The 113,770-nt window shown below is 63.1% G+C and carries 107 protein-coding genes, 3 tRNA genes, 1 other RNA gene and 1 pseudogene (2 of these 112 only partly in view); 44 read left to right on the forward strand and 68 right to left on the reverse strand.

The window, feature by feature from the left end:
- Positions 1–561, reverse strand: partial view of a LysR family transcriptional regulator gene (locus QX071_RS05395; RefSeq protein WP_315701913.1) — the 5' portion only. 324 nt of this gene lie to the left of the window's left edge; only the first 561 of its 885 coding nucleotides appear in the window; the start codon lies at positions 559–561; the stop codon falls past the left edge of the window.
- Between the two features lie 100 nt (positions 562–661).
- Here QX071_RS05395 and QX071_RS05400 point away from each other — a divergent pair, with 100 nt between their 5' ends.
- The gene (locus QX071_RS05400; protein ID WP_315701912.1) at positions 662–1,630 is read left to right on the forward strand and encodes a quinone oxidoreductase; all 969 of its coding nucleotides are present in this window, start codon (positions 662–664) and stop codon (positions 1,628–1,630) included.
- A gap of 16 nt (positions 1,631–1,646) precedes the next feature.
- Here QX071_RS05400 and QX071_RS05405 read toward each other — a convergent pair whose 3' ends face one another.
- Positions 1,647–2,699 (reverse strand): acyltransferase family protein, encoded by a 1,053-nt coding sequence (locus QX071_RS05405; protein WP_315701911.1) that lies wholly within the window; start codon positions 2,697–2,699, stop codon positions 1,647–1,649.
- Positions 2,700–2,851: 152 nt separating this feature from the next.
- Here QX071_RS05405 and QX071_RS05410 point away from each other — a divergent pair, with 152 nt between their 5' ends.
- The 6 genes from QX071_RS05410 (at position 2,852) to QX071_RS05435 (ending at position 9,739) form a co-directional block, all read left to right on the forward strand.
- Positions 2,852–4,171: a UDP-glucose/GDP-mannose dehydrogenase family protein gene (locus QX071_RS05410; RefSeq protein ID WP_315701910.1), complete on the forward strand. Its 1,320-nt coding sequence runs from the start codon at positions 2,852–2,854 to the stop codon at positions 4,169–4,171.
- 117 nt (positions 4,172–4,288) lie between these two features.
- Positions 4,289–6,763, forward strand: coding sequence for an ATP-dependent helicase HrpB (gene hrpB, locus QX071_RS05415; RefSeq protein ID WP_315701909.1), 2,475 nt, complete (start codon positions 4,289–4,291; stop codon positions 6,761–6,763).
- Positions 6,764–6,930: 167 nt separating this feature from the next.
- Entirely contained in the window at positions 6,931–7,428 is a 498-nt protein-coding gene (locus QX071_RS05420; protein WP_315703114.1) for a TIGR02281 family clan AA aspartic protease, read from the forward strand.
- Positions 7,429–7,540: 112 nt separating this feature from the next.
- Positions 7,541–7,789 carry a nucleotidyltransferase family protein gene (locus tag QX071_RS05425; RefSeq protein ID WP_315701908.1) on the forward strand — a complete coding sequence of 83 codons (249 nt, stop codon included), beginning with the start codon at positions 7,541–7,543 and terminating at the stop codon, positions 7,787–7,789.
- Entirely contained in the window at positions 7,779–8,138 is a 360-nt protein-coding gene (locus QX071_RS05430; RefSeq protein WP_315701907.1) for a DUF86 domain-containing protein, read from the forward strand. Before QX071_RS05425 ends, QX071_RS05430 begins: the two co-directional genes overlap by 11 nt.
- Before the next feature lie 101 nt (positions 8,139–8,239).
- Complete coding sequence (locus QX071_RS05435) at positions 8,240–9,739, forward strand: phosphomannomutase/phosphoglucomutase (protein WP_315701906.1); 1,500 nt, start codon at positions 8,240–8,242, stop codon at positions 9,737–9,739.
- A 21-nt stretch (positions 9,740–9,760) separates the two neighbouring features.
- Here the strand turns inward: QX071_RS05435 and QX071_RS05440 are convergent, their stop codons facing one another.
- The 3 genes from QX071_RS05440 to QX071_RS05450 all read right to left on the reverse strand — a co-directional run bounded on the left by QX071_RS05440 (position 9,761) and on the right by QX071_RS05450 (position 11,818).
- Positions 9,761–10,270, reverse strand: a complete 510-nt coding sequence (locus tag QX071_RS05440; protein ID WP_315701905.1) for an Lrp/AsnC family transcriptional regulator — start codon at positions 10,268–10,270, stop codon at positions 9,761–9,763.
- A gap of 189 nt (positions 10,271–10,459) precedes the next feature.
- Positions 10,460–11,395, reverse strand: a complete 936-nt coding sequence (gene nudC / locus QX071_RS05445; RefSeq protein WP_315701904.1) for an NAD(+) diphosphatase — start codon at positions 11,393–11,395, stop codon at positions 10,460–10,462.
- Positions 11,396–11,398: 3 nt separating this feature from the next.
- Complete coding sequence (locus QX071_RS05450) at positions 11,399–11,818, reverse strand: HIT family protein (protein ID WP_315701903.1); 420 nt, start codon at positions 11,816–11,818, stop codon at positions 11,399–11,401.
- Positions 11,819–11,980: 162 nt separating this feature from the next.
- Here QX071_RS05450 and ffs point away from each other — a divergent pair.
- The 6 genes from ffs to QX071_RS05480 all read left to right on the forward strand — a co-directional run bounded on the left by ffs (position 11,981) and on the right by QX071_RS05480 (position 15,932).
- An RNA gene (gene ffs / locus QX071_RS05455) (signal recognition particle sRNA small type) lies at positions 11,981–12,077 on the forward strand.
- A 110-nt stretch (positions 12,078–12,187) separates the two neighbouring features.
- Entirely contained in the window at positions 12,188–14,074 is a 1,887-nt protein-coding gene (locus tag QX071_RS05460) for a DNA polymerase III subunit gamma/tau (protein ID WP_315701902.1), read from the forward strand.
- A gap of 13 nt (positions 14,075–14,087) precedes the next feature.
- Positions 14,088–14,408 (forward strand): YbaB/EbfC family nucleoid-associated protein, encoded by a 321-nt coding sequence (locus QX071_RS05465; protein WP_315701901.1) that lies wholly within the window; start codon positions 14,088–14,090, stop codon positions 14,406–14,408.
- A 27-nt stretch (positions 14,409–14,435) separates the two neighbouring features.
- On the forward strand, positions 14,436–15,035 hold the full coding sequence (gene recR / locus QX071_RS05470; protein WP_315701900.1) for a recombination mediator RecR: 600 nt from the start codon (positions 14,436–14,438) through the stop codon (positions 15,033–15,035).
- 21 nt (positions 15,036–15,056) lie between these two features.
- Positions 15,057–15,482 (forward strand): hypothetical protein, encoded by a 426-nt coding sequence (locus QX071_RS05475; protein ID WP_315701899.1) that lies wholly within the window; start codon positions 15,057–15,059, stop codon positions 15,480–15,482.
- 66 nt (positions 15,483–15,548) lie between these two features.
- On the forward strand, positions 15,549–15,932 hold the full coding sequence (locus QX071_RS05480; RefSeq protein WP_315701898.1) for a hypothetical protein: 384 nt from the start codon (positions 15,549–15,551) through the stop codon (positions 15,930–15,932).
- Here the strand turns inward: QX071_RS05480 and QX071_RS05485 are convergent.
- The 3 genes from QX071_RS05485 to QX071_RS05495 form a co-directional block, all read right to left on the reverse strand.
- Positions 15,922–17,316 (reverse strand): AmpG family muropeptide MFS transporter, encoded by a 1,395-nt coding sequence (locus QX071_RS05485; RefSeq protein ID WP_315701897.1) that lies wholly within the window; start codon positions 17,314–17,316, stop codon positions 15,922–15,924. The genes QX071_RS05480 and QX071_RS05485 overlap by 11 nt on opposite strands.
- Before the next feature lie 148 nt (positions 17,317–17,464).
- On the reverse strand, positions 17,465–17,707 hold the full coding sequence (locus tag QX071_RS05490) for a GIY-YIG nuclease family protein (RefSeq protein ID WP_315701896.1): 243 nt from the start codon (positions 17,705–17,707) through the stop codon (positions 17,465–17,467).
- A 92-nt stretch (positions 17,708–17,799) separates the two neighbouring features.
- Positions 17,800–19,008 carry a DNA recombination protein RmuC gene (locus QX071_RS05495; RefSeq protein ID WP_315701895.1) on the reverse strand — a complete coding sequence of 403 codons (1,209 nt, stop codon included), beginning with the start codon at positions 19,006–19,008 and terminating at the stop codon, positions 17,800–17,802.
- Positions 19,009–19,187: 179 nt separating this feature from the next.
- On the opposite strand from QX071_RS05495, the gene def reads away from it, so the two are divergent.
- From def to QX071_RS05515, 4 genes are all read left to right on the forward strand, one after another.
- Positions 19,188–19,715, forward strand: coding sequence for a peptide deformylase (def, locus tag QX071_RS05500; protein ID WP_315701894.1), 528 nt, complete (start codon positions 19,188–19,190; stop codon positions 19,713–19,715).
- A 176-nt stretch (positions 19,716–19,891) separates the two neighbouring features.
- On the forward strand, positions 19,892–20,839 hold the full coding sequence (gene fmt / locus QX071_RS05505) for a methionyl-tRNA formyltransferase (RefSeq protein ID WP_315701893.1): 948 nt from the start codon (positions 19,892–19,894) through the stop codon (positions 20,837–20,839).
- Positions 20,840–20,959: 120 nt separating this feature from the next.
- A complete protein-coding gene (truA, locus tag QX071_RS05510; RefSeq protein WP_315701892.1) occupies positions 20,960–21,697 on the forward strand; it encodes a tRNA pseudouridine(38-40) synthase TruA in 738 nt (245 codons plus the stop codon).
- Between the two features lie 162 nt (positions 21,698–21,859).
- Positions 21,860–23,917 carry a methyl-accepting chemotaxis protein gene (locus QX071_RS05515; RefSeq protein WP_315701891.1) on the forward strand — a complete coding sequence of 686 codons (2,058 nt, stop codon included), beginning with the start codon at positions 21,860–21,862 and terminating at the stop codon, positions 23,915–23,917.
- A 31-nt stretch (positions 23,918–23,948) separates the two neighbouring features.
- Here the strand turns inward: QX071_RS05515 and dapE are convergent, their stop codons facing one another.
- The 10 genes from dapE to rpmH form a co-directional block, all read right to left on the reverse strand.
- Positions 23,949–25,115 carry a succinyl-diaminopimelate desuccinylase gene (gene dapE / locus QX071_RS05520; RefSeq protein ID WP_315701890.1) on the reverse strand — a complete coding sequence of 389 codons (1,167 nt, stop codon included), beginning with the start codon at positions 25,113–25,115 and terminating at the stop codon, positions 23,949–23,951.
- Positions 25,116–25,180: 65 nt separating this feature from the next.
- The gene (dapD, locus tag QX071_RS05525) at positions 25,181–26,026 is read right to left on the reverse strand and encodes a 2,3,4,5-tetrahydropyridine-2,6-dicarboxylate N-succinyltransferase (RefSeq protein ID WP_315701889.1); all 846 of its coding nucleotides are present in this window, start codon (positions 26,024–26,026) and stop codon (positions 25,181–25,183) included.
- 274 nt (positions 26,027–26,300) lie between these two features.
- Complete coding sequence (locus QX071_RS05530) at positions 26,301–26,993, reverse strand: pyrimidine 5'-nucleotidase (protein WP_315701888.1); 693 nt, start codon at positions 26,991–26,993, stop codon at positions 26,301–26,303.
- A 201-nt stretch (positions 26,994–27,194) separates the two neighbouring features.
- The gene (locus QX071_RS05535; protein ID WP_315701887.1) at positions 27,195–28,259 is read right to left on the reverse strand and encodes a DUF1036 domain-containing protein; all 1,065 of its coding nucleotides are present in this window, start codon (positions 28,257–28,259) and stop codon (positions 27,195–27,197) included.
- 80 nt (positions 28,260–28,339) lie between these two features.
- Entirely contained in the window at positions 28,340–29,236 is an 897-nt protein-coding gene (gene argB, locus QX071_RS05540) for an acetylglutamate kinase (RefSeq protein ID WP_315701886.1), read from the reverse strand.
- Positions 29,237–29,306: 70 nt separating this feature from the next.
- Entirely contained in the window at positions 29,307–29,678 is a 372-nt protein-coding gene (locus tag QX071_RS05545) for a DUF423 domain-containing protein (RefSeq protein WP_315701885.1), read from the reverse strand.
- A complete protein-coding gene (yihA, locus tag QX071_RS05550; protein ID WP_315701884.1) occupies positions 29,675–30,334 on the reverse strand; it encodes a ribosome biogenesis GTP-binding protein YihA/YsxC in 660 nt (219 codons plus the stop codon). The genes QX071_RS05545 and yihA overlap by 4 nt, the downstream gene beginning before the upstream one ends.
- Before the next feature lie 129 nt (positions 30,335–30,463).
- Positions 30,464–32,332, reverse strand: a complete 1,869-nt coding sequence (gene yidC, locus QX071_RS05555; protein ID WP_315701883.1) for a membrane protein insertase YidC — start codon at positions 32,330–32,332, stop codon at positions 30,464–30,466.
- A 23-nt stretch (positions 32,333–32,355) separates the two neighbouring features.
- A complete protein-coding gene (rnpA, locus tag QX071_RS05560; RefSeq protein ID WP_315701882.1) occupies positions 32,356–32,739 on the reverse strand; it encodes a ribonuclease P protein component in 384 nt (127 codons plus the stop codon).
- Between the two features lie 31 nt (positions 32,740–32,770).
- Positions 32,771–32,905 carry a 50S ribosomal protein L34 gene (rpmH, locus tag QX071_RS05565; protein ID WP_006609582.1) on the reverse strand — a complete coding sequence of 45 codons (135 nt, stop codon included), beginning with the start codon at positions 32,903–32,905 and terminating at the stop codon, positions 32,771–32,773.
- A gap of 400 nt (positions 32,906–33,305) precedes the next feature.
- Here rpmH and QX071_RS05570 point away from each other — a divergent pair, with 400 nt between their 5' ends.
- Entirely contained in the window at positions 33,306–34,781 is a 1,476-nt protein-coding gene (locus QX071_RS05570; RefSeq protein WP_315701881.1) for a HAMP domain-containing sensor histidine kinase, read from the forward strand.
- Positions 34,782–35,125: 344 nt separating this feature from the next.
- A tRNA-Arg gene (locus tag QX071_RS05575) sits at positions 35,126–35,202 on the forward strand.
- 260 nt (positions 35,203–35,462) lie between these two features.
- Here the strand turns inward: QX071_RS05575 and QX071_RS05580 are convergent.
- Positions 35,463–35,693, reverse strand: a complete 231-nt coding sequence (locus QX071_RS05580; protein ID WP_316171399.1) for a helix-turn-helix transcriptional regulator — start codon at positions 35,691–35,693, stop codon at positions 35,463–35,465.
- A 92-nt stretch (positions 35,694–35,785) separates the two neighbouring features.
- On the opposite strand from QX071_RS05580, the gene QX071_RS05585 reads away from it, so the two are divergent.
- The 5 genes from QX071_RS05585 to QX071_RS05605 all read left to right on the forward strand — a co-directional run bounded on the left by QX071_RS05585 (position 35,786) and on the right by QX071_RS05605 (position 42,604).
- Positions 35,786–36,268 carry a hypothetical protein gene (locus QX071_RS05585; protein ID WP_316171401.1) on the forward strand — a complete coding sequence of 161 codons (483 nt, stop codon included), beginning with the start codon at positions 35,786–35,788 and terminating at the stop codon, positions 36,266–36,268.
- Positions 36,269–36,374: 106 nt separating this feature from the next.
- Positions 36,375–36,443 (forward strand) — tRNA-Lys (locus QX071_RS05590).
- Positions 36,444–36,818: 375 nt separating this feature from the next.
- Positions 36,819–37,397, forward strand: a complete 579-nt coding sequence (locus QX071_RS05595) for a hypothetical protein (protein WP_316171403.1) — start codon at positions 36,819–36,821, stop codon at positions 37,395–37,397.
- Positions 37,394–40,729, forward strand: a complete 3,336-nt coding sequence (locus tag QX071_RS05600; RefSeq protein ID WP_316171405.1) for a helicase-related protein — start codon at positions 37,394–37,396, stop codon at positions 40,727–40,729. Before QX071_RS05595 ends, QX071_RS05600 begins: the two co-directional genes overlap by 4 nt.
- 195 nt (positions 40,730–40,924) lie before the next feature.
- On the forward strand, positions 40,925–42,604 hold the full coding sequence (locus tag QX071_RS05605; RefSeq protein WP_316171406.1) for a hypothetical protein: 1,680 nt from the start codon (positions 40,925–40,927) through the stop codon (positions 42,602–42,604).
- A 241-nt stretch (positions 42,605–42,845) separates the two neighbouring features.
- Here the strand turns inward: QX071_RS05605 and QX071_RS05610 are convergent, their stop codons facing one another.
- The 4 genes from QX071_RS05610 to QX071_RS05625 form a co-directional block, all read right to left on the reverse strand.
- Positions 42,846–43,607 carry an HNH endonuclease gene (locus QX071_RS05610; protein ID WP_316171408.1) on the reverse strand — a complete coding sequence of 254 codons (762 nt, stop codon included), beginning with the start codon at positions 43,605–43,607 and terminating at the stop codon, positions 42,846–42,848.
- Between the two features lie 105 nt (positions 43,608–43,712).
- Positions 43,713–47,669, reverse strand: a complete 3,957-nt coding sequence (locus QX071_RS05615; RefSeq protein ID WP_316171410.1) for an Eco57I restriction-modification methylase domain-containing protein — start codon at positions 47,667–47,669, stop codon at positions 43,713–43,715.
- A 5-nt stretch (positions 47,670–47,674) separates the two neighbouring features.
- A complete protein-coding gene (locus QX071_RS05620) occupies positions 47,675–50,497 on the reverse strand; it encodes a DEAD/DEAH box helicase (protein ID WP_316171412.1) in 2,823 nt (940 codons plus the stop codon).
- Between the two features lie 6 nt (positions 50,498–50,503).
- The gene (locus QX071_RS05625) at positions 50,504–55,789 is read right to left on the reverse strand and encodes a DEAD/DEAH box helicase (protein ID WP_316171414.1); all 5,286 of its coding nucleotides are present in this window, start codon (positions 55,787–55,789) and stop codon (positions 50,504–50,506) included.
- A gap of 331 nt (positions 55,790–56,120) precedes the next feature.
- Between QX071_RS05625 and QX071_RS05630 the strand changes: the two are divergent.
- Positions 56,121–56,521, forward strand: a pseudogene (locus QX071_RS05630) (ArdC-like ssDNA-binding domain-containing protein); the annotation flags it as partial.
- Between the two features lie 125 nt (positions 56,522–56,646).
- Here QX071_RS05630 and QX071_RS05635 read toward each other — a convergent pair.
- Entirely contained in the window at positions 56,647–56,859 is a 213-nt protein-coding gene (locus tag QX071_RS05635; protein ID WP_316171416.1) for a helix-turn-helix transcriptional regulator, read from the reverse strand.
- 129 nt (positions 56,860–56,988) lie between these two features.
- Positions 56,989–60,000 carry a Ti-type conjugative transfer relaxase TraA gene (gene traA, locus QX071_RS05640; RefSeq protein ID WP_316171418.1) on the reverse strand — a complete coding sequence of 1,004 codons (3,012 nt, stop codon included), beginning with the start codon at positions 59,998–60,000 and terminating at the stop codon, positions 56,989–56,991.
- A gap of 171 nt (positions 60,001–60,171) precedes the next feature.
- Between traA and QX071_RS05645 the strand changes: the two genes are divergently transcribed.
- Entirely contained in the window at positions 60,172–60,498 is a 327-nt protein-coding gene (locus tag QX071_RS05645; protein ID WP_316171420.1) for a conjugal transfer protein TraD, read from the forward strand.
- Between the two features lies 1 nt (position 60,499).
- Positions 60,500–60,766, forward strand: coding sequence for a conjugal transfer protein TraD (locus tag QX071_RS05650; protein ID WP_316171422.1), 267 nt, complete (start codon positions 60,500–60,502; stop codon positions 60,764–60,766).
- Between the two features lie 153 nt (positions 60,767–60,919).
- Here the strand turns inward: QX071_RS05650 and QX071_RS05655 are convergent, their stop codons facing one another.
- On the reverse strand, positions 60,920–62,068 hold the full coding sequence (locus QX071_RS05655) for an ImmA/IrrE family metallo-endopeptidase (RefSeq protein WP_316171424.1): 1,149 nt from the start codon (positions 62,066–62,068) through the stop codon (positions 60,920–60,922).
- Positions 62,065–62,361, reverse strand: coding sequence for a hypothetical protein (locus tag QX071_RS05660; protein ID WP_316171426.1), 297 nt, complete (start codon positions 62,359–62,361; stop codon positions 62,065–62,067). Before QX071_RS05660 ends, QX071_RS05655 begins: the two co-directional genes overlap by 4 nt.
- 207 nt (positions 62,362–62,568) lie before the next feature.
- Here QX071_RS05660 and QX071_RS05665 point away from each other — a divergent pair, with 207 nt between their 5' ends.
- The 6 genes from QX071_RS05665 (at position 62,569) to QX071_RS05690 (ending at position 69,096) form a co-directional block, all read left to right on the forward strand.
- Positions 62,569–63,069 carry a hypothetical protein gene (locus QX071_RS05665; protein WP_316171428.1) on the forward strand — a complete coding sequence of 167 codons (501 nt, stop codon included), beginning with the start codon at positions 62,569–62,571 and terminating at the stop codon, positions 63,067–63,069.
- A 3-nt stretch (positions 63,070–63,072) separates the two neighbouring features.
- Positions 63,073–63,591 (forward strand): hypothetical protein, encoded by a 519-nt coding sequence (locus QX071_RS05670; protein WP_316171429.1) that lies wholly within the window; start codon positions 63,073–63,075, stop codon positions 63,589–63,591.
- Positions 63,488–64,006 (forward strand): Mov34/MPN/PAD-1 family protein, encoded by a 519-nt coding sequence (locus QX071_RS05675; protein ID WP_410051613.1) that lies wholly within the window; start codon positions 63,488–63,490, stop codon positions 64,004–64,006. Before QX071_RS05670 ends, QX071_RS05675 begins: the two co-directional genes overlap by 104 nt.
- Complete coding sequence (locus QX071_RS05680; protein ID WP_316171431.1) at positions 64,003–65,337, forward strand: hypothetical protein; 1,335 nt, start codon at positions 64,003–64,005, stop codon at positions 65,335–65,337. The genes QX071_RS05675 and QX071_RS05680 overlap by 4 nt, the downstream gene beginning before the upstream one ends.
- Before the next feature lie 1,546 nt (positions 65,338–66,883).
- Positions 66,884–67,651 carry a hypothetical protein gene (locus tag QX071_RS05685; RefSeq protein WP_316171432.1) on the forward strand — a complete coding sequence of 256 codons (768 nt, stop codon included), beginning with the start codon at positions 66,884–66,886 and terminating at the stop codon, positions 67,649–67,651.
- Positions 67,652–68,658: 1,007 nt separating this feature from the next.
- Positions 68,659–69,096 (forward strand): hypothetical protein, encoded by a 438-nt coding sequence (locus tag QX071_RS05690; protein WP_316171434.1) that lies wholly within the window; start codon positions 68,659–68,661, stop codon positions 69,094–69,096.
- Between the two features lie 364 nt (positions 69,097–69,460).
- Here QX071_RS05690 and QX071_RS05695 read toward each other — a convergent pair whose 3' ends face one another.
- Both QX071_RS05695 and QX071_RS05700 read right to left on the reverse strand, forming a co-directional pair.
- Positions 69,461–69,772: an SAVED domain-containing protein gene (locus QX071_RS05695; protein ID WP_316171436.1), complete on the reverse strand. Its 312-nt coding sequence runs from the start codon at positions 69,770–69,772 to the stop codon at positions 69,461–69,463.
- Positions 69,773–70,172: 400 nt separating this feature from the next.
- Positions 70,173–71,474 carry an integrase family protein gene (locus tag QX071_RS05700; RefSeq protein ID WP_316171439.1) on the reverse strand — a complete coding sequence of 434 codons (1,302 nt, stop codon included), beginning with the start codon at positions 71,472–71,474 and terminating at the stop codon, positions 70,173–70,175.
- A 152-nt stretch (positions 71,475–71,626) separates the two neighbouring features.
- On the opposite strand from QX071_RS05700, the gene QX071_RS05705 reads away from it, so the two are divergent.
- Positions 71,627–71,700: transfer RNA gene (locus QX071_RS05705), tRNA-Arg, on the forward strand.
- Between the two features lie 908 nt (positions 71,701–72,608).
- Here QX071_RS05705 and QX071_RS05710 read toward each other — a convergent pair.
- From QX071_RS05710 to QX071_RS05735, 6 genes are all read right to left on the reverse strand, one after another.
- The gene (locus QX071_RS05710; protein WP_315701862.1) at positions 72,609–74,753 is read right to left on the reverse strand and encodes an ATP-binding protein; all 2,145 of its coding nucleotides are present in this window, start codon (positions 74,751–74,753) and stop codon (positions 72,609–72,611) included.
- Positions 74,746–75,027 (reverse strand): hypothetical protein, encoded by a 282-nt coding sequence (locus QX071_RS05715; protein WP_315701861.1) that lies wholly within the window; start codon positions 75,025–75,027, stop codon positions 74,746–74,748. Before QX071_RS05715 ends, QX071_RS05710 begins: the two co-directional genes overlap by 8 nt.
- A gap of 29 nt (positions 75,028–75,056) precedes the next feature.
- Positions 75,057–75,281: a helix-turn-helix domain-containing protein gene (locus QX071_RS05720; protein ID WP_315701860.1), complete on the reverse strand. Its 225-nt coding sequence runs from the start codon at positions 75,279–75,281 to the stop codon at positions 75,057–75,059.
- Positions 75,278–75,553, reverse strand: coding sequence for a helix-turn-helix domain-containing protein (locus tag QX071_RS05725; RefSeq protein WP_315701859.1), 276 nt, complete (start codon positions 75,551–75,553; stop codon positions 75,278–75,280). Before QX071_RS05725 ends, QX071_RS05720 begins: the two co-directional genes overlap by 4 nt.
- 50 nt (positions 75,554–75,603) lie before the next feature.
- Positions 75,604–76,488, reverse strand: a complete 885-nt coding sequence (locus QX071_RS05730; protein ID WP_315701858.1) for a hypothetical protein — start codon at positions 76,486–76,488, stop codon at positions 75,604–75,606.
- Positions 76,489–76,742: 254 nt separating this feature from the next.
- Positions 76,743–77,885, reverse strand: coding sequence for a hypothetical protein (locus tag QX071_RS05735; protein WP_315701857.1), 1,143 nt, complete (start codon positions 77,883–77,885; stop codon positions 76,743–76,745).
- Between the two features lie 716 nt (positions 77,886–78,601).
- Here QX071_RS05735 and QX071_RS05740 point away from each other — a divergent pair.
- From QX071_RS05740 to QX071_RS05750, 3 genes are read left to right on the forward strand one after another with little or no spacing between them, the layout of a single operon-like run.
- Positions 78,602–79,027, forward strand: coding sequence for a hypothetical protein (locus QX071_RS05740; RefSeq protein WP_315701856.1), 426 nt, complete (start codon positions 78,602–78,604; stop codon positions 79,025–79,027).
- Positions 79,028–79,044: 17 nt separating this feature from the next.
- Positions 79,045–79,305, forward strand: coding sequence for a hypothetical protein (locus QX071_RS05745; RefSeq protein ID WP_315701855.1), 261 nt, complete (start codon positions 79,045–79,047; stop codon positions 79,303–79,305).
- A complete protein-coding gene (locus tag QX071_RS05750) occupies positions 79,302–79,562 on the forward strand; it encodes a hypothetical protein (protein WP_315701854.1) in 261 nt (86 codons plus the stop codon). Before QX071_RS05745 ends, QX071_RS05750 begins: the two co-directional genes overlap by 4 nt.
- Before the next feature lie 197 nt (positions 79,563–79,759).
- Here QX071_RS05750 and QX071_RS05755 read toward each other — a convergent pair whose 3' ends face one another.
- From QX071_RS05755 to QX071_RS05790, 8 genes are all read right to left on the reverse strand, one after another.
- Entirely contained in the window at positions 79,760–80,578 is an 819-nt protein-coding gene (locus QX071_RS05755; RefSeq protein ID WP_315701853.1) for an SGNH/GDSL hydrolase family protein, read from the reverse strand.
- A complete protein-coding gene (locus QX071_RS05760; RefSeq protein ID WP_315701852.1) occupies positions 80,578–81,828 on the reverse strand; it encodes a hypothetical protein in 1,251 nt (416 codons plus the stop codon). Before QX071_RS05760 ends, QX071_RS05755 begins: the two co-directional genes overlap by 1 nt.
- 180 nt (positions 81,829–82,008) lie before the next feature.
- A complete protein-coding gene (locus QX071_RS05765; RefSeq protein WP_315701851.1) occupies positions 82,009–83,694 on the reverse strand; it encodes a phage major capsid protein in 1,686 nt (561 codons plus the stop codon).
- Position 83,695: 1 nt separating this feature from the next.
- Positions 83,696–84,328: a hypothetical protein gene (locus tag QX071_RS05770; protein ID WP_315701850.1), complete on the reverse strand. Its 633-nt coding sequence runs from the start codon at positions 84,326–84,328 to the stop codon at positions 83,696–83,698.
- A gap of 104 nt (positions 84,329–84,432) precedes the next feature.
- Complete coding sequence (locus QX071_RS05775) at positions 84,433–84,870, reverse strand: hypothetical protein (RefSeq protein WP_315701849.1); 438 nt, start codon at positions 84,868–84,870, stop codon at positions 84,433–84,435.
- 591 nt (positions 84,871–85,461) lie between these two features.
- The gene (locus QX071_RS05780) at positions 85,462–86,568 is read right to left on the reverse strand and encodes a tyrosine-type recombinase/integrase (RefSeq protein ID WP_315701848.1); all 1,107 of its coding nucleotides are present in this window, start codon (positions 86,566–86,568) and stop codon (positions 85,462–85,464) included.
- Entirely contained in the window at positions 86,465–86,746 is a 282-nt protein-coding gene (locus QX071_RS05785) for an Arm DNA-binding domain-containing protein (RefSeq protein ID WP_315701847.1), read from the reverse strand. Before QX071_RS05785 ends, QX071_RS05780 begins: the two co-directional genes overlap by 104 nt.
- A 572-nt stretch (positions 86,747–87,318) precedes the next feature.
- The gene (locus QX071_RS05790) at positions 87,319–88,251 is read right to left on the reverse strand and encodes a LysR family transcriptional regulator (RefSeq protein ID WP_315701846.1); all 933 of its coding nucleotides are present in this window, start codon (positions 88,249–88,251) and stop codon (positions 87,319–87,321) included.
- A 15-nt stretch (positions 88,252–88,266) separates the two neighbouring features.
- Between QX071_RS05790 and QX071_RS05795 the strand changes: the two genes are divergently transcribed.
- Complete coding sequence (locus QX071_RS05795; protein ID WP_315729472.1) at positions 88,267–88,773, forward strand: hypothetical protein; 507 nt, start codon at positions 88,267–88,269, stop codon at positions 88,771–88,773.
- Positions 88,774–89,450: 677 nt separating this feature from the next.
- On the opposite strand, the gene QX071_RS05800 is transcribed toward QX071_RS05795, so the two are convergent.
- Together QX071_RS05800 and hpxZ are read right to left on the reverse strand one after the other, a co-directional pair.
- Positions 89,451–90,353 carry a DUF3891 family protein gene (locus QX071_RS05800; protein WP_315701844.1) on the reverse strand — a complete coding sequence of 301 codons (903 nt, stop codon included), beginning with the start codon at positions 90,351–90,353 and terminating at the stop codon, positions 89,451–89,453.
- A 5-nt stretch (positions 90,354–90,358) separates the two neighbouring features.
- On the reverse strand, positions 90,359–90,829 hold the full coding sequence (gene hpxZ / locus QX071_RS05805; protein WP_315701843.1) for an oxalurate catabolism protein HpxZ: 471 nt from the start codon (positions 90,827–90,829) through the stop codon (positions 90,359–90,361).
- 418 nt (positions 90,830–91,247) lie between these two features.
- Here hpxZ and QX071_RS05810 point away from each other — a divergent pair, with 418 nt between their 5' ends.
- Positions 91,248–92,141, forward strand: coding sequence for a LysR family transcriptional regulator (locus QX071_RS05810; protein ID WP_315701842.1), 894 nt, complete (start codon positions 91,248–91,250; stop codon positions 92,139–92,141).
- 187 nt (positions 92,142–92,328) lie between these two features.
- Here QX071_RS05810 and QX071_RS05815 read toward each other — a convergent pair whose 3' ends face one another.
- The 19 genes from QX071_RS05815 to QX071_RS05905 form a co-directional block, all read right to left on the reverse strand.
- A complete protein-coding gene (locus tag QX071_RS05815; protein WP_315701841.1) occupies positions 92,329–94,500 on the reverse strand; it encodes a CDC48 family AAA ATPase in 2,172 nt (723 codons plus the stop codon).
- A 24-nt stretch (positions 94,501–94,524) separates the two neighbouring features.
- Positions 94,525–95,082, reverse strand: a complete 558-nt coding sequence (locus QX071_RS05820) for a hypothetical protein (protein ID WP_315701840.1) — start codon at positions 95,080–95,082, stop codon at positions 94,525–94,527.
- Between the two features lie 40 nt (positions 95,083–95,122).
- The gene (locus QX071_RS05825) at positions 95,123–95,638 is read right to left on the reverse strand and encodes an Hsp20/alpha crystallin family protein (protein ID WP_315701839.1); all 516 of its coding nucleotides are present in this window, start codon (positions 95,636–95,638) and stop codon (positions 95,123–95,125) included.
- On the reverse strand, positions 95,635–95,967 hold the full coding sequence (locus QX071_RS05830) for a gas vesicle protein (RefSeq protein WP_315701838.1): 333 nt from the start codon (positions 95,965–95,967) through the stop codon (positions 95,635–95,637). Before QX071_RS05830 ends, QX071_RS05825 begins: the two co-directional genes overlap by 4 nt.
- Before the next feature lie 12 nt (positions 95,968–95,979).
- Positions 95,980–96,588 carry a gas vesicle protein GvpJ gene (gene gvpJ, locus QX071_RS05835; protein WP_315701837.1) on the reverse strand — a complete coding sequence of 203 codons (609 nt, stop codon included), beginning with the start codon at positions 96,586–96,588 and terminating at the stop codon, positions 95,980–95,982.
- Positions 96,575–96,847 (reverse strand): gas vesicle protein GvpG, encoded by a 273-nt coding sequence (locus QX071_RS05840; protein WP_315701836.1) that lies wholly within the window; start codon positions 96,845–96,847, stop codon positions 96,575–96,577. The genes gvpJ and QX071_RS05840 overlap by 14 nt, the downstream gene beginning before the upstream one ends.
- 192 nt (positions 96,848–97,039) lie before the next feature.
- Complete coding sequence (locus QX071_RS05845; protein WP_315701835.1) at positions 97,040–97,768, reverse strand: GvpL/GvpF family gas vesicle protein; 729 nt, start codon at positions 97,766–97,768, stop codon at positions 97,040–97,042.
- 48 nt (positions 97,769–97,816) lie between these two features.
- Complete coding sequence (locus QX071_RS05850) at positions 97,817–98,176, reverse strand: hypothetical protein (RefSeq protein ID WP_315701834.1); 360 nt, start codon at positions 98,174–98,176, stop codon at positions 97,817–97,819.
- Positions 98,177–98,317: 141 nt separating this feature from the next.
- A complete protein-coding gene (locus QX071_RS05855; RefSeq protein ID WP_315701833.1) occupies positions 98,318–98,638 on the reverse strand; it encodes a hypothetical protein in 321 nt (106 codons plus the stop codon).
- 1 nt (position 98,639) lies between these two features.
- Positions 98,640–99,668, reverse strand: a complete 1,029-nt coding sequence (gvpN, locus tag QX071_RS05860; RefSeq protein WP_315701832.1) for a gas vesicle protein GvpN — start codon at positions 99,666–99,668, stop codon at positions 98,640–98,642.
- Positions 99,665–100,261 (reverse strand): hypothetical protein, encoded by a 597-nt coding sequence (locus QX071_RS05865; RefSeq protein WP_315701831.1) that lies wholly within the window; start codon positions 100,259–100,261, stop codon positions 99,665–99,667. The genes gvpN and QX071_RS05865 overlap by 4 nt, the downstream gene beginning before the upstream one ends.
- 114 nt (positions 100,262–100,375) lie before the next feature.
- Positions 100,376–100,594: a gas vesicle structural protein GvpA gene (gvpA, locus tag QX071_RS05870; RefSeq protein WP_253707812.1), complete on the reverse strand. Its 219-nt coding sequence runs from the start codon at positions 100,592–100,594 to the stop codon at positions 100,376–100,378.
- A gap of 202 nt (positions 100,595–100,796) precedes the next feature.
- The gene (locus tag QX071_RS05875; RefSeq protein ID WP_315701830.1) at positions 100,797–101,207 is read right to left on the reverse strand and encodes a response regulator; all 411 of its coding nucleotides are present in this window, start codon (positions 101,205–101,207) and stop codon (positions 100,797–100,799) included.
- 1 nt (position 101,208) lies between these two features.
- A complete protein-coding gene (locus QX071_RS05880; protein ID WP_315701829.1) occupies positions 101,209–102,678 on the reverse strand; it encodes a PAS domain S-box protein in 1,470 nt (489 codons plus the stop codon).
- A 97-nt stretch (positions 102,679–102,775) separates the two neighbouring features.
- Positions 102,776–103,591 carry a GvpL/GvpF family gas vesicle protein gene (locus QX071_RS05885; protein ID WP_315701828.1) on the reverse strand — a complete coding sequence of 272 codons (816 nt, stop codon included), beginning with the start codon at positions 103,589–103,591 and terminating at the stop codon, positions 102,776–102,778.
- On the reverse strand, positions 103,578–104,981 hold the full coding sequence (locus tag QX071_RS05890; protein WP_315701827.1) for a sigma-54 dependent transcriptional regulator: 1,404 nt from the start codon (positions 104,979–104,981) through the stop codon (positions 103,578–103,580). The genes QX071_RS05885 and QX071_RS05890 overlap by 14 nt, the downstream gene beginning before the upstream one ends.
- Positions 104,982–105,425: 444 nt before the next feature.
- Complete coding sequence (locus tag QX071_RS05895) at positions 105,426–106,109, reverse strand: helix-turn-helix domain-containing protein (RefSeq protein ID WP_315701826.1); 684 nt, start codon at positions 106,107–106,109, stop codon at positions 105,426–105,428.
- Between the two features lie 166 nt (positions 106,110–106,275).
- Complete coding sequence (locus QX071_RS05900) at positions 106,276–106,662, reverse strand: c-type cytochrome (RefSeq protein WP_315701825.1); 387 nt, start codon at positions 106,660–106,662, stop codon at positions 106,276–106,278.
- Positions 106,663–106,687: 25 nt separating this feature from the next.
- Positions 106,688–106,900, reverse strand: a complete 213-nt coding sequence (locus QX071_RS05905; RefSeq protein ID WP_315701824.1) for a hypothetical protein — start codon at positions 106,898–106,900, stop codon at positions 106,688–106,690.
- 161 nt (positions 106,901–107,061) lie between these two features.
- Here QX071_RS05905 and QX071_RS05910 point away from each other — a divergent pair, with 161 nt between their 5' ends.
- Positions 107,062–108,108, forward strand: a complete 1,047-nt coding sequence (locus QX071_RS05910) for a zinc-dependent alcohol dehydrogenase family protein (protein ID WP_315701823.1) — start codon at positions 107,062–107,064, stop codon at positions 108,106–108,108.
- Positions 108,109–108,367: 259 nt separating this feature from the next.
- Complete coding sequence (locus tag QX071_RS05915; RefSeq protein WP_315701822.1) at positions 108,368–109,618, forward strand: cyclin-dependent kinase inhibitor 3 family protein; 1,251 nt, start codon at positions 108,368–108,370, stop codon at positions 109,616–109,618.
- A 20-nt stretch (positions 109,619–109,638) separates the two neighbouring features.
- On the opposite strand, the gene draG is transcribed toward QX071_RS05915, so the two are convergent.
- Together draG and QX071_RS05925 are read right to left on the reverse strand one after the other, a co-directional pair.
- Positions 109,639–110,535: an ADP-ribosyl-[dinitrogen reductase] hydrolase gene (gene draG, locus QX071_RS05920; protein ID WP_315701821.1), complete on the reverse strand. Its 897-nt coding sequence runs from the start codon at positions 110,533–110,535 to the stop codon at positions 109,639–109,641.
- 10 nt (positions 110,536–110,545) lie between these two features.
- On the reverse strand, positions 110,546–111,388 hold the full coding sequence (locus QX071_RS05925) for an NAD(+)--dinitrogen-reductase ADP-D-ribosyltransferase (protein WP_315701820.1): 843 nt from the start codon (positions 111,386–111,388) through the stop codon (positions 110,546–110,548).
- Between the two features lie 249 nt (positions 111,389–111,637).
- Here QX071_RS05925 and QX071_RS05930 point away from each other — a divergent pair, with 249 nt between their 5' ends.
- Genes QX071_RS05930 through QX071_RS05940 form a run of 3 tightly spaced genes read left to right on the forward strand, consistent with a single transcriptional unit; the run spans position 111,638 to position 112,426 of the window.
- On the forward strand, positions 111,638–111,835 hold the full coding sequence (locus tag QX071_RS05930; protein ID WP_315701819.1) for a hypothetical protein: 198 nt from the start codon (positions 111,638–111,640) through the stop codon (positions 111,833–111,835).
- A 49-nt stretch (positions 111,836–111,884) separates the two neighbouring features.
- Positions 111,885–112,133, forward strand: a complete 249-nt coding sequence (locus QX071_RS05935; protein WP_315701818.1) for a hypothetical protein — start codon at positions 111,885–111,887, stop codon at positions 112,131–112,133.
- A gap of 56 nt (positions 112,134–112,189) precedes the next feature.
- Positions 112,190–112,426 (forward strand): hypothetical protein, encoded by a 237-nt coding sequence (locus tag QX071_RS05940; RefSeq protein ID WP_315701817.1) that lies wholly within the window; start codon positions 112,190–112,192, stop codon positions 112,424–112,426.
- Here the strand turns inward: QX071_RS05940 and QX071_RS05945 are convergent.
- Positions 112,411–112,968, reverse strand: a complete 558-nt coding sequence (locus QX071_RS05945; protein ID WP_315701816.1) for a PAS domain-containing protein — start codon at positions 112,966–112,968, stop codon at positions 112,411–112,413. The genes QX071_RS05940 and QX071_RS05945 overlap by 16 nt on opposite strands.
- A 333-nt stretch (positions 112,969–113,301) precedes the next feature.
- Positions 113,302–113,770: the 3' end of an aldo/keto reductase gene (locus QX071_RS05950; protein WP_315701815.1), read on the reverse strand. 482 nt of this gene lie beyond the right edge of the window; the window shows 469 of its 951 coding nt (coding positions 483–951); its start codon lies off the right edge, out of view — the gene reads right to left on this strand; it ends in the stop codon at positions 113,302–113,304.

A 113,770-nucleotide genomic window follows, 5' to 3' on the forward strand; every position in this document is an offset into this window, starting at 1 on the left:
GGCGTCATAGGCGATGAAGCTGAGTGCCGATGGCGGCGTTTCGCGCAAATAGCCCGGCGCGCCATAGAGGCTGAAGCCGAACGATCCGATCCGGCGCGCGACTAAAGCTGCGTCCGCCGGACGCGACAGCCTCAAGGCCACGTCAGCCTCGCGGCGGTTCAGCGATGCGGTCCGCTTCTCGCCGATCAGCTTGATCGTGATGCCCGGATGTTGGCGTCGCAGGTCGATCAGCTTTGGCGCGATCATCGCGTTGGCGAGCGAGGGCGGCGCGCTGATCGAGACCTCGCCCACAAGCCCCGGACGCGTCGCCTTGATGGCGCGTTCGACCGCATAGGCTGCATCCTCCATCGGCGCTGCCGCGGTGGCAAGGCGGCGGCCATCCTCGGTCAGCACGTAGAGCCGGGCGCGCCGGTCGACCAGCTTCAGCCGAGTCGCCCGTTCCAGCGCCGCAATGCGGCGGGCCACCGTAACGTGATCGACGCCGAGCGCGCGGGCGGCCGCCGAGAGCGTGCCTTCGCGGGCCAAGGTTATGAAATGGCGCAGATCGGTCCAGTCCAGCATGTGCAAAATCGAACATTAGGGGCGCAAGCTTGGACAGTTTCGCATATCGCCAGCAGAGTTCACAGTAGTCTCGTCAAACACAAACAGATGTGAGGTCGACATGGCCACTGTGGTTCGCGTGAAGGCGCCCGGAGGCGCCGAGAATTTGGAACTCGCTGGGGTCGAGCTGGCCGCGCCCGCGCCTGATGAGATCCGGCTGCGGCAGACCGCTATTGGCGTCAACTTCATCGACATTTATCAGCGCAGCGGGCTTTATCCGCTGCCAAGCAAGATTCCGGGCGTGGAGGCAGTGGGGATCGTGACTGCGGCGGGTGCCGACGTGACCGACGTCGCGGTCGGCGACCGCATCGCCTATGCGGGCGCGCCGGTGGGAGCCTATGCGTCGGAGCGTAATCTGCCGGCTTGGCGCGCGATCAAGCTTCAGCCGGCGCTGTCGGACGAAAGCGTGGCGTCCGTGTTCGTCAAGGGCATCACGGCGTTCATGCTGCTCAACCGCGTCTATCCCGTGCAGGCCGGGAGCAAGGTGCTGGTGCATAGCGCGGCAGGGGGCCTCGGCCAGATCCTGACCCGGTGGGCCAGCCGACGTGGTGCAAGCGTGATCGGTACTGTTGGATCGGATGCCAAGGCGGAGCTGGCCCGCGCCGTCGGCGCGCACCACGTCATTGTCGGTCGCGACGCCGATTTCGCCCAGGCCGTCGCTCGACTGACGGACAGCCGCGGTGTCGACGTGGCGTATGATGGCGTCGGCGGGACCACGCTGGCGAAGACGCTCGACTGTGTGCGGCCGTTCGGTGTCGTTGCCAGCATAGGACAGTCGGCCGGGCCGATCCCGAAGCTCTATGTCGAGGAGATAGGGCCACGGCGCAGCCTGAGCTTGGCGCGGCCGAGCGTGATGGCTTTCATGAATGAGCGGGAGGACTACCAGCGCGCCGCTGCCGCCGTGCTAACTGCACTTGCCAAGCGTGAATTGGCCGGCGTGGGCACGGTCTACGCGTTAGCCGACGCCGCGCAAGCCCATCGTGATCTCGAGAACGGGCGCAGCCGCGGTGCGCTATACCTCGTTCCCTAAGCTCAGCCGGTGCGCTCTACTGAGCCGCCTGCAGCGCCGGGCGCGGCCTCCTCGGCGCGATCCAGAATGGATCGGGCCGCTCGAACAGGAAATCCGCGTTCAGCCGCAAGGCCAAGCGCCAGATCACCAGCGCTCCGACCACGCCGGCAACGGTGACCAGCAGCGATACAGTGCCGACATCGCCGATGAGACCGGTCTTGAGCAGCACGCTGCGCGTCGTCGCCATCGGCAGGAAGAAGGCGAGATAGATCACGATCGAATGTTCGCCGCAGAAGCGCAAGCCGTTGAGGAGTTGGGCACGCGCCAGCAGGGTGCCGCAAACGATGATGGCACAGGCGCCAGCGAATCCGAGCCCCAGCGAGATCGCCGGCCACTCGCTGGCGCCGACCGCAACCAGCGTCGCATCGATCGCGGCCCAGCCGATCAATCCCGCGATCGCCAGAGCGGGGCGTGCCCGTGCGCGCTCCGACAGGGCAAACACCTGGTCGGCGAACAAATAGCCGGAATAGATGTAGACGAACCGGGCACAGAACTCGTCGATCACGGTCCAGCCCGTCGTGATATGCGCCATCTCCAAGCCTGCGGCGATCCCCCAGAGGAACGAGGGGGGCATACGGCGCGTCAGCTTGATGACGACGAAGAAGATTGGCAGCAGGTAGATGAACCATAGCGTGCCGAATGGCTCGATGAAGGATTCCAGATATAAATAGCCCGCGTGAGTCCAGCTGGTCTCGGCGGCAAAGCCAGGGGCCTTGAAACCGAACTGGATCGTGACCCAGAGGACGTAGAAATAAGCGAAATGCACGACCTTGCGGTCGAGATAGGTGCGCCAGTCGCGGTCGATGACGAGGGGCAGGAACAGCCCTGAGATCAGGAAGAAATCCGGCATCCGGAATGGTTTTGCAAAGGCGACCACGAGGTGCATGAAGCCGGTATCGCCGGCAGCCAGCTCAACACCCAGCACCGAATGCATCATCACCACCATGACGATGCAGATGCCCTTGGCGTAATCGACCCAGTCGATCCGCGTCCCGGTTCCCGCGGCTGCCGATGTGCCGTTTGCGGTCATGCTGTTCCTCTTTGACGCGGAGCCGGCGCATCTTTGGTTAGAGCTGTTGCAAAGTCCTTATTGTCATCCAAATGTCATGCCGTTTTCTAAATTCCCCTTGGCCCGCAAATGCTCTATGAGGCGGGCGCATTAACCATCGAGGGCGGGTTTTCATGCGAATTGCCATGATCGGCACGGGCTATGTGGGGCTGGTTTCCGGCGCCTGCTTTGCGGATTTCGGCCATCAGGTCACCTGTGTGGACAAGGATGTCGGCAAGATCGCCGCGCTGCAGCGGGGGGAAATCCCGATCTTCGAGCCCGGCCTGGATGCTCTCGTGGCTTCCAATGTGAAGGCCAAGCGGCTCGATTTCACTACTGATCTGAAGGGGCCTGTCGGCGAGGCCGACGCCGTGTTCATCGCGGTCGGCACCCCCTCGCGCCGCGGCGATGGCCATGCCGACCTGTCCTATGTCTATGCCGCCGCACGCGAGATCGCATCCGCGCTGAAGGGATTTACCGTCGTCGTGACCAAGTCGACCGTGCCGGTGGGCACCGGCGACGAGGTCGAGCGCATCATTCGCGAGGCCAATCCGTCGGCCGACGTGGTGGTTGCTTCCAATCCGGAGTTCTTGCGTGAAGGTGCGGCGATCCGCGATTTCAAATGGCCCGATCGCATCGTGGTCGGCACCTCCGATGAGCGCGGCCGCAAGGTGCTGGGCGACATCTACCGCCCGCTGTCGTTGAACCAGGCGCCGATGATGTACACGGCGCGGCGCACCGCGGAGCTGATCAAATACGCGGCCAACGCGTTTCTCGCCACCAAGATCACCTTCATCAACGAGGTCGCGGATCTCGCCGAAAAGGTCGGCGCTGACGTGCAGGAGGTTGCACGCGGCATCGGGCTCGACAACCGCATCGGCTCGAAATTCCTGCATGCCGGTCCTGGCTTCGGCGGCTCCTGCTTCCCGAAGGATACCCGCGCGCTGATCAAGATCGCGCAGGATTACGACACCCAGCTGCGCATCGTCGAGGCCGTGCTCGCCGTCAACGACAACCGCAAGCGCGCCATGGCGCGCAAGGTCGCCGCTGCGCTCGGCGGCAATCTGCGCGGCAAGACGGTCGCCGTCCTCGGGCTGACTTTCAAGCCTGAGACCGACGACATGCGGGAGGCACCGTCGATCCCGCTGGTGACCGGCCTGTTGGACATGGGCGCGAAGGTCCGCGCGCATGATCCGGTCGGCATCGAGCAGGCCAAGAAGGAACTGCCCGAAATCGAATATTGCGATGATCCTTACGTCTGCGCCACGGGTGCGGATGCGATCGTGCTGGTCACGGAATGGGTCCAGTACCGCGCGATGGACCTGGATCAGTTGAAGAAGGTGATGGCGCAGCCGGTCGTGGTCGACCTGCGCAATGTGTATCGCCCCGAGGACATGGCGGCTCACGGTTTCACTTACGAGAGCGTTGGTCGTCCCTCGGTGAGCGGGGCGTGATCCGGACCGATTGTCATACCCCGTGCACGCGGGGTATCCAGAACGCTCGATCTTCGTGATCCGCGAGATCTGAGTTTACTGGATCGCCCGCCTCGCGGGCGATGACGGGTTCCGATATTGTCCCTCCGCTTCGACACGCCTTTGCCCATCGATGCCGTGCTCGACGAGCTGTCGCGCACGCTCGAGCGCAGCAGCTCCGCGGTGCTGGTGGCGCCGCCCGGCGCCGGCAAGACCACCCGGGTGCCGCTGGCGCTGCTCGATGCGCCCTGGGCGAAGAATAAGAAGATCATCGTCCTGGAGCCGCGCCGGATCGCGGCGCGGGCCAGCGCCGAGCGGATGGCCAAGACGCTCGGCGAACGAGCCGGGGATACCGTTGGTTACCGCGTCCGGTTCGGTTCGAAAGTGTCACGCGCGACCCGGATCGAGGTCGTGACCGAAGGCATCTTCTCGCGCCAGATCCTGGATGATCCCGAGCTCAACGGCGTCGCCGCGGTGCTGTTTGACGAATTCCACGAGCGCTCGCTGGATGCCGATCTCGGCCTGGCGCTGGCGCGCGACGCGCAACAGGGGCTGCGCGAGGACCTTCGTATTCTCGTGATGTCGGCGACGCTCGATGGCGCGAGGGTCGCCAAGCTGCTTGGCGACGCGCCGGTGGTCGAAAGCGAAGGTCGCGCTTTTCCGGTCGAGACCCGCTATCTCGGCCGCAAGGTCGATGTCCCGATCGAGCGTCAGATGGCGGAGGCGATCGCAACGAGCCTGCGCGCCGAGTCCGGCTCGGTGCTGGCCTTCCTGCCAGGGGCGGCCGAGATCCGGCGCACGCAGACCCTGCTCGCCGAGCGCGTTCACGATGCCTCCACCGAGATCGTGCCGCTGTTCGGTGCGCTCGATGCCGCCGTGCAGGACCGTGCGATCTCCCCCGCGCCCAAGGGCCAGCGCAAGGTGGTGCTGGCGACCTCGATCGCCGAGACCTCGCTGACGATCGAAGGCGTCCGCATCGTGGTCGATTCGGGGCTGGCGCGCGTGCCGCGCTATGAGCCGGACATCGGTCTGACGCGGCTTGAAACCGTGCGTGCCTCCCGCGCCGCAGTCGACCAGCGTCGTGGCCGTGCCGGCCGCACTGAGCCCGGCGTGTGCTACCGGCTGTGGGACGAGCCGCAGACGGCCTCGCTCCCCGCTTACACCCAGCCGGAAATCCTGAGTGCCGACCTCTCCTCGCTGCTGCTCGATTGCGCCCAATGGGGCGTCAGCGATCCCGCAAGCTTGAGCTTCCTCGATCCGCCGCCTCAGCCCGCGCTGAAAGAGGCGCGCGAGCTGCTCCGTGAACTCGGTGCGCTCGATGGCGATGGCCGCATCACCGAGGAGGGCAAGCGGCTGCGGGCATTGGCGCTGCCGCCCAGGCTTGCCCGCATGATCGTGGATTCGGCGCGCTATGGCGCCGCTCAGGACGCTGCCGAAACTGCCGCCATCCTCACGGAGCGCGGGCTCGGCGGCGACAGCGTCGATCTCGAGGTGCGCCGCGACCAGTTCCGGCGCGACCGCTCGCAGCGCGCCCAGAGCGCGCGAGAGATGGCGCGGCGCTGGGCCGCGCAGGTGAGTTCTTCTGCACCGGCAGAAGGGGAAGGGGGACTCAGCGTGGGCGTCATGCTCGCCTTTGCCTTCCCCGATCGCGTGGCGCGTAATCGCGGCAACGGCAGCTTCGTGCTCGCCAATGGGCGCGGCGCGGCGGTCGAGCAGACCTCCTCGCTGGCCCGCGCGCCTTACATTGCTGTCGGTGAGCTCACGGGCACCGCGGCCAGCGGCCGCATCCTGCTGGCCGCCCCGCTCGCTGGCGAGGATATCGAGCGGCATTTCGCCGACCAGATCGAGACCAAGGACGAGATTATCTTCGATCGCAATGCAATGGCGCTGCGCGGTCGCCGCAAGCGCAGCCTGCACGCGATTACCCTGTCCGAAGCGCCCCTCGCGCTCGCGCCATCCGATGAGACCGCGCGCATCCTTGCCGCCGGCGTTTGCGACGTGGGCATCGACAAGCTGCCGTGGTCGAAAGCTGCCAAGCAGTGGCGCGACCGCGCGATGTTCCTGCGCAAGGCCGAAGGCGAGACGTGGCCCGATCTTTCGGACGATGGGCTGGTGGCCAAGCGAGAGGAATGGCTCGTGCCGATGCTGGCCGACAAGATCGGCCTCAAGGACATCTCTCCCGGTGATCTCTCCGACGCGATCATGGCGCTGCTGCCGTGGGATCTGCGCGCCCGGCTCGATCGCGAGGCGCCGACGCACTTCGAGGCACCGACCGGGACCATGCTCGCGATCGATTATGAGGCCGAGCAGGGCCCGACCATTGCCGTGCGCTTGCAGGAACTGTTCGGCCTCAACGTTCATCCGTCAATTGCGAAAGGCAAGGTGCCGCTGGTGCTCGAGCTGTTGTCGCCAGCGCAGCGGCCAGTCCAGGTCACGCGCGACCTGCCGGGTTTCTGGCGCGGCAGCTATGCGGCGGTGCGCACCGATCTGCGCGGGCGCTACCCGCGCCATCCCTGGCCCGACGACCCGGCCAATGCGCAGCCGACCCGGCGCGCCAAGCCGCGCGGAACCTAATCAAATCTCGACAACCCGCTACGCTATTAACGCTTCGCTCACCCTTTTCGCCAAAATGGCGGCGGCAGCCTTTCGCCTTCGGTCGCACGCCGGCGTCTTTGATGGTGAGATCGGCTGCGGGGCGAGGCAATCCAAGCATCAGTCGAGCGTTGCGTATGCGTAACATCATGATCTTCGCGGCCGTTCTGGTCGGTCTCGGCACCTTCATGGCGCAACTGGCCGATCGCCTGGCGCCCGCGCCTGCCTCCGCCACAACGGCCAAGCTCGCCGTGGTCGAACCGGTCGCGGCCGGCCAGCGCAGTCTCAGCATTCCCTCTGATACGCGGGGGCATTTCCGGGCCGAGGGCCGCATCGATGGCCAGCGCATCAATTTCATGGTCGATACCGGCGCCTCGATGGTGGCTCTGAACGAGAGTTCGGCGGCGCGCTTCGGCCTGCGTCCGGCCCGCGGCGCGTATAATGCGACCGTCACCACGGCCAATGGCACCGTGAAAGCCGCGCGTACCCGGCTGCCGATGGTGGAGCTCGGCGAGATCACCGTGCGCGATGTCGACGCGCTCGTTCTGCCCGATGAGGCGCTATCGGAAAATCTGCTCGGCCTGTCGTTCCTGTCGCGGCTCAGGCGCTTCGCCTATTCCAATGGCGAGATGGTGCTGGAGCAATAGGGAGCGGATCGCTCACCAGGCCGCATCTCTCCCCAAGATGGTCGCGCCGTGCTATATTGGGCGCATGAACAGCACAGAGGCCATCGAAACCCTGCGGCGATCCGAGCGAGCTTTGCGCGCCCGCGGCGTGAAACATGCGGCCTTGTTCGGTTCGGTGGCGCGCGCGCAAGCCACTGATGACAGCGACATCGACATCATGGTCGAGATCGATCCTGATGTATCCTTGACCGTCTTCGACTATGTCGAACTGAAGGAGTATATTGCGGCACTCTTCGATCGCCCGGTTGACGTCGTGAATCGCAGCGCACTCAAGCCTTATGTCCGACCGACGGCGACGGCGGATGCCATCTATGCCTTCTGATAAAGTCGGCGGAACTCTTCAGGACATCCTGCATCACATCGATTTGGCAACCTCGTTGCTCCGAGGCTTCGATCGGACTGCCTTCGAAAGCGACATTCGTACTATTTATGCGGTGACGCGCTGCCTCGAGATCATCTCCGAGGCGTCGCGCCGGTTACCCGATGAGCTGAAGGCGAGGCATCCGGCGATTGCCTGGAAGCAGATGGCTGCGGCAGGCAACGTCTATCGGCACAACTACGAAGACGTCGCAGCCCGATTCGTCTGGGAAACAGTGTGCAAATCTCTTCCGTCCCTGCGACTTGCGGTCCAGATGGAGTTAGATGGTCTGCATTCGCCACCCCAGCACTGAGGTCGCCTCGTGCCAAGAAATTCAGCCCTCGGCCTTTCGATTACCCGCCGATTTCGCTAAGGCTGCTCGGAAGTTGAGTATTTTCTCGAGGTCTCATTCGCATGTTTCCCAAGCCCAAAGCCGTCCTGTTTCCCAATACCTACGCCTTTGAATCCGAGCCGATGGTGAAGCCGACCGGCTTTCGCGAGTACGACGCGCGCTGGCTGTTCAACAAGGAAATCAACCTGATGGGCGTTCAGGCACTGGGCATGGGGCTCGGCGCGCTGATTGCCGAAATGGGTGTGAAACAGGAGATCGTGACCGGCCACGATTTCCGCGGCTATTCCGCCTCGATCAAATACGCGCTGATCTCGGGGCTGATGGCGTCCGGGTGCAAGGTGCACGACATCGGACTTGCGGTGACGCCGATGGCCTATTTCGCGCAGTTCGACCTCGATGTTCCCTGCGTCGCCATGGTGACCGCCTCGCACAACGACAATGGTTGGACCGGCGTCAAGATGGGCGCCAATCGTCCGCTGACCTTCGGGCCCGACGAGATGGGCCGGCTGAAAGAGATCGTGCTGAACGCAGCATTCGGTAACAGGAGCGGGGGCTCCTATCAGTTCCACGAGAATTTCCCGGCGCGCTATATCGCCGATCTCACCAATCGTCCGAAGCTGAAGCGGAAGCTGAAGGTGGTGGCGGCCTGCGGCAACGGCACCGCGGGCGCCTTTGCACCTCAGGTGCTGGAAGCGATCGGCTGCGAGGTCATTCCGCTCGATACCGAGCTCGATTATACATTTCCGAAATACAATCCGAATCCCGAAGACATGGAGATGCTGCACGCGATCCGCGATGCGGTGCTCGCGCACAAGGCCGATGTCGGCCTCGGCTTTGACGGTGACGGTGACCGCTGCGGTGTGGTCGACAATACCGGCGAGGAAATCTTCGCCGACAAGGTCGGCGTGATGCTGGCGCGCGACATGTCGGCGATCCACAAGGATGCGCAGTTCGTGGTCGACGTGAAATCGACCGGTCTCTTCATCACCGATCCGGTGCTGCAGGCGCAGGGCGCCAAGACCGTCTATTGGAAGACCGGCCATTCCTACATGAAGCGCCGCACCAACGAACTTAACGCGCTCGCCGGTTTCGAGAAGTCGGGCCATTTCTTCTTCAACAAGCCGTTCGGCCGCGGCTATGACGATGGCCTGGTCTCGGCGATTGCGATCTGTGAGATGCTCGACCGCGCGCCGGGCAAGTCGATGTCCGATCTGAAGGACGCGCTGCCCAAGACCTGGTCCTCCCCGACGATGTCCCCGCATTGCGCCGACGAGGCCAAGTACGGCGTCGTCGATGCGGTCGTGAAGCATTTCGAAGCGCTGCAGAAGCAGGGCGGCCAGGTGGCAGGACAGCCGATCCGCGATCTCGTCACTGTCAACGGCGTGCGTGTGACGGTGGCGGACGGGAGCTGGGGACTGGTGCGCGCGTCATCGAACAAGCCGGAGCTGGTTGTCGTGGTCGAAAGCCCCGTGTCCGAACGGCGCATGCGCGACATGTTCGAGGCAATGGACTCCGTGCTGCGCACCCATCCCGAAGTGGGTGAGTACAATCAGAAGATCTGACCGTTCTCCCGCAGCCTCTGCTCAGGCCGCCGCGGCCGGCGGCACCGGCAGCGCGGTGACCGACTTGATCTTCTCCATCGCAAAGCGCGAGGTGACGTTCTTCAGCGGCACTGAGGCGATCAGCTTCTTGTAGAAGACATCATAGCTCTGCATGTCGGCGACGACGACGCGCAGCATGTAGTCGACGTCGCCGGCCATCCGGTAGAATTCCATCACCTCCGGCATGGAGCTGACGGCTTCGGCAAATTTCCTCAGCCAGGCGTCGGAATGATCGGGGCTCTCGACCGAGACGAACACGGTGAGACCGAGACCGATCTTGTTCTGGTCGACCAGCGCGACCCGGCGCAGGATCACGCCATCGGCTTCCAGTCGCTGGATGCGTTTCCAACAGGGGGTAGACGAGAGGCCCACCCGGTCTCCAATCTCGGCAACCGACAGCGAGGCATCGTCCTGGAGCACCATCAGGATCTTCCGGTCGATGGCGTCCAGCCGGCGGTTGGATTCCGGGAGTTGCGCGGCAATGTCGGTCATGGGAAGAATTTTGTTCCATATGAGGTCATTGAAACCCTCATATAGAGAAAAACATTCCAAATCAAGGCGGCACGCTGCCGCGGCGGGATCGGCGAAGGCGCGATCCAGAAAAGCGCAGCGCCTTCAGCGCCTTGCAGGTCTTTTTGACACTCGCGCGCCGTCGGAAGGAGAGATCGTGCTGGCGATGGCCTATCCCGCTTTGAGCCATTCGCCGACCAGATGGTGGGCGATGGCGAAAGGATGTGGCCCGGTCAGTCCGTCCGGATGCTGGCGCGTGAGCATCAGCCGAGCCTCCTCGCGGCTGAACCAGCGCGCGTCCTCAAGCTCGGTGCGGTCCACCACAATATCTTCGTTCAGCGCTTTGGCGCGGCAGCCGATCATCAGTGACGACGGATAAGGCCAGGGCTGGGTCATATAATAAGTGACATCGGTGCAGCGGATGCCGGATTCTTCGAACACCTCGCGGCACACCGCGTCCTCGATGGTCTCGGCAGCCTCGACGAAGCCGGCGAGGCAGGAATACATGCCGGACGGAAAGCGCTGCTGGCGACCGAGCAGGCATCTGTCGCCGTGGGCGACCAGCGAGATGACGACCGGATCGGTGCGCGGGAAATGCTCGGTCTTGCAATTCGGGCATTCGCGCTTCCAGCCGCCCTCGCGCATCGCGGTGCGGGTGCCGCAATTGGCGCAGAATCCGTGGCGCTGATGCCAGGACACCATGGACTTCGCCATCGCGATTCCCGCGAGTTGGTCCGGCGGGATACCGCCCTGCATCGCCAAGCCGCGCAGTTCGGTGATCGCAACGTCGTCGCGTCCTGAGAGCGCCTCGGCGGCGCCCTGCGATATGCCCATGCCGAACAACGCGGCACCATCGCGCAGGCCGAGGAAGATCGTGCCCGGATTGGCCCCGAGCCCCAGCGCCTCGTCGACCGACAGCAGTGCGCGCATGGCTTCGCCATCGCGCTTCAGCAGGATCGAATCGCGATGCACGACATAGGCGCGGGCCGACGGACTGCGCTCCAGCGCGATCAGCCTGTCGTCATGGAAGCGCAGATGCGCGGCACGGTCGATGGTGTTGTGGACGAAAGCGGGCTGTCCGAGCGGAAACAGGTCGAATGGGGACATCGTTCACCCTAGCCAGATCTTGCGGCGGATCGCGCCGATGAAATGCTGCACCTCTTCGGCGTCATGCGGCAGCGCCGGCGCCGCGCCCCAGACCGGGCGCGGCCAGGCGGCGTCGCTGGTGCGGCGCGCGATGACGTGGATGTGGAGCTGCGGCACCATGTTGCCGAGCGCTGCGACATTGAGCTTGTCGCATTTGGTGATCTCTTTGAGGGCGCGGGAGACGCGCGCGATCTCGGTCATGAGCTGGGCCTGAGCCACCTCGTCGAGATCGATGATTTCGACCGCGCCCTCGCGGCGCGGCACCAGCAGCATCCAGGGATAGTTCGCGTCCTTGATCACCAGCACCCGGGACAGTGGCAGATCGCCGATGTTGATCGTGTCCTTCGCAAGCTGCGGGTGCAGCGACCAGGTAGCGTCGGGCATCGGGGTTCCTGGCGGGGTGATTCGGTGGACTCTTGCGGGCGGAAGGGGTCTTGATGCCACCTAATGCCTTTCGCCGCGCTGGCACAAGCCCACTTGCGAGAGGGCGGCTCCCCGTGAAGCTCACGCTTGCTTTCCGGTCCGTTTGGCTCCAAATAGGGATCGGGAGATTGGCGGTGGACGAGCCACTCGCCAACCGGGTCAGGTCCGGAAGGAAGCAGCCCTAACGAGGTCCGGATCGGGTCGCTCGTCAGTCTCCTACCTGTTTTCTCGAGCGAATCGCGCATCACTAGCGGAGACCCCGCACCGGCGGGCGCTCGCTCCCATTCGGCCGCTGTGTCGGCTGGAAGACGTGCAATTGCGGATCGATCGATGACCGAGGCCGGCGCTTCTCCATCCACGCCCGACAGCGCCGCGCAGGCCGGCCTCGACAGCATAACATCCGCCGCCAAGCCCTATCGGGTGCTGGCGCGCAAATACCGCCCCTCCAGTTTCGAAGATTTGATCGGCCAGGAAGCCGTGGTGCGCACCGTCTCGAACGCCTTCGAGACTGGCCGCATCCCGCAAGCCTGGATCCTGACCGGCGTCCGCGGGGTCGGCAAGACCACCACCGCCCGTATCCTGGCTCGCGCGTTGAACTATGAGTTGCCGGATGGATCGGTGAAGGGGCCGACCATTCACATGCCGGTGCTCGGCACGCATTGCCAGGCGATCATGGAAAGCCGGCACATGGACGTGCTGGAAATGGACGCGGCCTCGCATACCGGTGTCGATGATGTCCGGCAGATTAATGACAGCGTGCGCTATGCACCCGCCAGCGCGCGCTACAAGGTCTACATCATCGACGAAGTCCACATGCTGTCGACGGCGGCGTTCAACGCCTTCCTGAAGACGCTGGAGGAGCCGCCGGAGCACGCCAAATTCGTGTTCGCCACCACCGAGATCCGCAAGGTCCCGGTCACCGTGCTTTCCCGCTGCCAGCGCTTCGACCTGCGCCGGGTCGAGGCTGACGTGCTGATGAAGCACCTTGCCAATGTCGCGGCCAAGGAGGGCGTGGGCATCGAGCCGGAAGCGCTCGGCATCATCGCCCGCGCGGCCGAAGGCTCGGTGCGCGATTCGCTGTCGCTGCTCGATCAGGCGATCGCCCATGCGGCCGGCGAAGTGCGTGCCGACGAGGTCCGGCAGATGCTGGGGCTCGCCGACCGCACCCGCGTCATCGACCTGTTTCAGCATCTGGCGAGTGGGGATATCGCCGCGGCGTTCCAGGAATTCCGCGACCAGTATGACGTTGGCGCCGACCCGGTGGTGGTGCTGTCCGATCTTGCCGAATTCGTGAACTTCGTTACCCGGGTCAAGGTGGTGCCGGCCACGGCCGACAACGTCGCTTTCAGCGAGACCGAGCGGCTGCGGGCGCGCGATTTCGCCACCAAGCTGTCGATCCGTGTGTTGTCGCGGATGTGGCAGATGCTCCTGAAGGGTATTGCCGAAACGCAGACTGCGACCAGGCCTGCAGCGGCGGCCGAAATGGTGCTGGTGCGGATCGCCTATGCTGCCGATCTGCCGACGCCCGATGAAGCGATCCGGATGATCGAGCAGAATGGCGGGGCGGCTCCGGTGGCGTCCTCGAGTGCCGCATCACGCGGCGCGCCGGCGCCGGCCATGTCGGCCTCGTCCATCTCGTCTTCCTCTTCCTCGATGTCATCGTCCGTGATGGCAGCGCAGCCGCCGCGAGGCCCTACCTTGGCCGCGGTCGGCAGTCCGATGCGGCCGCAGATGGCGGCGCCGTCGTCGGCGCCGCAGGATCAGCCGCCCGCGCTCCGGCTTGCCAGCTTCCAGGAATTGGTGACGCTGGCCGGCAAGAACCGCGACCTCATGACCAAGAGCGCGCTGGAGACCGATGTCCGGCTGGTCCGCTTCGAGGACGGCCGTCTGGAGATTGCGCTGGAACGCAGCGCCCCGCGCGCGCTTGTCACCGATCTCGGGCGCAAGCTGGAGGATTGGACCGGCCGGCGCTGGACGGTCGTCGTCTCCAACGAGCCGGGCCAGCCGACCTTGCGCGAGCAGAACCTGCGCGCGAAAAGCGAGCGGGAGCGCGCGGCGGAAGCCGACCCGCGGGTTCAGGAGGTGCTGGCCCGCTTCCCTGGCGCCAAGGTGGTCGAGGTGCGCAAGCTTGCCGCCGAGCCGCCGGAATCGGAAGTTAGCAGCGCTGTCGAGCCGGTCGACGAGTCCGACAGCGACGACGATCTGGAAGCGTTTTGAGAGGACGTAAGCCATGGCCGACTTTCTCGGCATGATGAAGCAGGCGGCGCAGCTGCAGTCGAAGATGCAGGAAATGCAGCAGGAACTCGGCAATCTCGAAGTCGAGGGTACCTCCGGCGGTGGCTTGGTCGCGGTCCGCATGACCGCGAAGATGGATGTGAAGGGCATCAAGATCGATCCATCGCTGATGAAGCCCGAAGAGACCGAGATCCTCGAGGATCTGGTGGTGACCGCGTGCAATGACGCGCGCCGCAAGGCGGAAGCCGCGATGCAGGAGAAGATGCAGGCCATCACCGGCAAGCTCGGCCTGCCTCCTGGATTCGGCTTCGGCTAGTTTGCACGTCATGAAGTCCTTGAACTGATGGCTGTCGCCGGTCCCGAGATCGAACGCCTGATCCAGCTGCTCGCGCGCCTGCCCGGGCTTGGGCCGCGCTCGGCGCGCCGCGCCGCGCTGCACCTGATCAAGAAGCGCGAAGCGCTGATGACGCCGCTCACCTCGGCGCTGCAGGTCGCGATCGAGCGCATCCAGGTCTGCAAGACCTGCGGCAACATCGACACGCAAAACCCCTGCACGGTCTGCACCGATCCGCGCCGCGACGGGGCGATGATCGTCGTGGTCGCTGACGTCGCCGATCTCTGGGCGCTGGAGCGCGCGAAAGCCAGCAACGGCCGCTATCACGTGCTCGGCGGCACGCTGTCGCCGCTCGACGGCGTCGGTCCGCAGGATCTGACCATCGATGCGCTGGTGCAGCGCGCGCACGCGCCGGAGGTCCAGGAGATCATCCTGGCGCTGAATGCGACGGTCGACGGCCAGACCACCGCGCACTACATCACCGACCTCCTGCAGGAGGCGAACGTCAAGGTCACGCGGCTGGCGCATGGCGTGCCGGTCGGCGGCGAGCTTGACTATCTCGACGAAGGCACGTTGTCGGCGGCGATGCGGCAGCGAACTCTGTTCTAAGCACACATACGGAAGTTCATGATGACGAAACCCGGATTCGGCAAACGCTTGGCTTTGGGCGCGATTCTGGCGACGACGGTAGCCTCGCTTGCTGTGGCGCAGCAGAGCGATGAGCCGCTCAAGGCTGGCAAGCCGATCAATGCCGGCGACGTGCTGTCGGGCGAATTGAACATGCTGAAGGTCCGCGGAGCCAAGCCTGGCGAGCCGGCCATGGCCTATCAGATCGCCAGCGAACCGCGCCGGTTGCCGCCACCGAACGGGCTCTGCAATCTCGAGACCGGACCCGAGACGTTCCAACTCATGATCGAGAACAAGGCGCAGGCCGCGCAGCTGAAGGGCCTGCTCGGCAAGCAGATCGCGGTGAAGGTCGATCAAGTCTCCTGCGCGCAGGACGCCGGTCAGCTGAGCGAGGCGGTCGTGACGAAATGGAGCTTGGTGAAACGTTGATTCCTGGCTAGGTTGTGTCACGATGACGACGCGCCATATTCGCGCGTCATTGGGGAGGCGGCGGGAGTGAAAGTGCTATACGCGCTTGCGCTTGCGATAGCGCTGGGATCGGGAGCGGCGGCTGCATCCAACAACGAGGTTCAGGCTGACCTCGGTTATCCCACGGTTGCCTCGGCCTTGGAGTCACTACGCGCCAAGCCGGGGACCAGGAGTTCAATGCAATCTGGCTGGACCGTCATCGAGGACAAAGCGGCCCTCAGCGTCTGGTCATTTGCGCCGTCGGGTCATCCAGCCTATCCCACCGCAATTCGGCGCCATGTGGTCCAGGATGGCGATCATCTCTTCATCAAAATGGACGTTCTTTGCGAGGCCGCAAAGCCAGCCTGCGATACGGTTGTCGCGGAGTTCGAGCGGCTCAATGGAATCGTGCGCGATGACCTCAAGCGTTAGCTGAGATCTGCGTCTGCAGTGCGTCGAAATGTCCGCGCCGCTGCAGCCAGCCGAGCAGGATCAGGCTTGGGATCGCCACCAGCACGCAGATGGCGAAGAACAGCGGCCAGCCGGTCGCCTTCGCCACGTAGCCCGCGCCTGACGAGAGATAAGTCCGTCCCACCGCTGCGAGCGCCGTGAGCAAGGCATATTGAGTCGCAGTGTGCAGCGGGTTCTGGCACAGCGCGGAAAGATAGGCGACGAAGATCACGGTGCCGACGGCGCTGGTGAAATTCTCCGCTGAGATGGCGAGCGCCAGCGCCCATTGGTTGACGCCGGTGATCGCGAGCCAGGAGAAGGAGAGATTGGCCAGCGCCTGCACCGCACCGCCGATCCACAGGCTGGTCGCGAGCGAATAACGCCGCGCCACGAAGCCCCCGGCAAAGCCGCCCGCGAGCGTGGCGGCAAGCCCAACGCCTTTGACGATCGCGGCATAATCGACCTTGCTGAAGCCGAGATCGATCACGAACGGCGCCGTCATCGTGCCCGAAAACGCATCGGTGAACTTGAACAGCACCACGAAGGCCAGCGCGGCCAGCGCATCCTTGCGGCTGAGGAATTCGGAGAAGGCGCCGATCGCGGCATGGATCACGCGCGTCATTGCCGTGTCCGCGGCCGTCGCTGCCTCAGCCGTCTTGGATTGCGCCGGCTCGGTCGCGAGGAGAGCTGTGACAGTGCCGATCAGCACCAGCGCGGCCATGACGACGTAGCCCCACATCCACGATGAAGCTCGCGGCAGCCCGCGGCTTTCGAACGCCGAGACGACGACAAGTGTGCCGGCCGTCGAAATCAGCATGCCGATGCGGTAGGCGGCGACATAAGCGGCCATGCCGGCGGCCTGCTCGCTTTCGGGCAGACTTTCGACGCGGAACGCGTCGACCACGATGTCCTGGGTCGATGAGGTTGCTGCGACCAGGAGCGCGGCCAGTGCCACCATGAACGGCGCCCGCGCAGGATCAGTCAGCGCGAGCAGGATGATCGCGGCAATCAGCAGCAATTGCGCGAAGACCAGCCAGCCGCGGCGGCGGCCGAAGGCGGCCGTGAACAGCGGCACGTGCAGCGCATCGACCAAAGGCGCCCACAGGAATTTCAGCGTGTAGGGCGTGCCGACCAGGGCGAACAGGCCGATCGTTCCGAGATCGACGCCGAGCTCGCGCATCCAGATCTGCAATGTCGAGCCGGACAGCGCCAGCGGCAGGCCGGAGGAGAAGCCCAGGAACAGCACCACCAGCACGCGGGGCTGCAGGTAGACGGCGATGCTCTCGCGCCAGGTGGGGGCGGGGGCATCGACCTCGTGCGAGCCGTTATCGGCGCTGATGTCGGATGCGGCGTCGGGTGCGGTCATGGAAGGCGTGTAGCAGATTTAGTCGCCTCCACCAAAACACTCGTCGTCGCCCGGCTTGACCGGGCGCCCCCGTATTCCAGAGGCAGTAATTATAGAGCTCCGGCAATTTGCGGATAGAGGTCAATCCAGTTCGGGTTTTCTCTTTCGATCAGAGAAGTTTCCAATCGTGTGGCCACTTCTTCAGTCGTTTTTCGCGCCGGATCGCTGGTTCAACCTGATCGAAGACTTCGAAATAAACGAGGCGAGCAACGTCGTATCGCTTAGTGAAGCCGTCGGCCACTTTCATCCCATGTTCCGCAACCCGCCGCATCAGATCGTTGGTGACACCAATATACAGTGTGCCGCCGATACGGTTTGCGAGAATGTAAACGTAGAAGCTGCGTGCGCCCATCTACGGTCTCTGGGATACTGGATCGCCCGGTCAAGCCGGGCGATGACGACTTTTGCTGAGTAGGCTTCGTCCCCCAAATGCAGCAAGCCAACTCACTCTCCCGCCTGCATCCGGCCTGAGAGAGGGAACAAGTCCGGCGCCGCGGCCGGGGTGATCCGCGGGGAATCGACTGATGCGTCGGGCTTGCTGAAATCGAGCTCCTCGATGCGGCCGGCGCGCTTCTCGATCTTGTCGGCGGAGATCAGGATCTGCCTGACATCCTCGTTCACGTCACCGAAATGCTTCTGCAGCTTGAGCACGCGCTCGCGCAGACGACCGAGATCGTCGCCGAGGTGCATGACCTCGTTGCGGATCTGGTCGGCGGCGTCGCGGATGCGCGCGTCCTTCATGATCTGCTGCATTACCTGGATCGCGAGCATCAGCAGCGACGGCGATACCAGCACGATTCGGGCGCGATAGGCCTTCTGGATCACGTCGTCGAAGCCGTCATGGATCTCCGCATAGACCGATTCCGAGGGGACGAACATCAGCGCGGTGTCCTGGGTCTCGCCGGTGATCAGGTATTTCTCGGCGATGTCGTTGACGTGCTTGAGCACGTCGGCACGCAGCCGCTGGCAGGCGAATCGCTTCTCCTCGTCGCTGCGCGCATCATGCAGTGCGGTGACGGCTTCCAGCGGAAATTTCGCATCGATGCACAGCGGACGCTGATCGGGCAGGAATACGACGCAGTCCGGCCGTTTCCCGCTGGTCAGCGTGTATTGGAATGCGTAGCTGCCTTTCGGCAGTCCATCCTGGACGATCGCCTCCATTCGCGCCTGGCCGAAGGCGCCGCGCGCCTGCTTGTTGGCGAGCACGTCGCGCAAGGTCGTGACCTGTGTTGTCAGCTCGGTCAGGTCCTTGTGCGCGTTGTCGATGATGCCGAGCCGCTCGTGCAGCACGCGCAAGGAATCCATCGTGTGGCGCGTCGTCTGCTCCATCGACTGGCCGACGCGATGCGTCACCGAATCCAGCCGCTCGTTGACGGCGCGCGCGAGCTCCGCCTGGCGGCCGGCGAGCACCTGCGTCATCGCATCGACGCGGCCGGAGGCCTCGTTCTGAACCCGCAGCATTTCGGACAGGCGCAGCTCCAGCTCGTCGGCGCGCATGGCCTGCATCATTGCAAGCGCTGCGCCGCGCCGCCCGGACCGGGCCACCGCCACCGTGATGGCAACAAGGAGCAACAGCACTAGCGCGCCGAAGCCGAGCAGTGCGTCAGAGGCCCGGACCGGCAGATCGCCGATCGCGAAGACGACAGGGTTCACGGAGGTCATCGGACCCCTATACCAGATTCCTGAGTAAATAGGAACAAAATAAGAACATTTATGGTTAACCGCGGGTTAAAACTCTTGGTTAACGAGGTTCTAAAAAACACGGTTCGCGATGACTTAAGCGTCGGCGGTTCAGATTGACCGCGTGCCGTCCGGCGCTTAAATCGCCCGCCATGGCCTTACGAGAAATCATCATCCTGCCCGACAAGCAGTTGCGGCTGGTGTCCAAACCTGTCGAAAAGCTGACGCCGGAGATCCGGCAGCTGGTCGACGACATGTTCCAGACCATGTACGACGCGCCCGGGATCGGGCTCGCCGCGATCCAGGTCGCGCAACCCTTGCGCCTCATCACCATGGATCTGTCCAAGCGGGACGAGAATGGCGAGGGCAATCCGGAGCCGCGCGTCTTCATCAACCCGGAGATATTGTCCAGGTCGGACGAAATGTCCGTCTATCAGGAGGGCTGTCTGTCGATCCCCGAATATTACGAGGAGGTCGAGCGGCCCGCGAAGGTGCGGGTCCGTTTCACCGATCTGGACGGCAAGGTGCATGAGGAGGACGCCGAGGGCCTCTATGCCACCTGCATCCAGCATGAGATCGACCACCTCAACGGGGTGCTCTTCATCGACTATTTGTCGAAACTGAAGCGCGACCGCGTCATGAAGAAGTTCGCCAAAGCCGCCAAGCGCGCGGCGGAATGATCGACGTCTCTCTCCGTCATGGCCGGGCAAAAGCGCGAAGCGCGTCTTAGCACGACAAGCCAAGCGACCCCGGCCATCCACGCTGCGGCCTTGAACGACCAAAGACGTGGATGCCCGCGACAAGTGCGGGCGTGACGAGCGCAGGGAGGCTGACCTCGCAAGACGAGATTGCGCCAATGCCCCTTCGCCTGATCTTCATGGGTACGCCGGATTTCGCCGTGCCGACCTTGCGCGAGCTCGCCGCCGACGGCCACGAGATCGCGGCCGTCTATACCCGCGCACCGAAGCCCGGCGGCCGCCGCGGGCTTGCGCTGCAGCCGACACCGGTGGAGCAGGAGGCGCGGCGGCTCGGGATTCCCGTGTTCACGCCGAAGACGCTGAAGACCGAGGCGGCGCTCGCTGAGTTTCGCGCCCACAATGCCGACGCGGCCGTGGTCGTGGCCTATGGCATGATCCTCCCCCAGGCCATCCTCGATGCGCCACGGCTCGGCTGCTACAATCTGCATGCCTCGCTGCTGCCGCGCTGGCGTGGCGCCGCGCCGATCAATCGCGCCATCATGGCAGGCGACGCCGAGAGCGGCGTCATGGTAATGAAGATGGATGCCGGCCTCGACACCGGCGATATCGCGATGGGTGAACGCATTGCGATATCGGATGCGATGACCGCGTCCGATCTGCACGATCAGCTCGCCGCGATCGGCGCCGGTCTGATGGTGCGTGCGATGGCAGCGCTGGCGCATGGCGACCTCACATTGACGAAGCAGCCGGCGGACGGCGTCACTTACGCGGCCAAGATCGACAAGGCGGAAGCGCGGATCGACTGGAACAAGCCGGCGCACGCGGTGCTGCGCCACATCCATGGGCTGTCGCCATTTCCGGGCGCCTGGAGCGAGGTCGAGGTGGACGGCGAAGCGGTTCGCGTCAAGATTCTCCGCTGCGAGCTTGCCTCCGGTTCCGGCGCGGTTCATGCCGATCCTGGCGCGGTGCTCGACGATCACCTGACGATCGCCTGCGGTGAGGGCGCGATCCGCATCATCGAGCTGCAGCGCGCCGGCAAGGCGCCGATGCAGGCTGCGGATTTCCTGCGCGGCACGCCATTGAAGCGCGGTGCCCGCTTTTCCTGAGGCTGTCATACCCCGCGGAAGCGGGGTATCCAGTACGCCGAGACGTCCATTGTCGAACCGAGTGCCGGTGGATACTGGATCGCCCGCCTGCGCGGGCGACGACGGCAACAACAGAACCATATGCCCCGCTACAAGCTCACCATCGAATATGACGGCGCACCGTTCTGCGGCTGGCAGCTGCAGGCGAGCCTGCCCTCCGTGCAGGGCGCGCTGGAGGCGGCGGCGCAGGCGACCTGCGGCGTCGCCACCCGCGTCCACGGCTCGGGACGGACGGATGCCGGCGTTCATGCGACGGGACAGGTCGCGCATTGCGACATCGAAAAGGACTTCCGTCCGGATCGCCTGCGCGATGCGCTGAATGCCCATCTGCGTCCCAACCCGATCGCGGTGCTCTCTGCGGAGATCGTGCCCGACACCTTCGAAGCGCGCTTCTCGGCGCGCAAGCGTCACTACCGCTATCGCATCATGAACCGGCGCGCCAACCTGGCACTTGATGCGGGGCGGGTCTGGCGCGTGCCGCAGCGGCTCGATTCGGACGCGATGCATGAAGCTGCGCAGCGGCTGATCGGCAAGCACGATTTCACCACCTTCCGCGACACCGAGTGCCAGGCCAAGTCGCCCGAGAAGACGCTGGATCAGCTCGACGTCATCAGAGACGGCGATGCCGTGACGGTGCTCACCTCCGCGCGCTCGTTCCTGCACAGCCAGGTGCGCTCGATGGTGGGCTCACTGGTATGGGTCGGGCAGGGGCGGTGGAGTGCGGATGATCTCTCCGCCGCGCTCGCCGCGCGCAGCCGCGCCGCCTGCGGCGTTGTCGCCCCGCCCGAGGGCTTGTATCTGGTGAAGGTGGAGTATTGAGGTAATCCTCACCGGCGGCGCCGAACAGATCGCGCGCGTCGGCTGCAAATGCTTTTCCTTATTGGCTTGCGGTTCTGCATTGCAGGGCCGAGTTTCTTAACTTCAAATTGAAGTCCTCGCAGCTATCCGGGGAGCCTTGGCTCCTCTTCGGCGAGGTCGATCGTGCGCATTCGTCAAGTCTTCCTGCTCTCGCTCCTACTCGGTGCGGTCATCGGTCTGCTCGCAACCATGTGGTTCGCCTGGCAGCAGTTGACGGCGCTCCAGGCTGCCAAGGCAGCAGGCGGTGATGCGCAACTGCTGTCTGCCATGTTGCGGCTGCCGGAGAAGCTGAATCTCGAGCGCGCCATGGTCAATCCACGCCTGGCATCGCCCAACCCTGCGACCGCGGACGAGCTTGCAACGCTGCAGAAGGTCATTCAGGGGTCGGATGATGCGTTCGCCAAGGCCCGCAGTCTCGCGTGGCTGAGCGAAGACACTGCTGCGCTGGATTCGATTCAGCAGAAGCTTCGCGCGGTCCGTGGGGCCGCGCTCGAGGCCGTCGCGCAGCCGAAGGCGGCGCGGTCCGAATCGTTCGTCCGCGATTACGTGCCGCGGATGTTCACGATTCAGGAGACGACGGGCAGCCATGTCGATGTGATCGTTCGCCGGATCAATTCGGCGAACGCGGCGGTCGGCCAGGCGGCCCGTCTCGCCGTGCTCGGCTGGGATTTGCGTGACTGGGCCGGCCGCGCCACCACGACACTCGTCCGGGCCATCGCGACGAAGCAGGCGATGACGGGTGAACCGGCCGAGGCGCTTGCCATGTTCAAGGGGCGCATCGAGCGGATTTGGTCGTCGGCCAAGCTGGCTGCTGCCGAGATTGATCAGAAGCCGATCTTCGTCGCGCTGACCGAGGTCGAGAACGGCTATTGGGCACGCGGTGGCGAGTTCTACACCTCGCAGGTTGCGCCCAATCGCGGCAAGGTGCTCGACCTCGATCCCGATCAGTTCCTGCGTTCGGTGTTCCCGATCCTCGACACGATCCTGCCGCTGCGCGATGCGGCGATCGCGGAGGCTTTGCGCCAGAGCGAAGTGGCGATCGCCGACTCCCAGACCCGTTTCGTCCTGGCGCTGGCCCTGCTGCTGATCAATATCGGGGCGGCCGCACTCGGAACGATCTGGTTCAATGCCCGCGTCATCAAGCCGCTCTCCAATCTGACCGAGCTGATCCGCCGCATCGCAGGCGGCGAGCGCGACGTGCAGATCGCCTATCGCGACCGGACCGACGAAGTCGGCACGCTCGCCAACGCCATCGGCGTGCTGCAGGACAAGTCCGCAGAGGCGGACCGGCTGGCGCTGCAGGGCGCCGACGCCGAAGCGCGGCGCGATGCGCGCCGGCAGAAGATCGAGGCGCTCACCCGTCGCTTCGGCGAGGTCATCGACACGCTCTGCGGCCGCTTGAGCGACGCCGCGAGCGGCTTGAAGCAGTCGGCAGAGGCGCTCGATGGCTCCGCCGGCGCCACTGCGTCCCGCGCGACCGCCGTCGCCGATGCAGCGGCGCAAGCGACATCCGGCGTGACCACGGTGGCCGCGGCCTCCGAGGAGCTGGATCATTCGATGAAGGAGATCACCCGGCAGATCTCGGAAGCGGCCTCGGAGTCCTCGAACGCAACCAGCCAGGCGCTCGACACCACCGACAAGGTCCGCACCCTGGCGGGCAGTGCCACCCGCATCGGCGACGTCGTCCAATTGATCCGCGCCATTGCGTCGCAGACCAATCTGCTCGCCCTCAACGCCACGATCGAATCGGCGCGCGCCGGCGAGGCCGGCAAGGGTTTTGCGGTGGTCGCGTCCGAGGTGAAGAGTCTCGCCGCTCAGACCAGCAAAGCGACCGAGGAGATCGAAAGCCAGATCGTGGCGATTCAGAACGAGACGGGCAGCACGGTCGCCGCGATCGAGAAGATCGCCGCCGTGGTCAACAGCATCAGCGGCGTGACCGGATCCGTTGCGACCGCCGTGGCCGAGCAGAGCGCGACCACGCGGGAAATCGCGCGCAGTGTGCAGCAGACCGCAAGCGGCACGCGCGAGGTGTCGTCGTCGATCGCATTGGTCAGCGCGGCCGCGGCCGAAACCCGCGGCTCGGCGCGCTCCCTGCTGGATTCGGCTGCGAGCCTCGCCGGCCAGGCCACCGACCTGCGCCGCGAGGTCGATCAGTTCCTGGCCGAAGTGAAGGTCGCCTGATCCGACAGGTCGCTGGCGTAGTCCGCACCGATCACGCGAAATATTGATCGAGGATGCCGCGATAGATCTTCGTCAGCGTCTCCATGTCGGCCACCGCCGCGCGCTCGTCGATCTGATGCATGGTCTGGCCGACCAGGCCAAACTCGATGACCGGGCAGTAGCTCGAGATGAAGCGGGCATCGGAGGTGCCGCCTGATGTCGACAGCTCCGGCTTGCGCCCCGTCGCCTCTTCGATTGCCGCAACGGCAAGTTCGGTGAACGAACCGGGCTTGGTCAGGAATACGTTGGCGTTGGACGGCAGCCATTCGATATGGGCGCGGATGCGGTTGCCGCAGGCCGTCCTCAGCCGCTCCTCGACCAGTGCTCGCAGCGATTCCTGCGTATGGCAGTCATTGTAGCGGATGTTGAATTTCGCCCGTGCCGTCCCCGGGATCACGTTGCTCGCGGAATTGCCGACATCGACCGAGGTGAATTCGAGGTTGGACGGCTGGAATTGCGCGCTGCCCTGATCGAGCGGCTCGTCGGAGAGCGCGACGATCAGCCGCGAAATGTCCGGCACCGGGTTGGCGGCGCGGTGCGGATAGGCGACGTGGCCCTGCTTGCCTTCGACGATCAGCGTGCCGGATTGCGAGCCGCGGCGGCCGATCTTGATGCAGTCGCCCATCACCTCCTGGTTGGAAGGCTCGCCGAGCACGCAATGATCGAATATCTCGCCGCGCTCCGCCGCCCATTTCAGCAGCTTCACGGTGCCGTTGACCGAGACGTCTTCCTCATCGCCGGTGATCAGGAACGAGATCGAGCCGTTGCCGTCTTCACGCGGCTTTCCACCATGCTCGCGCAAGTAATCCAGCACCGCGGCGACGCTGCAGGCGATGCCACCCTTCATGTCGACCGCACCGCGGCCGTAGAGATAGCCGTCCTTCACCTCACCCGAAAACGCACCCAGGCTCCAGGCGCTCTCGTCTCCGGGCGGCACCACGTCGGTGTGGCCGGCGAAGGTGATGTGCGGCGCCTCACGGCCGATCCGGGCGTAAAGATTGTCAATATCGGCCGTGCCTGCTTCCGAGAAGGTGACGCGCTGCACCTCGAAGCCGGCGTCCTTCAAGAGCGCTGCAAGCACGTCGAGCGCGCCGGCATCGGCCGGGGTGACGGATGGGCAGCGGATCAGGTCACGGGCAATGGCGAGGGCATCGGTCATGCCCTCGCTTAACACGCTCTCTCCGGCTGCCGCTAGTAGGGCCTCGGCGGGCCGGAATGTTCGTCTCAATCCCGCAGCAGTTCGTTGATCGAGGTTTTCGACCGGGTGCGCTCGTCGACTCGCTTGACGATCACGGCGCAGGCGGTCGAGGGCCCGATCTCGCCATTCTTCATCGGTTTGCCCGGCAGCGCCCCCGGCACCACGACTGCATACTCCGGCACCTCGCCGACGAACACCTCACCGGTCTCGCGATCGACGATCTTGGTCGAGGCGCCCAGGAACACGCCCATCGAGAGCACGGCGCCCTTGCGCACGATCACGCCCTCGGCCACTTCCGAGCGGGCCCCGATGAAGCAGTCGTCCTCGATGATCACGGGGCCGGCCTGCAGCGGCTCCAGCACGCCACCGATCCCGGCGCCCCCGGAAATGTGCACGCGCTTGCCGATCTGGGCACAGGAGCCGACCGTGGCCCAGGTGTCCACCATCGTCGCTTCATCGACATGGGCGCCGAGATTGACGAAGGACGGCATCAGCACGACGCCCTTGGCGATGAAGGCGGAGCGACGCACGATTGCGCCGGGCACGGCGCGGAAGCCGGCGTCGCGAAAGCGGTTCTCGCCCCAGCCCTCGAATTTGGAGGGCACCTTGTCCCACCAGGTGGCCTGGCCGGGGCCGCCCGGAATCACGCGCATGTCGTTGAGGCGGAAGGACAACAGCACCGCCTTCTTCAGCCATTGATTGACGGTCCATTTGCCGTCGCTGCCCCGCGCGGCGACCCGCGCCTCGCCCTTGTCCAGCAATTCGAGCGCGCTTTCCACGGCGTCGCGCACCTCGCCCTTGGTCGCGGTCGAGATGCCGTCACGCGCCTCGAAGGCGTTGTTGATGGTGGATTCCAGGGCGGAGAGGGACATCGATCGATCCTTGGATTGGCGGGCGGCGCGCGGTGCATTCAGCAAAACGAGCTAGCTTTTTCTGAATTTGGGGAAGGAGAGTCAAGGATGCTCGTCGGCTCAATCGCGGACGAGGTCCTGGTCCGGTGAGAATGGCGGGACGTTGTTTGGTCCGTCATTTCGGGGCGATGCGAAGCATCGAACCCCGAATCTCGAGAATTCCCGATGCGCAATTACGCATCTGGGGTCTGGTCCTTCGGACCATCCGGGAATGGCGAACTCACGACGAGCGGCGTTACCGCGCCAGCCCTCGCAAGAACCCGGTCAGATCGTCGGTGACATAGTCGACATGAGGATCGTCCCGACCTTCGAGCTCCCAGTCCTCGCGGACCACCTCCTTGGTGCCGTCGGGCACCACCAGCACCGTGGTCATGCCGAGGGCGTGCGGCACCTCCAAATTGCGCGCGAGGTCCTCGAACATCGCAGCCCGCGTCGGGTCGACTTCGTGGAGCTTGAGGAAGCGGTCATAGGTCTGGCGCGCCGGCTTCGGCGTCAGCTCGGCCGCGATGATGTCGAACACGCCGTGGAAGTGTGAGGCGATGCCGAGCCGATCTAGCACCGCATCGACATGATCGATGGAGCCGTTGGTCAGGATCAGCTTGCGCCCGGGCAGGCGTTCGATTGCGGCCCCCATCGCGGGATTCGGTTCAAGCGGCGAATGGTCGATCTTGTGCACATAGGCCAGGAAGTCGTCGGCATGCACGCCGTGCTCGGTCATCATGCCGCGCATCGTGGTCCCGTAGCGGCGGTAGTAGTCCTTCTGGATGCGACGTGCTTCCTCGGCCGAGACGTTCAGCCAATTGGCGACGAACTCGCCGATGCGCGCGTCGACCTGCTGCCACAGATTGACGTGGTGCGGATACAGGGTGTTGTCGAGATCGAACACCCAGGTCTCGACGTGGTCGAAGGTGCGGGAGGATTTCGTCATATCTCTTTCAGCCTGTGATCCGCGGAAGGCTGCCGCAAATTCCACCGTCATCCCCGCGAAAGCGGCGATCCATACCGCGGAATTTATCTGTAACGCACCGCCGATCGTTGTCGTTCTTCGTACCAACGCCGCCGGTGGTTATGGGTCCCCGCTTCCGAGGGGACGACAGCATCGTGTGTGGCGGCACTGCACGCACGCTCATCACGGCAGCGCAAACCGTAACGTCTTGCCGCTGCGGGCGACGTCGACCGCGGTGAAGCCGGTCGCCGCAAAGCCGCGGCTCGGGCAGTCGCCCTGTTCCGAGGTCTCGAACTTGCTCTCGCGGGTGCAGAGTTGCGTCAGCCCGCCCCAGCGCAGCGGCTTGTCCTTGACCTTGATGCTGCGGTTGTCGGCATCGATGGCTTCGGCATAGCTGTACACCTTCTTCGGCTGGCCCGTGATGTCCGGATGCAGGCATTTGCCGGGATCGATGCGATACCAGCCGCGGCTGATCACGGTCCTGCCGTCGTCAGTCGCCACCGCCGCCATCACCTTGTGCGGCGTGTCGTTGCACCAGGTCAGCCCCGTCGGCGAGGGCGCCTGCACCGCATCGACCATGGTGGAAAAGAAATTCGGCTGCGAGACCACATCGGAAGCGAGGCCGCGGCTTTTCAGGAAGGCAGCAAGGGCGGCCTGTGTCTTGGGTCCGTCGACGCCGTCGATCGGCGAAGCGTCGTAGCCGGCAATGCCGAGCAGCCGCTGGATGGCCGCGAGGCGCGCCTGTTCGTCGTCATATTCGGCACTCTCGGCGAGATAGGCGACCAGGTTGCCGTCCTCGGTCTTGGTCGGCGTGATCTGGGTGAAGGGTGCCGGGGTCTGTCCGCTCCGGCACTGCCGTGCGGCGGCGATCACGAAATTGTCCTGCGCCACGCACAGCGTGTCGTTGCCGTTCTCCGCGATCGGCGAGGCGCCGTAGAGGCTGAGCGCGCGCGCATGCAACAGGATGCGGTCGGCGCTGAGCTCGCCCTGCAACACGACGCGGCAGGCCGCGGGATCGATCCGAAACCAGCCGCGCGTCGCGGTGGCCGATTTCTCGTCGACGCCGATCGCGGCCTCGACGACATAGCTCATGCGGTTGCAGAGTTTCAGGTCGGCGGCCGCGGGGCTGGTGGAGACGACAAGGGCGAGAAGAGTAGCGGATAGAGCGAGCGCGCTGCGAGTCCATAGGGACGTAGCGCGCCCGAGTATCTCCACATCGTCATGCCCGGGCTTGACCCGGGCATCCACGTCTTTGTTCCCACGACCGGAGCAAGACGTGGATGGCCGGAACAAGTCCGGCCATGACGGAGAGAGATGGCGGGGTGTTCTCACTTGTGGATCAGCGTGCCGGTGCCCTGGTTGGTGAAGAGTTCGAGCAGCACCGCGTGCGGGACCTTGCCATCCAGGATCACGACGCCCTGCACGCCCTGTTCGAGCGCGTAGATGCAGGTCTCGACCTTCGGAATCATGCCGCCGGAAATGGTGCCGTCGGCGATCAGTTTGCGCGCGTCGGCGACCGAGAGTTCGGGGATCAGCTTCTTCGACTTGTCGAGCACGCCCGGCACGTCGGTCAGAAGCAACAGCCGCTTGGCTTTCAGGGCGCCGGCCACGGCCCCGGCAAAGGTATCGGCATTGACGTTGAAGGTCTGGCCCTCCTTGGAGGTCGCCAGCGGCGCCAGCACCGGGATCAGTTCATAGCCGATCAACTGGTTGAGCAGCGTCAGATCGACTTTTTCCGGCTCGCCCACGAAGCCGAGATCGACCACCTTTTCGATGTGCGAATCCGGATCGACCATGGTGCGCGTCGCCTTGACCGCGCGCACCATGTTGCCGTCCTTGCCGCACAGGCCGACGGCCTTGCCACCGGCTTCGTTGATGTAGCCGACCAGCTGCTTGTTGATCGAGCCAGCCAGCACCATCTCGACGATCTCGATGGTGGCGGCATCGGTGATGCGAAGACCGGCGGCGAATTCCGAGACGATGCCGAGGCGCTTGAGCATGGTCGCGATCTGCGGACCGCCGCCATGAACCACCACCGGATTGATCGCGGTCTGCTCGAGCAGCACGATGTCGCGGGCGAAGGCCTTCGCCGTCTCGTCGTCGCCCATGGCATGGCCGCCATATTTGATGACGATGGTTTCTTCGTCATATTCTTGCATATGCGGCAGCGCTTCGGACAGGATGCGGGCCTGATCGAGCGGGCTGATATGGGTCGCGTCGGTCATGAGAGACAATCTCGCTGGCGGGGAAGTCGCCGCCTTCTAGCCGATTGCCGCATGCTGCGCAAAGCGGCCTTTACCCGCGGCGGGGCCACAATGCCGCGATGCCGAGCACCAGCCAGCTCGCGATCAATAGCGTGCCGCCGGTCGGCGCGGCGAACGGAAACAGGCGGTCGCCGGTGAACTGCCGCATGACGAGATCGCCGGAGAACAGCGCGGCCGCAACAACGAAGCCGCCAGCTGCGATCAGGCCGATGCGGGGGTGGATCACGCGCCGATCGGACAGTGCGCAAGCGCCGAGCACGGCGCAGGCGTGGAACAGCAGCATGGCGGAGGCCGGCAACAGCCGGCTGGCATCGGTCGCATGTGCGGCCATCGCTGCGAGCGCGACGCCCGAGGCGCCCATCAATCCGGCGAGCGCGATCAGGATGCGAACGGCCCGGATCATGCGCCGCGCTCGTTCAACAGGCGCGCGATCGCGGCGCGCAATTCCGCCATGCCGATGCCGGCGCGCGAGGAGGTCGCGAGCACCTGCGGGAAGGCGGCCGGATGTTTGGCCAGCGTGGTCTCGGTCTCGGCGATACGGGCGGCGAGCTCGGCGGGCTTGACCTGGTCGGCCTTGGTCAGGACGAGCTGATAGCTCACCGCCGACTTGTCCAGCGTCGTCAGCACCTCCTGGTCGACATCCTTCAGCCCGTGCCGAGAGTCGATCAGGACATAGACGCGGGCGAGGCTGGTGCGCCCGAGCAGGAACTGGTGGATCAGCGTGGTCCAGGATGCGACCTTGGTCTTCGGCGCGGAGGCATAGCCGTAACCGGGCATGTCGACCAAACGCAGCGGCGTGTTTTCCGGCCCCTCGAAGAAGATCAGCTCCTGGGTGCGGCCCGGCGTATGCGAGGTCCGTGCCAGCGTGGTCTGGCCGGCCAGCGCGTTGATCAGGCTGGACTTGCCGACATTGGAGCGGCCGGCAAAAGCAATCTCAAGCGGGCCCATCGGCGGCAGCGCCTCGATCGAGGGCGAGGCCCAGACGAAGCGCCACTGACCCGCGAACAGCTTTCGCCCCCGTTCGATCAGCTCGGCCTCGTCGGTGGTGCTGGTAGTCATTTGAGAGCAGTCTCACTCTGCGTCATTGCGAGGCGCGAAGCGACGAAGCAATCCAGAACCTTCGTTTCGATGCAGGATTGCTTGGCTTCGCTCGCGATGACGTTGGCCTTGTATCGCGCCGGCCGGGTGTCACGCCGCCCTTTTTTTGAAGAACACGCCCCGGATGTTGTCGAACAATTCCACCTTCACGCCATTGCGGCGCATGATGACGCTCTGCTGCAGCACCGACAAGGTGTTGTTCCAGGCCCAGTAGATGACGAGCCCGGCCGGGAAGCCCGCAAGCATGAAGGTGAAGATCAGCGGCATCCAGTTGAAGATGATGGCCTGCGTCGGATCCGGCGGCGTCGGATTCAGCTTCATCTGGAACCACATCGTGATGCCCATGATGATCGGCCAGATGCCGAGCGCGAGATAATGGCCGAACATCGGCAGCTGCGTCGGGTCGTAGTGCAACAGCCCGAACAGCGTGAACAGGTTGGTCGGGTCGGGCGCCGAGAGGTCGTGGATCCAGCCGTAGAACGGCGCGTGCCGCATCTCGATGGTGACGAACAGGACCTTGTAGAGCGAGAAGAACACCGGGATCTGCAGCAGCACCGGCAGACAGCCTGCGACCGGGTTGATCTTCTCCTTCTTGTAGATCTCCATCATTTCCTGCTGCTGCTTCATCCGGTCGTCCGGATAGCGCTCCTTGAGCGCAGCGAGCTGCGGCTGGATCGACTTCATCTTCGCCATGGAGGCATAGGACTTGTTGGCGAGCGGGAAGAAGATGAGCTTCACCAGCACGGTCACCAGCAGGATCGAGATGCCGAAATTGCCGAAGAACCGGTAGAAGAAGTCCAGCGCCAGGAACATCGGCTTGGTCAGGAAGTAAAACCAGCCCCAGTCGATCAGCAGATCGAAATGGTTGAGTCCGAGTGCCTGATTGTAGCCGCCGAGACCACCGATCGGGAAGTTGATGCCGACGACGCCCGCTTCCTTGGCGCCTGCGAACAGGCGGCTGGAGACGGTGGTGGTCGCTCCGGCCGCGACCGTCTGCGCATCCTCCAGATAATCGGTCTGGTAGCGGCGGACGTTGTCGACCAGATTCGACGAATAGCGCGCCTGCAGCTGGGCATTGGTCTCGGGCAGCAGCGCCGCAGCCCAATATTTATCGGTGATGCCGAGCCAGGCGTCGGTGGCCTTGAAGTTCAGGGCCTTCTCGTCGTCGATCTTCTTGTAGCTGTATTCCTGCAGGCCATGGTCGCCGAGATAGCCGATCAGGCCTTCGTGCAGGATGTAATAGCCGGAGACCTGCGGCGTGCCGTGGCGCGAGATCAGGCCGAACGGATAGAGCGTCACCGGTGCAGTGCCGCCGTTGGTGACCTCATCCTTGATCGTGAACAGATAATGCTCGTCGACCGAAATGGTGCGATGGAAGGTCAGCCCCTCGCCATTGTCGTAAGTCAGCGTGACCGGCGTCGACGGCGTCAGCGTGCCCGAGCCCTGCTGCTGCCAGACCGTGTTCTGGTTGGGAACGCGCACGTTCGAGCCGGCGCCGCCGACCCAGCCGAATTCGGCATAGTAGGGATGGGCGGTGCTCGACGGCGAGAACAGGACGATCGCGGGCGACTTCGGATCGACCGTTTCCCGATATTGCACCAGTGCGAGGTCATCGATCCGCGCGCCCTTCAGCGAGATGCTGCCGGCGAGGCGCGGCGTATCGATCTTGACACGGGGGGTAGCTTCGATCGCGGTCTCGCGCGGCATCACGCCGGTTCCGGAGGGGGCGTTCGCCGAAGGCGCGCTGGGCGCGCCCGAGCTGCCCGGCTGCGGCGCCGAGCTCGAACCCGCCGGGGTGTTGGACGCCTCCGGCTGCGGTGCGGATTTCTTGGCGAGCTCCGCCTGCGCCTGCTGCGCGCGCTGCCGCTCCATCTGCGGCATGTTGTAGAAATATTGCCAGGCGATCAGGACCAGCCCGGACAGGACGACGGCGAGGATGGTGTTGCGATTGTCGGTCATCGTTCTTCTTGTCGTCCGGTCATTCAAACTGGTTGGCGGGGTTTGGCCTGGGACCGCTTTGGATGCGGCCCGGCCTGACGCTGCGGCCGATCGAGCCTCTGCAGCGCGGTCTTGAGATCGTCGAACATGGTCGAGAAGTCGCGCGTGAGCGCGTCGCGTCGGCCGACCAGCACATAGTCACTGTGTGGCCGCATCGACAGAGGATCGAGCCGTTGCACCAACGCGCGCAACCGCCTGCGGATGCGGTTGCGCTCCGTGGCGGTGCCGTTCTTCTTGGTGACCGTGAAACCGATCCGGATCGAGCCCTGGTCCTGGCGTTCCCGCCGCTGGACCACGAAGGCAGGGCTGCTCGCCCGCACGCCATCGGCAACGGCGAGGAAGTCCGCCCGCTGCCGCAGCCGATCCATGATGGAAATCTCCGGGAGAGACGTCCTGGCTTCAGGCGCTCAGACGCTTGCGGCCGCGCGCACGGCGGGCAGCGAGAACCTTGCGGCCGCCGGTGGTGGCGAGGCGCGCGCGGAAGCCGTGACGGCGCTTGCGCACCAGTTTGCTGGGTTGATAGGTCCGCTTCACGGGTCAATCTCCGCTGACGGGCAAGTTGCCAGAGGGCAATATGCCTGTTTAAATTGTCGAGGATGTCCGGTGACGCGGTCAGGCCCAAGAAAGGCCGCTGCCGGCCCAGAAATCGAGCCGCCCCCGGGCAAGCCGGGCCGTCGCGGACAGTTGGCGCGGCTTATACGGGAGCGACCTGTTTTCGTCAATCGCGCGGCAGGCAGTCTGCAGAAAGCCTCCGGAGGTCGCGCTTGGCGTTGGATAGAACGATTCTACCGGGTTCCGGGCGGGATGGCATCGATCCGCCCCGAACATAGGTAATCGAAACCGGAACATGAGCGATCCGTAATTTGACGGGGCTTGGGGCCGGGCTTCATGTTGCGGGGCGGTAAGGGTTGGGATGCCTCGTGAAGGGCGACACGTGTCAGAAACCGACGACCAACCGATTATAGAGCGCCTGCGGCCGAAGCGGTCGCGCCGGCTCGGGTTGTCCGGCAAGCTGCTCTTATTGACCATTCCGCTCGTCATGATCGCGGAAGTGCTGATCTATGTCCCCGCGATCGCCAATTTCTGGACCAACCGGCTCAACGATCGGCTGGCCGCAGCCAACACCGCAGCGCTGGTGCTCGATGCGGCGCCCTCAGGGATGGTGCCGGATTCGCTTGCCCGCCAGATCCTGACCTCGATCGGCGCGCGTGCAGTTGCCATCAAGATGGGCCAGCAACGGCGCCTGCTCGCCAGCGCTGATCTGCCGGCCTCGATCGACCACGATTTCGACATGCGCGACATGACGGCGTGGTCCTCGATCGTCAATTCGCTCAAGATGATGACCGAGACCGGGGATCACGTGATGCGCGTGGTCGGGCCGGCGCCGGGCCGCGCCCAGTTCATCGAGGTCGTGACCGACGAGAAGCCGCTGCGGCGGGCGATGTACCGCTTCTCCCGCAATCTGCTGGTCGTGTCGCTCCTCATTGCCGTGCTGACGGCAGCCCTGGTCTACCTCGCGCTCCATTATCTCTTTGTGCGGCCGATGCGACGATTGACCGCAAGCCTGGTCGGGTTCCATGAGAACCCCGAAAGCGCCGCGCGGATCATCGTGCCGAGCCAGCGCAGCGATGAGATCGGGGTGGCCGAGCGCGAGCTTGCCGACATGCAGCGCGATCTGGTCTCCATGCTGCATCAGAAGAGCCGGCTTGCCGCGCTGGGGCTGGCGGTCTCCAAGATCAATCACGACCTGCGTAACCTGTTGGCCTCGGCGCAGCTGCTATCCGACCAGCTCGCCAGCGTGCCCGATCCGCGCGTGCAGCGCTTTGCGCCGAAGCTGATGCGTTCGCTCGAGCGCGCGATCGATTTCTGCCAGTCGACGCTGTCTTACGGCAGGGTCCAGGAGCCGGCGCCGGATCGTCGCATGGTCTCGCTGGAGTCGGTCGTGGCGGAGGTCCGGGAGACCGCGGGCCTGTCGCCGGATGCGTCGATCACATGGGTCGCGGCGGTCGAGCGCGGCCTCGAGGTCGATGCCGATCCGGACCAGCTGTTCCGGGTTCTGCTCAATCTGGTGCGCAACGCTGCGCAGGCGCTGGAGAGCCGGCCGGGCAATTCCGGCATCCGCCAGATCCGGATCACCGGCCGCCGCGAGGGGGCGGTTGCGATCCTGGAGGTCTCCGACACCGGGCCCGGCGTCCCGGCCAAGGTGCGGGAGCACCTGTTCGAAGCGTTCCGCGGCGCCGGCCGGCCCGGCGGCAGCGGGCTCGGGCTTGCGATCGCGGCCGAACTGGTCCGCGCCCACGACGGCGAGATCCAGCTGGTCGAGGGGACGCTCGGGGCGACCTTCCGCATCACCATTCCCGACCGTCCGGTCGAGCTGCAGAGCATCCGCAAGGAGCGCGCCAGGGCGTGAGCGGGGGGCTGCGGCCGATGCCCGCGCCAATTGCTCCAAGATTTGGGGGGGCCAGGCGTACCCCTCCCGGCGCGGGCGCCCGCCCGATCTCCCGCGTTCAGGCCTTTCAGGAGAAGGGAACGCAGCGTCCGTTTCGAGCGACCGTACGCGGTAGCCCTCTCTGCCCTTTTTTACGGGAGGTGATCAGCGCCTGCGCCTCATCTCGGCGCAAAAATTGGCGGCAAAATCTGCTCCTGCCACCTTGCCAAGCGTGCCTGGAGCCGTTAGTCAGTGGCCCTTCGCAGGGCCCTCCGCTCGCCGGACCGGCCTTTTGGGGCATTAGCCCGAGACCACACGCGAAAAACGCGCCCGTAGCTCAGCTGGATAGAGCATCAGACTACGAATCTGAGGGTCGGACGTTCGAATCGTTCCGGGCGCGCCACTTAAGCTCCTAGAAATAAGCGAGTTTTCGTCTCTTGCCGGAATGGGCCCAGACTAGAGATTCCGTTTAGTCTGGGTTTTAGTCTGGGGAAGTTTTTTCTAGCATTGATGGATCTGGCTTCCCGAAAGCAGGGACGCCGTCCAGTGTTGCACCATCACGCTGCCGAGACGGCGATTTTTGGAACGCCACGCTGACTTAATTTGGGTCGGCGCGCCGCACGTGCAGCCGCGGACCAACGTGTGCTGGCGTTCGCCCCAGTCTTAAGTCTTCCGATGCGTTCGGCTCGGAGTCGCAAAAAACTCGACGGGGTCGACCTTCAGCACCTCGGCGAACTTCCCGATGATTTCTAAGCCGACATAGGTCACGGCTCGCTCGATCCTGCTGACGTAGGCACGATCGACCCCAGCTTCATATGCCAAGTCCTCCTGGGAAATACCCCGGTCGTGCCGGATGCGGCGCAGATTGGTCGCGAATCGTTGGCGGAGGTCCATGCCTCAGCCAACCGTTCTGTGGCCTATTGACCCACGGCTTTAAAGCCGAAAAGATGCTCCGAATTCGACACTGCAGCGCGAGGTTGCCTACGATGCCCCATGACCAATCAGCCAACGGCATAGAAGCTTTGGGCCGCTCGAATTCGGCGAGAGTAGGTGACGATAAAGGTCTCCTCGCTCTGGGAGCTCAGCTCGACGACCTTGTTGCGCAATTGCTTGCCGCCCAAGAAGCAAACGGTGAGCTGGTTGCGAGTTCAGATCGGCTGCCAGCTGCGCCGGGCCATGTAAGCGCTGGCAGTAAAGAAAACGCAGCGGTTAGCGAGATGACCCAAGCGAAATACGTGGAGGCTATCCTGGAGCGCCTTTACCCCGTTGAACGGGCAATCATGGCAGCTCCCGCATCCTCCATCGTAGATCTCGGTGTAAAAGCTCGCCATGCGGCATATGTGATGTCCCAATATTGGGAAGAGCCAACTGACAAGATCGACTGGGAGGCACAAGCGGTCCGGCTGCTGATCGAGGCGGTCTGCGACGTTGCCCGGACGCCATTGCCATTTCGGATGCGGGTTAGGTGATTTTGCCTGAATAGCTTGCGCTGTTGTTGCCGCAAGATGCGCGTTTCTGGTCCAGCGCCCGATCCGCGTGCTCGCCGCTCACCCACACGAGGGTGTGGTCAGCTCTGCTTGGTTCCTGGCAAATCGAACATCAGGCTCTTAACCCGAAGGTCGCAAGTTCAAATCTTGCCCCGCAACAAAGTTTTAAGTCTTTGGGAACGCATCGTTTTCAGAGGCTTTTTGCTGCTTCTAGTTTGAAATTTCGCTCGTGGAGGCGGCAGGAGGAAAGCCGCAGCGTAGAATCGGCTTGGCGACCCAATTGGCTTTGCCCATGAAGCGGGCAATGGTTGCGTCGCGTGAGTGACCGCGTGCTGCGGTCGCGCTTCGCCGACGTCGGATCCCTAAGGCCTTCGGGCCATGCAAACCCCCTCCTTTTCCCTAAAGCAGGAAGGTAGGTTGCACCTACTTTCTTTTGCTTGCCGAGGTGGAGCCAAAGTTCCATCCTCCTTCCGCGTCTTGGAGAGTGTCCGATATCGACGGCGTCACGCGATTAGAGGGTGGGCGAACGCTGATGACCCAGTCCAACGAGCCTGATCCAGGCTCCCGCGAGAGCGAGGCAGAGTACGCAACAGTCCAGGAAGCCGCCGCCGGACTTGCTCGGCTCTCACCATCTGAGCTGGGGAGGATCGAGTTGCGGGCCAGGTTGCTTGTGCGCGGAACAACGATGGAGCCGCATGAGGTTATCAACACAGTCGTCGAACGCCTCCTGACGCGAGACGGAAAATATGGCCGCCATTGGCATCGGAAGGAAACTCTCACCGATTGCTTCCACCGCACCATGAAGAGCATTGTTCGCGACTATTGGCGCCGACGGCAAACTCCCATGATTGCGATCAGCGACACTGCCGCCGGGCACCAGGCCGAACCGGATCCCGAGGTGCAGATGGCCGCCCGTGACGAGCTTCTTCAAGTGCTGAGAGCTCTCGGCGATGACGACAACACAGCTGCGATCGCTCTAGCGTTAGCCAGCGGCAACTCGCCAGCGGAAGTCAGAAAGCGATACGGGCTCTCAGAGATCGGCTACGAGAGTGCCCTTAAGCGCATTCGACGCAGGTTAGCGAAGCATAAAATGTCTGGAGATCGGTCATGAGCGCCGACCAAGATCACGTCCGTCGGCTTATTGCGCTTGTTGAAGCGGCCTCCGATAGCGTTGAATTCCTATCCGATGACGAAGTTCGGTCAGAGCTGTCCGATGATGGAGCTCGCCTTGACCCTCCCGCTCAAACAATTATAGCCGCCCAACTCGCGCGTGTTAGCCCTGAGGCCCTCATCCCAGCAGGCATGCAGGTCCGCCTGAAGACGGATCCGACACGCGGCGGCGTGGTGCAGCCAGGCGAGAAGGTGCAAGCGGGTCGAAAGATGCTGCCCGTTCAATTCCTCGATGGCGCCGTTAAATGGCTGCCGGAGAGCGCTTTGGAAGTCGTTCCGCCGGTCGCCCCACCGCTCGTTGATCGATTTTTCGACGGTCGCTTTGCTAGCCCCGAATGGTTGCGGCGGACCTTTGCAAGAAATCGCGTCACTGGCCGGCTTAGCGATGTTGTCTACAGCATGGAGGCGACGGAGACCGACTTCTATGCGTATCAGTTCAAGCCGGTCTTGAAGCTTCTCAATTCTCCCACGGACGCGTTGCTGATCGCTGACGAGGTTGGCTTGGGTAAGACAATCGAGGCCGGATTAATCTGGACGGAGCTTCGCGCACGAGTCGAAGCCAATCGATTGCTCGTGCTGTGTCCCAAGACGCTGTGCGACAAGTGGCGTACGGAACTGGATGACAGGTTTGGGGTCGATGCCCGTATTGTCGACGCTAGCGAGCTTGTCGAACTCCTCTCGCGGAGCAACGGGCGCGGGTTTGCGGCAGTGGCCAGCATGCAGTCCCTTCGGCCACCTCGAGGCTGGAATAATGGTCATGATGAGGACGCGGAAACCTCACCAACACATAGGAAGACACTCGCCCGCCTTTTGGACGAAGCGGCAGAAGGTCAACCTTTGATAGATTTGCTCGTGATCGATGAAGCCCATCACATGCGCAACCCCGAGACCATGCTCTATAGCTTGGGACAGCTTACCAATGCCGCATCCGCGCATCGAGTGTTTCTTTCCGCCACACCGATACATCTTCGCAACCGCGATCTCCATTCGCTACTGCGTCTGATTGATCCAGAAACTTTTGAATATGAAAGCACGCTTGATGAGCTCATCCTAACTAACGTCCCAATTGTCCAAGCGCGCGACATGCTTATGAAGCCCGCAACTCCAGTACTAGAAGTACTCAATAGACTTAGCGATGCTGGCCAGTACGGAATCCTCGCCGGCAGTAAGGCGATCGAGTTGATTCGCGATGAACTGTCGACGAAGCCTCTCGACATCTCTAAGCGAGCAGAGCTGGCGTTGCGGTTGGAGCAGGTCAATCAGCTTGCAAATTACGTCACACGTACTCGTCGGCGAGACGTCGACGAGTTTCGAGTGAGGCGTGATCCGATCGTGCCGTTGTTGCACATGCACGCTGAGGAAGAGGAATTCTATAAGGCGGTTACACAGGAAGTGACTGAATACGCGCGCTCATTTGATGCAAGTGAACGCTTTTTGCTTTCGACGCCTCAGCGATTGCTCACATCGAGCCCTGCCGCAGCGTCGACCTATTGGGCGGCATCCGCTGTAAATGGAAACGACCCTATCGAAGAGACGGATGAAGATTTGGAGGAGTATCAGCTTGATGCGCGTCCACTGGTTACCCGCCTTGCAGCGCTGGCTCGGCGTCTGAACGTCTCCGAGCGTCTCGAAGTCGTCGACTCGAAGTATACCCTTCTCTTAACCCAGCTACGTAAGCTTTGGGCCGAGTACCCAGGCTCAAAGATGATCGTATTCTCTAGTTTCAAGCCAACACTAAATTACCTCAGTCGGTGCCTTTATCGAGATGGAATCGAGAGTGAGTTGCTGCACGGTAGTGTGAAGGAGTCGCGAACTTCCATTTTGAAAAGATTTCGAGAACGCCCAGACCGTCAAGTGCTCCTGTCTTCCGAGGTGGGAAGCGAGGGCATAGATTTGCAATTCTGCTGGGTTATCGTGAACTACGATTTGCCGTGGAATCCGATGCGTCTCGAACAGCGCATCGGTCGCGTGGATAGGTTGGGTCAAGAAAGCCAGAAGGTGGTTATCCTGAATCTGATATACGAGGGAACGATCGACGAGCTGATCTATCAACGCCTGTATAAGCGACTAGGTATCGGAGAGCGCGCGCTCGGAGAGTTTGAAGCGGTTCTAGGCGAGCCGATCCGAGAGATGACGCTAAAGCTGGTCGACCCGACTTTGACGGATGAGCAGAAGAAAGATGCGATAGATAAGGCTCGACAGGTGGCGGCCAATCTGCGGCAGGAGGAAGAGAAGCTTGAGGCGGAAGCTGGGTCGCTCATCAAGCATGGAGATTACATCCTTGAAAAAATTAAGGAGGCCCGCGACCTAAACCGTTGGCTCCACGCCGACGATATTTTTATATATGTTCGCGATCGGCTCCAGCGCAGCTTTCGTGGATGCACTATTGAGTCGGTGGCCCCCAAAACGGATGACTACCGCATTACGTTATCGCCGGAGGCGCGCGATGAGTTGGCTACCTTTTTGGCTCGTCGCGGATTGCGTGGAACGACTCGGCTGCTCCATGGCAATGAGCAGCAGCGTTATCGGTTCAGTTCGTCAGTCGTTCGAAGTCGCGAAGCCTCCATAGAGGTGATTTCACAAGTACATCCTCTAGTTCGGTTCGCGGCCGAGCTCGATCGTCGCGATGATCTGGGTAACCAGGCTGAGCCTGTCGCGGCAAGCGTGCCGCGCGACAAATTGAAAGTGGATTGTGACTCTGGCTCATATGTTGTGGCCGTGCGGAGGTGGGTTGGCAACGGCGCAGATAGTCGGGGGACGAACACAGCCCGGTTGGCGTATGCCGGCGCGGAGCTGGTAACCGGAAAATTGTTGTCATGGGATCTTGCCGAGGCGCTCGCACTAGCGGCGGCAGAGCATGGGCGGCCCCTCTACAATTTTGGTGCAGATGCGCGCTTGCCTAGAGCTGCCGCTTTGCTGGGAGACACTGTGCACCCGGCGCTCGATCGCCGCTTTGATGAGTTTGTCCAGCAGATCACTGCGGAGATCGAAGATCGCACGGCAATCCGGCGTCACGCCGTAGAGCGACACCGTGACAGCAAGACCGCAAATCTGCTGTCCCAGCAGGAGCGCAACAAGTCTCGCGCAGCCGAGTTTGACCTTGTGGGCGACCAGCGCAAAGCTAAGCAGCTGCTGTCGGTCAACGTCGCGATTGAAGGAAAGCTTCGCAAATTGCGCGAGGCGTGCGCATTGCGCCTAGCGGAGATTGACCGGCAGCGCGAGATAATTCCTGAAGCCGAGGAGGTCGCCGCAGTACTCGTCGAACTCACATAATAGACACAGAAGGTGTTGCGCAAAGGAAGGTCGGGTCAGATTTTTCGCGATTTTCTCTGACCCGATGTCCGGAATAGGGGGAGCTGCCCGATTAGGTAGGCAGCCAAAGCGGGGATTGATCACTCATTACTTATTTCTTCGATCCCTGTCCGTAGATTAGCGCGGCCCATTGGCCCGCGCGAACAGGAGGTTTGCATGGCTCTGGGAGATGCATTATCGCCGGAAATGCGGGCGCGCATGGGCCGCTTGCGCGAGAATCTTTTGAAGCGCGCGCAGGAGACGGTAGACGCCCAGCTTAGCCAACCCAAGGCGCCCTGGCAGGCAAAGGGCATGTCCCCGAGAGCCGGGGGTGATTCGCGCTCAAAGCAGGCCCCACCTAAGCTATCGAGCCCCGCTGCTAGTCCTAGTGAAAGCTTGCCCTGGCCGCTCTTCGGAGAAAGACGAACTGTGCTGAACGCCAGCGTTCAGTCGAAGGCCAAGGGGCTTGGGACAGAGCCACAAGAAGCGCCGTTCCGTTACTGGGATCTTCCCCCTGAGGCGGCTGTCCGTGAGCCTGCTCCAACGACGATCACTGCAGAGGATCGGGATAGCTTCACGCGTTTCCTCCTCGCGGGCCTGCCTGCTTCCAGGTCAGAAGCGAAGGAAGACATATTCGCCACCATCGGGCTCGACTTTGGCACGAGCACCACGAAGCTCATAGTCCGCTTCCCATATGAACCTGGCACGCCGACGATCGCAATTCCCGCGCCTGCGCATTGCCGGAGCATGGGGCACCCGTACCTATGGCAGACCGTCCTTTGGGTGAGCGAGACGGGCGAGTTTAGCCCATGGCCATCCGAAAACGCGCGTCTGCTGCACGCACTAAAGCAGGGCATCATGGGACGCGACGCCGACGCCGCAATCGTGTCGGATCCGAAGAGTCAGATGCCGGTGACGAGGGCTGATGCTGCGACAGCATTCCTTGCGTTCGTTGTTCGTTACACCCGCGGCTGGTTGCTGGCGAACCGTCCGCAGATATTCCGTAATCGGCAACCGGTCTGGTTCCTGAATGTCGGGATGCCGGTTGCCAACTTTGATGACGCGCGCTTGGTTTCCATTTATCGGCGGACTGCGGCGGCTGCAGTGCTGATCGCAAATCTTGAAGGCGCCATAACGACCGAGACGACGAGTCTGTTCTTAAAGGACCCGCATGTCTTGGCCGCAATGCGCTCGGCCGACGAAGCCGAGAAGCTTGGTGTTGCCGCTCTGCCGGAGACGGCGGCGGAGGCCGCTGGATTTGCAAAATCTACGAACAGAGCCCCGGGTCTTTATCTGATGGTCGACGTGGGAGCGATGACATTTGACGTCTGCACCTTCCGACTTGGACAAGCCGATTCAGCGACGGATCGCTACGGGCTGCTTGCGGCCCAGGTGCGCCCGCTCGGTGTCGAAGCGTATCACTGGTTCCTGGGAGACGGAAAAACGCAATCTGATTTTGCCGCTCAGTGCGACCGCTGTCTTTGCGAGGTGGTTTGGCGGACCAGGATAAAGCGGGATCCCCATGCTGAATGTTGGCAAGCGGAAAATGATCTGCCGATCTTCCTCGCCGGCGGAGGCGCGCAAAATAAGCTGCATCGCCGGATTGTCGAAGCCCTCGATCCGTGGCTGCGCCAGCATTCGCAGAATGGAGGCGCTCGACTGCTCGAACTGCCAATACCGGCAAACATCGAGCTGCCGATCGAAGTCACTGATTTCAATCGGCTTGCTGTCGCGTGGGGGTTAAGCTATCCGCCGAGCGAGATTGGCGAAATCGTTCCGCCGTCGGCGGTTGAAGACAAGGCGCCGCCGCCTGTATTGGATTGGACGAAACGCTTTACCGGCAAGGAAGTCGTGTAGTCGCACCGCTCCCCAGATAGCTGCTCGGACCAGTCATACGATTCCGAGGGCATCCCGATGAAAGCTGAAACAGTGCTTACCCGCTCGACCAGATCAAATGCCCGAACCGGGAGGCGTAATTCCCGGTCTCCGAGGGCCTCTCGCACCAGTTCGCATCGGGAAGCCCATCGTCCGATCGCGTAGCATCGTTTGTTGCCTATCGCCTCCCGGGTGATGAGAAATAACAGCACGGTCTGATCTCTCAAGTGCCCTCGGTTAGCAGCCTTCGATGCCAAGCGAGGTAGTTCGCGTGTCGAGGCGTGAGGCCTGCAAGCCTCACGTCTTCTCTCAGCCCAAGCGCCTCGCGCGATCGCTGCGTCAGTCGGCCGGACATGATTAGCACACCGTCGTCTGTGAAACTGATCAAAGCCGAGTCGAAGGCAGCGTCGATGTGGGCCCCGAGCAGCAGGCCGTTGAATACGTCGAGGCGCTCGGCATCGGTCGCGCAGTCCGCCCAGGGCTTGATGTGACTGGCGCGCAGGAGCTCTGGCTGTTCAAGCCCGGTGATCGGGCAGCGGCCGCCCCAATATTCCATGAGGCTGTTGCGGAAGACGTCCTGGCCGACGCGCTGGACGACAAGGCGGTCGGCTTCCGTGCTGCGGGGCAGGTCGGCAACCCGCGTCTCGAATTCGAGCAGGGGTTCCGGCGGCAGCGACAGGGCCAGCCGATAAAGCCGGCCAATCAACGCGTGGAGCGCGGTTGATCCGAGAGCCGCAAAGGCCTGTGCGGCCCCGGCCGGACACTCGCCCTCCCAGACAGTGAATACTCGGGCCGCTTCCGCCGCCACCGCGGGCGAGAAGGTCGCCACCACGAAGCTAGCGCCGTTGCGCGTGGCCAGAAGCTCGTGCCGGGTCCAGGGGCTTCGAAGCAACAGCCAATCCCCGTGGGCGACGGGGTCGACAGGGAAGCCGTTGCGGCCAGCCGCCTGTTCGATCTCGGTGATGATGGCGGCTGAGAGGGACATGTGTTTGGGCTCAAGCGAACTCGGTGCCTCGTGTGATGATCCAACTCACTTTTTAGGACGTCCATTTCCAGCTACGTTCTATCGGCGCCCCAGTCTTCACGCCACCTACCCCTTCGCGGCAAGCTCGTCCCACGCCTGCATCACGAGACGGGCGGTGCGGTATTCGCCGAACCGGCGCGTTTCGCTGTCCTTCAGGGCCCGAAAGGTCTCCGATGGATAATTATCGCCTCTCGCGGATCCAGGGTCGAGAATATACAGAAGATCAGCACGGGTAAGACCGTAGAGCCGAGCGTAATAGGCGTCGAGTTCAGCGCGTAACCAAGCGCGACGTTCCTCATTCCAACGGAACGGTAGGCCATTGAAGCCGAGATCGTTAGCGAACGCGTGCATGGAACTCGAAGTATAGCTGAGTTCAAGAACGCGAGGCACCACAAACGCGAGATCAGAAGCGGCGAACGCCGAAGGCGGAAGTATCGGAAACTGCTTAAGATAAGAATAGGTGAGATGAACCCCTCCGACCTTGGTCCGCGCGCAGTAATCCAATACGAGCGAGTTTAGACATGCAAGCAACGCCGCAACATGGGGAGGTTCCACCATCGGAAACATAAGCGGCGCTGAATGACCGACGCCAACCCTTGGGATTGCTGCAAAAATTGCGGTTCGCTCGTTGGTAACAGCCGTAACGTCCTTAAAAGCGAGCAACCACAATCTGTTCCATGCCTTTGGCAATCGATCCACTACTTCCGAAAGCGGCACGAAATAAAATGGTTCGGGTTCAAATCCTATCTCAGCATATTGATTGGCTGTGGTGTCGGGTAGCACACGAAATCCCCTCGCATCGCCGCGCTCGCCGTATGAGCCGGACCGATGATCATAGGCGGAAATCATCTTTGCCTCGTAAAGTGGAACATAGTGGGTCGTCGTGCCTCCGGATTTTTCTGATCGCACCCGCCAACCTATCCCATCTCGCACGCCTCCAGCCGCAAGGATCTGTGCAGAGGTTCGGAAGAGAGCGCTATCGTTTGCCATATCAAAAAGCCGCGAAAAATCGATTTGCCAGGGATTAGTCGAGGCTCCATTAGTTTCATTAATAAGCACGGGTACCCGTGCATAGATCTTCGCATTGAGTTCCGCATCCGCGCGGGAGCGGAAAATCGGCGCGGTTTTCGTGTTCGGATTGAAACAGGCAATTTGATCCGCCGATAGAACAAAGCGGCGCTCGGCCTCGGTAGCTTGACTCGGTTTAGTTAGGAAAAACGCAAAGCTTGTCTGCTCGACGCGCCGCGCAAGCGTTAGCAAGCAGAACTTTACTCTGTAGTATACCGCGGGAAAAATATGCTCCCGATTCTCGAAGTCCAGGAGCTGTGCGATCCGTTTGGTCAAAGCTAACTGCGCAAAAAAAGTTGCGGTCGTCGCGTCGGTTGCGATGCCAGTTGGGACGATCATGCCAGCGCGACTTAGTGCAGCTTGCGCAAAGAGCTCCGCGAATAGAGCATACGTATTCACGTCGCCCGTTCCGGTGCACGGGTAACGGCCACTTTCACGTGCGAACAGGCTCGCCGCGTCGGCGTTGCGTTTAGCAAGCAGGAATCCATCGTGGAGCCGCCGTTCGGCCGAGTCCTCAGGTGCGTCCGCGAGCTTTGCAATGAGTCGATCGCGCGCCGCCTTGTTGGCCGCCAACGCTATCTCAGGTGCGCGAGACGCAAAGAACTCCTGCTCCTGCAGCTTTATGCGCTCCCACGGTGGATTGCCCACCACCGCGTCGAATCCGCCTTTGCGCATCACGTCGGGAAACTCCAGCGGCCAGTGGAACGCCGACGCCTGGCCAGCGACATCAACTGCACGCGCCACCAGCTGATGGTCAGGCACCTCCGCCTGCGCGGCCCTCCACACCACATCGGTGGTCGGAATGCGCTGGTCGGTATCGCCGCGAATGCCTTGGGACCGATCAGGCAATTTTCCGGTTTTCGAGACAAAGAATGCCGTGACGAAGAGATCGCACGCCGTCTTAAGCTGCCACCAGCCGGTCTTGCCGCGCGCCGCCGCGTCGGCAACCGCCTTGGCCGCCACTTCGTCGACGTCGTCCTCCGGCATGGCGTCGACCGCGACGAATGCGTCGGCCAGATCGTTCGGGGCGCCGGCAAAAGTGAAGCGATGCTGGTCTTTCTTGCCGTCGCGTTGCGCCTTGTTGAGCTTTCTGTAGTGGCTCGCCACTGCCTTGTCGTCGCAGGTCAATACCTTGTAGGCCTCGTCCGGAATGCCTCCTGCCAGCATCTTCAGATCGAAGATCCCGATCAGGCTGTCGCCTTGGCGAATCCGGTTGTCGAGGAAGGAGAGTGGCTTTCCGGGCTCGACTGTCTCGATCCACAGCGCGACCTTGCACAGCTCGACCGCCATCGGATTGCGGTCCACGCCGTAGAGGCAATGGCGAGCGACCTCGCGCAAAGCATGGCGATAGTCCTCGGCGCTCGGACTGCCCGGCGAGCGCAGCTGCGCGATGCGAGCCGCGAGCCGTCGCGCTGCGGCAAGCAGGAAATGGCCGGAGCCGCAGGCGGGGTCTAGAATGTCGAGTTCGAGCAGCGCGTCGACCTCGCGGCCGGGATTCTTGGCGATCGTCTCCTCGACCACGGGGTCGATCGCGGAGTCGAGCAAGAGCTGCACCAGCGGATCTGGCGTGTAGTAGGATCCAGAAGTTTTTCGTGCGTTGCCGGCGGTTTCGGCCCCCTCCGCAAAGGCAAAGGTCCGCTCCGACGCCGAGGCGCGTGGCGTGAGCTCAAGCAGGCTCTCGTAGACGGAGCCCAGTTCCTGTGTCTCCATGTCGCGCCAGTTGACGCGCATACGAGCGCCGTCCTGGCGCATCCAAGCAAGATGCTCGACGGCGGCGAGCAGATGCCCGTTCTCGATGCGCGCCTGATCGAGATGCGGCGTGCGGTCGGGCGCAAACAGGCCGCCCAGTGCGGGCAGCGCCAGACGCTTCTCTCCACGCGCAAGGCCGCGGAAGACGATGCGCGCGCCTTCCCAGAAATCGTGGTGGCGGTCGCGCGCAAGCGAACGCACCGCCTTGGTGCGCAGCCGTGCCAGCGAATAGCCCTCCGCATAGAGCTTGGCCTCTGGCGCCTCGTCTTGTTCCTTCGGCCGCAGCAGACCGCGGTCCTCCGCGGTGAACAGGAAGATGAAGCGGTAGACGATGCGCAACAGTTCCTGGAAATAGCCGTGCTCGTCTAACGCGCCGGTCTCCAGGGCCTGCACTAGAGCGGCGTTGTCGCGATGCTGAAGAAAGCCCTCGCCGAGAATCTTCAGCGCTTGCTCGACGCCGTCGCGCAGCCTTTCGCGCGCCTTGACGCCCTGCTCACGGCCCTTGTCGCGCCAGCGCTCCAGCGCGCAGTCCGAGGGCGGGCTGCCCGCTTTGCCGAAACGGCTCTGATGGATCAGCAGCCATAGCGCGGAGAAATCGGCGAACAGGTGCTGGCCGAAGATGCGTGAAAGATCCGCCTCGATCCAGGCCGGCCGTGTCATCGCGGTGTTGGCGCGCATCAGGCGCAAGGTGCGGCCGTCGCTGACGAGGCCGTACAGGGCGCTGTCGCTGGCGTTCAAACTCTCCTGCAGCAGCAGCGTGGCCGAGCGGCGATGAACGCCGTCGCCGAATTGCGGCAGGCTCCGGTCGATGCCGTCAGGCGATGCAGCAATGACCAGGGGAACGCGGCCGTCGAGCGCCGCATGGCGCACCGGGAATGGGCGGCCGCCGATGGTCATCGCCTCGGCCGGCGCGAGCGTGACGAAGCCGAAAACCCTTGTGAGCAGCTGGGTTACGAAATTCACTGTAACGGCGCCGCCAGCATCCTTCTCCTGCAGGCGGTCGAACGTCGCCCACAGCGCCTCACCGATGCGGAAATAGCGCCCGATTTCGTCGCGCAGCTTGAGCCCCGGCGGGGTTTCGTAGTCGATATCCTGCTGCTCGCCGGCATCGATCGCGGCGACCTGGGAGAACATGTCAGGCGCGATCAACGCGCCCTCGATGGCGATGGCATCAAACGCGATGGTCGAAGTACGGCGTCGGGCCATGAGGCTCAGTCCACCACAGGAAGCAGGACGTAGAAGCCAATGACGTCCGGAGGCAGCACCGGCTCGACCTCAACCGCGCCACGGACGCGCGCCCTGCGGGTCTCGGCGGCCTCGCGGACCCGGGCGTGATCAGCGGTCAGCACTTCGGCGCGCTCACGCGCAACCGCGTCGAGCTCTGCCGCTAGCCCCCTGAGCCGGCCGGCCGCGGCCACGAGTTGGCGGTTCCTGACGATCTCGGGCAGGTCGCTCTCGGGGCGCGATTCGAGAAGCGCCGGCAGATTCGCCGTTTCGAGCCGACTTCCATCCGCGTCGAAGGCCACCAGAGCGGCCTCCTCAGCAAGAAGCGAATGGCGTTTGCCTTGAGTACTGGTCTCGATCCGATGTCGGACGCGAAGCAGCACCAACGTCGTGATCTGGGTCGTGCCACGGGTCCGCCAGACGCCGCAGCGCGGCAGGGTTGCAGGATCGGAGGGATCCGCGGCATCGTCTAGTGCGGTCTCGACAAGGGCCTCGGCGATCAGGCCAACCAGCGGATGAGCCCGGTGGAGATGCAGTCGTCCAGCTCCCGGCGCATCGCCAAACTGGACCCGAACGGTTCCTTCGAATCCTTCCTCCTCGAGGCGCTCGCGCAGGGTGATCGGGATCAGGCTCGCCAGCGGCGCCTTGAACGCGCGCCCGACCGGATCGAGCGGCGCGCGCAAGCGTCGCAACGACCGCTCGACGAACCGGCGCGTCTCGGCCGGTCCGCCGAGCAGGCTTCTCGCCTTTTCCCATTCGGGCTCGACCTCCTCGGGCTTGAGCTGTCGCTGAGCGAAAATGGTGCGGTTTTTCTTCTCGCGTTCGGATGCATCGCGCCAGGCCCGGTCGATCTCGCGCGCGGCAGGGGTTTCGGTGAAGTCGAATGAGAACTGGCCGGTGTCTCGCCGGCGCCGTAGCAGCACAGCCTGCATGAGCGCCTCGGTCATGCGGCGCTCGTCGTCGGGCAATGGCACTGGTACGCCGGTGTCGCGGCGGATTGCCTCGGCTTTGCGCAAGATGACGTTGAGTACTGCACCGTCGACCGGGTTGTTCTCTCCATAAAGCAGGAGGCTGCGGACTTTCTTACTCGGCTGCCCGAACCGGTCGACTCGGCCCTCGCGCTGCTGGTGCCGCGTCGGGTTCCAGGACAGGTCATAGTGGACGACGGCGTCGAAGGATTCCTGAAGATTGATGCCCTCGGAGAGACAGTCGGTAGCAACCAGCAGGCGTTTTTCCTGTGCGGCGAGCAGCGCGACGCGGGCCTCGCGATCCGGAGACGCCAGCTCGCCGGTCACAGCGTCGATCGAGATCCCCTTGAGCGCGGGCAGCGTGCGCAAGCGCTCGGCAACGGCCTTCGCGGTCGCGATGTAGCGGCAGAACACGACCGGCGAGAAACCATCGCCGACGAGCGTCGTGATCTCCTCCGTCAGCAGCTTCACCTTCGGGTCGCGGGCGAGCTTGGTCGCAACGGCGAGCGACGACGCCTGATCGATAAGGCTCTTGAGGCGAGGGTCCTCGATGGCGCCAGCTGGCTCGGCGTCATCCTCGTTCAGATCGTCAGCCTCGCCGTCGAGCACGCGATCACGGATTGCCTGTTCCTCCGCCGGATCGGCATCCAGATTCGCACGCGTGATGAGCGCCCGCTGCGCGGCGGCCGGACTCGACGCGACGCAACGCATCAAGGCCAGCGTGCCCCAGAAGGCAAGCCGGCGGCGGCGCTCGTCGGTGCCGGCACGCTCGGTCACCTCGGCACAATAGTCGAGCACGTCCTCGAAGAATTTCTGATACTCGCCGGAGAGGCGGTAGGTCCGCTCGTCGTTCTCATGGCGGGGAAACAGTCCCTTCTCACTCCAGGCATCGATGTCGACCCGGCGGCGCTGGACGAAGTTGGCGGCAAGCCGCTCGCGCAGTGTTCTGCGTTCGGTTTCCGTCGCCTCGTTCAACGCCGCGAAGGCCGGATCGATAAGGCCGAGCAGACGCGAGAAGGCCTCTGCGTCGCCGCTGTGCGGCGTCGCAGTCAGGAACACCATGTGGCGCTCGGGCTTTTCGGCGAGACCAGTAAGCAACTGGTAGCGCTGCTGCATGCCGCGTCCGGCGCCGGTGCAGGAGTGCGCTTCGTCGATGATCACGAAATCCGGGCAGGCGCGGAGAAAGTCGTGGCGGCGTCGATCGCTCTTCACGTAGTCGAGACTGACCACGGTGAAGGGGTGGACGTCGAAAATGCGCTCGCTCTGTGGCAGGTCGCGCTCCAGCTTGCCCGCGCTTGCGCTGGTTACGGCCACGGCATGGATGTGGAACTTCGAGGAAAGCTCCTCAACCCATTGGTCGACAAGGTGCGGCGGGCAGAGCACGGTACATCGCTCGATCTCGCCACGGTCGAGGAATTCGCGCGCAATCAACCCGGCCTCGATGGTCTTGCCGATGCCGACATCGTCGGCGATGAGCAGGCGGACGATGTCGAGCTTGAGGGCCATCAAGAGCGGCACGAGCTGGTAGGCGCGCGGCTCGAAGCCAATACGGCCGGCACTGCGGAATGGCCCGGCGCCGCGCCTCAGAGAGAGCAGCAGGGCGTCCTTCAATAGCAGGGCGTCGGCCTGAGTCCCATGGCGCTCTGGTGACGGCGCATCGAATGTTGCGGGGGCAACACCATCCTGCTCCAAGGCGGCGTCGACAACCTGAACATCGCTTTCTGCACCGGACAACGGCCGCAGCCGAAGTACGGTACCGGCGGCGCCCGGCAGAACGATCCACTCGCGACCGCGCGCGCGCACAAGGGAGCCTGGAGAAAATGCCAGCGCGGACTCAGTCATCGCGTATCAGCCGCGGAGCAAGCGAGAGAGTTGGTCAAAGCCGGCGTCCCATGTTTCCTGATTTTCGGGGAACACGACGAGGTCGACCCCGCTTTGCCGCAGCTTGTTGCTGTCGGGTGCCGGTGGCTCTCCAAGACTGGCGGCGACGCAATAGTCCGGCCAGATGATGACGTTTGCCGCCCCATTGTAGGCAGAGCACTTGAACTCCGTGCCGTCGAGGCCCCGCCCTGCGAGTGCAAGGCGCCAGTCGTTCAGGTCCGGAGCTTCCGCGGCAGTGGCGGGAGCCGACGGAGGCGCGCTCGCGTGCACTGTTGCAGTGGTCACGGACCGCGCGAGCTGGAGTAGGGCGGATTTCAAGGCATTCTCCCGTCGGTCGATCGCGTCGTGCTCTGGCTGGTTGTAATAGGACAATACGCAGCGATAGCAACCCGCAACGCATTCAGTGCCTTTCTCTTCGGGCAACGTCTCCGCGGTCACGCCGGCAAGATCCTCAGATGGTTCGAAATGCATGATGCGCAGCGCAGCCCGCGCTACGCGCGCCAGTGCGTCCGGCTCGGTCGCGAGCCTGGACAGAACGCCCGCGCCGCCTTCAGTCGCCTCGTAGAGCAGAATGGCACGGCGGTCGTCGCGACTCGGCAGCGATTCTCCGAGCACTTCTCCCTGCTCGAGCTGGAACACCGTTTCGAGCCCCCGGAGCAGCGCGTGCTGGAGCGTAGTCATGCTATTCACGGAGAGGACGCCGAAGGCCGACGCCGGCCGCAGCAACAGGGCGTTCTTGCTCTCTTCGACCGCCGGCACGACTTTTTGCCTGGTAGTCAAGCCGTCACCGCCTTCCTCGGCATCATCTTCTTCGGACTTTGCCCACCACCCGGTCCGGGGGTCGATGACGAAACCGAAATCGGACTGATTCGTGCGACGACGCAAGCCCTTGTTGATCCGGGTGATCGTGGCGCCGGATCCGTAGGACAAATTAACGAGATCCGTGTCGCCCTCGCGCGCAACTGCCGTGCGCACATCGATGCGGCCGCTGCGTGACGCCCACGCGAACAGTGTCTGCAGATCGAATCCGCGCCGCTGTCGTTCTTCGTCATTGATGCTGATGCGGTCCTGCGGAACGGTCTCGACATTCGAGATCCGAAAAACGTCTCGGATCAGATGAGCGTCGGCGAGCCAGGCACCGCACGCATGGCACATCTCGCGTGATTGCTCCTCATGGGCGGCGCCGCACTCCCGGCAGATCTTGATCGCGTAGGTCGCGAGGCGCCCGTCATCACCGGAGCGTGCGCTCGGCGTCAGCATGACCTTCGCCACCCGGAACGCGCGGCCCTCATGATAGACGAGGCTTCCGGGACCAAATTCGGAAATGCCGAGAAAGCGGGCGCGCTGCAGGAAGGTCTGCCTGTGCACGCCGTCATACGTCGCCGGCACATAGGCGAGGAGCGGCAGCCGCGGGAAATTGTAGCCAGGCAAGAAGCCTTCCGTCGCCAGATAGCGGTAGGTGAAGAAATCGGAAGACTGCGAATCGCTGCGGCTTTTGAGAAGATCGAGCTGGTTCGCCGCTTGACGATGCCGCTCCTTCGCGGCGTGCAGCTCTCGGCTTCCGGTCGTGTGGTCGCTGATGATGCGATGGGCATCATCGAGTTGCCGTTGCGCGGCTTCGAACAAGTCGCGCCAACGATCGAAGCTCGTCTCGAAGCGTTGCAGCGCGCCGTCGACCGCCCGACGGCTGAAATCAACGGCGTTGTCGAACCAAGGAGCTTTTTCAGGAGTGAGCGCGTCAGCGAATTGGGCCAGGAAGCGCTCCATGCGCGCGGGGGCCCGGACAGCAATGGCCGGATCAGCTAGCTTGTCACGAATCTCCGCCGCGATCGGCCTGCCGCGTGATCCCAGATCTAGGACCTCTGCAATGCTCGACTTGAGCGCGGCTTCGGTGGCCGCGAGCCAGATCGCATTGAGATGGCTCTGCACCAATTCCTGGTTAGAAAGGTCGATTGCGGGTGGCCGCACGACGCCGTGGACCATTTGGCGCTGGTCGCGGAAGAAATATTGGTCATGCGGACTTTGCGCAGCGCAATAGGTGAGTACCAGCGCTGCCTGTCCGCTGCGTCCGGCGCGCCCACTGCGCTGGGCATAGTTTGCGGGAGTGGGCGGGACGTTGCGAAGGTAGACGGCATTAAGCGCGGAGATATCGACGCCCAGCTCCATGGTGGGCGAGCAGAACAGAACTGGCAGGAAGCGATCGTCCTCGCCAAACTCCTGCATCTGCGCGCCACGCTCGGCGAGCTTCTGCACGTCGTCGGGTTCGAACCTGAAGCGCTCTTCGCGGATCTGGCGCACCGTCGATTCGACCTGCGCGGTATGCTCGCGGCCTTCCAAGCGGGCAAGCTGCTCGGGTCCTTCGTCGAGAAGCCGCGACAGATTCTCGTAGAGGCTCACAAAGTAAGGGTTCGGCGCAGCACGCCGGCCGGATCTCGATTGGGGTGCCTGACGGTGAAAGCGAACGACATTACCTTGCAGTTGCCAGCCTTGGGAACCATTGCCAAATGGCGTCCCGGCCGACGTTACGAGGCCGTAGTCGGCAGCTGCCGCCAGCATCGCGGTAACTACGGCGTCATACTCGTTCACGTTCAGCCGAACGCCCCAGATGTCGGGAACGCGCAGCCTCCGGGCAAGCAGGCTTCGCGACCCGCCGCGTAGCAACAGCGCTTCGTCCCTGAGGCTGATATCGCGGCGCGACGGCGCATCGATGATGAGCTGAGTGGCAAAGCGCGGCCGCTCGTCGCGGGTGAATCCCCAGGGAGCGCGATGCCTGCCCTCGGAACGCTGCTTCAAGCCCTCGATTTGCATGCGGTCGAGTGCGGCGGTATTTACCGCGAGTCCCATGCGCAAGTAGTCAAACAGGATCCGGAAAGCTTCGATACGCCGTTGGGGCGACGCGGCTCTCAGCGGCGCCGGCGCCGCGGCAAATGCCGCGTCGTCGGTTGCCAGTTCGTCAAGGGCGATATAGTCGGCACGAAGAAAGCCGAGCTCTTCCAGGTTCGGGTGGGTGAAGCGCCAACCACGCCGTTGATCGATCCAGAAGCGATGCAGCAGCACCGCGCGCAGGTCCGCCTCGGCGTTAATCAGATGAGCCCCCTTGAGATCGGGCTCCTGCAGCCATTCCGATCGCCGATCCTGGCGACCGCGCACGAAGCCAAGGGCGTTTTGCATCGCCGCGCCCAGCATGCCTTCTTCGATCCCATCCGCGCCCGCCCGGCCGATGCCAGCAAGGATGCTGGCGCGCAGCTGCGTCACAAAAACGAAATCGTTGAAATGACCGGCCTGAAGGGCCGCGTCCTGGCGGTTGTCGGTGAAGCCGAGCAGCTTGCGGCGATGTTGATCCTTGATCTCGGGAGCACCTGGCCCGTTCATCCACCGGATGATCGACGAGACGAGGATCGTCGTCGCCGAGCTTCGGCCTTCGGCGGTGAGCCCCGCGAGCCGGTTGATGTCACGGCCGCCGCCGACGGCATAGTCGCCGCAAGCCGGGCAGAACCGGAATTTGCCCGGCAGGAACCAGGCGCGGTGGCTCGTTCCCGTGACCTGGCCGTCCGTCGCCGCCGGTTTGAGAACGGCGCGATGCCGACGATACGAGGCCTTGAGGCGGATCTCGTTGTTGCGGGTGGCTTCCTGCCAAGGCTCCGGATAGTCCTCGTCCCGGCCCTGAAAAGCGAAGTCACCCGACGGCTCGGGCATCAGAAGGCCGTAGGTTTCTCGCGCTTCGTCGTCGTCCTTGGGGCTGTCACCTTCCGGTGGCACGTCGTCGATGTCCCGGGCGACGAAGTACTCGCGCCCCTGTTCGGCAACGAGCTTGACAGGGTGAAATTCCTGCCCGCATTGCCGGCAGAAACGGAGGGAGTAGAGCAGCTTGGTCTTGTCCTCCGGGTCGAATTTCTGCCCGTCCATGACGACCCGGCGGGAGCCCGGGGCGTCGAGCGTGGTGTAGGCGCGGTCGGCCCCCGCCAGAAACTGATGCAGCTTGAACGCAAAGAATGCATCTGGCGAGCCACCAGCGATGCGGTCACGTTCCGGACGCGACGCCTCCAGCAGGAAGGCCTGCAGCGCCGTGCGGGATGCCTCGATCGGCCTTTCGGCCTCTTCGGCGAGCTGCTCGGCAGCCTCAGTTACTCTGCGCGGTTCGGCGCGAACCCAGGCGCCACCGCCGTCTGATGGTTTCAACCCGAGCCGCGTCTCGGCCCAGACCGCCAACGGATGCCTCGCCAGATCGGCGTTCGAGAGGTTTTGGCCAATCCCGTTGTCGATCGCGGGGCCGAGCTGCGCGCGAATGCGCTCGACGGTCAGTGTCTCGTCTGTGACGCGCCTGAGCGTTTCGGTGATGATACAGTCGGAGGCCACGAGCGTTCCGAACAGCCGCGATGCGACGTCAGCCACGAGGGCGTCACGATCATCCTTGCGCCCCTCGGTCGCCATCGTCGCGGAAGTACCGATGCACTGGATCGGTCTGTCCTTTACCTCTAGACGCTCCCGCACGCGCCGCATCAGCATCGCCACATCGGCGCCCTGACGCCCGCGGTAAGTATGCAGCTCGTCCAGCACGATGAAGTTCAGACCTTCGCAATTCCGTATGACGGTCCTGTCGAGATCGCTCTGACGGGTCATCAGCAGTTCGAGCATCATAAAATTGGTTAGCAGGATATCGGGCGGATTATTCTTGATGGCATCCCGCTCGTCGCTGCTTTCTTGCCCCGTGTAGCGCGCGAACGTGACGCCCGGCATGCCCTCAATCGGACTCAGGAATTTTTCGAGTTCCTTCATCTGGCTGTTGGCGAGGGCGTTCATGGGATAGATCACGATGGCCCGCGTGCGTGGTGCTTCGCCGGTTCGGCGTGCCTGGATAGCGGCATTCACGATCGGAATGAAGAAGCACAGGGACTTGCCCGAACCGGTACCTGTGGTCACCACGAAGCTCTTGCCGGCAGCGGCCTTGACGATGGCCTCGCGCTGGTGTCGGCGCAGCTTCAGCGACTGGTCGGGCGCGTTGGCGAGTGCTTGAAAATCGCGGAAATAGGCCGCGCAACCCGGATCGAGCATTCCGTCATGCACCAAATCCAGGATTGAACCGCCGCTCTTGTAATGCGGATTGAGCTGAAGCAGAGGTTCCGGCCAAAAGCGGCCAGATTGATAGATTAACTTGACGCTATTCTCGATATCCTCGGATTTTATGTTTGTGAATGACCTAGCGAAGGTCGAGTAATCCTTGACGAGCGCGTCATCCAGCTCAAATACATTCATTGGAGGGGCCCGAATCTTTCGCGCTGGAATCTGTGGTATGGTTCCGATTACCATTGTGCGGGGTAGGGCTCAACCTTGGGTGCTAACGACCGGGCCTGTCCCCATTGCGTTATCCGCCCGCTTTGCATCGGTCCACCCGGAGATCGCGGTGCGATATGCCCGTCCTGCTGACCGACACCACGTCCTAGCCTCGCCGACGCAGCCTTTGTAGCCCGCCCATTGAGTTATGAGCGTCTCCCCTCCGGGACTGGGCTGTCGGCTTCCCTGAAATCCCGGGTGATGCCGGGAATTCCGTCACGGAGATGCGCGACGGTGGGGACAGAAGTTTGGAGCGCGCGCCGGCGAGAGCCGGGCGAGCCTATACGAGGAGACCGCGAACAAGATCAATCCGGAGCTGGAGCGGGCGGCTGCCCTGGATTCAGCCATGGCGCCGCTCTCGCCGCCGATGAATGCCGCGACTTAGAGACTCTACTCGGGGATCGATGTCCTGATCCTCTGGGCTGCGGTCACTCGAGCGGGTTCGCGGGCCAGAGCTGGCTCACTTTCCGTCAGGTGCTGTCACTCTGCGACGACGTCCGCAAGGGCGAGCGCGGTGTCACCGTAGTCTATGCCGATCGCTTCGTGCCGGCGGACGAGAAGCGCCGCGCCAGGCGAATTGGTGAGGAAGCGTACGCCATTCCATTTCTGAAGCGCTTTGCCCTTTTTCAATGCGACCAAGTCGACGGCCTGCCGTCGCCTAGATTCCGGGCGAGGATCTGGTAAATCGGTCGCCACAGCTCCCGCCCATGGTAACCGGTCCTGTTTAGACGCGAAACCTTGATGCGCTCGACGTGCAACGTGGGCCGTGAGCAGCTGTATTAAGCCTCCTCGCGCTGACGTCTCGGCCGCCACTTGACAGGATCTGCGATCCAACGGTTGATATCCGATTGATGCCAGCCCGTCCCATTTGTGCTGATCTTGAGCTGAGGCGGGAACGTGCCCTCGGCGATCTTGCGGTAGACGGTAGACCGGGACAGCCCGGTCCTGGCGAGGACGGTTTTCAACCGGATGATACGGTCTGGTTCGCGCATGGCCGCGCTGCCTCCTGCCGGCTGTTTCTGACGACTTCTGAGACCAGACAGGCCCCCCGGCTGCGGGCGCCGCAAGAGAGTTTTCGCCTCGCCGCACTATGGAGTAGAGCCGGCGGAAAATAGGATGGATCAGATTCCGAGGCCGCGGCCCCTACCGAGGTCGATGCCGTGGGAGAAGGCGAGTTCGAGGCCGAGCCGGCGGCCTGACTCGAAGGCGATGCCGAGCTCCCGCTTGCGATTGTCGAGGAGCGATTCCAGTTGCGGATCGCGTTCGAGGCTTCTGGCCATGTCGCCCATCGCCGAGCGCGTGGCCCTGTAGCCCGAGAAATCGCCCGCCTGATACTGGCGCAGGCTGGCTTGGTCGAGCCTCTGCCAGTCCTCCACGAAGCGGTCGGCGCGGCGGTGAGGGGCGATGCGCAGTTCGGTCTCGAGCTGGAGCGCGCGGATGGCGCGATCGACCCGGCTGCCAGCCGCTTCGCGGGCAAGCTCCGGGTTCTTCTTGTAGGCGGCTTCGGCATCGCGCGAGCCATAAGGCCGCACCTCCTCGAAGGCTCGGCGGGCCTTTTGCAGTTCTTTCACCTGCTCGGCATTGGCCTCGCCGCCCATCTCCTGCACCTCGAAGATCGCATCCACGGCGCGGGCATGACGCACGAGCGCGCGGGTACGCACGCGACGCAATTCCTTTTCCGCCTCTTCCGCCAGCTTCCTTTCCGGCGCTTCGGCTTTGCGGCGCTCAGCAGGCGTACCGCTCCTTTCCCTTTCCGGCGTTTGCTGCTCCGGCCTTCGTCCGCGATCCGGGCTGGGCACATCCGAAGGAGAGCGAAGGCCGTCGAACATGTTGCGTACCTTCTCGGGTACGACGCTGCGCACGATCTCGGCCACGCGCTCGCGGAAGGTGATCCCGCGCCGTTCGGCATAGCTCTGTGCCGGATCGGCACGATCATAGTCCGAGGCCATGTCCTTGGCGCGATCGCGCGACAGCGTGCGGACAAGCCGGTCCCGCCCCGCAAAATCGTCGCGGCCATAGTGCAGGTCCACGCCGTCGCGGTGCCGCGACAGGGCGACATAGCTGCCATGGGCGTCCATGCCGGGCGTCGCCAGCACATGGACGCGGTCGACAGTCATGCCTTGCGCCTTGTGGATGGTCGCGGCATAGCCGTGGTCGATCTTGTTGTAGTCTTTCAGGTCGAACCGAACGGATCGGCCATCGTCGGTCTGCACGGTCATGGATTGCGCGCTGACGTGCTCGACGATCCCGAGGGTGCCGTTCTTGACGCCAAGCCCGCGCTCATTCTGCAGGAACATGAGGCGATCCCCGCTGGCAAAATTTCTCGCGCCGCGCTCGACGGTCAGGCGGACGTCATCCCCCAGATCGCCCGCGGCCCGCATCCGCTCGCGCGCTGCCTCGTTGAGAGCGCGGACTTCGTCGTTGGTGTGGGTAAGGATGATCCGGCTCTTGTCGGGCGACGCCTGCCGGTCGCGGTCCCAGCGATCGATCAGAGCGCCGCGCGCCTGCTCGCGTGTCGCTGCCTCATGCACCAAGCCGTGGGAGCGATAGGCGTCGAGCGCGTTGCCGGTTCGGCGATTGGCCAGATCGCGCGTGGCGTCGCGCTGCCAGTCCTCCCGCTGGCGGCGCACTTCGCCGATTTCCGCGCCGCCGTGTCGCTCATGGATCGACCGGAACGCCGCGCCGGCCTCGATGGCTTGCAGTTGTTGCGGATCGCCGACCAGCACGACCTTGGCGCCAGCCTCGGCAGCATGGGACAGCACGCGCTCCAACTGGCGCGTCCCGACCATACCCGCCTCGTCGATCACCAGCACATCGCGCGCCGTGAGCAGGTCGCGGCCCTGTCCCCAGCCATGCTCCAGGCTGGCGATGGTGCGTGACACAATGCCCGATCCGCTTTCGAGATTTTCCGCCGCAATGCCGGACAGCGCCGCGCCCCGGACCTCATAGCCCGCGGCTTCCCAGGCCTCGCGCGCCACGCCCAGCATCGCGCTCTTGCCGGCGCCGGCATGGCCGACGACAATGCCGAGATCGCGTCCATCAGTGATATGCGCCAGCGCTTCGGCTTGTTCGCCGGAAAGGACAAGGCCGCGCGATTTTGCGCGTGCCAAAGCGGCCTCGCGGTCCGCGTCCCGCAGCTCATGGCGTTCCCGTTCCGCCATGAGTTCGGCCGCGCGGTGCAGGCGCTGTTCGGCCTCAATCATCTCGCGGGTGGTGAAGCGCTCCTCGCCGCGACTGCCGTTGCCGAGTTCGACCAGACCAGGTGCGCTACGCATCGCACTCATGAGCTCGTTGAACTGGTCGATCCCGTCGCTGTGTCGGTGCGCAAACTTCGCCATGTCGCGTTGTGTGAAGGTCGATTGTTGCCGGGTGATAGCGTCCAACCCAATGGAGGGATCGGCGATGATCTGCGCGCCATTGCTGCGCGCGATCTCGCGGTGCATCTCGGCGCGATCGGCCTCGCTGCTTTCGCCCTCGATGCCGCGGTCCTCAATGCGTTTGGCGGGTGCGCCGATCTGGCTTTGCGGCTCCAGTGCGATACCCTGCGCTTCCAGACTGCGATGGTCGATCCGCGCGTCGATGTCGAGCTCGGCGAGGCGCTCATTGGCGATCTCCGCCCAGCGTTCGCGCCAGCGCTCGACCATCTCCGTGCGGTTCCAATCCCGCACCTTTTGGCCAAAGCCGTTCTCGTCCACTGCGCGCATGGTCAGCATGACATGGGCATGCGGTTTGGGCATGCCGTCCTCGGCCCTGTCCCAATGCACATTGAGATCGGCGATCATGCCCCGATCCACGAATTCGGCCCGGGCGAAGTCGCGGGCCAGTTCGATGCCCTGAGCCTCACTCATCTCGCGGGGAAGGGCAAATTCGACCTCGCGGGCAATCTGGGCGTCCTTGCGGATCTCGAATGCCTCGACATCGTTCCACAGCCGTTCGCGGTCGCTCCATGCCTCTGGCGCATTCTCCGGCAGCATCACCTCGGAATGGACGACGCCGCGCTTGCCAGAAAAGTCGTGGCTGCGGTCCAAGCGCTCGTCGCGCAGCCGCAAGCCCGAACGATAGGCGGCTGACGCCACCGCGCTGGACCCAGACTTGCGGCCAATGACCTTGACGTGAAGATGATAGATCGCCATCGCGACGAGATCATCTACACAGCGAAGCGCACGTCGGCACGACGTATAAGCGCGCCCTCCCTCGAAAAAATCTCGGGAGGGACTATCCCGTCTCAGCTCGTCCTGACGACCTTACAGCATTGTGCCGGGTGCTCGACTATCATTTCTCTATCAACACCGATGGAGACGACGATGCGAAAGCCACGGGACTTTGATGCTGAACTGAAAGCACTTACGGACAAAGCGCGGGATCTCAAGAGTCGCAAGGTACAGCAGCTCGGTGAACTGGTCATCGCTATTGGGGCAGATAGCCTCAGCACCGATGAACTTGCGGGCGCACTGATCGTGCTGACGGAGACGAAGGATACCGGAAAGAGGGAGGCATGGGCCAAGCGCGGGGCCACGTTCTTTCAAAGCCGGGCGCGGCGAAATGCGCCAGCAACTGACCGCAACATGGACGGCACTCCGGCGCAACCGGGCGGCGCGCAACCGGTATCAAGCCGTAAGGGCGCGACATGACATGCGCACGTGGCAGGTCGAGCGCCGCAAGCGTACGCGGCACCTCATCGAACTCGGCGGCCTCGTTGTGAAATCTGGGATTGTGAACCTAACGGGCGACGACCGCGCTACGATCTTTGGCGCGCTGCTATGGTGTGTCGACAAGCTCCAAAGCGATCAAGGTCAACAGGCGCGCGCGCTGTGGGTGGAGAAGGGGAAGCAAGCCCTTGAGCCGGCTTTGGCGACTCACAGCAAGACGGATCCCAACTGGTCCGGCGGTTCGTCGTGAGATGTTACAGCAGCCTCTCAACAGCGACGGTCCGTAGCGACTTTCGAGCATGCCGGCAAGGGAAGTGAGGCAATGGATTTCATTCTGCTTATTGAACCAATAGACCGGCAGCTCTCGGCATCGACAGATCGCACATCGTCACTGGCCGAATCCTTAGGAGGATCTGAGAACGGATTTGACCTCGCCTCGACCGATCAACTTCGAAAACCGGCGATAGTCCGAATGCTCGAACCGCCAGCGGCCCGCGGCAATAGCCGGGTGAACTCCGGCTTTCTCGGCCGCGGCGATGATCTCCTCCGTGCTGCTGCCTTCGTCGATTTGCTTCCAAATGGTGGGAGGAATAAGCGCATTGCGCGCGAACGCATCCGCCTCGGCTTCGATGGCTTCGGAGCTGGCGACGTCGAGATCGTCGAGTATCAGCTGTCGATCGGGGTTCAGGTGGCAAACGACATGTGCGAATTCGTGCAACAACGTGAACCAAAAATTGTCCAATCGGTCGTGCCGCAAGGTCAGAGCAATCACTGGAACGCCGTCGCTGCGGCACATTGCGGCGCCGTCGAGAAACGTTCCCGGTAGATGCTCCAGGATGATCAGAATAATTCCCATACCCTGTAGCGCTGCCACGATCTGGTCTTGCCAGTCGGGCAATGCGCTCAACTGAGCCAGCCGACGCGCCGCCTTCTTCGGATCGCTGATCTTGATCTTTTTGATTGCGACCTTTTCCGCACGTCCCAATGCTGCCGCGCACCATGCCTCGAGTGCAGTTAGATCCGTTTTTGCATTGGTCCGCTCGGTTCTTGTCTTGCGCAGCATGGCGACGGCCGGAGCGGAGACCTTCGAGCGCGACACGAAGCCGGCAAGGCTCTCCTTCGACTTTATCACACCAAGCTTGCGAAGGGTCTCCTCGGCCGCCATCGAACTGCTGGAAGGACCGGCGGCAGGCTCATGCTTGAACGAGCCGATGAGCGAAGTGAGGGGTATCCCGAGGTGTTGATGTAGAGCCCGGATCTGGTCGACGGTGGGTTGTCGCTGTCCGTTGAGTATTTCCGACACGCGCGATTTGCTCCCGAGATACGGAATCAGCTCGCGTTGTGATAGGCCGGTCTGCTGCATACGGAACTTGATCGCCTGCGCCGGCGTCGCCGCCTCGATAGGGTGTTGAGATCTCTCCCATTGCTCGATGAGAGCCTGCAACACCTCCCGCTCATCGAGCTCGCTCTGACCGCTCTTCCCGAACAGCGCCTTGGCTCGCTTTAGCGCGGCTTGATAGTCCTCATTGGTGCGAATTGGGCGGATTGTCATGCCGCTTTGCTCCCTGTCTTGTCAGCGCGTGCCCCGGTTTCCGAACCCGCATATTCGATAAGAATCATTTGTGCTTCGCAGTCGGCCAGAAGGTCGACCCGGTAGCCGGCGCCGAGCCGAATGCGGACCTTCATGCCGTCGACGTCTGCGGCAGGAAAGAATTCAGCCATTTCTTCCGTCGACTGCCACCTGCCCGCCTCCAGCTCGGCGACGAGCGCCGGTATCGCGCCGTCGAGGGCGTCGCGCGCATTTCGCGCGAGTTCGGCCAACTTCGATACTCCCATCAGCTTCATGGCAAACGACGGCTCTCTCAAAAGTGGTTCCCAAATGTGGGACGTTCTATTGCATTCGAACCCGTGCCGTGGCATACGAGAATCAGCGTTCCCGGATGTGGGACTAACACACAGAATCGCGCGGACCAAGGGGTTTTGGCTCCGCCCTCCCGCGCGCGGATACGGAGCATTCGTGCGGGCGACAGCCCGTTAGCAATGGAGCTGCAAATGTCTCAGTCTGTCGAAGTCGATCTCGAGCGGGTCACTGTCGTCTTCGCGGCGGAAGGGCAGGCCGGTCATCATGATGCCGAGATCTGTCCCACCACCACCGTGAAGGAGTTCGTCGAGATCGCCGTCACCAAAACGGGAATCGAAGGCCTGCTCGAGGTCTACGTCGAGGACGCCGAAGAGCCGCTCGGTCTCGACTCGGTGCTGATCGAGCGTCTGCCGGCCGAGTTCGCGCCGCTTCATGTCGGCAAGCCCGGCAAGATCGCGACCATCGTCCGCTACCAGGGCCGTCACGTCGAGCATCCCTTTCGTCCGTCGGCGACGATCGCGAAGGTGACACAGTGGGCGGTCGGCCAGCTGGCCCCGACCGAGGACTCGATTGACTTCCAGCTGAAGCACGACGGCCACGTGCTGCCGCCGGACTCGCATCTGGGCCAAGCCGCTCGCGGCGAGAAGTCGATCGTCCTCGATCTTGTCTTCAAGGTGAAGCCGCAAGGCTAGACCATGGGACCCGATCATAACGCGCTCATGCGCGATCTCGAATCGCCGACCTTCAAGGTCGGCGTGCGCCGGGGTCGCTGGGCCTTGCTCGGCATCAAGTTCCCGATCGCGATGTTTTTCGTCGCGGCACCGGCTCGTCTCGGCGGCCCGACCGGTTTCCTGCTGCGGTCGGACTGTTCCGGATACCCGGCGACGGCGCCGACCTCACAGCTTTGGCATGGCCGCGACAACCAGGCGCTCGCCGATGCGCACCGGCCCAAGAACAAGCAGGGCGGCACGATGGTCTCGTTCACCCAGTGGTCGACACCGTGCCTCTACCACCCCGTCGACCGGCTGGCGCGGAGCCATTGGTCCGGTCAGTACCAGGAACTCTGCTGGACCGCCGACAAGACGATCATCTTTCTGCTGGAGACCGTGCATGGCCTTCTCGATTCTACGGAATATTCGGGAGCTAGTCTTCCCGCCGCGGCGCTTGAACTGCCGCAGGAGTTTGTGGCTGGAAACATCGTCACTGCTGCGTGAGCGCGGCCGAGGTCATCGCGAGAGTGGCGGTTTCCTCCTCGGCCGCCGAGCCGACGGCCTCAGGACGATAGAAGCGTTTCTGCCATACGACGATGTCGATCCGCACTCGTTGCAGGGTGCGATCCTGTTTGATGGTTCGAAGATGGACGTCGTCTGGGATCTATGTCGCCGCGAAGGACTAGAGGTCGTCGCCGACGTCCACACCCATCCCGGCGGCGGTGTCGGCCAGAGCCAGGCCGATCGCGACAACCCGATGATCCCGGAAGTTGGGCACGTCGCGATCATCGTGCCGAACTTCGCGGATCGCACGTACCTGCCTGGCGAAATCGGCATCTATGAATATCGCGGTCGCCGGCAGTGGACCGATCGCAGCGACGATGCCGGCAGGTACTTCGCGGTCAGGAGGTTCGCATGAACATTTCGATCGAAGATGACCGGTTGGCGCAGCTGCTCATTCGCGGCGAAGGTCATGTCGGCTACGACGAGGCGCGGAGAACGCTCGATCAAGCCGCACTTGTTCTGACCGCTGATGCCGCGACCGGCGCGCCGTGGATACAGGCGGCGCTGCTTACCGCGGCGGAATGCGGCGTGCGGATGTTTCCCGGTGGCGTCTATCTCGGCTCCGATTTCGGCGACACGACCGTGGTCGGGCAATTCGGCAGATGGCCCGTCCGTCGGCATCTCGAACTCGCGGGATGCCGTTCTACCGGTGCGCCGGCGCACGCCGTCACCTTGCACGTTGGTACCGGGCGCCGTCGGATGCAGGGCGGGGCGCTGTGCTGGGCCGATGGCTGGGCAGGCCTCGTCGGCATCGAGGCGCCGTCCGATCCGCCCCAGGGCGGCAACGAAATCGGCGGCGTGATCGCGGCCGCCATGGGCATCGGCGAGGTCTTCCGCAGTGTCGTGCTCGGTGACAAGCTCGCCTGTCGGAGGACTTCAAGATTGTCGGCGTTGTCGCCGGGCTACGAAGACGCTGCCGGCATCGATCTCGACTACCTGCCGGCGGCGTACTGGATGTTGGGGCTCGGCAATCTCGGTCAGGCCGCGCTGTGGACGATCGGACTTCTCCCGTATGCCGATCCGGGCATGGTCTCCCTGTTTCTTCAGGACGCCGATAAGTCCGAAGTCGGCAACCTCGCCATCCAACTGCTGACCAAGCCGGACTGGATCGGTCGCAAAAAGGCACGCAACGCGGCATCGTGGGCGGAGGCGCGTGGCTTCGGCACCACGGTCATCGAAAGCAGGTTCGTCGATGGCACCAAGCGCTCGGCCGACGAGCCCGGGCTGGCGCTCGTCGGCGTCGACAATCTCGCGGCTCGGCGCGCCGCGGCTCGTTCGAACTTCGATCTCGTCGTCGATGCCGGCCTCGGTGCCACGCCCTCGGAGATCTTTGACATTCGGCTCCACGGCTTCCCCGGAAGGCGCTCGCCCGAGCAGGCGTGGCCCCAGCAGGACGGTCACTTGGAAGTTCCGCTTGTCCCGGCGCTCCAAGAGCTCGTCGACACCGGTCGCATCGATCGCTGCGGGGCGTTGATGATCGCCCGCCGCAGTCTCGGCGTGCCGTCGACGGCGATCGTCGCGGCCGCGATGCAGGTGGCGCAAGCCTGCCGGGCCGTCACCGACGGTACTTTCGTCGATCTCGCTGACGTGGCGTTGACGAACTGTCGTCGCGCTGCCGGCCGGCGGCATATGCTCGCCAGACCTGGCATCCTTCCGTTCGTAAGGTCTAGACCGGTCGTCGGTTGAGGCGTGAAGTCGGTCGCGTGGCTGATTGGACTCCTGAGCCCGCACTGAAGTCTTGCTGCCTTTTGATTCTCTACTTGCGTAACCCCTGCGCGCATCACAATCGCATCTGGAATCGTGTGTACACACTGAAGCTCACGACGATCCGGCAGTATAAGAACGATCTGAATCTCGACGACCGGACGAGCGCGCGGGCAGCAAGTCTCAGCATCATACTCAACTAATGCTCGCGACGATCGAACTGGGCTGAGAGGTTGAAAGAGCTGATCGATGAATATCCAGCTACTCCCATCGACAAGATGGGGTTTCCTCAAGATTGGAAGACGCGCAACTGGAATAGCGGAACCCATCGGCCGCTTATCGGACCGAGGTGGCGAGGTCTGTTTGCCGGTCCAAATCAGTTCCGCATCCTGCAGTGCACCAACTCGGATACGACGGTCACATGCACGTCGCGCCCGATTTCCGAGCCTCGGCTAACACGGTCATGAACGAGCGGCACATGGCTCATCCCAACGTGATCGAGGCGGCGCTAGCGCACTAGGCCGAGGTTCGACGAGCCCATAGCAGGGCGCGGTACATTGCCGAGCGTACCAAGCTTGTGCAGGAATGGCCGATCTCCTTGACTAGCTTAAGTTGCAGCGCATACAGGCCGCCTAGCGCGGCCTTTTTCTTTGATGTAGTGTACCGGCCATAGAGGAAAATCTATTCGCTTATCCGAGTGCTTTAGTCTTGGGGGGGCTTAATGCACGGGAGTTTCGGCTTCTCGCTTTCCGAGATCGATCCAGAACTTGAGCAGTTGGTGCGTTCGGCACAAGCCAACCTCGACTCAGATCCGTACACCTCGCTGGTTAAGCTTCGGATGTGCGCCGAGTGCCTACAAAACAAACTCGTTCGCATCTATCGGCTTGAGCCCAACGGTTCAGACGGATACAGAAAAGGGTTCTCGACGCTCCGGGATGAACTCCGAAAGGACATCGGGCAGCAAATCACGAACGAATTCTTTCAACTTTATAGCTCCGGTTCGGAGGGCGCACATTACCCCCGAAATATATCCGCCAGCGAAGCGCGATATAGAGCTCATATCTGTATCGATCGCGTTCATAAAATCGCTCAATGGTTCCTAGAGAAACACCCGACTTCGTCCACGAAGCGCGACCCTTTCGGCGCTGACCCGTCCAGCGGTCTCCGTCATCCACCTACTCCTCCTCGTCGCTACAACTACGTATTAACTAGGAATGCGCTTGCACTCGCCGTTGCGGCCTGTTTCGTATTCGCTGGTTGGAGTTTACTGTCTCACCCAGACACCGCTCCAAGACCAGAGAACACCGCCAATTCGAGACCAGCACCAATCGCGAACCTGGCTCAACGCGCTATCCCACCTCCAGTCGTGAGGCCGCCAGCCTTGCCGGGAATCGCCTCCATACGGATCGGGCAAAGACTCGTGAACGGTCGCCTATTCGGACAAACAGAACGGCTCCCGGCGCCAGTCACCAACGTGGCTGCGGCCGCAGAGTACCAAAACGCACACCCATCGCGTACGAAACTCAGGATGATCTTGGCGATCGGCTCGAAACTAAAGCAGTGCGACGATCAGGTGGCAGAGTATGAAGAGGGAACCGTCTTTTGCGAATGGCAAGTAAATCTCGGACCCGGCGAGTATTCGGTGTACGCTTACGCAGACGGTAGCAGTGGCGGCGCCCGCTTCACCGTCACCGGGGCGGTCCCGCCTATTTCTATAATGCCCTCCGCTCAACCTAGCACCCAGCCGAATCTGGCTTTGTCGGGAGGACCGCACGTTGCCAGGATTACCCGAGTCGAGTTCGGAAGCTTCAGTATGTTTGATAGCACGGTGTTTGGGGATACCGTGGTTGGACCTCTCGAAACTCTCGAGGCGCGCATCAACTATACTGGAGCAGACACCACTCACGACGTCATGGAGGCGTATCTCGCCTCCCGCAAAGGTCGCTTCGGTTGTGAATTCTCAAGGTCACCGCTACTCCAAGCGGAGGGAGAACGGAGCTGCGGATGGACCGGCGTCGGCCTCGATGCTTATAAGCTAGTCGTACTTATCAATGGGAAAGTTGCGGCGGAGAAAGCTATAACCGTTCTAGCAGGCAACGCCCCTCCGCCTAAGCGTGCCCGCGAGATACCGGGAAGGTTCGCCAATCCGTCCCCATCGAAAGAAGAAGAGTTTCGAAAAGAGCTTAATACGCCTGGTTGCGAATTGCTTCGCCGCGACGGCTTTGATACGAGTGGTTGCGCGCAAGGCTACGTCAATTCGGATGGAGCGTTGGTGGGTTCGGGGTACATGCGGTGACGCGCGATGCGTCCGCCGCTTCTCGGGCAGGACATTTTCTGCTGACTCTGTCATCCCTCCGATAGCCCGGATCGTCGCGGCCACTCCTAAACTGGAGTTATTGCGGTGTCTTGACTATACGGCTGTTGATCTCAGGAGCTTTATCGCCGCTAACCAGCCGTCTGAGAACGTCGGCTACATATAGCGCGTGCCGTGGCACTGCGGACATCGGACGTGGCCCTTACCGCCGCATATGCGGCAGATGATTGACTTCTCGAGGCTGAAGAAGCCTTCCAACCCCGGTGCGGTCCTTCCCGTGCCACGGCACCCGTCGCACTTCACGCGGCCATTCGGAGCCGATTTGAAGAGCTTCGTGCAAACGTCGCATCTGACTTTTTCTGGCGCTGGCTCCGCTTCCCGCACGTGTGAAGCTTCGTAGTTCGCGTCCATCGAATAATTCCGTCCGACCTGACGAGGCCGCGTCCAGCGCTGTGCGCGCACTCCGCTGTTCCCCTGTCCGGCCCTTCCGAACATGCGCATGAACGCCGTGCACAAGCCCACCGTAACGACCAAGATCGCGATAAACCCGCCGATACGAAATACAAACAGTTGAAGCGGGAAAGTCACCATGAAGCCCGGAGCGTCGTAGCTCGGCACCGGTCCAAGCGCATTCCACCAGATCGCCAATAACAAGAACCCAGCACTCAGACCGAGGATTAGTCCTACGAGCTGCCCCATGCGCCGATCCACATTTGCTCTTTGGTGCTGTGGAAATCCAAAATCCACCATGTTCTACTACCGCGCGAGACAAGGTCAAGCAACAATCTCTGCCGCAATGTCCGTCGGAACGGCTTTTCCGCCTTCCTACGTGGCCACGGAAGGCAAGGACTTCTCGTGATCGAACCACCCGTGAACTGCCTACGAGGGGCACTCCGGCCGTCACTTTTCTTTTTCCGCTTCTTGCGGCGAGGAAGACGTCGTACCTTCGCCGCCCGTACCACTGCGTCGAGTTGCTGTAGGGGGGGGCGATGTCGTTGCTGCTCAGGTTCATTCGACTGGTGTTTTTCCTCGGACTGTTTGTTATCGCCGTTGCGATCGCGTTCGCTTCATGGTTGGCGCACGACTTCTATAACGAGGCTAATAGGATAGCCAGTGAGCCGGCAGAGCACACGCCGGCCCAATGCACGGGAGTACCGGTCACTGTAGCGATTGGCGACAACTGGATGCACGTCAATCCGAACGTGCTTTGCGCGTTCAGTATAGTCGAGCATGATGGGGAAATAGAGGTCGGGAGTCCTCAGGGCACCAAGCTCATCGGAACGACGGATAATGGACCCGATATTCTCGACGGCATACGGCCCGAATTTATGCGAGCCACTCGCCACTACGCTAGGGTGACCTACCTTCTATGCGATTGGCGCGCTCCTGAGCCGCGGTTATTCTTCAACACCTGTAAGAAATTCTAGTAGTGTGCTGAAAGCCTGGAGATTGGGAGTTTTCTTGATCTCCCGGGGGGGCTTTATTTGGTGGCGCGCCGGAGTTGGATTGCCCAACCCGGTGGTGCTTACGCTGCCGGGGGTGGCTAGGTGCGGCCGCGCTGGCGAAGGTGGGTTGGCTCCGCTATTCTCCGCGGGGCGGCCGACGAGGGCGACGATCCAGGCGATCGCCACGATGCCGAGGAAGAGGGCCACCTAATGAGCGAAGCGCTCGATAAACCGTAGAATCTTCTTCATAGCGATACCTTCCGCACGAGTTTCCGCCCAGTCGTCGGCAAGTCACCGACGCCTCACGCGGGAAACGGGCGCACGATCGGTGGCGGGCGCATTGCGTTCAGTCCATGATCATGGAGGGTTGGTAGCTCTCGTTGCCGCGCCGATCGAAATCGTATTCGTAGACGATGCAGGGCGAGATCGCCTGGTGCTGCTGGCCGAGATAGAAGAGCAACGCGTTCGGCGCGGACGATTTTGGATCGAAGATGGAGCCTCTGATTGTCGCGCTCCGGATCAAGCGCGGAGACAAACCGGTCGTAGCGAAGGAAGTCTGGGAGGTCGCTTTGGATATCGCGAACGGTGCGAAGGGGACCGCCTGGTGACTAAGATGCCGTCTTCGTCCGTCGAGCCGGCAGCCGTCGAGTATCTCCATGGCGGGTGCGATCGTCTCGGTATCGAGGCTCCGATCTCGCTTTGGCCTCGTGATCCGTCCTGCAACTTGCCCGTGATCGTTCGCCTTTTTCCGCTATAATCCGCCAGTATGATGTGGGTCCAACAATGGGTGGTTGGCCGGAAAGTCAATGTAAGATATTGAAGTGAAAGGGAAATGTCATATGTATGCGCGAACTCCCTCTACGCGCAGTACCATTCTGCTCTGTATCCTATCGTTCAAACCACAGCCAAACGATGAGTAGCGCAACAATCGGTGTCGCCGCCAACTCTGCTCACGCGCACCGCGCAACCGTAGTTCCTGAACTCGGAGGCGGAGGATGGGTTTGGGCGGACAGAGAGCATTCGACAGGGAAGGAGACCGGCAATCCGCAGCTTGCACTCTATGCAACCGCCGACATCGTCTCAGATCTCACTCCTGCTTCAGCATGATCAGCAATCCCCTCGACACTCGCGCTTCTGAGCCATCGCGCTAACGACATGTCACCCCTCACTTCGAGGGCATTGACAACGAACTCCGATATTCTTTGCTGCTGCTGGCGCAGGTGGTCCCTCAATAGCCGATCACGCGTGATGTACCCGGCGTTCACGCCGGGTAGCGAATGGTTCATCAGCAGATGAATGTCGAGCTCTGAAACACCTGCCGCTTGCGCGAGCGTGCGGTAGCTCTGCCGCAGATCGTTGCCCCATTTGGAGAGGACATTTCTATCCTCCTTGTGCTCGACGAGATGTCCTTGTTTGCTATCGGCCGGAAACAACCAAGAATACCCTTGCTCGGGATACATGATCCGACCCCACCTGATCGCGCGGATGATGCAGCGGATCATCGGCCGCGATAGCGGAATATCGAATGCCTTCTCCTCACCACCTTTGGGCTTCGGGATGTGGACGAGCCGTCCTCGCCGATCGATGTGCTCGAAGCGGACCGCCTTAAGCGCTGTTGTTCGTGATCCGCTAAGAAGTGTCAGAAGGTGAAATTCTCGCCTTAAAGGGTTGTCCAGTGCGTGAAGCTCCTTAAGCCAAGCACCGATGTCGTTCGGTCCCATACCCGTATTGCGTCGGTGCTCCTTGTTCCAATCGACGGCGGAGACTGGATTAGCGGCAGGAAGGTCGGGGTTGCCTTTCCGGGCGTGGTTGTAGACGGCTCGCAGACTGCGTAGAGCTCCATTGGCAATGTATGGGCCATTTTCCTTCGTGATCTTGTCGTGGCGTTCAATAACTAGGTTCGGCTGCCGGCCAAGCCGAGCCAATGGATTGTCGAGCCAGTCCTTGAACAATCGCTCCATGTGATCTTGATAATTGCCAATGGTCCCCGAGCTTCGACCCTTACGTTCCATATGCGCATCTCGATAGCGCTCCCAGGCCTGCCGAAGCGTTATTGAGCCGGGCTTAATCGTCGGAGCTTCGCCAGGACGTTGGCCCTTGGCAATCGACCCGAGTGCTTCCTTGGCTCTGGCTCGCGCTTGTCGCGTGGCTATGTCGCCAAATTCACCGAGCTTTACCTGGGCCGTGAACTCACGAACGCCATCGCGCCAGAACTCACCCTGGGCCATGAATGTCTTCCGACGCTTGCCGACGAGGACGAAAAATCCCGGTAGCTCGCTGTCGCGCACCTTGTATTGCTTCTCTCCCGCGCACAGACGCGCAATGCTCTTGTCGGTTAGAATCTCGCGTTGGTCAGCCATGGGGACTTTCACCATTTTTAGTCTGGGTTTAGTCTGGGGAAGTCCTGGATGAGAATCATCGAGGTCGAATTACGCCAGACTACGCCATGACGCGAAAGTGCATGACCAATCAGTATCTTATTGCGAGGGCGAGAGTGTGGCGAGATACCGCCGCGTGCAGTCGGAAAGCGCCAAATTCATACTACGAATCTGAGGGTCGGACGTTCGAATCGTTCCGGGCGCGCCAGTTTCCGTCACTTGCATCAAGATCTTAGCAGATGTTGGCCGATGACACTTCGGCTCTTCAGTTCGTCCGCGTAAGCGGAGCGTAAGCGCGAGAACTCATCGCCAGTGAGGTGCGCCCCTTCTGCATGCGGATCAGCACGCAACGTCCAAGGTCGAGCGGCCGGCTGCTGGTATGCACAACCTGCATTGCTTACTACCATAATCCTTTTTCTGAAAAGAGAAGGAGCCGTCCAAGCCGTCCAAGCTGTCCAGGTCATAGTAAAATCAGCAGCTTAGTCGAAATCGGCTAGCCGTCCAAAGCCGTCCAAGCCGTCCAAACCGCTTCGGCGCCTCGATCGCCTCGCCGCGCGGGCCCTGAAAAACCTTCCAAGCCGGAAGGATTTTTGAACCGGCGCAGATGGGAGCTTTTGGGAGGATTGGGAGCTTGTTTCTGGTGAGCTGAACAGTGCGACATTGCGGCTAGCCCGCAGACAACCCACCAGAAAACAAAAGGCGCGATCGCAGAGAGGGCCGAACGTTGGATATGCGACGGCCGGCCAGTGCCGCGGCGGAGCTAGGCACTATGCTTAGCGGCCTGTCTCGCGACCGAAACAGGACTAATTGGGCGCTCACCCAGCGGCTTCCACGCGGGTTGCAAGCGGCCTTTGATTAGTTTGATTTCAAAGGCAAAATCAAAAAGCCGCCCAGCGAGAAAAAAATCCGCCAGTGAGATCCCATGCGGTAACCGGCCCCTGAGGCTTTGGGGATTTTAACCCCCTATCCCCTTGATGCGACGTGTGCGGCTGCACCTTTCCTCCTTCTGCGCCGTCCGCGCCGCGACGCTTTGGACGCGTGGCGCGATAGGATGAGAAGTAGGGGAGCGGGGAAGAGCGCGCGCCGCTAATCAGAAGCGGCACTGGTCGCCTGGTCTCAGATGCTCGGCGGCATAATGGTGATGGTACGCACCCCCGAGTGACGGCGCTCGATCGCGAAGCCCTTGCCACGCAGAAGTGGGGCAATGCGATCGATGCGATTGCCCAGGGCCTGCGCGGACATCGGCCAGATCTTCGAACGGCGGACACTCTCTGTGACGCGATCATTGAGCAGTGCCAGCAGCTCGGTAGCGGTGCCGTTCCAACCTTCCCGCGGGTGCACCAGCAGGATGAAGTCCTTCACTGCCACTGCAACAGGATCAGCCTCGAAGGTCGCATCCACGACGTCGCGGCGGTTGTCTGCGTAGACGCTAAGAAAATCTTCAGGATCGTCCCAGCCGAGACCAGGCGCCGCAGCTGTCGTCCACTTCACGAAGTCGGCCATGCGCGGCGAGCGGGCAAGCCTGACACCGGCGATGTTCCGCAGCGCCGCTGATACCGCATCGAGCAGCGCGCCGAGGATTAACGGCCGCTTCTGCTCGAACAGCGCGGCCAGTTCGTCTTCCGGCTGGCGCTCTTCTTCAGGGATTGCGGCCAGATGGATACACACCGCGCGATCGGCGAGATCGGCGCGGTCGGTGAGTGACGGAATGCCGTTGAGAATGATCGGTCTCGAAGCTTCGAAGATCGACTCTTCGCGGTCGGTATGAAGCATTCGCGTTGCAAAGCCTCCGCCCGTCGCGAGCCGGCACAGCGCATCCGCCAGCCACACCGGCACCGATGAGAGATTGTCGAATGCGAGGATCCAGGAATTGCCGGCGGATACGACCAGGTCGCGGTCATCCTTCGGCACTGCGCGGATGGGCGCCGCGCTCGGATCGATCAGCGAGCGCATGTTGCGCGTGAACACGGATTTGCCAGTGCCCTGCTCACCGTTGACGACGAGTACGGGATACGGCCCTCGATCGCGCAGCGCTGCCACAAGCCACGCCACGACGAGCTTGAGACTGCCTTCGTCGCGCACATTGAGAAACTGGTGCAGCTCTTCAATTGCGCCGCCAGCTTCCGGCTCGGGGAGAGGCCGCATTGCCATCGATCGGACCATCTTGACCGCCGGGCATTTGACGACGCGCCAGCCGCTCGCATCGATCTCGACGGCGCGCCACGATGCGTCGCCGAGGTCAAGATATAGCCGATCTCCACCGCGGCCGATGCGTGTCGCCGGCGTATGCTGCAGTCCGTCGTTCACGGCACGCGCCTCGAGGATGCGAACACCATCCTCCAGGGCCTGGCCGCCGATCGCGCCGCCGGTCTCTTCGAAGAAGCGTCCCGACAACCACATACGGAATTCGCGCGAGCGAACGGGCCAATTCTCGCGATGTCCGTTGACTGGAAAGGTAACGAAAGCGGTTCGATAGGAATCGTGCCAGAGGTCGCATAGCTCGGTGAGACCGATCAGCGTATCTCGCTGCGGCGTGCGCTTGCGGCCCTCGCCTGCATCCTGCGCGCCCGGCGCTGCTGGTCCATCGATCGGCTTGGCCGCGCGGACCAGCTCGCCCGCGCGTTCCGATGTCCAACCGCCGGCTTCGGCATCGGCCGCATCCCAGCCAACAGCCGCTTCCGCCGGCGGATCGATAATCGCGATGCTTGCTGCGCCCGCGCGCCTGGCAAGCTGCGCCACGGCCTGGGCATAGTCCAGGCCTGCAGCATCGGCGTCGGGCCAGATAATCACTGTGCGTCCGCGCAGTGCGCTCCAATCGGCATGCTGCGCTCCCTTGGAGCCGTTCGGCGATGTCACGGCCACGAAGCCGGACAGCAGGCGCAGCGCTGCGTCGGCCGCCTTCTCGCCTTCAGTCACGATCACGGCGGCACCTGGCCGCGCAGCGAGGCGATCCAGGCCGTAGAGCGGTCGCGGCGCCGACCATGACGACCAGCGCCATTCCTGCTGCGCGCCGTTGCGATGCAGGACCAGCGGCCGGAATTCCTTACCATTCGGTCCATCGAAACGCATAACATAGCCGAGCAGTGCGCCCGATCCGTCCGTATACGTCCATCGAGCAGTCGGCGCGCCGCGCCTCGGATGTCTCTGCGGCGCCGGCGGCGCATCGATTGGCACCGGCGCGACCGGAGACCAATCGCCCTTGCGGGACGCCTGTTTGATCGGCGCTACGCTTCCGTTGAGCGGCGCGAAGGGATCAGCCATACGGATCAATTCCCAGCATCTCGGCAACGCGCCGGGCAGCTTCGCCCTGACTGAGACGGAATAAATAGGCGGCGAGCGAGATCAGATCCCCACCGCGGTCATTGGTTGCGAAGTCGCCCCAGGCGCCCGTGCGCAAATTGACTTTGAATGATCCGGGCCGCAGATCCGCGCGCGTTGGATTGCGCGCGACCCATTCGTGGCCGTCGCGCCGGCCGTCCGGCAACCAGCGCTGTACGATCGGCTCAGCCTGGCGCGCCGCCGCCTCGCCGATCACGTGGAAGTCGATGCGAGCAGGCCTTGCGTTCATCGCCGCTGCTCCGCGCTGACCTGGCTGGTCGAGGCCTTCAGATTGGCGGCAATGAAGGTGAGCACGTCCGCACGGCGATAACGGACACTGCGGCCCAGCTTCACGAAAGGGCAGCCGCCGCCGCGCACGCGCTCAGCTTGAAGCGTACGGACAGATTGCCGCCGGAGCTGGGCAGCCTCGATCTCGGTGAGAAGATCGGCCTCGTTGGACGTCCCGCTCATGGCATCTGCGCCTTGTTATCGGCGCTGGGTTGTGCCGGTGCGACGGTGTTCTGGTTGAAGAACGCGATCAGCGCTCGACGCTGATAGCGAACCAAGCGACCGCATCGCACGAAGGCCGGGCCGCCGCCGCGGCTGCGCCAGCCCTGCAAAGTGCGAACCGATACGCCGAGGAATGTGGCTGCCTGCATCTCGGTGCACGCCGAATCGGGGTCTCTGTTGGGCGGCAGATGGACGACTTCGCCAACGCGCCTTTTGCTGGTCTCGCTGATCATGGTCTCTCGCTCGGTTTGCGCGGAAATGCGCAGCAAGACGATCAGCGGATTCAGGCGTTGTCGCTATTTGTCGATTGTCGACGTTTGTTGCTATTTCTAGTTCGTTCGGCGAGGACTTCGTCTAGAGCCTTCTTGCAGGTCGACCGGCGCGCGCTATACCGCTCTTCCCACGCTTCTTGCTTCCAGTTGACTATATCAATGCCGTTATCGAGATCATGATGCATCATCGCTTTGATGCGCGGAGTTTGCCATCGCTTCGCACCCCGCTTGTTAGTGGGCTGAGCCTGCTGACCTGCAGCCGGTATAATCACGGGGAGCTTCGGCGCGACTTCCCTCGTGGCTTTCGCCACCACAACTTCGCCGGCTTGCAGCGTGACTGCATCCCATCGCGGCTTCATTTTCGGTACATAGAGGCCGGGCTGATCTGGCGTTAAAGCCTGCAACACATCGCCTGTCTCGATCCGAACGGAAAAGGCTTGATGGGTCCAGACCGCTGCCGGGACCTGCTCGACTTGGAGGCTGACGGCATTCAGCCCGAGCGCGGCCAACCTGCCCGTGCCCAACATGCGGCCAAAGAGGCTTTTTACCCGCCATCGCACCTCACGGCTAAATGCTTCCTGAGCACGCCGGCTTTTCGCATCCTCCAGCATCAACTTCGCGAGCGGGGCCTCGCTATCTCGCCAGAGAACTTCGAATTCGTCTAGGCTTGTCAGATCGGCCGTCGCGCAGCACCTGAAATCAAGGAACTCATCATTTGGGCCATGGAGCAGACCAGCCCAATCGTAGAAGGCGTGTTGCGCATGTCGAGCCTCCGCTTTTGCGGCCTCGCGCATCTCGACAACGGCTGGATACTCGAAGACCAGGCGCGCCAGCACTTCGCGGAGCGAGGGTGTCTCCAAAACATCATCAATCGTGAACGGCTCAGAGCCGCGCATGTCGCCTCCACAACGGCGAAGCCACGTGATCTGGGAACTGCGGGGCGCCGTCTGTGGCGGACGGTGTTCGGCTGGCCGGCCTAGCCCCGCGCGGCCTCCAGAATGATCTGCGAATCGGGTGTTGACCATAGGGTCCTCGATTGGTTTTCGGAGAATTTGTGATGGGCGAATCGACGCGCTGCCGGCTGCGCAAATTTGCGCAGCCTCGTCGCTTTCGGTGAAGTTCGCCCGATTCGATCAAGAGTGATCGAAAATCAGGTGCTCAGCGATGTTTCCGTCGCGCGACGGTCGCCCGACCTCTTCGATTTCACCAGCTGTGCGATGTCTTCGAAGACGGATAGCGCCATCACCTCTGAGCAGCCGCCGCTATCGATCGAATCGACAGTGTCGGACTTTGCATAGGCCATGGCGCAGCGAATCTTCGCGTGCATTCCTGCCGGCGTCATTGCGCGTGCCGCGAACAGTTCGTCTTCGAGCCGCCTATACTCACGCTCTGCGCGGTCGACTCTGCGCTTTGCTGCCTTGTAGCCGCGTGGTGGCCTTGCGGTCCATCGATCGTAGGCAGCGATGATCTCATTAGCCCTGGCGCGCGCTGCGTCAGATGGGACGACGGCGCGTCCGGTGACCGCCTCTGTGTCGGACTGCTTGGTCTGCCACCATTTTTCCGAGCGGAGCGGATCGATATCGCACCCGCGATGCCAGATCCCGTCGTCAGGCTTCCGATCGAATGGTCCGAACAATTGAGCGTCGTCATCACGCCAGCGCAGCTCGGCCGGCGCGGTGCGTGGATCCTGGAATTGCACCTTGTCGAACTTCGCCTGGAGATCACAATATAGCTGTTCGGCGACGATGTACCGCCCGGCCAGCTCGATAATCGCGAGATCCGCGACGTCGTCGTTCATTCGTAACTTGCGTTCGGTCATTGGCGTCGCTGCATCCGCTGATGGGCTGGCCGCCGCCGATCGGTCGAACTGACGTGGCTGCATCGTCTCGATGGCAAGCCTTGCAGACAGCGCACGTGCCGAATTCGCGAAGCTCTCGAAGATTGCCAAGCCGTCGAAGGCATGACGATCCACGTCACGGATCTCGGTGGTAAAGATCAGCATCGCCAGGAGGCCTCGCACCGTCGTCGGCTCCGTTGCGGCAAATCTTTTGATTGCATCGAACCAACGAGCGGCCGTCTGATCGATGTCGTGATCGGTGAGTGCCGCCTCCGCTCGCGCCCGAGCGCTGCGATAGTCTTCGATCACGGCGAAGATCGGATCGTCGTCGAGGACGGCCGCCGCTGCATGGACGGGCAAAGCGGTGGATGCGGCAATGGACGCGATAACGTTCATGAAGATTCTCCTGCTGACAGCGCCTCCAGCGCCGGCCGGACAAGTCGCGGCCGGTGCCACCGGTTCGATCCGATCGCACGTGGGCTGCGATGCGCCGGGCGGGCTGGCCGAACCCATCGGTGACGAGGAAAATGGCGTGGCGCCGGCGGCGCAGCGGCTGCTTTGGGCGACCTTCGCGGCGCCTGCGCCAATTGGCGCAGGCGCCGGCGCAACGGCCTGCAGGCGGCTCGCTGCGGCCTGGTGGCACTTGCCGGGGGTGATCGAGGGAGACTTCGAAGATCGTTCCGCCTGGGGCGGAAACATTGGTCTTGCAATGGTCATAGGTGGCTCGCGGTCTAAAACCGGCTTTCCTAGGGCCGGGCGCCAGCGGCGGGCTGGCACCGGGAGTTAGGAAACACGCCGCGAGACGTGCGCCAGGGCCTTTCCCCGAAGGGTCTTGCATAGCCGTGGCACTCCCGGCATAGTGAGCCGGTCGCTGCCCACGGCAAATGGGCGCGGTACTACTTTCAGCGGGACATGAGGCCCGGCAAGGCCGACGGCCCGCCTATCGCGGATGAAGCGCTATCCCCGGCAAGGGACCGCTTCGGGAGTTTCCTAGGCTCCGCGATCATCATCGCCTGATTTGGTAAAAAAAGTCCACCCCCTCACGGGGCGCTTCGGTGCGGCCCGACCAGGTGATGAGCGGCCGACCAAATGTGAGTTGCCGTGCACCTTCTCTTGCTCTCGCGCTCCGGTTGCGCTTGGATGGCAGGCGGGGAAGCGAGGGGGCAACGATCATGCGATTGATTTCAGGTATTGCGCTTTGCTGCGTGCTGGGTAGCTGCGCGGCTGCGCCAAAAATGGTCTGGCTTCGGGTCGACGGCCAGCCCGCAAAAGACAATCCAGTTCTCCGCACTCAATATGAGGTCGATGCAACGGCATGCCTTGGTGAGCGCAACAAGGCCGCCCTGTCGGGCGTTACCTTCACAGGAGGCGGCGTTGGAGGCGCCATCGCAGCCGCCGAGCGATCGAATGCCGCCGACACTGTGGCGCGCGGGTGCATGGCCGAAAAAGGCTATTTGCTCGTCAAGGAGGAGGAGGCCGAGCAGAAGAGAGCCGAACTCGCCGCCATTGCCGAGCAGAAGCGCCAGCAGGAGGCCGCAGCGCTTAGTACAACAGCCACACCGAAAGCCAGACGGCCCGCCGCGAAGCCAGCTACTTGATCCGGAGGACTGGTTGAATGTTAGATGACCCGCTCAATCCTCCGCTGACAGCGGAAAATGGCGCGCGGCTCGAGGTCACTATTCGGCACACCAGTTCCGGAATTGAGGCCCGATACTTATTGTTGCTGGACCAGCCCAATCGCACTTTGACGCAGACCGAGATCAGAACATTTCCAGACGAACAGACAGCCTATGTATGGATCGAGGGGATCGCGGCGGCCAGGGGTTTCGCCCGATATCCGATCTTGCATGAGGATGAGGATGGTAAGCCGCAATGATCGGCAGCTTCAACGAAGGAGAAACCTCTATGAAGAGCGCTAAGAAAAACGTCGGCTATAGCGCAAAGGATCTTCGCGAGGTCAGCGACAGCCCGGAGCTGACCGAGCCCGATTTCGCCAAGGCTCGACCGTTCGGAGACGTCTTCCCTGATCTGGTTGCCTCGATCCGCCGCGGCAAGGCGCCGCCCGAGAAGCTGATTTCAGGGCGCACCAACCCCAGGCCGCTGCGCAGCAATGAGGACAAGAAGCGTAGGTAGCTCTCAATCCTAAATCGTGATGGATTTTAATTCACTCGTAGTCGAGTTTTGACAATGACGGTTCACCCCGTTGCATTCATCGCGAGTGCGGTCCTTGTGGCGACGGTTATCGCAGGGCTCTTATTTGAAAAGTGGAATCCGCCGGCGGAAGGCCGAAATGCTTTCCTTTGCCACGTCAGTGGCGATCGCTCGGCCTGCTAAACCGCGATCCCCGCAGCCTGCAGCGCAGCGAGATTTAGCGCGGCAAGGGCAGCAGCGCCGGCATCGTTCAGATGCGTTTGGTCTGTCTGCCGATATCCCGCGGCGACGGTCAGGCTGTCGCAATCCCCGCCAAGCCAAATTCCGGCCGGATGGTACACTGCTCCAGTCTGGGCGGCCTGAATCCCCGACGATGTGATGCCGCCACTCATCGTATTCTTCACCAGGAAGATCGGTCCGGCATATCCGGCGCCACGAACTAGTGCGATGAAATTGGCCTGCTGTATCGCATAGGCGGCTTGTGATGTGCCCTGTCCGCAATCGTTGCTGCCAATGTGGATGACGGCAGCAGTCGCGGTGAGCCCTCTGGACGACAGTCTTCGGAAGGTAGGCCCGATGCGCGTGAAAAGATCAGTTCCCCATTGCGTGATGGTGGTCCCGCTTAGCCCTGCGGAAACCAGAATCGTATTGTCGTATTTTCCTGTTCCCTGCACGGCATCGGCGAGCCGGCTGTAAGCGTTTCCTGGTCCATAAGGAGCGCCGTTGTAGGTGCAACCGAGCGGCGGATCGGTCAATGCATATGTTCCACCGTTTTGAATGCAGAAGTTCAAGACGTGAGAGTTGGCCGGGGTGTAAGCCGTCGGACAGATACTAGCGGAATGAGACTCGCCGAAAACAACGAGTACGCAATTGTTCTTTGTCAGATCGAGCGCTACAGCCGCTTTCGAATCGGTGTTGTAGTAGCTTGGAATTAGGCCGAGTCCTGGCGAATTCGTCACTAGAGTGAACGGATCGCTGGCCGATAATGTTGCTCTCATCAGCCCCAGATGCTCCCGTATAGCCGGAAGAAATCGCCCCCGTACCAAGTCTGGGTGTCGGATCCGGCGCCTGTCTCTGTTGCCGCCAATTTGTGGTAGCCGATCCCCGGCATACCTCGATATTTGTGGCTGTTGGATGCGAATCCGGCATTCGACGGACTGCAGATCGCGACACCGTCCGGCGTCGTTGTTGTGCTATCGAGAGCAATTGCGAACGTCACGTTTCTAATTGTCGCTGTGCTGTTTTGGATAGTGTTCTGCAATTCGGCTTCCGCCTGACCTCCTGATAGTCCGAAAATGAACTCGATCTGGTTGGCGGAGTTGCCGTTAGCTTGACGGATGGTCGCCGTGCTGTAGTTCCAGCTGGCAGTCGTTTCGATCCGGCGCGTCTCTCGCTGCGCTTGCGCATAGGCGTTCCAGACAAAGCGCTTCGCCAAACTATCCTCGGTCTGGCCATCAGCCGTGGTGCGGAACGACCCCAGATAGACCGCGCAGTTTGCTGCGATCGTGGAAGTGTTGCCTGCGCTGTTTCCCCACCGCAGCGTGATCGGATTTGCGTTGACCCATACTCCCGTGTTGCCAAGCACTTGAACTTCTGTTGTGCCGGCTCCGGTTCCTCGTGCGTTGTCCGAAGCCCATGCAGGGCCTGTGCCGATGCGTATCGTGCCGCCGTCATTGACCTTGAAGACGTCGAAGTTTTTCCCGGCCTGGTGATAGCCAGTGTGTGTGCTTGTCGCGTCGAGATTTATCGACAATTCGCCTGAGACATTTGGAATGATGTTCGTGCCATCGGAAAACGGTGCCTGTCCCGCGATATAAAAGATCGTCGGTACCGCGGTCTGATCGCTGATCGTAATCGCCACACCGCTCGCTGGCGTTAGGCGGCCTTGGGGCAGCCAAATTGCACCGAGTTGGTTGCCGCTTCCGAGGCAGATCGTGAGCACCCGCCAGACGCCATCGCCGAGCGGCAGCACCCAGCAGGAATCACCCGGCGAAAACGTGTAGGGCTGTGCGCCCGGCATCAGCAGCTTCAATGAGTGCGCGAACGTCGGAGTGCCCACAAAAATGAGAAGAATTGGCGGCCCCTTGGGGGACGCCGGTAGATTTCGCACGGTGCCGGTGCCTTCGACAGCATAGACGTCGCCAAGCGCGTGGATGGCGAGCTCCGGCGTCGACGCGAGGACGCCGCCGAAGCGATGCAGCGGCGCGGGATTTGAAGCTAAGGGATACGATGAGGGCTTGTTCGACATTCGAGATCACCAGTCTTTCCATGTCTACGGTTTCACGCTAACCGCGGCGCCGCGGCTGATCTCGCGAGGACCGCTCCCCGGGGGAGAAAGGAGCAGTCCTCGCCACGCGCCCGAAGCCGCGATCACATCTTCGGGCGAGAGCAACGCGCCTGCGCCAATTGGCGCAGGCGCACGCGGTACTTATCTCGCGGCCAGCGCAATGAAGGGCGACCGCGTCGCCGAGCCGTTGTAAGGCGTGATCGGCGACGCATAGGTGCCTTTGCCGTCGACGCGCCAGGTGAAACGGAACACGACCTCGTCATTATCGAAGCGAGCGTCGACCGATAGCGCCGTCTTCGCGCCGCCATCGAGCAGAATGTATTGAAGAGGATCGACCAGGGTGATGTCGCCGAGCGTGCCAAGTTGGGGAGCCTGTTCGATCACCATTACCGGCCGGCCCTTCAGAAGCGCATACGGATTGCCGCCGGTGCCTTGCGGCATGTAGAGCGCCTGACCAGACGCGCCGCCGATGTCCTCGAGCTGCGCCTCGGCATCTTCATTGACCAGCCATACCGCGCGCCGCCGGCACGGCACCGGCAGCCGGCTCCACATCTTCTTGCAGTTCTCCCCAACGATGGTCCCTGCGGCCTGCCCGTTCTCCTTAGAGACGGTGATCAGACAGTCCGAATTGAGGATTCCGAGCGGCGTGCCGGTCCCTTTACCGGACAGGATCGCCGCATCGAGCTTGAAGCCGCCTTCCATAGCGAAACCGCGGCTGATGACGCTGCCGAGTAAGGGCGCATCGTTGAGCAGCTCGCGCGATGTTCGTGTGAGAATGACGATCTTGCGGCCGGTGAAGTCGACCATTTTTGTGCGCGGAAACGAAGTCGGCACCGATCCGGACTCGCCCACCCAGTACGAATAGAAGCCGCCGGCGCGCGAACCGTCGGCCCGGCTGGTCTCATCAATTCCGGGGACCTTCGCCTCGGCGAACGGCGCCTGCGTCTCGCGACGATCGACCATGCGCGCCAGGACGCTCTCATCGAATATGGAGTAGATCAGATTTTCGGACCACTGCGGTCCGACCAGGAAGCCACCTGCGGCGGGATCGGCCTCACTTGCACCTGCACGGATCAGCGTCTTGCGAGCTGCAGCGTTGTCGATCGCGCTGGCGATGCGCTGGAGATACACGCCGAAGGCACGGTGGCCGCGGCTTGTCATGTCGGCCGTGGCGTCGAAGTTCTGGAGCGTGGGACCAGGAGCTGGTACGTGCTTGGAAGTGTGCGACATCGTTGCAGCTCTGTGAAGGACCGCGAGGTCCGTGCGTGGAAGCGAGGGGTGAAACGTCTTGGTGTCGAGCGCTCGCTCGCACCACTCGGCAAGCGGCGACGTATCGATGCCGATCGAGCGCGCGGTGGCGAGCGCCGTGGGCAGCGCCGGCACCGGGACCTGCGACACCTCGAGGAGATCGCACTTGACGAAGTCAATGCCTCCCGGGCGTGAATTATCGGTCGAGTATTTCCACTCGATCGGCTCCCAACTAATCGAGACGGCGTTCAGGAAGCCTTCGCGGGCCAGTTGATAGACCATGTCCGCGAACGGATGATCGGCGTATTCGACATCGCCGATCAGCTTGCCGCCGGCCTTTCGCAGATTGCGAACGCGTCCGATCGGCAATCCGGACGTGTCGTGCGCCCATTGGAAAACGGGATTTGCCGCGAAGTTCGCCGTGGCGATGCCGTCCGTGAAGATCCGGTGTCCGTCGCGGGCGACGCTCTCGTCCGACAACACGTAGCTGATGATTCGCGATTCCGTACTCGTGGCAATGATCGGTGCGCCCATGAAATCGCGCTGGAAAGTCTGGCTTCGAAGACTGCGTCCGCGCATATTACAGCCCCCTGACCGCCGGCAGATTGGCGCGCAGCTCCTGCAACCGCGCAGGCACTGTCGATTGATCCGGCTCGAGCCGCATCGCGCGCGCCTGCTCCTGCGCATCGCGGATAGCTGACTTGCGGGCTTCGACCGAGGCTGCGTTGTTGACCGTGCGATCCTCGCGACGGCCGGTGATCATGTTGGTCACTTCTGACGATCTGTGAAAGGCGAACGCGCGGAGCGCCTTATCCCATTCGTTGTCCATCTCGGCGAGAAAGATCGCGATCTCGGGACTGGCCGTCGAGATGAGCTGGGCCTCGACCTCCTGCAACTCGGCCGTGTGCTTGTGGCTGGCGCGGCTCAGATCGTTCTGCGCGTTCTGTGCGCGGTCGCAGGCTTCGCGCCATGCGCGTTCAGCGGCGTGCGCGGCCTTGATCGCGGCCTCGCGTTCGGCCCGCAGCTTCGGAAAGAGCTTGCCAGCGGCGGCATCGAGTTCGGCGAGCTTCTTCGCGGCAGTAGCTCGGAACGTCGTGACCGCAGCGTCGCGCTCGGCCGCCGCTTTGCGGACCATCTCGGAACCGCGCAAGACGTCGAGGATGCCCCGATCGTCAGCTGGTGCAGCGCCGGAGAATCTTGGAACGATGTTCATCGTGATTGGCCTCTTGCGAGCTTTTCAATCTCTCGCCAGCAATCGAGCATCGGGACCTGGTTGCAAAAAGAGGGTGTTTGAAGCCGCGAGGTTCTCCCGCTCGATCAATCACTTGCGCCGCTAATAATCTTACGAAGGTGATCTGGACTCTCGGGAATCACTCCATCCCCGGCGTCGGCAGCGTCGAAGATTTCAAACGCCAGTCGCTTTTCGGAGTTATCCATGCCGAGCAGTGAGCGGTTCTGCCATGCCCGCCGATGCCGACGCAGCGTGGCTCTTATTGTGTCGATCTTCTTTGCAGTGCAGCCGGTAGTCCGCTCGCCGAGCGCGCGAATCGCGCGATCGCGTCGCTCGCGAGCCAGAATGACAAACCACGGCTTGCGGCCTTCCGAGCATTTCAGCCCGAATGCCTCTTCGAGCGAGAGCATTCCGCCGGCGCGGGCATAGCACTCGAAACAACGCCCGATCTCTTCCAGCACATCGGGCGGCACGCCTTCCTCCTGGCTGCATAGACGGCGCATATGGTCGAGGGTCAGCGGCAACAGGGAACTTCCGCGAAGAGATCCGGAGTAGTCGGTGCCAGCCGCGCGTCGACAACACATTGCCGGCTGCAGAAGATGTTCGCCCGTACCTTGCCGGCACGGGCCGCCGCGCTCGGACTGCGTGCTTGGAACGGCTTGCCGCAATGGACGCAGATTCGCGCATTGCGCTCAAGGGCGCGTGCGCTCCGCGTCGCCGCGGCCAGCCGATGCTGCAGGATCTGGCCGCAGGTAATGCCGCAGCAACGCGTGCGCGCATTCGTGGTGGTGAAGGGGTTGGCGCAAATCTCGCACACCTTGCCGAGAAGTTTGCGATACCGCTTGCTTTCCGGGACCGGCGGATTTCGTCCCGCGCATCGGCCGTCGGCGCGGTATCCGACATGCTGCGCGGCCTGCCGGGCTTTGCGGCAGGCCTGCGAGCAGAAGCGAGGATAGCGCCCGCGCGGTGGCTTCACGGCAGCAAAGCCGCCACCGCAGGTGATACAATTGAGCTGGAGAATCGGGCGCTGCATCGTCTGCCTTTTTCTGGGCACAGAGACGATCAGCCGATTCGGCCGCGGTCGCTATTTGTCGATTGTCGTAATTTGTCGAAGATCAGCGCTTCAGCTCGACCACCTTCGCAGCAGCCTGACCGGACAGTCCGTCTTCGATCCGCTTTGCGACCTGGTCCGTGAGCGCCCGGATCGGATCGTCGGCGCGGTTGACATACCGCCCGGTCGTCTTGAGGTCGCCATGCCGCAGGAGGTCGCGCACGAGAAAGGCATTCGCTGCAGCCTGGCCGGCATAAGTGCCGACTGTATGCCGGAGGTCATGAAGCCTCACGTCGTCAAGCTTCGCGACCGAGCGCAATCGCTGCCACGCTTGCTCGAGAGCAGCCTTGGACAACGGGCGTTCCGGGTCGTCTCGCGACGGCAGCACCCAACGTGGGGCGGATGCATCGTCGTTTGGCGGCGCCAGTTCCTGAAGGATGCGCCGCGCCGGCGCGCTGATGACGACCAGCTGTGGCTTGCCGGCCTTTGTCTCGCGCAACCTAATGACGTTGCTTTCGGCTAGGTCGACGCGCGACCATTCGAGATTGAGCACCTCGGAAAGACGGCAACCTGTGTATAGCAACAGCTCTATCGCCGCCGTGGTGACGCGCGGATAGACGGCGCGTTGGTTCTCCGGCTTGGCGTGGTGCTTCGATGGCTTCAGCTTGTCCGACCAGGGTAGACCTTCACTGACCGCAAGCCGCAGCACCTCGCCGAGACGGATGAGCTCGGCACCGCTGAGAAAGCGCTCGCGCTCGACCTCGTGATAACGTTCGATGCCGCGGGTTGGGTTCGATCCATGAGGCCGATCTTGCCAGGTCTCAGCGAGCGCGAATGCTTTCGAGCATGCCGCCAGGGCCAAGTTCGCCTGGCGTGGCGTATCACTCATCTTCCGATGCATGGCCTCGACGTCGCTGATCGTCACGGCTGCCACTTTGTAGGTGCCGAGCGCCGGCCGGATGTGCTTTTCGACCAAGCGCCGCACCTCGGCCGCCGTCGTCGCCCGGTTTCGTTTGTCGACGTGTTCGGCCAGGTAGCGATCGAGCAGCTCGCTGACGGTCGGTGCCTCAAGAAAGGCGCGCTTCTCGGCGACTGGATCGCGGCCATCGCGAGCCTTGGCAAGGATCTTGCGGGCGCGGTCGCGACGCCTCGTCGACCGTGAAGACGCCATAAGGGCCGATGGTCATCCGGCGCGACCGGCGCTCGGCATTGCGATACTGGACTAGGAACGAGACCGCACCGCCCTTTGTGACGCGCACGCCAAAGCCCGGCACCTGATCGTCGAACACAACCTGATCTGTCGCGGCCGGCTTCAGGCCGTCTATGAGTTTCTTCGTCAGTTTCGGCATGGCTCGCGCTGGCGGATTGGACGACCTGTGGACGACCTTGGACGATTCCGAGTCCGGACCTAAGCCGTTGCAATCACTTTGCTCTGTACGGCTTGGACGGCCTGGACGGCTTTTCGCCCTTACTGTCTACGTCGTGTGGCCTTCTGCGAGCCGGTGCGGCTTGCGCCGCGTAAACACTGCGTAAGCAGTAGAGATGGAAACGAGGGGGATACTACCGCAACCGGTCGCAAATGTAAGATACTGAAATTATGTTGTTTCCGTAGTTCATCGCAATCAGTCGCAAGCTATGGAAAACGCATTAATCAGACTACGAATCTGAGGGTCGGACGTTCGAATCGTTCCGGGCGCGCCAAATTTCCACCATCCAGAACAAAACTCCGAACAATCCGGGTCTGATGTCTATACTCCCGCATCAGCATGTCGATCCTGCCCGTTCGCGTGCGCTCGCGCCGCTCAACCCCCCGGTCGCGATCGGTCATCACCCTCACATATGAACCCCACGTCTACGGCGAGAATCGCCTGCCGATCGCGTCCGGCACGCCGGCCGCGGAACCCTGCTGACGGCTGACGCTTCATCCCGCCTTGTCGCTGAACGCGGCAGGAAGCGTGGCGAGGAACGACATGACGCGCTGCGTGCGCAGGGGCGGGCGGCGGTCGGTGGTGCGCAGCATCCACAGGGACTCCGCCGGCGCGCGCCAGGGCGCAAGCACTTCGACGAGCCGGCCGGTGCGCAGGCCCTCGCGGACAAGCCACGCCGGCCCCCAGCCGACGCCGAATCCATCCGCGATCAAGGCGAGCGAAGCGTGCGCGTCGTCGCAAATGTGCTTGGGCTTGGGCGCGACGCGAACAGGTCCTTTGCCGCGCGGGTCGGCGAAGCGCCAGCTCAGGATCTGGCCGCTCGCGGGATTGCGGAAGCCGACGTGTTCATGCGCGGAAAGCTCGTATGGAGTCGCCGGCGCGCCGCGCGCGTTCAGATAGGCGGGCGAGGCGCAAGCGATCCAGGAGAACGTGCAAAGCCGCCGTGCCTGATGGCCGGGCGCTCGGCCGAGGGGACCCGAGCGGATCGCGACGTCGACGCCTTCCGCAGCGAGATCGAGAATCTCGTTGCGGAATTTGACCTCGATCTCGATTTCCGGCCGTTCCCGCAGGAACGCCGGCAGTCGCGGCAGGATGCAGGCGCGCGCAAACGAGGCGGGAGCGGTCACGCACACCCGTCCGCCATCGCGCGCGACTTCGCCGAGCGCGGATTGGACGCGGGCGAGACTTTCGGCCAGCGCGCGTCCCACCACCATCAGCCGGTCGCCCTCTTCGGTCAGCGCGAGCGAATGGGTGGAGCGATGCAAAAGCCGCATCCCGCGCGCCTGTTCGAAGCGGGCAACCGCCTTGGACATCGCCGAGGTGGTCGTCCCCGCCCGCCGCGCGGCTTCAGCGAAGGAGCCCGCCTCGACGACGCGGACGAAGGCGAGGAGACGCGAGAGATCAGAAGGCAAGGCCGTTGTGGACATCTAGTCCACATAATCATGACGGCGCGGCCGCTACAAGAGTCGTTCCTTTGGGGCCAAATGGGGAGCATTGGCGCGCAATCTGCGCCGCCAGAAACCACGGGAAGTCCCATGAACCCCATCGAAATCACCCTGCAAGCCCTCGACGCCGCTGAGCGCGCGATTCCCCATGGCCAGCCGGTCTATATGCTCAACCTGCTTCGCTACCGTGCGTATGCGCTTTACGAGGACGGCTTCGACGCCGCGCCTTGCTCGGGCCGCGAAGCCCTCAATGAACGCTACAGGCCGGCATTCAGGCGCCTCGCGGCCGGCAAGCCGCTCGCGCGGATGTTTTCCGGGCCATTCCTGGCGAGCCTCGCCGGCCCGCTAGGCGAACGCTGGGACGAAGTGGCGATCAATGAATACGGCGATTTCGCCACCTTCCGCTCGATCGTCGACAGCGAGACTTACCGGCGCGAAGTCGCCCCGCATCGGCACGCGGCGCTCGAAGATTTCCGGCTGTTCGCGCTCGCCAAGACGATGTGAACGAGGCGGCGGCGGCTCCTGCTTTCGCCTTAGACTAATGAGCCAGCGAGTCGCATTACAGCCGCGCCTCGCTGGCGCAGTCCTGCGTTTGTGAGCTCGATCGTAAGTAATGGTGGCGACAGTTCAGTGCGGCGTCGTGGACGGCAATTTCGATAAGCTCGCGTCGGCGCCTGCACCACCTGGCCCCTGCACGCGGCGGACCGATTGGCTGCCGTTTTGCCCTTCGGCAGGCCGGGAACGTTCGCGCGTTACCATCGCTAAGGCAGGCGACGCTGGGCCTGCCATTACTGGTTATCGGACACCCATCCCAGCGAGGACCAATGGGTGCAGATCCCATGATTACAGGGGCGCGTTTTCCGTCTGGTTTGCTCCAATTCATGTAGTGATTTCAATAACATATAAGTTAGTAGTTTTGTTGTGACTGGCACGCCATTGTTTGTCTTAGCCATCATGGAGTTGCGCCATTGCCGCCGCGGTGGAGGTGCCAGTTCGCTCGGTCGAGCGCTAACCGCAGAACGGGGCGCGTCCCGGTTTCCGGATCACGGAATTGGAGATCAGCCCGGCTCGGAAAGTGTCGTGGCACTATCATAGCAACGCCCATGACATCTTCTCCAGGTGGATCACGCGCCATCCGCGCAGCGGAACAATGCCGTCTTTGCGCTTCCCGAAAACCTGGCTTACCGGACGATTTCAAATCGAACGGTCCGTCTTTCGATTCCGGGCCAGCGACGATTGAAGTCGCTGCGAGAGCCGAAGCCTGTCGAGACACGGATCGAAACCAGAACCGGAAGCGGGCTGATGTCGAACGGGTACGGATCGAATCGCAGCCCGCGCTCGCCGACCGGATGCACCTTGATCGTCACCCGCTCCGAGGCGCTCGACCGCGGCACGCGAAGAATATTCCAGGCATACTTCTGGAAGCCTTCGACCGGCTCGTCACTCATGCCCGGCATGAGGCTCGACGACAGATAGATCGCGATGGCATCGAGCACCTGAATGAGGCGTCCGTTATGGGCGACGTTGTCACTGTCGGCCCAGTGCGCCGTCTCGCTGCGTTCGCCGAGCCGGCCGAGCAGCCTCGCCTTGAGGCGCGACATCTCGCCGACGAACTCGGCGACGTCCGCGCGGTCGCGATCGGCCACGGGCGGCAGGTGCTTCCAGAACAGCGGGTGAATATCGTTCTCGTTCGGCGCATCGTCGAGGCGAGGCTTGTAGAGATTGAGGGCATGGTGGGCGATTAGCGCGCTCCCGAAAGGGTTGCTGCGCTCGAACCGCACCGCGCCGATGCGCCAGCGTCCGAACGCGTCCGGCAGATCCGTCATCACGTCGGTGAGGTCAACCGGCAGGTGCCCGACTGGGTCGAGCCGCGGTTCTGCCTCCCACTCCCACCATCCATTGTCATGGATGGCCACCGACCGGACCGCATTCAAGCGCAGCTTGGACTGGTCATCGTCTCCGAACGGGGCGCCCATCGCCATGAACTCGTGATTGCCCCAGTGCGCCGCCAGATATCCAGCCACTTCCATGTGGTCTGGATGCGTGACCATCCAGTACTCATCGCCCACCTGCGTCCTGAACATTTTGCCTATTCCTCCCTTGCCGTCCGATGCGGGCCGTCGGCCCGGCCGGAGCCGGTCGCTTCCCTGTTTTCCTGAGAGACCGCAGGCGGCTCTTCCAGGTAGGACACGTGCGCCGAGACGATCTTCCATCCGTCCTCAAGACGGACCCAAGTCTGTGTCTGTCGTCCGAGCGTCGGTCGTCCCGGCAGTCTGAACTCGACGTGGGCGACGCCGAGGTCCTGTCCGTAAGTGGTCACGAAGCGGCCGACGACCGTTCTTGGGCGTGGGCCGGACGGGCGGGCGGCGCGGAAGGCCGCGATCTCGCCCGCGCCGTGGAGATTTTCCTGCGGCCCGTAGCGAATGACATGTTCATTGGCCGCAAAAAGGTCGGCCAAGCGCGGAAGATCGTTCGACGTCAGGGCAATCTCGTAAGCGTCGACGGCGCGGCAAACGTCCTGAAACACTTCAGGAATGTCGACTGACGTCCGCGTTATCATTGCTTCGCCTCATCGAGGGGGACGGCGCACATGAGGGCGCTTCGCTGCCGGTTCATGCATGACGGTGTGCTCGTTTGATCAGAACCTCAGAGACCTTGCGCACCGCGAGCGAGACAATCTGGGCAAATTGACCCATCGGAATCGCATGGTTCGCCGACACGGAGGCGATGGCGCCGCCCTTGATCTCGCTCTTTGCACGTTCGCCCTGATCTCGTCGATCTTTCCAAAGCTATTCGATCCGATCCGGACCAAAAACCGGAGCTCAGCGAATTGTCTATTCGCTCGCAGCGAATAATGCTGCTATCACTCCCGTGAGACAGTGACCGAATGATTCATGTCCGAGCGCTGGGCAGGCCTGTAGGCCTATATGCGTGGCGAGATCGCTCGGCGATAGCGGCAAACTCTTCTGAGACGCTTCATGGATCGCCTCGACGCAATGCGATCTTTCCGCCGGGTGGTCGAACTCGGCAGCTTTGCCAAAGCCGCAGAGGACTTATGCCTTTCGCCGGCTGGCCTCAGCAAGCAGATCAAATTGTTGGAAGATCATCTTGGTGTCGTGCTGCTGCACAGGACCACGAGGACGATGAGCCTGTCCGAGACAGGTTCGAACTATTTCGCGGAGTGTTGCAGGATCCTCGACGAGGTTGATGAACTTGAGAGGAGCGTGTCCGACGATGCGGCGGAATTGATCGGCCGCCTGCGGGTGAACGCACCGCTCTCTTTCGGAATTACCGTTCTGTCGCCAATCCTGCCGAAGTTCGCCGCGGCTCATCCCAGGCTGGCGATGGATCTGACATTGGACGACAAGCTGCTCGATCCGATCAACGCCGGCTTCGATGTTTCCATACGCGTGCGGGTGGACCTGGCGGATTCATCGATGATCACGCGCAGGATCGCAGATGTGGACCAAATCATTTGCGCGGCTCCGGCCTATCTGCAGGTTCATGGAGAACCGGTCACGGTCGGAGACCTGCATGGACATGCCTGCCTATCCTATTCGCTGGCCGACCAGCCGGGCATCTGGAGGCTGAACGGCCCGAACGGGGTGGCGTCCGTCGCCATCGCGACGCGGCTGACCGCTAACAGCAGCATCATCCTGCGCGACATGCTTGTCGCCGGGCTCGGCATCGGTGCACTTCCGGAGTTCCTTGCGAATCCGCTCATCGAAAGCGGCGCTCTCGTCCGGTTGCTTGAGGATTATCGGTTTCCGGTGCGCCATGTATTCGCCCTTTACCCCACGGGCCGGCACCTGCAGCGCAAGGTCCGTGCTTTCATCGATTTTCTTGCCGAAGAATTGCAGGGCGATGCGTGAGCGATCGTTCGCAGATATGAATATTGCATCATAGCGCCACGGCGAAACGATAGTGCCTATTTTCATCGGACGTGGCGCGCCATTTGCTTGAGAAAACCACGACTATTCGTTCTCGATCTGGTTACCGGCGATGGCGACGCCGCAAAGTGGCGGCGCAGCGACAAGGTTTACGGACCGGTGAACCTCACTACAAGCTCGCCGCGCCGTCCGAGGCCTGCTGCGCCGCGACTGCATCGTCGAAATCTCGTTGCTCGATCCGGACCGCGGCAGCCTCGATCGGCTTTCCGCCGGAGGCAGGGATGATGCGCCGGATCGCGTTGAGAGCCGCACGGTCGCAGACGAACCGGATCTCGGCAGCCGACATGCCGTCGGTCAGCTCGGCCAGAACTGCAACATCGACGTCCTTGTTCACCGGCTTCTTGCGGAGGTGAACGGCGAGGATGGCCTTGCGTCCTGTCAGATCCGGCTTCGAGACTTCGAGATGGAAGTCGAGCCGGCCGGGGCGCAGCAGCGCATCGTCCATCATGTCGAGGCGGTTGGTCGCCGCGATGATCCAGACGTCTCTTAAGGACTCGATGCCATCGAGCTCGGTGAGCAACTGGCTGACGACCCTGTCTGTGACCGGCGAACGATCCTGGCCGCGTTTGGGGGCCAAGGCGTCGACCTCGTCCAGGAAGACGATGCAGGGCGCTGCGTGACGGGCCCGGGCAAAGAGCTCACGCACACCCTGCTCGGACTCGCCGACATATTTCGACAGCAACGCTGGCCCCTTGACCGAGATGAAATTGAGGTTCGACTGCGAGGCAAGCGCCTTCACGATCAGGGTCTTGCCGTTGCCGGGCGGCCCGTAGAGCAGGATGCCGCGCGGCGGCTGCAAGCCGATCTGCTCGAACAGTGCGGGTTGACTCAGCGGCCAGGCGATCGATTCGGTCAACGTGGTCTTGATCGCCTCGAGGCCTCCGACATCTTCCCACCGCACATTGGGGACTTCGACCGCGACCTCGCGCAGGCCGGACGGCGCCACTTCGCCCAGCCCGTCATGGAAGTCGGCCATTTGCACATTCATCGTCATCAGCGCTTCGTAAGGTATCGGCCCGGTGCCGAGCGACAGATCGGGCAGTTGCCGGCGCAGTGCCGCCATCGCGGCTTCCCGGCAAAGCGCGTTGAGATCGGCCCCGGTGAAGCCATGGGTCAATTCGGCGAGGTGGTCGAGATCGACATCGGCATCGAGCGGCATACCGCGTGCGTAGATCGCGAGGATCTCCCGGCGCGCATGTTCGTTCGGAATCCCGATGGCGATCTCACGGTCGAAGCGTCCCGGGCGTCGCAACGCCGGATCGAGGCTGTTCGGCCGATTGGTCGCGGCCATCACGATCACATCGCCGCGGCTCTTCAGTCCGTCCATCAGGGACAGCAGCTGGGCGACGACGCGCTTCTCGACCTCTCCCTCCACGCGTTCGCGCTTCGGAGCGAGCGAGTCGATCTCGTCGAAGAAGATGATGCAGGGCGCGCGGCGCTGCGCATCGTCGAAGATCTTGCGCAGGCGCGCCTCGCTCTCGCCGTAGAACTTCTGGATGATCTCGGGGCCGCTGACATAGATGAAGGCCGCCTCGGATTCGTGGGCCACGGCGCGGGCCAGCAACGTCTTGCCGCAGCCCGGCAGACCGTGGAGCAGAACGCCCTTGGGCGGCGTCATGCCGAGACGCTCGAAGATCTCCGGATGCGTCAACGGCAACTCGATCATCTCCCGGACCTTGGCAACCTCCTGCTCCAATCCGCCGAGATCGTCATAGGTCACGATGTCTTCGGACTCGGTGGCGCGCTGGCCGGCGGTCCCCTCGCGCGGCCGCTCGACGGCGAGGAGGGTGTCGGGATGGATCATCACCGGGCCATCGGGCTCGGTACGGACCACATGGAAATCGCGGTGATTGCCCCCGAACAGGGCAATCCGCACGCGGTCGCCCGCCTTGACGGCGATCCCGTCCAGACGGCGCGCCGTATGCTCGATCTCATCCTCGTGCAGCGCGCCGCTTCCGAGCGGAGCTACGACGACGCGGCGCGCAACCGAATGGCTGACCTTGCGCACCGTCGCCTTCTGCCCCAACGCGATGCCGGCATTGGTGCGTCCGACGCCGTCGATCTGAATGACATGTTCGCCCCGCTGCTCCTTGAAGGTCGGCATCGCCTTGGCGACCGTCTTGCTCCGCCCCTCGATTTCGAGCACGTCGCCGGGCCCCGCACCGATGCGGCGAAGCGCCTCCGGATCGATCCGGACGATGCCGCGGCCGACATCCTCCCGGCGAGCCTCGATGACCGTCAGCAGGAGCTGGCCTTCCGGTTCCGGCGCTTTGCTCGACATGGAACTTCCCCTGTATCGTTAGGCTCATCGTCGGGTCGTCGGCGAGATCACCTCGACCTTGATGCGCGGCGGCAGAAAGCTGGTCACCTTGTGAAGGGCGCCCATGAACAGGATTCCGGTCTCGTCCTCACCGAGAGTCTCATCGATCCGCTTGGCGATGAACCGATCGCGGGCAGCGAGAAGTGCGGCGGCTTTCGCGTCGGTGCGCTCGGCTGATTGCAACAGAGCGTATTCGTCGAGAAGCAGCGCAGGCGATTCGGTCCCCACGATCGTCGCGCCGGCCTTCATGAGGCTCTCCAGGATGCGATGGTTCGGACTCCCCTTGGCCGCAAGCTCCGAGACGATCCGCGCTTCCTGGCCGCAGACCGGAAGGCTGTCCTGGTAGAGTTTGACGTGCGGCAGATCGAGCTTGAGCGCGTTGAGCATCTCGGCGATGAGGCGCCAAATGGCCTCGAATTCCGCCGTCCGTTCCGTCCACTTGCGCTCGCCATAGCGCGCGATGAAGGCGGCCTGATACGCAGGCGCTACCGAGCCCATCTCGGCGACGCTGTGCACGACCGGAACGTAGATCAACCGTGCCATCTCACCATCCGTTCCGCCGCCCGCGCGATGCGCGGGGACGTCACTTCGACTTGGTCAGCCGGACCTCCAGGACGCCGTTGCGCAGACTGATCTGCGGCGTGCCGCCAGCCAGCTTCTCCTCGATGAGCATTTCCTTGCGGTAGAGCCGTTCGCCTGTCCGCGCCTCGAGCAGCAGGATGTCGCCGTCCAGGAGGCAACGGACATCCTTGCGTTCGACGCCCGGCAGCTCGAACAGGATGACGATTTCGTCGGCCTCGTGGAAAATATCCGTGACGGGTTCGAGGAGATCCAGAGAACTCGGCTTCGGCGCTCGACGTCGTGGAGCTTCCGCACGCTGGGGCTCCTCCTCGGGCTCGGAGCGTTCGCCTGCCGCCTCGCGAAGCGTGCGGGTGTTGAACGAATATTCCATCACGCGCCCGTCCTTCTCGTGACGGCCGCGCCGCGGCAGCTGATCGAACTCGGACAGCACGTTGAAGAGGTCCGAGAGACCGCGCGCGATCTTGGTCAGGCCGGCCACGCCCGTCGTGTCGTCGCCGCTCTGTCTATCCTTGGTCATTCTGCCGCACTCCTCTGTTCCGCCGGCACTGCACCGGCACCAAGCGCGCGTTCGATTCGCTCCAACCGTTCGTCCATGGCCGCAAGCGCGAGTCGTTCGCCGGTCGGAAGGCGATCCGCACCACCGTTGTGATTCCACCAATCGAGGCCGAGCTCTCGCGCCCGATCGACCGAGCAGATGACAAGACGGATCTGGATGGTCAGAAGTTCGACCTCGACGAGCTTGACGGTGATATCCCCCGCGATGACGACGCCCTTGTCCAGGATGCGTTCGAGCAGGTCTGCGATATTCGTGCTTTCGACCGAGTGGGTCATGGAGTGGGCGGACATCGTGGCCATCCTTTATGGCGCTCCTTCCTGGAGCGCTAAATCGAGCGAAAGATCCTGGTCTGAGAAGCCGAACTGCCGCTGCAGAAGCAGAATCTCTTCGGCCTGAGCGAACAGCGCCGTCCCCACATTCTCGACCTGCGTGTCGGTCAGGCGTCCGGATTCCATGCGCCGCAGTGCTTGCCGCTCGATCACCTCGTGCAGCAGCTTGACGAGGGTGAGCACGAGACGGACGAGGCCCTGCGCGGTCGATGATCTTCCCTCGGTGCCGCTCGTGTCCCGGAGGCGCGGTGTGCCGAGTCCCATCGCTGCGGCTGCTTCATTGCCGGTCTCGCCCGAGGGGACCGGCGGCGGCGCCGGCGCGGTGTCCGGAGGCGCGAGGCCAGGCGGCTGCGGCCGCCTGACCCCGCTCGCGGTCGGACGCCCCTCCGGCCAGATCGTGTCGATGGAGCCAAGAAGCAGACGGAGATCGAGGAACAGCAATTCGACGTCGGCGACCCCGATCGTCAGATTTCCCTGAGCCGAAACGCCGCAGTGGAGAATCCGGTCGAGCGCTTCCGCCAGATCGAGACGCTGACCGTTCGACCGCGTGGTGCCGGCACGATCCGGCTCAGGAGCGATCATCACCGTTCTCATCTCCTTCACCCTCGACCTGCGCCTGCGCATGCAGCCGATCGAGGCGATCCAGCAGCTTGACCTCTCGCGCGTCGAACTCGGCCTCGGTGATCCTGCCCTCTTCGAGCGCGCGATGAAGCGCGGTCAGGTCAGCCATCGCCGATCGTTCCTGCGCCTCGAGCTCCTTCTGAACTGCCTCGTTCACCTTCTCCAGTACGAACATCAGCCCGCGCGCCGGCGCCGCCAGGAGATCGTCGATGAGAAACATGATCCTGTCCTCCGTCTGCCGTCGTCGTCCGGTCTCGATCCAGCGCCGCGGGGCGTGCCGCGCTGGATCGCTTGACGCTCACGATCTTGCTGAGAACGTGAGCCACGAGGCGAAGCGGTGCGGCCAGCAGATCATCAACGATGAACATCGTCAGGAACTCCGGGCCACCGTCTCGCGAACGAACCTCTCCGCCTATCCGTCGAGCCGCACGAAATTGTGCGGCGGCCAAGGCCCGCCGACGCTGACGACGATGTCGTCGTCGATCTGCGCCGCCGAGGCCTGGACGGTCTCTTCGAACTTGTCGATCGCCGCGCGAGGCACCAGCGCCGCGAGATTGGCGATTTCCCTGTCGCCGCGAACCGGCAACGCGATCACCTCGGCGCAGGACGAGGCCAGCGCGGCCAGGACTCGGTTGGTTCGATCCTCGCGATATTGACCCAAGGCCTCATCGACCATCTGGCCGAGCCGCACCTTTGCGTCGTGCGAAGGCGGCCGGCCGCCGCGAAAAGTTCGATCGCGCGCGATCTGCAGGGCCGGCGTCTGCGCGACCAGCCAGGCGACGGGGTCATCGACCTGAAGGGTCAAGCGCAGCCCCATTTCGACGGCCCCCGAGATCCGCTGCAACTGGGTCGACAGGCTTTCGCAGTGTTGGTCCAGGAAGGAGCGAAGGGCGGCCTCCGACTTCGTGATGGTGCCGAACGCCATCGGCAGGACGTCGAAGCGCGCATTGAGAGCGGCGAGCACGCGCTGTGCTGCGCCGATATGCCGACGCTCGGGGCGGATTGTATCGCGCCCATAGTCGCTCACGACCGCGCTCAACGAATCCGTCCCGTATCGATAGACAGGCTGGTCGAGCACGCCGGGAAGCGGCGGCGGTTCGACCGCTCCGGTGCGGCCGATGGCATAGACAAACAGGCCCATGAGCTACTCCAGTCAGCTACTCGAGTTCACTTCGGCGTGCCGGGTCACTTAATCCGGCAGCTCTTCCCTGTGCTCGTACGATCTCACGGTGAGGTCGCTGTCGAGCTCGACCGTGTAATGTTCGCGTTCGAGGACCTCTTGGGTCAGCGGCAGACCGAGCATTTTGACTTCGAGGTTCAGTACCAGGATCTCGGCTTCCGCCGTCCATCCGGTGTCGGCATGATCGTGCGGAACGATCTTGGTGATACGAACCTCCCGCGCATCGAGCTCGTGAACCAGGAAGTCCCGGATCGCGGCTCTGGCCGCGCCGAGCCTGCTGGTGGGCCTCGCCATCTCCGGGCCGAGCGGCATCTGCACCGGCGCTTTCGGCTGCTGCGGCTCAGCCGCACCGTCGATCTTGGTTGCCATCGGCTCTATCCCTCCCGTCTGCATGGATGTCCGGCGCCTCCGTTGGCGCCGCTACGCTAATGAATTGGCCGGGCTCCGGCACCCTCCCGTCGGCGGGAAGACGAGACGGAGCCCTGCTTGCGGTCGTGCATCGCCGGCGCCTCAATAGGAAAGCCGGAATTTGCGCTCGGCCCGCCGCAACCCCACGGGCGCGGGACGCGGACCTTGGACCGGCCGGGCGCGAGGCGCTGTCCCGCGCAGGTTGGCCAGGATGTCTGCGATCTCGCCGTCGATCTCGCGAAAGCGAGCGTCGATGACGTCGACCCTGCCGCGCGCAGTCCGCATCTCCTGCAGCTTGCGAGCGCGCTCCAGCTCGAGAAAGCTGATGCGCAGATAGGCCTTGTGAGCGGGGATGCCCGTATCCGATCGCCCCGTCAGGGTGCGGAGATCGGAGACGCCGCGAGGTCTTGCATGCACGGGCATGTCACCCTCCGCCATTCGATTTGGCCGCCTTGCGCTCGCGGCGCGCCTCGGCCGGCGTGGGCCCGCCGCTGGCGTTGGCGTCGGCATCCAGGCGTCGCAGCAGCCGATCGACCAGGGCTGATGACAATCCGCCTTCGCCCCGTCCAGAAACGGCTTGGCCGAGAATGTCCCGGCAGGCTCCCGCAAAGATCGGATTCTTCGCATCGGCTTCGCCGCCATGCGAAGCCAGGACGCGGGCGAGCGCAATCGAACCACGCAAGGTCGGAAAGCTATGATCCTGTCCTTCGGAGCGGCACAACCTCACGAGATCGACAATCTTCTCTGAGCGGCGGGTATCGAGGCCGGACTTGCTCGCCGTGATCGCGATCTCGGTGTCGCGGTCGCAGTAATTTACATGGATCGTGATCATGCGATCGAGCAAGGCATCCTGGGCGCGGAAGACGCCGGCATATTCAGCCGGATTGGAGGTGAAGATCGCGCGAAACAGCGGATGCACATTGAGGTATCCCTCGCCCCTGCCATGCAGCTTCGGCAGGTTGAGGACGCCTTCCGACAGGATGCTCAGGAGCGGGTTGTTCGCCTCCGGCTTGCTTCGGTTGAACTCGTCATAGATGATCGTATGACCGAGCCGGCACGCAGCCGTGATCCGATTGTCCATCCACAGCGCGCGTCCTTCCTCCTCGAGCTTGACCACCGAGGCGATGTAATTGTCGACGACGCGCGACTTGTGATAGCCGCTCTCGCGCCCGATCAGGTCGGAGCTGCCGAACTCGTGATCGCCGTGAATGAGCACCGTCGGGCGGCTCAGCTGGGTCGCGACGTGGAAGGCGAGAGTCGTCTTCCCCGTGCCGGCCGGCCCGCAGAAGTGCACGGCGTAGCCTGCGGCGAGATAGGCCAGGGCTCGCTGCGTAATGTCCTGGACCATGGGCGAGTTCACGAATGCGTCGCTCGGCCCCATCGAGATGGAGGCGTCCCCGCCGCCGAATGCCTGACGTCCTTCGTCGAGGTCGGAGAGAAGGGCGACGTTCATGCCGTCTCTCCTTCGCTACGAAGTTCGTGCGAGCCGAACTGGCCGTAACCGCGCGAATGCGGAGCCAGGATTCCACGCCACGCGACGATCGCCGCGCGGCGCTCGCGCGCATAGCCGGCTAGCCGCTCCCGTATCGCGGCAGCACGACGGCGATCGTCCTTGGCGAAGCCGCCGAGCATGGTCGCCACCCCGTTGGTGAGATCCCGCATGAATTCGGCGGCGGCCGCGCGCTGGGCGCTCGCCCGCTCGCGACGATATTGCCGCCGCGCAGTCATCGCTCGCCGGCAACGCGCCAGAAGCGACTTGATCTCGTTGCTGCGCAGCTTGATCGTCGCCACGGCCTCGTGACTTCGCTCGCGCCCGGCCCTGGTCCGCGATGCGTTCATTCCGGCGAGCAGGGAGTGTATCTCGCGATGGCGCGTTTTCGTGACGTCGTCGATGGTTGCCGCCAGCTCGCGGGCCGCGTTAGTTCGGGTTGCTTTCGCTCGCGCCAGCATCGAGCGTACCTCGGTGCGCCGGTCGCGGGTCTGCCGCTTGATTTCGGTTGCCAGCTCTGCGCGTTGCCGGCGGCCCGCCACGATGTTGGTGGCCACGCGGGGAATGTCGTCCGCTACCTTCGCCATCTTTCGTCCTCCGTTTCGAACGTATGTGGTTGCCGGGAGCGCGGCTCGGGAGGAAACGCTCTCCCGGCATCCGTGACGCCCGCGTTAAGCAGGCGCTGCCGCAGAGGCGGTGAGTCCGACCGCTTCGGCGTATTTGAGGTAGGTTTCGACCGATGCCACGACGACGCGGGCTTCGATTGTGATCAGCTCGATGCCGACCAGCGAGACCTTGACCCAGGCGTCAATCACGATGCCCTTGTCGAGGATCCGGTCGACGACTTCCGCGAGGCTCGACGAGTCCGTCGCTTTCTGTACGCGTGCCATTGAAGCTTCTCCTTACAGTGGCGGCCGAAAGAGAGCCAAAGCTCGCCGGCCGTGAACTCCCAATCGCAAATGCGATGCCAGACTCTGTTGCTTCGCCAAAAAAATAATTCTCTTCTCGATCAAGTACTTATCGTCCGGCCGCAGAGTTGAATGACAGTTATTCGCGCTTGCAGGGGTGGTGACGCCCGGGCGGCAGCGGGCATCATCCCCTCTTGCCCGGGCTTTTGCCTGCTTTCGACAACGCCGCAGCGATCCCTTCAATCCGGAATGGTTTGGCGAGGAAGCCATCGATCTCGGCGGCTTGCGCGGCTTCGGATATCGGCACGTCGTCCTCGAAATAATATCCGGACACCATGATGATCCGGATGGCCGGCTGCAGTTCCCGCAGCACCTTGATCAGCCGCAACCCGTCCATATCCGGCAGGCGCGCGTCGATGAATCCGATGGAGAAGGCCTGCTCGGCCACCAGCGCGAGAGCCTCTTGCGCCGAGCTGACGGTCGTCACGTCGCAGCCCAAATCTGCAAGCGCGACATTGAGGACCCAGCACATGTCCTGATCGTCGTCGACGACGAGCACCGTCTTCAGGGATGCGTCCTTTATCTGCTGCGCCATCTCAGCGATCCCCCTCTGCCCGATAGACCGGCAGCCGTACCGTAAACGTCGTGCCGACTCCGGCGGCTGTCCGCACCGACACGCTGCCGCCGTGCTGGCGCACGATGGAATGGGACACCGACAGCCCGAGCCCCGATCGCCGGCTGCCGCCCCGCATCGTGAAGAACGGATCGAATATCTTGGTCAGATGGGATTCCGGAATTCCCTGCCCAGTGTCCCCGATCTCAACGATCACCTCGCGGGATATCCGTCGAATACCGATCGTCAGCTGGCCGCCGTCGGGCATCGCCTGGAATGCGTTCAGCAGCAGGTTGATGACGACCAGTTCGAGCAGGTTCTGAACGCCTTCGGCGTAGATGCCGTTGGCCGGCGGCGGCGGGTCCCACTCGACATTGGTTCTCGCTGCGGCCTCGCCCGACGCGAACATCAACGCATTTTTCGCCACCTCGACCATATTGACCCGGGTCGTTTCCTTGATCGGTCCCGGCCGGGCGAAGCGCAGCAGGCTCTCGACGATGACGGAGGCGCGGTCGATGCCGCCGATGACTTTTGTGACGCATTCTTCGAGCAGGGCCGGCGAGGTGATCCCGCGTCGCAGCAGTTGGGCCGCCGCCGAGCTGACGCCGAGGGGATTGCGGATTTCGTGGGCGATGCCGCCAATGACCATGCCGAGGGCGGCGAGCTTCTCGCCCTGGCGCACCTGCTCCTCCATGGCCCGCTGCTCGACGAGATTTCGCCCGACGACGACGACGGCGGAGACCTCGCCGGTGTCGTTGGTCATTCGCGACAGCCGCCAGGAGACGGGAATCGACGTTCCGCTCCGGCAGCGCATGGGCCACTCGACCGGCTGGTTTTCGGCGATCTCGGCGATGTTGCGGAAGCAGGCCTCCACTTCGCTATTTTCCGGCTCGTCGATGTGCTCGGCCAGCCGCGTACCGCGCACTTCCGCCGCCGCGTAGCCCGTCGACTTCTCGGCCGCGGCATTCCAGGTCATGATCGCGCCCTTCGGGTCGGTCGAGATGATCAGGTCTCCGGCGCTTTCGACGATGCGGGCGAGATGCGTCTGCATCCGGCGTACTTCTTCGCTTAGTTTCAAGAGGTCCGTCACATCATCCATCACGAGAATGGCGCCGCGCGCGTCGTCCTGCAGCCGCAATGGACAGATGCTGTACGAATAGATCCGCAGCGGAACACCGGGGGCGCGATAGCTCATCCGCTGACGGTGCAGCGTATTGCCGGACGCGACGACTTTGCGGATTTGGGCTTCCAGCGCCGTGTCTTCGAACGCCGATGGGAAGATTTCCTGCAACCGGCGCCCCAAGATCGAATTCAGGGTCGCGCGCGATTTCTCGAGGAAATTGTGGTTCACGGTCACGACCGCAAGTCGCTCGTCGAGGATCAGGATCGACGACGGGATCGTCGCCATGAGGGCGTGGAACAGGGTCTCGTAATGCAGCGTCACGAGATTCATCTGTCATCCTCGGCATTATGCGACCGGCCGCGACATGGATGTCGTAGCTCCCGGTGCTTGGCCCGGGGCGCTCGCGCGCTCCAGGCAACGGATCACTTCACCTGAGGTCCGGCCGAAAGCTGAAGGGCGGCCACGGACCGGAGAGGCTGAGATTGAGCAGTTGGTTCGGAGCGCAGCCGTTCAGCGCATGGGTGCGGGCCTGCAAGGTTTGAATGTTTTCCGTGGGGACGAGAAGCGCCCAGCGGGCAACCAACTCGTTCCCGCCGCTGTCACGACCGCGCCTGGCCTCGTGCATATCGGTCGTCAGAGCCTGAATGGTCCCGACTGCGCCACGCGCCATTTCAAGCGCCTTGGCGCGTCCCAGTTCATGCAGCTTGGCGCGGTCCCGGCAGATGCGCATATAGCGCGTGCCCTTGGGCAATTCCTGCCAGCCCGGCCATGCATCGCGGGCCAACTCGTCGAGCACGCCGGGATCGGCGAGGGACGCCTTCGCCTGCAGCTCCCACTCCTGCTTGCCGGCAGTCATTTCGAGAAAACGCATGATGGTCGCTTCATGCGCATGCACGAACGCGGACAGACCAGCGAGGCTCGAATAGAGCGTACCGAAGGGTACAGGAAAGACAGCAGACCATGTCATGGTCCAGCTGACCAACTCGGCGTGTTGCCGTACGCGTGGCGCGAGCCAGGCGGCGTCGGCCAGATGCTCCGCAGCTGCGGCGCCGCAGTAGTCCTCGGCAGGAACGAGGCCTGCCACCGCCGCGACTTGTCCTGCGCGGTGAAGCAGGAGGCCCTCGCGCTCCAGCGGCGGAGCCCGGACCATGTCGTCAGCCCTGGCGAAGGCAAACAGGGTGACCACGGTCGCCGGTGGCGAGCGATCTGTGATGGCCTCGACAGGCCGCTCAAGGGCGCTCATCAAGAGCTGCCCCTTGGCGTTCCGTCAGCTTCTTCAGCTTCACGCGATACGTCTTGTAGTCCACGCCGAGGATCCGTGCCGCTTCGGCCTTGTTTCCTCCGGCGCGTTCGAGAGCGTCGAACACCGCGTCGCGTTCGATTACGTCGACTTCACTGCGGATGCGTTGGCGCAGCGAGGCCGAGGATGCGGTCATGCGCTGCTGGGAGCCGGCGCGAGCGGAACAGTCCCGGCCAAGGCTGCAGGCAAGATGACTCGGCATCACGTCGTCGGTGGCGAGGAGGACAGCCCGCTTGATCACATTGCGCAGCTCGCGCACATTCCCCGGCCAGCGGTGGGACTGGAGCAGATCGATCGCCGCCGGCGAGATGTCGATCGGCGGACGATTGAGCGCCTCGCAGGCCTGCTTCAGGAATCGCTTCGATAGATAGGGAATGTCTTCCGGCCTCGTGCGGAGCGGTGGCAGGGTGATGACATACTCGGCCAGACGGAAGAAGAGATCCTCCCGAAAGCTCCCGGCCCGAGCGCGCTCCTCCAGATCGTCGTTGCTTGCGGCGATGACGCGCATGTCGACGTGGATCGGGCGCGTGCCTCCGACGCGGAAGATCGTATGCTCTTCGAGGGCTCGCAGCACGGCCTTCTGTCCGCTCAGGCCGAGATTGCCGATTTCGTCCAGGAAGATCGTTCCGCGGTCCGCGGCTTCTTCGAACCAGCCATGGCGACGCTCGTGAGCGCCCGTGTAGGCGCCCTTTTCGTGACCGAACAATTCGCTGTTGGTGAGCGTTTCGCCGATCGTCCCGCAGTCGACGACAACGAGCGGCTGCTCGGCCCGGCGACCATGCTGATGAAGGCAGCGCGCGACGATCTCCTTTCCGGTGCCGGTCTCGCCTTGGATCACGACCGAATAATCCGTCGAGACGACCGCCTGGACCTGGCAAATCAGATCCTCGATCGCCTGGCTCCGCCCCATGGCTTCGGTGAGAGTCGCGGCGACGCCGCTCCGACGCCTGCGATCGGCGCTGCTCCAGCCCTTGAGCGCCCGGCGGACGATGTCCATCAGATGTTCGTTACGGAACGGCTTTGTAATGTATTCGAATGCGCCGCTCTGCATTGCGCTCACGGCACCCGGAATGCTGCCGTGGCCTGTGACGATGATCACAGGGAGATCCGGCGCGAGACGTCTTAGCTGTCGCAGCACTTCGTCGCCACCAAGTCCAGGCATGCGCATGTCGAGCAGTACGGCATCCGGCATCCGGAGCGAGGCGGCTGCCAAGCCTGCTCCACCTGCGTCGGCTTCCGCGACCGTAAAGCCGGCGCCGACAAGGATGTTGCGCATCACCCACCGCATATCCTCATCGTCGTCGATCAGAAGAACCGTGGGCTGCTGCGGCATCAGGTAGCTCCGTCGTTGCGACGGGAGGGCCGGTAAAATTGAGGATAACGTATGTTATATTCGTGGTTGTGTCGTGTCAACGAGAGTCATCAGGAGTCGTGTATTAATTTATTTCACGAACGTGACTCGCTCATCTTATGGAGCTACGGGGACACTACTGGCTTCTAGGATTTTTGACAGTATATAAGCTCTGCGTCGCCGCTAAGCAGCGTGCGAGTTCTGCTCAATTCTCAATATTCTATTACGATCTATGGTTTGATATAGATAAATCTTCTACTTAGAAGGGTTGAGACGCTCGGAACGACCCCCGCCACGGACAAGCCTCAGCAAATTGATGGCTCTTCAGCGTCGCCGCCTATTCGCCATGAATATGTCCGCCCTCCCTCTGGGGTTGGCCACTTGACGAGTGGTGGCCAACCGTCGGCGGCGTCGGCCATGCGCAGCTCACGCATCCATGTCGCGCAGGTGCTGACGATTGCGCAGCACGATCTGCCGGGCACCGGAAAACCCGAGAACGCCCTCGGCATGGAGCTGGGACAGCGCGCGGGAGATCGTCTCCAGCGTCAGGCCGAGATAGTCGCCGATATCGCGCCGGCACATCGGCAGCGCCAGCATGCCGGCCCCGGCGAGCCGCCGGTCCATCTCCAGAAGGAATGCCGCGACCTTTTCCATCGCGTTCTTGCGACCGAGCAGCAGCATATGGTCTTCGGCATGCTTGAGCTCGGCGGCGGTCATGCTCCACAATTTGCGCGCCACCTGGACCTCGGTGGTCGCTGCCTTTTCGAGGCTCGAGCGCTTCACCAGGCGTACGGTCGTGTCGACAATGGCTTCGGCCGTCAGGCGGTGGGCCGTGCCGGCTTCGAGACCGAACACGTCGCCCGGCACGTGGAAGGAGCCGATCTGGCGCCGTCCGTCCGACAGCAGCTTGTAGGTCCGGACCGAGCCCGAGACCACCTGATAGACATATTCGGCGGTCTCGCCTTCGCCGAAGATCTCCTCATCCTTCTTGTAGGAGAACTCGCTTGCGACCAGGCCTGCGATCGCTGCGAACTGATCGGAAACGCGGGACACGGACGGCACCGGCTTGTGGGTGACGAGCGGACGGACGTTGAGGGCGGCGGTGAGCATGGCAATCTCCTGTTGATGGAGATCAATTACGCGAGCCGCGCCTGCGTGGAAATTTCGGCAGAATTCTTAAGGTGGTCTCCCTACGTAGATATCCTGAGCCCAACCGCGGCCGAATGTGCCTGCAAGGGCTTGATTCCGCAGCGCCCGGGCACCCGCCGCGGCGCGTTCATTTGACCGAGCGGATGTAGTCCGCCAGATCTGCGACATCTGCCTGATTGAGCGAGACCTTCGGCATGTTCGGATGGGGCAGGAGCAGCAGGAAGGCCAGCCTGTTCTGATCGAATTCCGGAATTGTCGCCAGATAGCTGAACGGCGGCGCCCGATCGGTTGCACTCGTCTGCCCGCTTTCGACGAGATGGCAGCTCGCGCACCAGCGTTTTGCGATGTCTTTGCCATGGGCTGCATCTGCGGCCGCACAGGGTGCGGCAATCGCGAAGACGCAACATGCGACGGACAAGAGGACGGTCGAGAGTCTGAAGGCTTCTGTCATACCGAGGGTTCCATGCGTTTGATGCCTGACCTCAACGGAAGCGGCGATCAGTCTGTCGGCCAACCGAATGGCGTGCACGAGGCTGGAACTACGACGGGAAATCGCCCGGAGCCACCTTCACACGATCTGCATGGAGAGACCAGTCATGGGTGCCGTGGATCCGGCAGAATCGTTCCTTGGCTTTCTGTTCGGCCTCGCGTTCGCTTCCCGCATCGAGCTCGACGGCATTCTCGCAGATCTCGCAGACTTGGCCGTTTTCGCCGAGGATGTCCTTCATGAATCGAACGATGAAGCGTGGCATGCGCAACCTCCTGTTCACAAACAGGTGTGATCGGCGAGCTCCGCCATCAAGCCGGTCACGGCCGTCAATTGATCGCAGGATGAATAGGAAAGAGCAGGGTGACGGACAGGCGGGCGCCTGGCGGCGCGGCCCGCGAGGTGTCGTCGAAGCAGGAGCTGCACATGAAAGCACTTGTCTATCTCGGACCCGGAACCAAAAAAGTCGAGGAGCGGCCGAAGCCGGCCGTGGTCGACGCGACGGATGCGGTCGTCAGGATCACGAAAACGACGATCTGCGGGACGGACCTTCATATCCTCAAGGGAGACGTTCCGACCTGCGCTCCAGGACGTATCCTCGGCCATGAAGGGGTTGGCGTCGTCGACGCGGTCGGCGCGGCCGTGACTGGCTTCAAGCCGGGCGACCACGTCCTGGTTTCCTGCATCTCGTCCTGCGGCAAGTGCGACTACTGCCGGCGGGGGATGTACTCCCACTGCGTGACCGGCGGCTGGATTCTGGGCAACAGGATCGACGGGACGCAGGCCGAGTTCGTCAGGATCCCGCATGCGGACACCAGCCTGTACCACATTCCGCCCGGGACGGACGAGGAAGCGCTGGTGATGCTCAGCGACATCCTTCCGACCGGCTTCGAATGCGGCGTGCTCAACGGCAAGGTGCAGCCCGGTTCGACGGTCGCAATCGTCGGCGCCGGGCCGATTGGGCTTGCCGCTCTGTTGACCGCGCAATTCTATTCGCCCGCGCGGATCATCATGGTGGACATGGACGACAATCGGCTCGAGGTCGCGTCACGTTTCGGCGCGACGGATGTCATCAACAATGTCGGCGGCAAGGCCGCCGACAGGATCATGGAGATGACCGCTGGCCGCGGTGTGGACACCGCGATCGAGGCGGTCGGCGTTCCCGCCAGTTTCATCACCTGCGAGGACATCGTCGCGCCGGGCGGGGTGATCGCGAATGTGGGCGTGCATGGCGTCAAGGTCGACCTCCATCTGGAGAAGCTCTGGGACCGCAACATCGCCATCACCACCAGATTGGTCGACACCGCGACGACGCCCATGTTGCTCAAGACGGTTCAGTCCGGGAAATTGGATCCGACGCGGCTGATCACCCATCGCTTCAAGATGGAGCAGATGATCGAGGCCTACGATACCTTTGCCAACGCCGCCAGGAACAACGCGCTGAAGGTGGTGATCGAAGCCCAGTCTGGCTGACATTCGAACTGAGCCCGGATGGTCCTGCCCTGGACGCTTGATCGCGTCCCGGTCGACGCTTTTCCTTCGTCGGTTCGAACGCGCGGCGGGTCTTGCCAACGCGCGTCGTCGTGAAGGCGAGCGGGGAGGCGTCGATCCGCCGCAGCGGGAACGCTGGTTGGGAGTTGAGCGGAAAAGGATTATGATCGGCTGCTTCAGAGCGGAGCGTCGCCGCGGTGGCTGCGCTGTTCAATCCAGTAGGGTTTGCGAAAGCGGCTGCATGGTTGGAGCGCGGACGAGCCAGACCCATCCTCTGGAGATCGCCGAGGTGCGGGCGAGTCCCTCGCATGGGCGGATCGGGATCACCTTCTGTCCCGGCAAGCATGACAGCGTCGCGTACACCGGGGCCTGGGCGCGCGAACTCGCCGCCGATCTCGACGTCATCGCTGCCTGGGGCGCGCGCGTGGTGCTGACGCTGGTCGAGCCGGCCGAGCTCGCAGCGCTCAAGGTGCCAAATCTCGGCGCTGAGGTCCGTGCCCGCGGGCTCGACTGGTGGCATCTGCCGATCCCGGACTATTCGGTGCCGCCTCCAGGTTTCGAGGCGCAGTGGCAGAGCCATGGCCGCGAGATCCGCGCGCTTCTGCGCCAGGGCGAGGATATCGTCGTGCATTGCAAGGGCGGGCTCGGCCGCGCCGGCATGATCGCTGCCCGGCTGCTGGTTGAGCTGGGCATGCCGCCCGAGCAGGCCATTCGCGAGGTTCGCCGCGTCCGTCCGGGCGCGATCGAAACCCCGGCGCAGCTCGCTTTGGTGAAGCGGACGAAAGCCATCGACGATGCCGATGAGGAGGTCCTCGACATCGCCTCGATGCAGAAGATCGGCCGCGGCATGGGCAGTCATCCCGCCGGCATCTATCAGGACGCGGCGGGCCGGCGGTTCTATGTGAAGTCGCTGGAGTCGGCCGCGCATGCGCGCAACGAGATCATCGCGGCCAGGCTCTATCGGCTCGCCGGCGCTCCGACGCTCACTTACATCAAGACCAAGGCGCCGGATCAGGTCGCGACCGTGTTGGTTGCGCTCGCGAAGCGCCATGTGTCGGAGCTCAGCGCGGACGAGCGCAGAGCGGCGCAGTGCTGGCTCGGCGTGCACGCCTGGACGGCCAACTGGGATGCGGCGGGATTCGAGGGCGACAATCAGGGCGTCGTGAACGGGGTTGTCACGACGCTCGACGTCGGCGGCGCGCTCGAGTTTCGCGCGCAGGGGGACCCGAAAGGCAAGGCATTCGGTCCGCGCGTCGGTGAACTCGATACACTGCGCACAGATCCCGACAATCCGCATGCGGTCAGGCTGTTCGGCGACATGAGCCTCGCTGCGATCGAGGACGCCATCGCCGTGGTCACCCGCATTCCCGACGATGCGATCCGGACGGTGGTGACTGCGCATGGCGGCAGCATTGGACTGGCCGAGAAGCTGATCGCGCGCAAGGCCGACATGGCGGCGCGGGCGAGCGCAGCAGGCCGTCACGTCGGTTGATCGGGAGCGTTCCGGGTTGATCAGCCTTCCGGGCCGGCCGCCCGCGACATCGCCAGCAGTTGCACCGCCTGCGCGCGGATCGTTGCGGCGACGTCCTGGTCGAGCGCCGCGAGCCAGCGCCCAGGGATGGCCTCCAGCCCGTAGGTTGCGCCGGCCAGCATCCCGGCGATCGCGCCGGCGGTGTCGGCGTCGCCGCCCTGGTTGACCGTTTGCACGACGATTTCGGCGAAGGAATCCGCGCCGAAGTAATGATGCAGAACGGTCTGCATGGTGTCGACGATGAAGGCGGAGCATTGCCCAGGATAGGGCGTGAAGCGAAACGCGCGGTGCTTGCCGACAAGAGCCTCGGCCTCGTGCCGCACCGCGTCTTTTCCGCCGCCCTGCAGCAGGCCGTGCGTCATGCGCACCAGCGCGAGGCATGCGTCGTCGGAAAGCGGATGATGATGCGTGGCACGCGCCTGCGCCAGGGTCCACTCCTGGGCCTTGCCGGGCGCGCCCAAGGTCGCGAGCGCCACGGGCAGCACGCGCATGGCCGCGCCGTTGCCGGCGTCGCCCTCGGAGAAGGTGCCTTCAACGGTGCCGTGCGCGACATAACGGCGGATGCCGCGCCGGCAGGTGTTGCCCACATCCGCCGGCCCGCTCATCAGCCAGCTTGCAAATTCCTCGCAGACGTCACGGGCATCGAAACCAGCCTTGCGGATCAGGGAGCGGCCCAGGGCGAGCGACATGTCGGTGTCGTCGGTCACCTCTCCCGGCGCGAGCTTCAGCCAGCCGCCGCCGATGATCTCACGATGCACGCCGTACTGCGCGGCGATCTCGCTCCTGGTCATGAATTCGACGGTGGCCCCGAGCGCATCGCCGATCGCAAAGCCGAGATAGGCGGCGAGCGCGCGATCCTCGAGGTCAGTCGCGGTCATGCCGGCTTTCTCAGACATAGTCCACGCCGACGCGGAATTCGCCGCCGATCACCAGATACTCGCCTTCGCCCTTGAGCGGATGCGACGACAGCAGGCTGTTGAAGAACAGGATCTTGCACAACGGCACGCGCGCGGTGAGGATGGTGTCGCCGAAGCAGCCGGCAGTGTCGCGGTCGGACGAGAACGAGACCAGATTGTTCAGCCGTACCACCGCCTCGCGCCGCCCCGTCCGCTCCACGATCCAATGCTCGTCGAACGCGTTGACGCCGCGATACAGCGTCAGATGCGTCTGGCCCGGGAAAGCGAAGCGTCGGATCGCCCATTGACAGAACTCGAACAGCAGGTCGAGTTGCACCCAGATCGCGTTGTTGTGGAAGCGGCTCGACATCTTCTCTTCGACATAGCGCGTCCAGGCGCGGCTCGACACCCGCTCGATGATCTCCTTGTGGAAGGAGGGGCAGATGCCGAACCGGCTCTCGACCCAGCCCTTCAGCACGGCGCCCTCCGCCCCATTGCTGTCGAAGCTCCAGCCCTGGATCAGCCGCAAGAACGACGAACGAAAGCGCCGCTTGTCGGCGGCGGTCGCCGGGCGCTGCTCGGGATCGAGGCCGAACATCGCCATCATGTAGGCGGAGAACGCCTCGCCGGCTTCAGCGAGGTCGTCGGCCTGCGCCAGCATCGTAAACAGGTTCGCGTTCATCTCGACGACGCCCCAGATGTGCAGCGGCACCGGCGCGTCGTTGAAGGCACAACTCGCCAGCCACTCGGAGGGGCGTCCCACGAGATTGGTCGAATGGCCGATGGTGCGCCGCGGGCGCTGTCCTGCGTCGTTCATGACGTTCATGAAGACCATGATGAGGCTTCGCGCGGCGCCAGGAAAGCCCTGCGCCGCCTGTTCGCGCGCCCAATCCTGCGCGATACCGTCAGCTTTGGCGGTGCGGCTGCCGCCGGCTGCTTCCGCGCCCTACCGCTGCTGCGGCGTTCCGCACCCGGCGAGGGATGAGACCGCAGCTCCGGCGAACTACGTAAGGAACGCCCCCGAATGGCCCCTGGGCGCCGGTTTGCGTAAGTTTCGACTGCGGACAACGGCTTCGGTGCTCCGATGAACCATTCGATTTACACCGCCGATCGAGCGACCCATCTGAAGATCGTGATCATGGCTTTGGTGGCGGCAACTGCCGTTGCAGTCATCAGTATCTCGTTTCGCTCGGCGGACATCGCAGGCCGCGAGAGCGTTGCCGTCGTCGTGGCGGCGAAGGCGCCGGTGATGGCCAGCGCCGTTGCCGGCATCGCGCGCTGAGCCAAGCCGGCGCAGCGACAATTGATGGCGTCTGATCGGGAGCACTGGCATGGATCGCATGGTCGAGTTGAAGCATTTGATCGACGCCGACAAGCGGGTTGCGCAAGGCGCGCATCACATGGCTCGTCAAGAGCAGATCGTTGCGGAGCTGGATAGTCATGGCCACGACGCTACGTCGGCGCTGGCGCTATTGGATACGTTTCGCCGCTGCCAGGCCGGGCATGTGGCGCACCGCGACTCCATCTTGAGGGGATTGCAGCAACATGCACCGCAGCCCGCGCGCTCTACGATGCAGTAGCGCTGCCCGGGATTGACGCAGCGCAACCACGCCGACACAGGGACGGCCTATCAGCCATGGACCGCAATATCGTCTACAAGTGCCCGAGAACGGGGATGAACGTGCAGCATTGGCTCACGGACCTCCCGCCGGACCTCCCGCTGTGCGAGAGCGACCAGGCCTATGTTTCGATGCCGTGCCCAGCCTGCGGATCCCTGCATTTCGTCAATGGCAGCACCGGCAAGCTGCTGGTGCAAAGCGAGCCATCCGGTCGCGGTCCGGCGCGGCCGCGTCGTTCTCAGCGCACCACCTGATCGGTGACGTCTTCCACGTGATGCAGCAGGAAAACCAGCCGTCCTTCATCGTCGTGGATGGGCGTGTTCACCGGCTGCCAGTGTTTTTCGACGAACGCGCCGGCCGGACCGCGCACGTCGTAGCGCTGGATGGCCATCGCATGCGGGCGGCCGGTCTGGGCGACCGTCTTCAGTGACGTGTAGAGGTTGCTGACGCCGTCGGCGAGGGGCTCGTCCGGATTGTCCGGGAAGACCTCGAACAGCGATTTTCCGGCGATGTCCTCGCGCGTCGTGAAGGTCGCGGCGGCGTAGGCGGCGTTGATATCGACGATCTGCAGGCGCGGTCCGGGATCGAGCAGCATGTAGGGATGCGGCGAGCCGTCGAAGTCCGCGAGGAATTGCCGCCGGATCGAGGCTGCGTCGCCGGGCTCGGTCGGGCGTTGCCCGTGCAGCGATGGGGCCGCCCCGTCCTGATCCGCGTCGAGCAGCGCCAGCTCGCGCTTGGCGGTCGCCAGCAGCCGTCCCAGCGTCCCTTGCAGGGTCGGCTCGCTGGTTTCGCTCAAAAGCCGCTGAAAATGAGCGACGTTCTGCTCACAGATGAATCGTTTCATGATCCTGTAAAGCAAATGGCGCGGATGCGCTTACCGCGCTCCAACCCAATTCTATGCCAGGGCGGACCGTGTGGGAAGCCCGCCGGGTGCTTCAGAATGTCCGGATAGCGCGGCTCAGGTCTCCTTGACGGCCGATAAACCCATCCTCGCCCGAGCGAGCCAGATGCTGAGATCGGCCTTCGCGGGGGCTCTTTGCGGATGCGGCGGGCTAGGCGGCGTGCCGAGACGCGCCGGTGGCTGGGTGCCGACCAGATCGGCGGGGCCGGACTTCCGTCGGTTCGCGGCTCACGCGCTCGCTGCGTCGAGCCGCGCGACCTGGTCCTTGCTGAGCGCGAGCTTGGTTGCCGCGACCAGCGTGTCGACATGCTCCGGCTTGGTGGCGCTCGCGATCGGGGCAGTGACCGACGGCTTGGCCAAGAGCCAGGCCAGCGCGATCGAAGCTGGCTCGGCGCCGGTCTCCTTGGCGACCTCGTCGAGGCCGGCCAGGATGCGCATGCCGCGCGGGTTCATGTATTTGGCAACGCTACGCTCGCCGCGCGGGCTCTTGCCGAAATCGGCTTCCGAGCGATACTTGCCGGTCAGGAAGCCCGCAGCGAGTGAGAAGAAGGTGATGACGCCGACCCCGTTCTGTTCGCAGACGCGCTGCAGCGCGCCTTCGTAGGACGAGCGTTCGGCGAGGCTGTATTCCGGCTGCAGGCTTTCATAGCGCGGCAGGCCGTCGTTCTTGGCAATGTCGAGCGCGGCCTGCAGCCGC

The organism is Bradyrhizobium sp. SZCCHNS1022 (assembly GCF_032484835.1).
Taxonomy (GTDB): Bacteria; Pseudomonadota; Alphaproteobacteria; order Rhizobiales; family Xanthobacteraceae; genus Bradyrhizobium.

Coding starts and splice junctions, on each gene's coding strand:
- QX071_RS05400 (WP_315701912.1), top strand. CDS start 662: ATGGCCACTGTGGTTCGCGTGAAGGCGCCCGGAGGCGCCGAGAATTTG.
- QX071_RS05405 (WP_315701911.1), bottom strand. CDS start 2,699: ATGACCGCAAACGGCACATCGGCAGCCGCGGGAACCGGGACGCGGATC.
- QX071_RS05410 (WP_315701910.1), top strand. CDS start 2,852: ATGCGAATTGCCATGATCGGCACGGGCTATGTGGGGCTGGTTTCCGGC.
- QX071_RS05420 (WP_315703114.1), top strand. CDS start 6,931: ATGATCTTCGCGGCCGTTCTGGTCGGTCTCGGCACCTTCATGGCGCAA.
- QX071_RS05430 (WP_315701907.1), top strand. CDS start 7,779: ATGCCTTCTGATAAAGTCGGCGGAACTCTTCAGGACATCCTGCATCAC.
- QX071_RS05435 (WP_315701906.1), top strand. CDS start 8,240: ATGTTTCCCAAGCCCAAAGCCGTCCTGTTTCCCAATACCTACGCCTTT.
- QX071_RS05440 (WP_315701905.1), bottom strand. CDS start 10,270: ATGACCGACATTGCCGCGCAACTCCCGGAATCCAACCGCCGGCTGGAC.
- nudC (WP_315701904.1), bottom strand. CDS start 11,395: ATGTCCCCATTCGACCTGTTTCCGCTCGGACAGCCCGCTTTCGTCCAC.
- QX071_RS05450 (WP_315701903.1), bottom strand. CDS start 11,818: ATGCCCGACGCTACCTGGTCGCTGCACCCGCAGCTTGCGAAGGACACG.
- QX071_RS05460 (WP_315701902.1), top strand. CDS start 12,188: ATGACCGAGGCCGGCGCTTCTCCATCCACGCCCGACAGCGCCGCGCAG.
- QX071_RS05465 (WP_315701901.1), top strand. CDS start 14,088: ATGGCCGACTTTCTCGGCATGATGAAGCAGGCGGCGCAGCTGCAGTCG.
- recR (WP_315701900.1), top strand. CDS start 14,436: ATGGCTGTCGCCGGTCCCGAGATCGAACGCCTGATCCAGCTGCTCGCG.
- QX071_RS05475 (WP_315701899.1), top strand. CDS start 15,057: ATGACGAAACCCGGATTCGGCAAACGCTTGGCTTTGGGCGCGATTCTG.
- QX071_RS05485 (WP_315701897.1), bottom strand. CDS start 17,316: ATGACCGCACCCGACGCCGCATCCGACATCAGCGCCGATAACGGCTCG.
- QX071_RS05490 (WP_315701896.1), bottom strand. CDS start 17,707: ATGGGCGCACGCAGCTTCTACGTTTACATTCTCGCAAACCGTATCGGC.
- def (WP_315701894.1), top strand. CDS start 19,188: ATGGCCTTACGAGAAATCATCATCCTGCCCGACAAGCAGTTGCGGCTG.
- fmt (WP_315701893.1), top strand. CDS start 19,892: ATGCCCCTTCGCCTGATCTTCATGGGTACGCCGGATTTCGCCGTGCCG.
- truA (WP_315701892.1), top strand. CDS start 20,960: ATGCCCCGCTACAAGCTCACCATCGAATATGACGGCGCACCGTTCTGC.
- dapE (WP_315701890.1), bottom strand. CDS start 25,115: ATGACCGATGCCCTCGCCATTGCCCGTGACCTGATCCGCTGCCCATCC.
- dapD (WP_315701889.1), bottom strand. CDS start 26,026: ATGTCCCTCTCCGCCCTGGAATCCACCATCAACAACGCCTTCGAGGCG.
- QX071_RS05530 (WP_315701888.1), bottom strand. CDS start 26,993: ATGACGAAATCCTCCCGCACCTTCGACCACGTCGAGACCTGGGTGTTC.
- argB (WP_315701886.1), bottom strand. CDS start 29,236: ATGACCGACGCGACCCATATCAGCCCGCTCGATCAGGCCCGCATCCTG.
- QX071_RS05545 (WP_315701885.1), bottom strand. CDS start 29,678: ATGATCCGGGCCGTTCGCATCCTGATCGCGCTCGCCGGATTGATGGGC.
- yihA (WP_315701884.1), bottom strand. CDS start 30,334: ATGACTACCAGCACCACCGACGAGGCCGAGCTGATCGAACGGGGGCGA.
- yidC (WP_315701883.1), bottom strand. CDS start 32,332: ATGACCGACAATCGCAACACCATCCTCGCCGTCGTCCTGTCCGGGCTG.
- rnpA (WP_315701882.1), bottom strand. CDS start 32,739: ATGGATCGGCTGCGGCAGCGGGCGGACTTCCTCGCCGTTGCCGATGGC.
- QX071_RS05580 (WP_316171399.1), bottom strand. CDS start 35,693: ATGGACCTCCGCCAACGATTCGCGACCAATCTGCGCCGCATCCGGCAC.
- QX071_RS05585 (WP_316171401.1), top strand. CDS start 35,786: ATGCCCCATGACCAATCAGCCAACGGCATAGAAGCTTTGGGCCGCTCG.
- QX071_RS05595 (WP_316171403.1), top strand. CDS start 36,819: ATGACCCAGTCCAACGAGCCTGATCCAGGCTCCCGCGAGAGCGAGGCA.
- QX071_RS05600 (WP_316171405.1), top strand. CDS start 37,394: ATGAGCGCCGACCAAGATCACGTCCGTCGGCTTATTGCGCTTGTTGAA.
- QX071_RS05605 (WP_316171406.1), top strand. CDS start 40,925: ATGGCTCTGGGAGATGCATTATCGCCGGAAATGCGGGCGCGCATGGGC.
- QX071_RS05610 (WP_316171408.1), bottom strand. CDS start 43,607: ATGTCCCTCTCAGCCGCCATCATCACCGAGATCGAACAGGCGGCTGGC.
- QX071_RS05615 (WP_316171410.1), bottom strand. CDS start 47,669: ATGGCCCGACGCCGTACTTCGACCATCGCGTTTGATGCCATCGCCATC.
- QX071_RS05620 (WP_316171412.1), bottom strand. CDS start 50,497: ATGACTGAGTCCGCGCTGGCATTTTCTCCAGGCTCCCTTGTGCGCGCG.
- QX071_RS05625 (WP_316171414.1), bottom strand. CDS start 55,789: ATGAATGTATTTGAGCTGGATGACGCGCTCGTCAAGGATTACTCGACC.
- QX071_RS05635 (WP_316171416.1), bottom strand. CDS start 56,859: ATGCGCGAACCAGACCGTATCATCCGGTTGAAAACCGTCCTCGCCAGG.
- traA (WP_316171418.1), bottom strand. CDS start 60,000: ATGGCGATCTATCATCTTCACGTCAAGGTCATTGGCCGCAAGTCTGGG.
- QX071_RS05645 (WP_316171420.1), top strand. CDS start 60,172: ATGCGAAAGCCACGGGACTTTGATGCTGAACTGAAAGCACTTACGGAC.
- QX071_RS05650 (WP_316171422.1), top strand. CDS start 60,500: ATGCGCACGTGGCAGGTCGAGCGCCGCAAGCGTACGCGGCACCTCATC.
- QX071_RS05655 (WP_316171424.1), bottom strand. CDS start 62,068: ATGACAATCCGCCCAATTCGCACCAATGAGGACTATCAAGCCGCGCTA.
- QX071_RS05660 (WP_316171426.1), bottom strand. CDS start 62,361: ATGAAGCTGATGGGAGTATCGAAGTTGGCCGAACTCGCGCGAAATGCG.
- QX071_RS05665 (WP_316171428.1), top strand. CDS start 62,569: ATGTCTCAGTCTGTCGAAGTCGATCTCGAGCGGGTCACTGTCGTCTTC.
- QX071_RS05670 (WP_316171429.1), top strand. CDS start 63,073: ATGGGACCCGATCATAACGCGCTCATGCGCGATCTCGAATCGCCGACC.
- QX071_RS05675 (WP_410051613.1), top strand. CDS start 63,488: ATGGCCTTCTCGATTCTACGGAATATTCGGGAGCTAGTCTTCCCGCCG.
- QX071_RS05680 (WP_316171431.1), top strand. CDS start 64,003: ATGAACATTTCGATCGAAGATGACCGGTTGGCGCAGCTGCTCATTCGC.
- QX071_RS05685 (WP_316171432.1), top strand. CDS start 66,884: ATGATCTTGGCGATCGGCTCGAAACTAAAGCAGTGCGACGATCAGGTG.
- QX071_RS05690 (WP_316171434.1), top strand. CDS start 68,659: ATGTCGTTGCTGCTCAGGTTCATTCGACTGGTGTTTTTCCTCGGACTG.
- QX071_RS05695 (WP_316171436.1), bottom strand. CDS start 69,772: ATGGAGATACTCGACGGCTGCCGGCTCGACGGACGAAGACGGCATCTT.
- QX071_RS05700 (WP_316171439.1), bottom strand. CDS start 71,474: ATGGCTGACCAACGCGAGATTCTAACCGACAAGAGCATTGCGCGTCTG.
- QX071_RS05710 (WP_315701862.1), bottom strand. CDS start 74,753: ATGGCTGATCCCTTCGCGCCGCTCAACGGAAGCGTAGCGCCGATCAAA.
- QX071_RS05720 (WP_315701860.1), bottom strand. CDS start 75,281: ATGAGCGGGACGTCCAACGAGGCCGATCTTCTCACCGAGATCGAGGCT.
- QX071_RS05725 (WP_315701859.1), bottom strand. CDS start 75,553: ATGATCAGCGAGACCAGCAAAAGGCGCGTTGGCGAAGTCGTCCATCTG.
- QX071_RS05730 (WP_315701858.1), bottom strand. CDS start 76,488: ATGCGCGGCTCTGAGCCGTTCACGATTGATGATGTTTTGGAGACACCC.
- QX071_RS05740 (WP_315701856.1), top strand. CDS start 78,602: ATGCGATTGATTTCAGGTATTGCGCTTTGCTGCGTGCTGGGTAGCTGC.
- QX071_RS05745 (WP_315701855.1), top strand. CDS start 79,045: ATGTTAGATGACCCGCTCAATCCTCCGCTGACAGCGGAAAATGGCGCG.
- QX071_RS05750 (WP_315701854.1), top strand. CDS start 79,302: ATGATCGGCAGCTTCAACGAAGGAGAAACCTCTATGAAGAGCGCTAAG.
- QX071_RS05755 (WP_315701853.1), bottom strand. CDS start 80,578: ATGAGAGCAACATTATCGGCCAGCGATCCGTTCACTCTAGTGACGAAT.
- QX071_RS05760 (WP_315701852.1), bottom strand. CDS start 81,828: ATGTCGAACAAGCCCTCATCGTATCCCTTAGCTTCAAATCCCGCGCCG.
- QX071_RS05765 (WP_315701851.1), bottom strand. CDS start 83,694: ATGCGCGGACGCAGTCTTCGAAGCCAGACTTTCCAGCGCGATTTCATG.
- QX071_RS05770 (WP_315701850.1), bottom strand. CDS start 84,328: ATGAACATCGTTCCAAGATTCTCCGGCGCTGCACCAGCTGACGATCGG.
- QX071_RS05780 (WP_315701848.1), bottom strand. CDS start 86,568: ATGGCGTCTTCACGGTCGACGAGGCGTCGCGACCGCGCCCGCAAGATC.
- QX071_RS05785 (WP_315701847.1), bottom strand. CDS start 86,746: ATGCCGAAACTGACGAAGAAACTCATAGACGGCCTGAAGCCGGCCGCG.
- QX071_RS05790 (WP_315701846.1), bottom strand. CDS start 88,251: ATGTCCACAACGGCCTTGCCTTCTGATCTCTCGCGTCTCCTCGCCTTC.
- QX071_RS05795 (WP_315729472.1), top strand. CDS start 88,267: ATGACGGCGCGGCCGCTACAAGAGTCGTTCCTTTGGGGCCAAATGGGG.
- QX071_RS05800 (WP_315701844.1), bottom strand. CDS start 90,353: ATGTTCAGGACGCAGGTGGGCGATGAGTACTGGATGGTCACGCATCCA.
- hpxZ (WP_315701843.1), bottom strand. CDS start 90,829: ATGATAACGCGGACGTCAGTCGACATTCCTGAAGTGTTTCAGGACGTT.
- QX071_RS05810 (WP_315701842.1), top strand. CDS start 91,248: ATGGATCGCCTCGACGCAATGCGATCTTTCCGCCGGGTGGTCGAACTC.
- QX071_RS05815 (WP_315701841.1), bottom strand. CDS start 94,500: ATGTCGAGCAAAGCGCCGGAACCGGAAGGCCAGCTCCTGCTGACGGTC.
- QX071_RS05820 (WP_315701840.1), bottom strand. CDS start 95,082: ATGGCACGGTTGATCTACGTTCCGGTCGTGCACAGCGTCGCCGAGATG.
- QX071_RS05825 (WP_315701839.1), bottom strand. CDS start 95,638: ATGACCAAGGATAGACAGAGCGGCGACGACACGACGGGCGTGGCCGGC.
- QX071_RS05830 (WP_315701838.1), bottom strand. CDS start 95,967: ATGTCCGCCCACTCCATGACCCACTCGGTCGAAAGCACGAATATCGCA.
- gvpJ (WP_315701837.1), bottom strand. CDS start 96,588: ATGATCGCTCCTGAGCCGGATCGTGCCGGCACCACGCGGTCGAACGGT.
- QX071_RS05840 (WP_315701836.1), bottom strand. CDS start 96,847: ATGTTTCTCATCGACGATCTCCTGGCGGCGCCGGCGCGCGGGCTGATG.
- QX071_RS05845 (WP_315701835.1), bottom strand. CDS start 97,768: ATGGGCCTGTTTGTCTATGCCATCGGCCGCACCGGAGCGGTCGAACCG.
- QX071_RS05850 (WP_315701834.1), bottom strand. CDS start 98,176: ATGGCAACCAAGATCGACGGTGCGGCTGAGCCGCAGCAGCCGAAAGCG.
- QX071_RS05855 (WP_315701833.1), bottom strand. CDS start 98,638: ATGCCCGTGCATGCAAGACCTCGCGGCGTCTCCGATCTCCGCACCCTG.
- gvpN (WP_315701832.1), bottom strand. CDS start 99,668: ATGAACGTCGCCCTTCTCTCCGACCTCGACGAAGGACGTCAGGCATTC.
- gvpA (WP_253707812.1), bottom strand. CDS start 100,594: ATGGCACGCGTACAGAAAGCGACGGACTCGTCGAGCCTCGCGGAAGTC.
- QX071_RS05875 (WP_315701830.1), bottom strand. CDS start 101,207: ATGGCGCAGCAGATAAAGGACGCATCCCTGAAGACGGTGCTCGTCGTC.
- QX071_RS05880 (WP_315701829.1), bottom strand. CDS start 102,678: ATGAATCTCGTGACGCTGCATTACGAGACCCTGTTCCACGCCCTCATG.
- QX071_RS05885 (WP_315701828.1), bottom strand. CDS start 103,591: ATGAGCGCCCTTGAGCGGCCTGTCGAGGCCATCACAGATCGCTCGCCA.
- QX071_RS05890 (WP_315701827.1), bottom strand. CDS start 104,981: ATGCCGCAGCAGCCCACGGTTCTTCTGATCGACGACGATGAGGATATG.
- QX071_RS05895 (WP_315701826.1), bottom strand. CDS start 106,109: ATGCTCACCGCCGCCCTCAACGTCCGTCCGCTCGTCACCCACAAGCCG.
- QX071_RS05905 (WP_315701824.1), bottom strand. CDS start 106,900: ATGCCACGCTTCATCGTTCGATTCATGAAGGACATCCTCGGCGAAAAC.
- QX071_RS05910 (WP_315701823.1), top strand. CDS start 107,062: ATGAAAGCACTTGTCTATCTCGGACCCGGAACCAAAAAAGTCGAGGAG.
- QX071_RS05915 (WP_315701822.1), top strand. CDS start 108,368: ATGGTTGGAGCGCGGACGAGCCAGACCCATCCTCTGGAGATCGCCGAG.
- draG (WP_315701821.1), bottom strand. CDS start 110,535: ATGACCGCGACTGACCTCGAGGATCGCGCGCTCGCCGCCTATCTCGGC.
- QX071_RS05925 (WP_315701820.1), bottom strand. CDS start 111,388: ATGGTCTTCATGAACGTCATGAACGACGCAGGACAGCGCCCGCGGCGC.
- QX071_RS05930 (WP_315701819.1), top strand. CDS start 111,638: ATGAACCATTCGATTTACACCGCCGATCGAGCGACCCATCTGAAGATC.
- QX071_RS05935 (WP_315701818.1), top strand. CDS start 111,885: ATGGATCGCATGGTCGAGTTGAAGCATTTGATCGACGCCGACAAGCGG.
- QX071_RS05940 (WP_315701817.1), top strand. CDS start 112,190: ATGGACCGCAATATCGTCTACAAGTGCCCGAGAACGGGGATGAACGTG.